Source organism: Sphingobacterium sp. UBA6645 (assembly GCF_002455685.1).
In the GTDB taxonomy this organism is placed as follows: Bacteria; Bacteroidota; Bacteroidia; order Sphingobacteriales; family Sphingobacteriaceae; genus Sphingobacterium; species Sphingobacterium hotanense.
In genome coordinates, this window is sequence record NZ_DKLH01000084.1 from 1 (window position 1) to 115,343 (window position 115,343).

The 115,343-nt window shown below is 41.9% G+C and carries 100 protein-coding genes (1 of these 100 running past the window's edge); 59 read left to right on the top strand and 41 right to left on the bottom strand.

What is annotated here, in order from left to right:
* Nucleotides 1-39: 39 nt before the first annotated feature.
* The 8 genes from B2400_RS14735 to tsaD form a co-directional block, all read right to left on the bottom strand.
* A complete protein-coding gene (locus B2400_RS14735) occupies nucleotides 40-801 on the bottom strand; it encodes an SGNH/GDSL hydrolase family protein (protein WP_286650347.1) in 762 nt (253 codons plus the stop codon).
* Nucleotides 802-843: 42 nt separating this feature from the next.
* Nucleotides 844-2,031, bottom strand: a complete 1,188-nt coding sequence (locus B2400_RS14740) for an aspartate aminotransferase family protein (RefSeq protein WP_293934553.1) — start codon at nucleotides 2,029-2,031, stop codon at nucleotides 844-846.
* Between the two features lie 129 nt (nucleotides 2,032-2,160).
* Nucleotides 2,161-2,598 (bottom strand): hypothetical protein, encoded by a 438-nt coding sequence (locus B2400_RS14745; RefSeq protein WP_149525081.1) that lies wholly within the window; start codon nucleotides 2,596-2,598, stop codon nucleotides 2,161-2,163.
* Nucleotides 2,598-3,542, bottom strand: a complete 945-nt coding sequence (locus B2400_RS14750; RefSeq protein WP_286650349.1) for a hypothetical protein — start codon at nucleotides 3,540-3,542, stop codon at nucleotides 2,598-2,600. Before B2400_RS14750 ends, B2400_RS14745 begins: the two co-directional genes overlap by 1 nt.
* A gap of 34 nt (nucleotides 3,543-3,576) precedes the next feature.
* Nucleotides 3,577-4,122, bottom strand: coding sequence for an RNA polymerase sigma factor (locus B2400_RS14755; protein ID WP_149525083.1), 546 nt, complete (start codon nucleotides 4,120-4,122; stop codon nucleotides 3,577-3,579).
* Between the two features lie 6 nt (nucleotides 4,123-4,128).
* Nucleotides 4,129-5,082 carry a transketolase family protein gene (locus B2400_RS14760; RefSeq protein WP_260039401.1) on the bottom strand — a complete coding sequence of 318 codons (954 nt, stop codon included), beginning with the start codon at nucleotides 5,080-5,082 and terminating at the stop codon, nucleotides 4,129-4,131.
* Between the two features lie 55 nt (nucleotides 5,083-5,137).
* Nucleotides 5,138-5,986, bottom strand: a complete 849-nt coding sequence (locus tag B2400_RS14765) for a transketolase (RefSeq protein WP_260039402.1) — start codon at nucleotides 5,984-5,986, stop codon at nucleotides 5,138-5,140.
* 333 nt (nucleotides 5,987-6,319) lie between these two features.
* Complete coding sequence (gene tsaD, locus B2400_RS14770) at nucleotides 6,320-7,321, bottom strand: tRNA (adenosine(37)-N6)-threonylcarbamoyltransferase complex transferase subunit TsaD (protein ID WP_293934562.1); 1,002 nt, start codon at nucleotides 7,319-7,321, stop codon at nucleotides 6,320-6,322.
* Nucleotides 7,322-7,377: 56 nt separating this feature from the next.
* On the opposite strand from tsaD, the gene B2400_RS14775 reads away from it, so the two are divergent.
* Nucleotides 7,378-11,769: a translocation/assembly module TamB domain-containing protein gene (locus B2400_RS14775; protein WP_293934565.1), complete on the top strand. Its 4,392-nt coding sequence runs from the start codon at nucleotides 7,378-7,380 to the stop codon at nucleotides 11,767-11,769.
* A 34-nt stretch (nucleotides 11,770-11,803) separates the two neighbouring features.
* Here the strand turns inward: B2400_RS14775 and B2400_RS14780 are convergent, their stop codons facing one another.
* On the bottom strand, nucleotides 11,804-13,039 hold the full coding sequence (locus B2400_RS14780) for an energy transducer TonB family protein (RefSeq protein WP_293934568.1): 1,236 nt from the start codon (nucleotides 13,037-13,039) through the stop codon (nucleotides 11,804-11,806).
* The gene (locus B2400_RS14785; protein ID WP_246172462.1) at nucleotides 13,032-13,592 is read right to left on the bottom strand and encodes an RNA polymerase sigma factor; all 561 of its coding nucleotides are present in this window, start codon (nucleotides 13,590-13,592) and stop codon (nucleotides 13,032-13,034) included. The genes B2400_RS14780 and B2400_RS14785 overlap by 8 nt, the downstream gene beginning before the upstream one ends.
* 93 nt (nucleotides 13,593-13,685) lie before the next feature.
* Here B2400_RS14785 and B2400_RS14790 point away from each other — a divergent pair, with 93 nt between their 5' ends.
* Nucleotides 13,686-15,521, top strand: a complete 1,836-nt coding sequence (locus B2400_RS14790) for a vWA domain-containing protein (RefSeq protein WP_293934572.1) — start codon at nucleotides 13,686-13,688, stop codon at nucleotides 15,519-15,521.
* 97 nt (nucleotides 15,522-15,618) lie between these two features.
* Here B2400_RS14790 and B2400_RS14795 read toward each other — a convergent pair whose 3' ends face one another.
* Both B2400_RS14795 and aspS read right to left on the bottom strand, forming a co-directional pair.
* Nucleotides 15,619-17,004, bottom strand: a complete 1,386-nt coding sequence (locus B2400_RS14795; protein ID WP_293934575.1) for a LutB/LldF family L-lactate oxidation iron-sulfur protein — start codon at nucleotides 17,002-17,004, stop codon at nucleotides 15,619-15,621.
* 111 nt (nucleotides 17,005-17,115) lie between these two features.
* Nucleotides 17,116-18,870: an aspartate--tRNA ligase gene (aspS, locus tag B2400_RS14800; RefSeq protein WP_293934583.1), complete on the bottom strand. Its 1,755-nt coding sequence runs from the start codon at nucleotides 18,868-18,870 to the stop codon at nucleotides 17,116-17,118.
* 916 nt (nucleotides 18,871-19,786) lie between these two features.
* Between aspS and mraZ the strand changes: the two genes are divergently transcribed.
* The 15 genes from mraZ to B2400_RS14875 all read left to right on the top strand — a co-directional run bounded on the left by mraZ (nucleotide 19,787) and on the right by B2400_RS14875 (nucleotide 37,131).
* Nucleotides 19,787-20,260, top strand: coding sequence for a division/cell wall cluster transcriptional repressor MraZ (gene mraZ / locus B2400_RS14805; protein WP_260039412.1), 474 nt, complete (start codon nucleotides 19,787-19,789; stop codon nucleotides 20,258-20,260).
* The gene (rsmH, locus tag B2400_RS14810; RefSeq protein WP_149525094.1) at nucleotides 20,253-21,164 is read left to right on the top strand and encodes a 16S rRNA (cytosine(1402)-N(4))-methyltransferase RsmH; all 912 of its coding nucleotides are present in this window, start codon (nucleotides 20,253-20,255) and stop codon (nucleotides 21,162-21,164) included. Before mraZ ends, rsmH begins: the two co-directional genes overlap by 8 nt.
* A gap of 19 nt (nucleotides 21,165-21,183) precedes the next feature.
* Nucleotides 21,184-21,594, top strand: coding sequence for an FtsL-like putative cell division protein (locus B2400_RS14815; protein WP_149525095.1), 411 nt, complete (start codon nucleotides 21,184-21,186; stop codon nucleotides 21,592-21,594).
* Between the two features lie 16 nt (nucleotides 21,595-21,610).
* On the top strand, nucleotides 21,611-23,737 hold the full coding sequence (locus tag B2400_RS14820; RefSeq protein ID WP_286650356.1) for a penicillin-binding protein: 2,127 nt from the start codon (nucleotides 21,611-21,613) through the stop codon (nucleotides 23,735-23,737).
* Between the two features lies 1 nt (nucleotide 23,738).
* A complete protein-coding gene (locus B2400_RS14825) occupies nucleotides 23,739-25,196 on the top strand; it encodes a UDP-N-acetylmuramoyl-L-alanyl-D-glutamate--2,6-diaminopimelate ligase (protein ID WP_149525097.1) in 1,458 nt (485 codons plus the stop codon).
* A gap of 5 nt (nucleotides 25,197-25,201) precedes the next feature.
* Nucleotides 25,202-26,446: a phospho-N-acetylmuramoyl-pentapeptide-transferase gene (gene mraY / locus B2400_RS14830; RefSeq protein ID WP_149525098.1), complete on the top strand. Its 1,245-nt coding sequence runs from the start codon at nucleotides 25,202-25,204 to the stop codon at nucleotides 26,444-26,446.
* Nucleotides 26,447-26,455: 9 nt separating this feature from the next.
* Nucleotides 26,456-27,829, top strand: coding sequence for a UDP-N-acetylmuramoyl-L-alanine--D-glutamate ligase (gene murD, locus B2400_RS14835; RefSeq protein WP_293934588.1), 1,374 nt, complete (start codon nucleotides 26,456-26,458; stop codon nucleotides 27,827-27,829).
* 17 nt (nucleotides 27,830-27,846) lie between these two features.
* Nucleotides 27,847-29,046, top strand: a complete 1,200-nt coding sequence (locus tag B2400_RS14840; RefSeq protein ID WP_149525100.1) for an FtsW/RodA/SpoVE family cell cycle protein — start codon at nucleotides 27,847-27,849, stop codon at nucleotides 29,044-29,046.
* Between the two features lie 4 nt (nucleotides 29,047-29,050).
* Entirely contained in the window at nucleotides 29,051-30,151 is a 1,101-nt protein-coding gene (murG, locus tag B2400_RS14845) for an undecaprenyldiphospho-muramoylpentapeptide beta-N-acetylglucosaminyltransferase (RefSeq protein WP_286650357.1), read from the top strand.
* Nucleotides 30,152-30,153: 2 nt separating this feature from the next.
* On the top strand, nucleotides 30,154-31,509 hold the full coding sequence (gene murC, locus B2400_RS14850) for a UDP-N-acetylmuramate--L-alanine ligase (RefSeq protein WP_149525102.1): 1,356 nt from the start codon (nucleotides 30,154-30,156) through the stop codon (nucleotides 31,507-31,509).
* On the top strand, nucleotides 31,502-32,329 hold the full coding sequence (locus tag B2400_RS14855; protein WP_149525103.1) for a cell division protein FtsQ/DivIB: 828 nt from the start codon (nucleotides 31,502-31,504) through the stop codon (nucleotides 32,327-32,329). Before murC ends, B2400_RS14855 begins: the two co-directional genes overlap by 8 nt.
* 39 nt (nucleotides 32,330-32,368) lie before the next feature.
* A complete protein-coding gene (gene ftsA / locus B2400_RS14860; RefSeq protein WP_149525104.1) occupies nucleotides 32,369-33,751 on the top strand; it encodes a cell division protein FtsA in 1,383 nt (460 codons plus the stop codon).
* A 140-nt stretch (nucleotides 33,752-33,891) separates the two neighbouring features.
* Nucleotides 33,892-35,598: a cell division protein FtsZ gene (ftsZ, locus tag B2400_RS14865; RefSeq protein WP_149525105.1), complete on the top strand. Its 1,707-nt coding sequence runs from the start codon at nucleotides 33,892-33,894 to the stop codon at nucleotides 35,596-35,598.
* Nucleotides 35,599-35,728: 130 nt separating this feature from the next.
* Nucleotides 35,729-35,914 (top strand): histone H1, encoded by a 186-nt coding sequence (locus B2400_RS14870; protein WP_149525106.1) that lies wholly within the window; start codon nucleotides 35,729-35,731, stop codon nucleotides 35,912-35,914.
* A gap of 77 nt (nucleotides 35,915-35,991) precedes the next feature.
* A complete protein-coding gene (locus tag B2400_RS14875; RefSeq protein ID WP_149525107.1) occupies nucleotides 35,992-37,131 on the top strand; it encodes a sugar phosphate isomerase/epimerase family protein in 1,140 nt (379 codons plus the stop codon).
* A 48-nt stretch (nucleotides 37,132-37,179) separates the two neighbouring features.
* On the opposite strand, the gene B2400_RS14880 is transcribed toward B2400_RS14875, so the two are convergent.
* Nucleotides 37,180-37,824 (bottom strand): response regulator transcription factor, encoded by a 645-nt coding sequence (locus B2400_RS14880; protein WP_149525108.1) that lies wholly within the window; start codon nucleotides 37,822-37,824, stop codon nucleotides 37,180-37,182.
* Nucleotides 37,825-38,177: 353 nt separating this feature from the next.
* On the opposite strand from B2400_RS14880, the gene mscL reads away from it, so the two are divergent.
* From mscL to tsaB, 5 genes are all read left to right on the top strand, one after another.
* Nucleotides 38,178-38,585, top strand: a complete 408-nt coding sequence (gene mscL / locus B2400_RS14885) for a large-conductance mechanosensitive channel protein MscL (protein ID WP_149525109.1) — start codon at nucleotides 38,178-38,180, stop codon at nucleotides 38,583-38,585.
* Nucleotides 38,586-38,818: 233 nt separating this feature from the next.
* Nucleotides 38,819-38,977, top strand: a complete 159-nt coding sequence (rpmH, locus tag B2400_RS14890) for a 50S ribosomal protein L34 (RefSeq protein ID WP_149525110.1) — start codon at nucleotides 38,819-38,821, stop codon at nucleotides 38,975-38,977.
* Nucleotides 38,978-39,016: 39 nt separating this feature from the next.
* Nucleotides 39,017-39,445 (top strand): ribonuclease P protein component, encoded by a 429-nt coding sequence (locus tag B2400_RS14895; protein WP_246172465.1) that lies wholly within the window; start codon nucleotides 39,017-39,019, stop codon nucleotides 39,443-39,445.
* Nucleotides 39,408-39,662, top strand: a complete 255-nt coding sequence (gene yidD, locus B2400_RS14900) for a membrane protein insertion efficiency factor YidD (protein WP_149525111.1) — start codon at nucleotides 39,408-39,410, stop codon at nucleotides 39,660-39,662. The genes B2400_RS14895 and yidD overlap by 38 nt, the downstream gene beginning before the upstream one ends.
* Before the next feature lie 7 nt (nucleotides 39,663-39,669).
* Nucleotides 39,670-40,380 carry a tRNA (adenosine(37)-N6)-threonylcarbamoyltransferase complex dimerization subunit type 1 TsaB gene (tsaB, locus tag B2400_RS14905; protein WP_293934594.1) on the top strand — a complete coding sequence of 237 codons (711 nt, stop codon included), beginning with the start codon at nucleotides 39,670-39,672 and terminating at the stop codon, nucleotides 40,378-40,380.
* Here tsaB and B2400_RS14910 read toward each other — a convergent pair.
* Nucleotides 40,375-41,280, bottom strand: coding sequence for a CorA family divalent cation transporter (locus B2400_RS14910; protein WP_149525113.1), 906 nt, complete (start codon nucleotides 41,278-41,280; stop codon nucleotides 40,375-40,377). The two genes, tsaB and B2400_RS14910, sit on opposite strands and share 6 nt — an antisense overlap.
* 461 nt (nucleotides 41,281-41,741) lie before the next feature.
* The gene (locus tag B2400_RS14915; protein WP_149525114.1) at nucleotides 41,742-42,350 is read right to left on the bottom strand and encodes an OmpH family outer membrane protein; all 609 of its coding nucleotides are present in this window, start codon (nucleotides 42,348-42,350) and stop codon (nucleotides 41,742-41,744) included.
* 211 nt (nucleotides 42,351-42,561) lie between these two features.
* Between B2400_RS14915 and gyrB the strand changes: the two genes are divergently transcribed.
* Nucleotides 42,562-44,520, top strand: coding sequence for a DNA topoisomerase (ATP-hydrolyzing) subunit B (gene gyrB, locus B2400_RS14920; RefSeq protein WP_149525115.1), 1,959 nt, complete (start codon nucleotides 42,562-42,564; stop codon nucleotides 44,518-44,520).
* A gap of 85 nt (nucleotides 44,521-44,605) precedes the next feature.
* Here gyrB and B2400_RS14925 read toward each other — a convergent pair whose 3' ends face one another.
* Nucleotides 44,606-45,028, bottom strand: coding sequence for a nucleoside-diphosphate sugar epimerase (locus B2400_RS14925; protein WP_246172466.1), 423 nt, complete (start codon nucleotides 45,026-45,028; stop codon nucleotides 44,606-44,608).
* A 394-nt stretch (nucleotides 45,029-45,422) separates the two neighbouring features.
* Between B2400_RS14925 and B2400_RS14930 the strand changes: the two genes are divergently transcribed.
* From B2400_RS14930 to B2400_RS14955, 6 genes are all read left to right on the top strand, one after another.
* Nucleotides 45,423-46,583 carry a hypothetical protein gene (locus B2400_RS14930; RefSeq protein ID WP_293934600.1) on the top strand — a complete coding sequence of 387 codons (1,161 nt, stop codon included), beginning with the start codon at nucleotides 45,423-45,425 and terminating at the stop codon, nucleotides 46,581-46,583.
* 36 nt (nucleotides 46,584-46,619) lie between these two features.
* Nucleotides 46,620-46,991, top strand: coding sequence for a hypothetical protein (locus B2400_RS14935; RefSeq protein ID WP_293934602.1), 372 nt, complete (start codon nucleotides 46,620-46,622; stop codon nucleotides 46,989-46,991).
* 194 nt (nucleotides 46,992-47,185) lie between these two features.
* Nucleotides 47,186-48,460: a ComEC/Rec2 family competence protein gene (locus B2400_RS14940; RefSeq protein WP_293934603.1), complete on the top strand. Its 1,275-nt coding sequence runs from the start codon at nucleotides 47,186-47,188 to the stop codon at nucleotides 48,458-48,460.
* An 11-nt stretch (nucleotides 48,461-48,471) separates the two neighbouring features.
* Nucleotides 48,472-49,230 carry a hypothetical protein gene (locus tag B2400_RS14945; protein WP_293934605.1) on the top strand — a complete coding sequence of 253 codons (759 nt, stop codon included), beginning with the start codon at nucleotides 48,472-48,474 and terminating at the stop codon, nucleotides 49,228-49,230.
* 2 nt (nucleotides 49,231-49,232) lie between these two features.
* Nucleotides 49,233-51,131: a RecQ family ATP-dependent DNA helicase gene (locus B2400_RS14950; RefSeq protein WP_293934607.1), complete on the top strand. Its 1,899-nt coding sequence runs from the start codon at nucleotides 49,233-49,235 to the stop codon at nucleotides 51,129-51,131.
* A gap of 120 nt (nucleotides 51,132-51,251) precedes the next feature.
* A complete protein-coding gene (locus B2400_RS14955; RefSeq protein WP_149525120.1) occupies nucleotides 51,252-53,492 on the top strand; it encodes a sodium-translocating pyrophosphatase in 2,241 nt (746 codons plus the stop codon).
* A 117-nt stretch (nucleotides 53,493-53,609) separates the two neighbouring features.
* Here the strand turns inward: B2400_RS14955 and B2400_RS14960 are convergent, their stop codons facing one another.
* From B2400_RS14960 to B2400_RS14975, 4 genes are all read right to left on the bottom strand, one after another.
* Nucleotides 53,610-59,378 carry an alpha-2-macroglobulin family protein gene (locus B2400_RS14960; protein ID WP_293934609.1) on the bottom strand — a complete coding sequence of 1,923 codons (5,769 nt, stop codon included), beginning with the start codon at nucleotides 59,376-59,378 and terminating at the stop codon, nucleotides 53,610-53,612.
* Between the two features lie 218 nt (nucleotides 59,379-59,596).
* A complete protein-coding gene (locus B2400_RS14965; RefSeq protein WP_293934611.1) occupies nucleotides 59,597-60,307 on the bottom strand; it encodes a class I SAM-dependent methyltransferase in 711 nt (236 codons plus the stop codon).
* Nucleotides 60,300-61,478, bottom strand: coding sequence for a nicotinate phosphoribosyltransferase (pncB, locus tag B2400_RS14970; RefSeq protein WP_293934613.1), 1,179 nt, complete (start codon nucleotides 61,476-61,478; stop codon nucleotides 60,300-60,302). The genes B2400_RS14965 and pncB overlap by 8 nt, the downstream gene beginning before the upstream one ends.
* Nucleotides 61,479-61,687: 209 nt before the next feature.
* On the bottom strand, nucleotides 61,688-63,217 hold the full coding sequence (locus B2400_RS14975; protein WP_293934614.1) for a DUF6600 domain-containing protein: 1,530 nt from the start codon (nucleotides 63,215-63,217) through the stop codon (nucleotides 61,688-61,690).
* Between the two features lie 216 nt (nucleotides 63,218-63,433).
* Here B2400_RS14975 and B2400_RS14980 point away from each other — a divergent pair, with 216 nt between their 5' ends.
* From B2400_RS14980 to B2400_RS15005, 6 genes are all read left to right on the top strand, one after another.
* Nucleotides 63,434-64,192 (top strand): MlaE family ABC transporter permease, encoded by a 759-nt coding sequence (locus B2400_RS14980; protein WP_149525125.1) that lies wholly within the window; start codon nucleotides 63,434-63,436, stop codon nucleotides 64,190-64,192.
* A 6-nt stretch (nucleotides 64,193-64,198) separates the two neighbouring features.
* Nucleotides 64,199-64,975, top strand: coding sequence for an ABC transporter ATP-binding protein (locus tag B2400_RS14985; protein WP_149525126.1), 777 nt, complete (start codon nucleotides 64,199-64,201; stop codon nucleotides 64,973-64,975).
* A gap of 8 nt (nucleotides 64,976-64,983) precedes the next feature.
* Complete coding sequence (locus B2400_RS14990; RefSeq protein ID WP_149525127.1) at nucleotides 64,984-65,982, top strand: MlaD family protein; 999 nt, start codon at nucleotides 64,984-64,986, stop codon at nucleotides 65,980-65,982.
* A 109-nt stretch (nucleotides 65,983-66,091) separates the two neighbouring features.
* Entirely contained in the window at nucleotides 66,092-66,796 is a 705-nt protein-coding gene (locus B2400_RS14995; protein WP_286650366.1) for an RluA family pseudouridine synthase, read from the top strand.
* 31 nt (nucleotides 66,797-66,827) lie between these two features.
* Complete coding sequence (locus B2400_RS15000; protein ID WP_246172470.1) at nucleotides 66,828-67,112, top strand: hypothetical protein; 285 nt, start codon at nucleotides 66,828-66,830, stop codon at nucleotides 67,110-67,112.
* On the top strand, nucleotides 67,113-67,508 hold the full coding sequence (locus B2400_RS15005) for a DUF983 domain-containing protein (RefSeq protein WP_260039453.1): 396 nt from the start codon (nucleotides 67,113-67,115) through the stop codon (nucleotides 67,506-67,508).
* A gap of 5 nt (nucleotides 67,509-67,513) precedes the next feature.
* On the opposite strand, the gene B2400_RS15010 is transcribed toward B2400_RS15005, so the two are convergent.
* Nucleotides 67,514-67,807, bottom strand: coding sequence for a DUF4286 family protein (locus tag B2400_RS15010; RefSeq protein ID WP_286650367.1), 294 nt, complete (start codon nucleotides 67,805-67,807; stop codon nucleotides 67,514-67,516).
* Nucleotides 67,808-67,903: 96 nt separating this feature from the next.
* Here B2400_RS15010 and B2400_RS15015 point away from each other — a divergent pair, with 96 nt between their 5' ends.
* The 10 genes from B2400_RS15015 to B2400_RS15060 all read left to right on the top strand — a co-directional run bounded on the left by B2400_RS15015 (nucleotide 67,904) and on the right by B2400_RS15060 (nucleotide 77,335).
* Nucleotides 67,904-69,787, top strand: a complete 1,884-nt coding sequence (locus B2400_RS15015) for a S9 family peptidase (protein WP_149525131.1) — start codon at nucleotides 67,904-67,906, stop codon at nucleotides 69,785-69,787.
* Between the two features lie 8 nt (nucleotides 69,788-69,795).
* Complete coding sequence (locus tag B2400_RS15020) at nucleotides 69,796-71,454, top strand: sensor histidine kinase (protein ID WP_149525132.1); 1,659 nt, start codon at nucleotides 69,796-69,798, stop codon at nucleotides 71,452-71,454.
* Between the two features lie 16 nt (nucleotides 71,455-71,470).
* Complete coding sequence (locus tag B2400_RS15025; protein ID WP_149525133.1) at nucleotides 71,471-72,184, top strand: response regulator transcription factor; 714 nt, start codon at nucleotides 71,471-71,473, stop codon at nucleotides 72,182-72,184.
* A gap of 134 nt (nucleotides 72,185-72,318) precedes the next feature.
* Complete coding sequence (greA, locus tag B2400_RS15030; RefSeq protein ID WP_149525134.1) at nucleotides 72,319-72,792, top strand: transcription elongation factor GreA; 474 nt, start codon at nucleotides 72,319-72,321, stop codon at nucleotides 72,790-72,792.
* Nucleotides 72,793-72,972: 180 nt separating this feature from the next.
* A complete protein-coding gene (locus tag B2400_RS15035) occupies nucleotides 72,973-73,383 on the top strand; it encodes an HIT family protein (RefSeq protein WP_149525135.1) in 411 nt (136 codons plus the stop codon).
* 82 nt (nucleotides 73,384-73,465) lie between these two features.
* Complete coding sequence (locus B2400_RS15040) at nucleotides 73,466-74,125, top strand: DedA family protein (protein ID WP_149525136.1); 660 nt, start codon at nucleotides 73,466-73,468, stop codon at nucleotides 74,123-74,125.
* Between the two features lie 6 nt (nucleotides 74,126-74,131).
* Nucleotides 74,132-74,674 carry an inorganic diphosphatase gene (locus B2400_RS15045; protein ID WP_149525137.1) on the top strand — a complete coding sequence of 181 codons (543 nt, stop codon included), beginning with the start codon at nucleotides 74,132-74,134 and terminating at the stop codon, nucleotides 74,672-74,674.
* Between the two features lie 8 nt (nucleotides 74,675-74,682).
* Nucleotides 74,683-75,306 (top strand): inorganic diphosphatase, encoded by a 624-nt coding sequence (locus B2400_RS15050; RefSeq protein ID WP_149525138.1) that lies wholly within the window; start codon nucleotides 74,683-74,685, stop codon nucleotides 75,304-75,306.
* Complete coding sequence (locus B2400_RS15055) at nucleotides 75,296-76,609, top strand: hemolysin family protein (protein WP_149525139.1); 1,314 nt, start codon at nucleotides 75,296-75,298, stop codon at nucleotides 76,607-76,609. The genes B2400_RS15050 and B2400_RS15055 overlap by 11 nt, the downstream gene beginning before the upstream one ends.
* Nucleotides 76,610-76,621: 12 nt before the next feature.
* Nucleotides 76,622-77,335: a 16S rRNA (uracil(1498)-N(3))-methyltransferase gene (locus B2400_RS15060; RefSeq protein WP_293934625.1), complete on the top strand. Its 714-nt coding sequence runs from the start codon at nucleotides 76,622-76,624 to the stop codon at nucleotides 77,333-77,335.
* On the opposite strand, the gene B2400_RS15065 is transcribed toward B2400_RS15060, so the two are convergent.
* Genes B2400_RS15065 through B2400_RS15075 form a run of 3 tightly spaced genes read right to left on the bottom strand, consistent with a single transcriptional unit; the run spans nucleotide 77,332 to nucleotide 79,958 of the window.
* Nucleotides 77,332-77,814 carry a hypothetical protein gene (locus tag B2400_RS15065; protein ID WP_149525141.1) on the bottom strand — a complete coding sequence of 161 codons (483 nt, stop codon included), beginning with the start codon at nucleotides 77,812-77,814 and terminating at the stop codon, nucleotides 77,332-77,334. The two genes, B2400_RS15060 and B2400_RS15065, sit on opposite strands and share 4 nt — an antisense overlap.
* Nucleotide 77,815: 1 nt before the next feature.
* Entirely contained in the window at nucleotides 77,816-79,309 is a 1,494-nt protein-coding gene (locus B2400_RS15070) for an ABC transporter permease (RefSeq protein ID WP_293934628.1), read from the bottom strand.
* Nucleotide 79,310: 1 nt separating this feature from the next.
* Nucleotides 79,311-79,958, bottom strand: a complete 648-nt coding sequence (locus tag B2400_RS15075; protein ID WP_293934630.1) for an ABC transporter ATP-binding protein — start codon at nucleotides 79,956-79,958, stop codon at nucleotides 79,311-79,313.
* Between the two features lie 176 nt (nucleotides 79,959-80,134).
* Between B2400_RS15075 and B2400_RS15080 the strand changes: the two genes are divergently transcribed.
* Complete coding sequence (locus B2400_RS15080; RefSeq protein WP_293934632.1) at nucleotides 80,135-82,873, top strand: TonB-dependent receptor; 2,739 nt, start codon at nucleotides 80,135-80,137, stop codon at nucleotides 82,871-82,873.
* 70 nt (nucleotides 82,874-82,943) lie between these two features.
* Nucleotides 82,944-84,104, top strand: a complete 1,161-nt coding sequence (locus B2400_RS15085; RefSeq protein ID WP_223110866.1) for a hypothetical protein — start codon at nucleotides 82,944-82,946, stop codon at nucleotides 84,102-84,104.
* 578 nt (nucleotides 84,105-84,682) lie between these two features.
* On the opposite strand, the gene B2400_RS15090 is transcribed toward B2400_RS15085, so the two are convergent.
* The 4 genes from B2400_RS15090 to B2400_RS15105 form a co-directional block, all read right to left on the bottom strand.
* Nucleotides 84,683-86,053 (bottom strand): nucleoside permease, encoded by a 1,371-nt coding sequence (locus B2400_RS15090; protein ID WP_149525145.1) that lies wholly within the window; start codon nucleotides 86,051-86,053, stop codon nucleotides 84,683-84,685.
* Nucleotides 86,054-86,085: 32 nt separating this feature from the next.
* Nucleotides 86,086-86,733, bottom strand: coding sequence for a bifunctional nuclease family protein (locus B2400_RS15095; RefSeq protein ID WP_149525146.1), 648 nt, complete (start codon nucleotides 86,731-86,733; stop codon nucleotides 86,086-86,088).
* Between the two features lie 103 nt (nucleotides 86,734-86,836).
* Nucleotides 86,837-87,811 (bottom strand): electron transfer flavoprotein subunit alpha/FixB family protein, encoded by a 975-nt coding sequence (locus B2400_RS15100; protein WP_293934636.1) that lies wholly within the window; start codon nucleotides 87,809-87,811, stop codon nucleotides 86,837-86,839.
* A 23-nt stretch (nucleotides 87,812-87,834) separates the two neighbouring features.
* A complete protein-coding gene (locus tag B2400_RS15105; RefSeq protein ID WP_293934638.1) occupies nucleotides 87,835-88,566 on the bottom strand; it encodes an electron transfer flavoprotein subunit beta/FixA family protein in 732 nt (243 codons plus the stop codon).
* Nucleotides 88,567-88,858: 292 nt separating this feature from the next.
* Between B2400_RS15105 and B2400_RS15110 the strand changes: the two genes are divergently transcribed.
* Together B2400_RS15110 and B2400_RS15115 are read left to right on the top strand one after the other, a co-directional pair.
* Nucleotides 88,859-89,191 carry a tetratricopeptide repeat protein gene (locus B2400_RS15110; protein ID WP_286650371.1) on the top strand — a complete coding sequence of 111 codons (333 nt, stop codon included), beginning with the start codon at nucleotides 88,859-88,861 and terminating at the stop codon, nucleotides 89,189-89,191.
* A 65-nt stretch (nucleotides 89,192-89,256) separates the two neighbouring features.
* Nucleotides 89,257-89,673: a copper resistance protein NlpE gene (locus B2400_RS15115; protein ID WP_149525150.1), complete on the top strand. Its 417-nt coding sequence runs from the start codon at nucleotides 89,257-89,259 to the stop codon at nucleotides 89,671-89,673.
* Between the two features lie 200 nt (nucleotides 89,674-89,873).
* Here the strand turns inward: B2400_RS15115 and B2400_RS15120 are convergent, their stop codons facing one another.
* From B2400_RS15120 to B2400_RS15140, 5 genes are all read right to left on the bottom strand, one after another.
* Nucleotides 89,874-91,007 carry a cysteine desulfurase family protein gene (locus B2400_RS15120; RefSeq protein WP_149525151.1) on the bottom strand — a complete coding sequence of 378 codons (1,134 nt, stop codon included), beginning with the start codon at nucleotides 91,005-91,007 and terminating at the stop codon, nucleotides 89,874-89,876.
* A gap of 37 nt (nucleotides 91,008-91,044) precedes the next feature.
* On the bottom strand, nucleotides 91,045-92,652 hold the full coding sequence (lnt, locus tag B2400_RS15125) for an apolipoprotein N-acyltransferase (protein WP_293934641.1): 1,608 nt from the start codon (nucleotides 92,650-92,652) through the stop codon (nucleotides 91,045-91,047).
* Between the two features lie 4 nt (nucleotides 92,653-92,656).
* Nucleotides 92,657-93,445, bottom strand: coding sequence for a PH domain-containing protein (locus B2400_RS15130; protein WP_286650373.1), 789 nt, complete (start codon nucleotides 93,443-93,445; stop codon nucleotides 92,657-92,659).
* A gap of 39 nt (nucleotides 93,446-93,484) precedes the next feature.
* Entirely contained in the window at nucleotides 93,485-94,150 is a 666-nt protein-coding gene (rsmI, locus tag B2400_RS15135; protein WP_149525154.1) for a 16S rRNA (cytidine(1402)-2'-O)-methyltransferase, read from the bottom strand.
* A gap of 63 nt (nucleotides 94,151-94,213) precedes the next feature.
* Nucleotides 94,214-94,657: an acyl-CoA thioesterase gene (locus tag B2400_RS15140; RefSeq protein ID WP_149525155.1), complete on the bottom strand. Its 444-nt coding sequence runs from the start codon at nucleotides 94,655-94,657 to the stop codon at nucleotides 94,214-94,216.
* Nucleotides 94,658-94,967: 310 nt separating this feature from the next.
* Here B2400_RS15140 and B2400_RS15145 point away from each other — a divergent pair, with 310 nt between their 5' ends.
* The 4 genes from B2400_RS15145 (at nucleotide 94,968) to B2400_RS15160 (ending at nucleotide 97,589) form a co-directional block, all read left to right on the top strand.
* The gene (locus B2400_RS15145; RefSeq protein WP_293934644.1) at nucleotides 94,968-95,168 is read left to right on the top strand and encodes a hypothetical protein; all 201 of its coding nucleotides are present in this window, start codon (nucleotides 94,968-94,970) and stop codon (nucleotides 95,166-95,168) included.
* Between the two features lie 384 nt (nucleotides 95,169-95,552).
* On the top strand, nucleotides 95,553-95,756 hold the full coding sequence (locus B2400_RS15150; RefSeq protein ID WP_293934646.1) for a hypothetical protein: 204 nt from the start codon (nucleotides 95,553-95,555) through the stop codon (nucleotides 95,754-95,756).
* Nucleotides 95,757-95,783: 27 nt separating this feature from the next.
* The gene (locus B2400_RS15155) at nucleotides 95,784-96,521 is read left to right on the top strand and encodes a hypothetical protein (RefSeq protein WP_293934649.1); all 738 of its coding nucleotides are present in this window, start codon (nucleotides 95,784-95,786) and stop codon (nucleotides 96,519-96,521) included.
* A 135-nt stretch (nucleotides 96,522-96,656) separates the two neighbouring features.
* On the top strand, nucleotides 96,657-97,589 hold the full coding sequence (locus B2400_RS15160; RefSeq protein ID WP_187773980.1) for a hypothetical protein: 933 nt from the start codon (nucleotides 96,657-96,659) through the stop codon (nucleotides 97,587-97,589).
* An 88-nt stretch (nucleotides 97,590-97,677) separates the two neighbouring features.
* Here B2400_RS15160 and B2400_RS15165 read toward each other — a convergent pair whose 3' ends face one another.
* From B2400_RS15165 to B2400_RS15175, 3 genes are all read right to left on the bottom strand, one after another.
* Nucleotides 97,678-98,739 carry a phytase gene (locus B2400_RS15165; RefSeq protein ID WP_293934651.1) on the bottom strand — a complete coding sequence of 354 codons (1,062 nt, stop codon included), beginning with the start codon at nucleotides 98,737-98,739 and terminating at the stop codon, nucleotides 97,678-97,680.
* Nucleotides 98,740-98,760: 21 nt separating this feature from the next.
* Nucleotides 98,761-101,556: a TonB-dependent receptor gene (locus B2400_RS15170; protein ID WP_293934654.1), complete on the bottom strand. Its 2,796-nt coding sequence runs from the start codon at nucleotides 101,554-101,556 to the stop codon at nucleotides 98,761-98,763.
* A 219-nt stretch (nucleotides 101,557-101,775) separates the two neighbouring features.
* A complete protein-coding gene (locus tag B2400_RS15175) occupies nucleotides 101,776-103,041 on the bottom strand; it encodes a DUF819 domain-containing protein (RefSeq protein WP_293934656.1) in 1,266 nt (421 codons plus the stop codon).
* 116 nt (nucleotides 103,042-103,157) lie between these two features.
* On the opposite strand from B2400_RS15175, the gene B2400_RS15180 reads away from it, so the two are divergent.
* Together B2400_RS15180 and B2400_RS15185 are read left to right on the top strand one after the other, a co-directional pair.
* Nucleotides 103,158-104,417, top strand: a complete 1,260-nt coding sequence (locus B2400_RS15180) for a Gfo/Idh/MocA family protein (RefSeq protein ID WP_149525163.1) — start codon at nucleotides 103,158-103,160, stop codon at nucleotides 104,415-104,417.
* 12 nt (nucleotides 104,418-104,429) lie between these two features.
* Nucleotides 104,430-105,500 (top strand): Gfo/Idh/MocA family protein, encoded by a 1,071-nt coding sequence (locus B2400_RS15185; protein ID WP_286651946.1) that lies wholly within the window; start codon nucleotides 104,430-104,432, stop codon nucleotides 105,498-105,500.
* Nucleotides 105,501-105,517: 17 nt separating this feature from the next.
* Here the strand turns inward: B2400_RS15185 and B2400_RS15190 are convergent, their stop codons facing one another.
* Together B2400_RS15190 and B2400_RS15195 are read right to left on the bottom strand one after the other, a co-directional pair.
* Entirely contained in the window at nucleotides 105,518-107,416 is a 1,899-nt protein-coding gene (locus B2400_RS15190) for an OmpA family protein (protein ID WP_293934659.1), read from the bottom strand.
* Between the two features lie 32 nt (nucleotides 107,417-107,448).
* Nucleotides 107,449-108,072, bottom strand: coding sequence for a 7-carboxy-7-deazaguanine synthase QueE (locus tag B2400_RS15195; RefSeq protein ID WP_286651948.1), 624 nt, complete (start codon nucleotides 108,070-108,072; stop codon nucleotides 107,449-107,451).
* Nucleotides 108,073-108,561: 489 nt separating this feature from the next.
* Between B2400_RS15195 and thrS the strand changes: the two genes are divergently transcribed.
* From thrS to rplT, 4 genes are all read left to right on the top strand, one after another.
* A complete protein-coding gene (gene thrS, locus B2400_RS15200) occupies nucleotides 108,562-110,487 on the top strand; it encodes a threonine--tRNA ligase (RefSeq protein ID WP_149525166.1) in 1,926 nt (641 codons plus the stop codon).
* Between the two features lie 47 nt (nucleotides 110,488-110,534).
* A complete protein-coding gene (gene infC / locus B2400_RS15205) occupies nucleotides 110,535-111,062 on the top strand; it encodes a translation initiation factor IF-3 (RefSeq protein WP_149525167.1) in 528 nt (175 codons plus the stop codon).
* Between the two features lie 34 nt (nucleotides 111,063-111,096).
* Entirely contained in the window at nucleotides 111,097-111,297 is a 201-nt protein-coding gene (gene rpmI / locus B2400_RS15210) for a 50S ribosomal protein L35 (RefSeq protein ID WP_149525168.1), read from the top strand.
* Nucleotides 111,298-111,400: 103 nt separating this feature from the next.
* Nucleotides 111,401-111,745 carry a 50S ribosomal protein L20 gene (rplT, locus tag B2400_RS15215; RefSeq protein ID WP_093098929.1) on the top strand — a complete coding sequence of 115 codons (345 nt, stop codon included), beginning with the start codon at nucleotides 111,401-111,403 and terminating at the stop codon, nucleotides 111,743-111,745.
* A gap of 67 nt (nucleotides 111,746-111,812) precedes the next feature.
* Here the strand turns inward: rplT and B2400_RS15220 are convergent, their stop codons facing one another.
* The 3 genes from B2400_RS15220 to B2400_RS15230 form a co-directional block, all read right to left on the bottom strand.
* The gene (locus tag B2400_RS15220; protein ID WP_293934667.1) at nucleotides 111,813-112,910 is read right to left on the bottom strand and encodes a metallophosphoesterase; all 1,098 of its coding nucleotides are present in this window, start codon (nucleotides 112,908-112,910) and stop codon (nucleotides 111,813-111,815) included.
* A gap of 94 nt (nucleotides 112,911-113,004) precedes the next feature.
* Nucleotides 113,005-114,765, bottom strand: coding sequence for a RagB/SusD family nutrient uptake outer membrane protein (locus B2400_RS15225; protein ID WP_149525170.1), 1,761 nt, complete (start codon nucleotides 114,763-114,765; stop codon nucleotides 113,005-113,007).
* A 6-nt stretch (nucleotides 114,766-114,771) separates the two neighbouring features.
* Nucleotides 114,772-115,343, bottom strand: the end of a protein-coding gene (locus B2400_RS15230) for a SusC/RagA family TonB-linked outer membrane protein (protein WP_293934671.1). Its footprint extends 2,470 nt past the window's final position; 572 of the gene's 3,042 nt are visible here — the last part of the coding sequence; its start codon lies off the right edge, out of view; the stop codon is at nucleotides 114,772-114,774.

The window sequence follows — 115,343 nt, forward strand, 5'->3', positions numbered from 1 at the left end:
TCCCTATCTTCCTACTCGATTATTTATAGCCTATGCTGGCTATCCAAGTTTGATTTGAGCTAACCAGCTTTCTGCCATCAGGTTGGCGCCAGCCCATGAAGTATGCACTCCGTCGGTAGTCCAGTATGCGCCCGTATTGGCCTTTAGAGCTTTATCAAAGATATCCTGATAGGGGATGAAGGCGGTTTTATATTCTTTAGCAAGTTCACGAGCTGCTAACTGGTATTTAGGAAATTCCGGGTACCAGCTATCGTTTATATGCTTTACATCCTTTAAGCCGAATGGCTCACCGATGATTAACTTCACGTTAGGCAATGCTGCTAGAGTTTTGTCCAATAGCTCTTTGTACTGTCCTTTGTACTGTTCTGGCGTATTGATCGCACCGCGATCTTTCGTTCTCCAGAAGTCATTGACGCCGATAAGAATCGAAACAATGTTGGGTTTTAAGTCAATACAGTCGGCTTGCCAGCGATTCATTAAATCAGGGACGCGGTTTCCAGAAATACCACGATTGTAGATCTTGATATTCTTGCTTGCACACTTGTTCAATAAAACGCCCGCAGCAAGCATTGCATAGCCGCCTCCAAAGGCGTTCATCTCATTCGGATTTAGGTTGTCTTTCTTCCGACCAGCATCGGTAATGGAATCTCCTTGGAATAGAATTACATCGTTCTGATTGATGCTGATTCCACCTTTAGGTTTTGCGGATGAAAAATCCTCGGCATGCAACAACGCGCTGCCCATGGCTGTAGTCCCCACAGTCAATATACTCTTCTTTAAAAAATCTCTTCTTGAATTCATGGTCTTTGGATAGGTTGATTATACCTATACAAGATAAGGAAACTAGCAAAATTTGGCAATCCCTTCACGAATAATTTTACAAGCCGCTTTAATCTCCTCTTCGGTAATCGTTAATGGCGGAGCAACACGAAGGGCGGTTTCACAATGTAGATACCAGTCGATGATTAAGCCGTGGTCTGCACAATAATTGCTGACCGCATAAACCTGTTCGAAGTTCTCCAATTGCAAGCACATCATTAAGCCCAGTCCTCGGATTTCTTTGATTTGAGGGATGTCAAGTTCCTTTCGGAACAATGCGGCTTTGCGTTCGACTTGCTCCACGAGTTTTTCTTGTTGAATGACTTCTAATGATGCTTTTGCAGCAGCGCAGGATACAGGATGCCCACCAAAGGTTGTAATGTGACCAAGCATTGGATTGGCTTTGATAACATCCATTACTTCTTTTCGCGCCACGAAGGCACCTAAAGGCATACCTCCTCCAATACCTTTCGCCAGCATCAGGATATCCGGAACGATATCAAAATGTTCAAAAGCGAAAAGTTTTCCGGTCCTTCCGAAACCAGTTTGTATTTCATCAAAAATCAGGAGTGTTCCTGTCTCGTCACATTTATTACGCAGAGCCTGCATATAGGCTTTGTCAGGAACGCGAACGCCCGCTTCGCCCTGTATCGCTTCGACCACAACAGCTGCGGTCTTATCATTGATTTTTTCTAGATCTGGTAAATGGTTGTATTGTATAAAAGAGATTCCCGGTAGGAGTGGGGCGTAAGCTTTTCTGTAATCCTCGTTTCCGATTAAGCTCAATGCTCCCTGTGTGCTACCATGGTAAGCTTCTTTAGCAGCAATAATTTCCTGACGACCAGTAAATTTCTTTGCGATTTTCATCGATCCTTCGACCGCTTCCGCGCCCGAGTTCGTTAAGTATACAGATCCAAAGCTGTTCGGTAAAACGCTTAGCAAATCTGTCGCAAATTGCACTTGCGGCGCTTGTACAAACTCGCCATACACTGTGACATGCATAAACTTATCAAGCTGTTGCTGAATCGCAGCCAGCACCTTTGGATGGCGATGACCGATATTACTCACGTTGAAGCCTGAAACCAAGTCCATATAGGATTGCCCCTCAGGTCCATAAAGGTAAATGCCTTCGGCACGCTCTACTTCGATGAGTCTTGGGGATTCTGATGTCTGTGCGGTATTTTGTAAAAAAAGTTCTCTATTGCTAATCATGGTTGGGTATTATTCGATAATATAACTTTCAAGCCGCTATTGATGAAATAACAAGGATGAAAGGTCTCAAAGGCATTTATAAATAAGGCCTATAAGAAAAAAAGAAGCTCTTACTTAGAGCTTCTTCTGTTAATTTCTGTGATTCCTGCCTTTCAGCTCTTTGTAGAGTAACTCGATAAATTCTTGTTCTACAGAGAAGAATTGAGAAGCTCGGGATTGCCCGATAACTTCCGCAAAGCGGGATCTATAGTTTTTCTTAATTTCGACTTCTTTCGCATCGAAGGAAATCGCGTCATTTCCGGGTCTAAAAGAATTGGAGCCTCCTTGTCTGCGCTCGCTACCACGACTCTTCTGCATCTTTACATCTCTAATTTCCTTCGTATACTGATTGTAAATAGGGAAAAACTGTTGAGCCTCCGCAGGAGTCAATCGTAACTGTTTGGTAATGAATGCAGATTTTTGATTCTCTATCGCTTCAAATCTATCTTGACGTGATTGTCCATTTGCTCCAAAACAAAATAAGCAAGCCAAACAGAATGTCGTAATAATATGTTTCAAACGAAGCATTATAATGTATTATAATTTAAGTATTCTTCTAAATCTTTGTCATCAATTTGACTACCAATAGCTGCTGATTCCTCCGGCTCATAGATGTACTCTGCATAATATGCTAAATCCGTGCCATCCGAATGACTAGCTAAATAGCTTATGATTTCATCCTCAGGAATTTCATCCAAGGAAACTTGCTCTGCATTCGCTACAGTTGCTGCAGAATTTACATTGTTAGGATCACTATTATAAGTAGAAACACCAACAAATGCTGCAACACATGCCGCCGCGGCTGCACCTATCCAAATAACAGGTCTGCTTTTCTTGCGCTCTGTTGTAGGCGTAGGTTGTGGCATTTGGATAACCTTCTTATCCTCAACCTCATCTAATATCGACTTCGTTAATTTGTCGAAGTATCCCATCGGAACAGTAAAACCGTCCGTTTGAACTTTAGATTTCAAATCATCGACAGCAATTGATGCCATGATCTGATCGGTAGAAGTTTCGAAATATTGGTCTGGAATTTCAAACCCACTTTCTTTAACTTGCTCTTGAAGATTATCCTCACTTACTTTCGCCATTATAGAATCGCTTAAGTTCGTAAAATAGCCTTCAGGAACGGTAAATTGTTCTTCTTGCAATTGGTCGATCTGTACATGCTGCATGATACGATCATTTAAGTCTGCGAAGTAACCCGCTGGAACTTCAAAACCTTCATGTTGCTGAAACTGGTCAATCTTAACTTGCGACATAATCTGTTCGCTCAATTCACCGAAATAACTTTCGGGAACTTCGAAGCCAGCACGTTCATCCTTGCTTGTACTATCCAATTTTGCTAAGAACAATAGCCTGTTGGTTTGTTCATTGAAATAATTGTCGGGTACAATGAAAGGGTTAACACGCAACGAATCAGGTAAGTTATTGCCTTCCATGTTGTCGTAATATGTGTTGTTTTCTTTCATAGTACACTAATAGAATAGTTTTTGCGCCAAAGGTTTAATCATTCTTGGCAAAAAAGTTCTCTATCTTCTTAACAGCCAAATGGTAGGACGCTTTTAAAGCGCCGACACTTGTACCTAGTACCTCGGATATTTCGTCGTACTTCATGTCTTCAAAATATTTCATATTGAAAACTAAACGCTGCTTGTCGGGAAGAGTCAACAACGCTTCCTGCAATTTCTGCTGCGCGCGGTCCCCATTAAAATAGGATCCGTCTGCTAAAGTATCCGAAAGATAAGCAGATGTTTCATCATCCAATGAAACATTCTGCTTTTGTTTTTTCTTGTTTAAGAAAGTAATGCATTCATTCGTCGCAATTCTATATAACCAAGTATATAGCTGCGAGTCCTCTCTGAACTTTTCGAGATTACGCCAAACCTTAATAAAGATATCCTGCACAACATCATCGGCATCGTCATGGTCAATAACCATTCTCCGGACATGCCAATAGATTTTCTGCTGGTACTTTTTTAATAACTCGCGAAATGCTTCCTCGCGGGTCTTCTCATCGGCGAACTTCGCAATGATCAGGGAATCTTCCATATTGGATTATTTTCTGCTAATTACTTTTTTCGCTGCTTTTACAATGTCTGCAGCCGTTAAACCATATTTCTCCATCAATTGAGCTGGTGTGCCCGATTCGCCAAAGCTATCGTCTACAGCAACATACTCTTGTGGAGTAGGAAGTTCTTTCGCTAATACCTGTGCAACGCTGTCGCCCAAACCACCTAAACGGTTGTGTTCTTCTGCAGTCACGACACATTTAGTTTTTGCAACAGATTTCAAAATAGCTTCAGCATCTAAAGGCTTAATCGTGTGGATATTGATAATCTCAGCGTTAATACCTGCTTTTTCCAATTCCTCACCCGCTTGGATAGCTTCCCATACTAAGTGACCTGTAGCAATAATCGTTACGTCCGTACCTTCGTTCAACATCACGGCTTTACCGATCTCGAATTTCTGATCTGCAGGTGTGAAGTTAGGAACAACAGGACGACCGAAACGCAAATATGCTGGCCCCTCATGGTCTACTAACGCAATAGTAGCTGCTTTTGTTTGGTTATAATCACAAGGATTGATAACTGTCATGCCTGGCAACATCTTCATTAAGCCGATGTCTTCTAAGATTTGGTGAGTAGCACCATCTTCTCCAAGCGTTAATCCAGCGTGTGAAGCACAAATCTTCACGTTCTTACCTGAATAAGCGATGGATTGACGAATTTGGTCATAAACACGACCTGTAGAGAAATTAGCAAAAGTTCCTGTAAAAGGGATCTTTCCACCGATAGTCAAACCAGCAGCAATACCCATCATGTTTGCTTCCGCGATTCCTATTTGGAAGAAACGCTCAGGATAAGCTTTTATAAAGTCGTTCATTTTCAATGAACCGATCAAGTCAGCACATAACGCTACTACGTTTTCGTTTTGTTGACCAGCTTCTAATAAGCCAGCACCGAAACCTGAGCGTGTATCTTTTGATTCTGTATATGTATATTTTTTCATTTTTTGAAGTCTCGTTCAGAATGGCAAAGCCATTTAAAGTCTAACAAATGTTATCTTAATAATCACCAATTGTTGCAGGGATTTGGTTCAATGCGCTTGCTAATTGCTCATCGTTTGGAGCAACACCATGCCATTTATGTGATCCCATCATGAAATCAACACCATTACCCATTTCCGTATGCAATAAGATAATTACTGGTTTACCCTTTCCGGTGCGAGACTTAGCCTCATCTAAACCAGCAACAACAGATGCCATATCATTACCTTTCTCAACTTCTAACACGTCCCATCCGAAAGCTTCCCATTTTGCACGCAGGTTGCCTAATGAAAGAACCGTTTCTGTAGAACCATCAATCTGCGCATTGTTGTAGTCAACTGCTGCAATGATGTTGTCCATTTTGTTGTGAGGAGCATACATCGCTGCTTCCCAAACCTGTCCTTCTTGCAACTCACCGTCACCCATCAAGACATAAACTAAGCTGTTGTCCTTGTTTAACTTCTTCGCTTGTGCAGCACCGATCGCTACAGATAATCCTTGTCCTAATGAACCAGATGCAACACGAATTCCTGGAAGGTGCTCATGTGTAGTCGGGTGTCCTTGAAGACGTGAATCAATCTTACGGAAAGTCGCTAGCTCACTAACCGGAAAGTATCCAGCTCTCGCCAAGGTACTGTAAAATACCGGAGAAATGTGCCCATTTGATAAGAAGAATAAATCCTCACCAATACCATCCATGTTGAATGAAGGGTCATGTTTCATCGCGTGGAAGTACAATGCCACAAAATAATCTGTACAACCTAAAGATCCCCCTGGGTGTCCTGATTGACATGCATGTACCATGCGAACAATGTCTCTTCTTACTTGAGAAGCTGTTTGTTCAAGCTTGTTTATATCTGCACTCATTTTTTAGTATAAATGTTTCGATTGTTTTGCCGATAAAGGTAGTGAATTTTTTAAAAGTATCTAGTATTTAGTAGATGTTAGACATTAGATATGCGACATTAGATTTTAGACGTTTTCAAAAAAGAAAGGGAAATTTGTCTTAGAACGAGTAAAGGAAGGATACAAGGATATTTCAGGATCCTGCAAATCCTTTCATCCTTCCTTTCTTAGTTCAAGACAACCTTCTTACCTCCTTCACTAACTAACTCCATCCTTCCTCCAAAACTAAAAAAACATGCAATGCCGCAGGTTTTGATAGATATTGCTCTAATATCTAATATCTCACATCTAGCTTCACACATGCATTCTTGCCAATGGAGAAATATCCTGTCCAACAAAGTCTTGTTTCAGGAACTTATGATACCCTGCAATAGCGATCATGGCTGCATTATCGGTGCAGTACTCGAATTTAGGGATAAAAACGTTCCACTTATACTTTTCGCCCATGGCTAATAACGAACTGCGCAAACCCGAGTTTGCAGAAACACCTCCGGCGATTGCAATATCTTTAACGCCCGTTTGTTTTGCGGCTTTTTTAAGCTTGTTCAACAAGATAGATACGATGCGATCCTGCACGGAAGCGCAAAGATCATCCATCCGTTCCTCGAGGAAGTTTGGATTTTTCTTAATCTCCGCTTGCACGAGGTATAGGATAGCCGTCTTAAGGCCTGAAAAACTAAAATTAAGCTCCGGTATTTGAGGTTCTGGCAGCTTGAAGGCCGTAGGGTCTCCATTTTTCGCATGCTTATCAATCAATGGTCCGCCGGGGTAGGGTAGGTTCAAAATCTTGGCTGTTTTATCGAAAGCTTCTCCAGCAGCGTCATCCAAGGTTTCTCCTAGAAGCTCCATCTCAAAATAATCCTTTACTAACACAATCTGTGTATGGCCGCCCGATACCGTTAAACATAAAAATGGAAAAGAGGGCTTCGGGTTATCGATAAAGTGTGCTAAAATGTGCGCCTGCATATGGTTAACCTCAATTAATGGAATATCCATCGCCAGGGCGAAGGATTTTGCAAAGGAAGTTCCGACCAATAATGACCCTAAAAGTCCGGGTCCGCGCGTAAAAGACACTGCATCTATATCTTTTTTGCTTATTTTTGCTTGAATAATGGCTTGATCTACTGTGGGAATAATATTCTGTTGATGGGCACGGGATGCCAATTCAGGCACAACCCCTCCGTATTTCGCATGGATTGCTTGACTTGCAATGATATTTGAACGAATTTCGCCTTCTATACAGATAGATGCGGAAGTTTCATCACAGGATGATTCTATACCGAGTATGATAGCCATTTGAGGGATGTATTAAAATAAAGCACAAAAGTATCAAAAAAATACTTAAAATAACGTTGTATAGCTTGCTTGGCTTAATAGCCGTGCTTTGCCTTGTCGTATTGTCCCTTCAATTCGCATCGGTTCAAACATTTGTAACTAAACGCGTCGCGAACTACCTCTCCGACGAGCTGAACGCCAAAGTTGAACTTAAACATATCTACTTCCGCCCATTCGACCAGCTGACGCTGACTGAGTTCAAACTCAGCGACCAGCAGGGGAAGCCGATGCTAAGTGCGGAGAAGCTCCATGCTGATCTGATGCTCAGACATTTCTTCCAAAATAAAATTGTTATCGAAGACTTAGCATTGCACAAGGCCTATGTAGATTTTCAAGTCTATAAAGACAGTTCTAACTTTAAATTCCTCATCGACTATTTTGCGCCGAAAAAGAAACCCGAGGGCAAAAAGAAAAAACCATTAGAACTACAGCTGCACAATCTAACATTGGTCGATAATCATATCAAGATTTTAAACCATCAGCAAAAGCATCATAACCGTGGCGTCGACTTTTCAGATATTGAACTCCAACATTTGAACGTCAATCTCGCCAATATTAAGTTTGATTCTATATCGCTCAAAACGGACATCAAGGAGCTTTCGCTACAGGAGAAATCCGGATTTCAGATTAAACGCCTTCTTGCGAAGGCTTATATCAGCAATACCAGTATGGAGTTCGATCAGTTGGATCTGGAAACCAACCGCTCCAAGGTTGGACGCTATCTAAAGTTCTCTTATAAGAAGTTCGCAGATTTTGGAGATTTCATCAAGAAAGTGCACATCGAAGGAACGATGGACGATGTCTATGTAGATTCGCGCGACATTGAATACTTTGCACCAACGATGAACAGGGTTCAATTTACAGCGAGTGTCCCGCAGGCCACCGTTGAGGGCACTGTAAACAATATCCGCTCGCAAAATGCATATATCAAAACAGGTAAAGAAACGCTCCTAAGAGGCGACTTCAGCATCAAGGGGCTGCCGAATATGGACAAAACGATCTTTGATTTTGAAGCCAGCGATCTTCAGACCTCCGCGAAAGACCTTGAACTATTGATCCCTAAATTAGCAAACCGCGCTAAATTTTCCCTTCCCGAGCAATTGCATCAGTTTGGACTGATCAAATTCGAAGGGACTTTCAATGGTTTATATAATCTATTTGATATTAAAGGTGATTTTGATACCCAATTAGGCGCGCTCAATACCGATAGCAAAATTGATATACGAAAAGAAATAACTTATCAAGGACATCTGGCGTCCAAATCCTTCCAACTGGGCGAACTTATAGGCAGCAAGTCTTTTAAAAATACAGCGTTCGCCTTTGACTTCGACGGGCAGAGCCTTGATTTCAACAAAATGAAACTCCAATTGGAAGGAGGCTTGCGCAATTTCCAGTTTGGCAACTACAGCTACGACAGTGTGGAAGTATCAGGACTCTTGGATCAAAAACTTATCGATGTTACGGGTTTTATCCAAGACCCGAATGCCCAACTCGCATATGATGCCAAAGTGGATTTCCAATCTGCCGAAGCAAGCTATGACGTATCGGCCGATGTGGAATTGATCAATCTGAAAAAGATGGGATTTGTCGAAAAAGACAGTATCGTTATCTTCAATTCTCAAATCAACACCCATCTTACCGGCAATAATCTCAATAACCTGAACGGTGATGTGATTGCTGAGCAGATCAATATGCAAACAACAAAAGGCGACTTCACTGTCAACGACCTTTTCTTCTCTGCCGAAGGAACGCAGATGGATCGGTTACTGACTTTGCGCTCCAATGTCTTGGATGCTGAAATGAAAGGAGTGATCGACCTAAATACCCTCATCCCTTATTTCAAAGCATTAGCGATGCGCTATGCGCCGGCGATTGGTCTTACAGTAGAACCCTATAATCCACAGATATTCGACTTGCAACTCAATGTCAAATCCTTTGAGCCTGTTTCTGCATTTTTAGACCCAACGCTTATATTGGATGACGGCGCATCACTGGAAGCACACTTCTCATCGGAAGATTTCACCGCAGAATTTACGGCATTCAGCCCCTTCGTCCGTTATCAGGGAATCAATGTACAAAATATACACATCCGTGAAAACGCAGATGAAGAAGCGTTTTCCTTAGATGTGACTGCCGACAAGCTCTTCCTGAGCGATAGCATATTTGTGACTGATATAGAAATCAATAATATCCTTTCAAATGATAGCCTGCTGTTCAGTATAAACGGCGCTAAGGAGACCGATCTGAACTATCTCCGTCTAAATGGCGATATACATTTTGCGCATAATAAGCCGGCTTATATACATTTCAATAAATCGTCGATCATTGTCAACAAAGAGCCTTGGACGTTAAATACTGATGCAGAAATGCGAGTATCAAAAGGTAAATTCTACCTGACGAATCTCATTGCTAGCCAAGGTCAACAAAAGGTTGCTTTCAATGGTGTTTTATCCAATGAGGACGATAAGCTAGAGGTCAACTTCAGCAAGTTCAACTTGAACGCGCTGGAGGTGGTGCTGAAACCTTTGGGTATCCGCCTAGATGGTGAACTAAATGGGGATATTGAATTGCACTCTGCGTTTAAAAAGCCCTATCTCTCGGCCAACGTGCAAACCAGCCCTTTGGTTTACAATCAAATCCCAATCGGGCAGCTCCGATTATTGGCAGATTTTGATCCAGAGACCAAACAAGCAAACCTCGATCTCCAGCTGCTCGACGACCTCAACAAAGGCCTGAAGTTGAATGGTACCTATCAAATTGCCGGTGTCGATCAAGAACTGAATCTTAAAGGCTCCCTAAATCAGATGGAGCTGATCCTTTTTCAACCATTTGTACGGACGTTAACCTCCCAATTGCAAGGGAAGATGAATGCTGAAATTCAAATTGGCGGAACGCTGAAGAACCCGGAGTTCAACGCTATTTCGAAAATCGAATATGCTTCCTTCAATGTAAATTACCTTAAAACTTCTTATAATATCAGCAATCAAACGGTGCTGTTAGACAAGAATAACATCATGTTGAACCAATTGGCTTTCAACGACAGCAAAGGCCATCAGGCGGTTGCCAACGGTATTGTCAATCTCAATAAGCTGAGCAATCCTTATATCGATGTGGATGTGGTGACGAACAATACCATGATCCTGAATACGACTTACAAAGACAATAACCTCTACTTCGGGACGGCTTATGCCACGGGTACCTTTAAATTTAAAGGAGCGACCTCTGCAATCGACATCAACATCAAAGCAAGATCGGAAGATAACACCTCCATCACCATTCCATTCAACTCGGCGATGACGGTAACCGATAGCGACTTTATCTACTTTGTGAGCAATGATTCCAGTAAAAATAAACAGCAGGAGTCTAAGTATCTCTTGAAAGGGATGACCATGAACATGGATATTGAATTTACGCCAACTGCAGAAGTCAATCTGCAAACCGACCTGGGCTCCTTGAAAGGAAATGGAACCGGAGAAATAACCTTAAAAGTTTCCAGTCTAGGGGATTTTGAGATGTTCGGCGATTACACCGTAAATTCCGGAAAATTCCATTTTACAGCACAGGATTTCTTCAATAAGTTTTTCGATATCAAGCAAGGAGGAACCATTAGATGGACAGGGTCGCCATCGGGAGCTACCATCAATATGACGGCAATCTATCAACAGCGTACATCCATCTCGCCTTTGTATAACGCTGCAGGACGCTCCGGACAGGATGAACGCGTCATGGCGCAGGCAGACATGAATATTAAGGGAACATTGAGCCAGCCCGATGTATCTTTCGATCTTAACTTCCCGCAAACTCCATACGTCAAAGACGAGCTCCAAGCTTATTTGAGCGATGCAAACAATGTCAATCAACAGGCGCTGAGCTTGATCGTTCGACGAAGCTTCACGGCGAGCTCCAACAACGAGCTGGGCCGCGAGGTAAACAATACTCTCTTGTCCGCAGGAACGGAAATAGCATTCAACCAGTTGAACAATATCTTAGCACAATCGCTCAAGATCGATTTCTTAGATTTCAATATCCGCTCCCTGAATGATGCCTCTGCGTCCTTCCGATTCTTTAACGACCGACTTGTACTTACCGGAGGGATTGTGGACAGAAGAAATGTGCAAACCACAGACTTAACATTCTTCTCGAATAAAGTTGCTACCGATGCCGAATTAACCTTTAAGTTGCGTAGGGATGGAAATTTAATGTTCCGCGCGTACAATCGCTTGAATACAAGAAATATTCTATTCACACCGACCGACGATTATATTAATGCCGTTGGTTTGATTTACCGTCAGGAGTTTAATACGCTTGGAGAATTCTGGAGAAAATTATGGAATTGGAGCGGAACACGCAGCGATCTACCCATCAAACCTATTCCAACATTAGATACGACCAAGAAGGAGATAAAATAGGGCTTATCGAACCTTAGTATGTCTCGATCGAAACCTACTGCCTGAACTCAATCTTCACCTCAATTCTTTTTCCATCGTTACCTTTTTTCCAATCCGGACCATTCTTAATGATCTGAATAGCTTGTTGATCTAGCGATGGATTGGCAGATTTCAAAACAATAATATTTGTCGGGCGACCGAAATTATTGATTTCAAATACAAGTGTTACATTCCCTTTGCCAAATAGGGATTCCTTGCTATGGTCGTTAATATATTTTTTATAGGCTTTCCACCCGATCAAAGGCTCTGATTTTATTTTACTCTGATTTTTTCCAGCGTCTATGACCACTACCTCATCCAATGTTGCATAGTCTGGTGCAAGTCGGATGGTCTGCTGATTGCTCGCAAGAATACGTGCGGATTGGTATCCTATTGATAGAATTTCGAGTTCGGTAGATTCTATGGCTGAAGGCATCACAAAGCTTCCCGATGAATCCGTCATCACCACTTCATTCGTTTTTACGTTTCTAACCGTTGCCTGAGGAATTGGATAACCCGAATCCTGGTCGATGACTTCGCCCGTGATAATACGTTTATAGTCCTGCGGACTGCCGACGCGTGCAGACATTTCCGCCTGCGGCGCGACACTTATGCCAGACTCCTTGCCTTGTAAGCTGATGACGTTCGGATTGTTTGCCGGAGAGCGTTTTGCAAGCATTTTCCCGGAAATCACTTGAACCGTATCTATGAATAGGTCCGGACTGATAACCAGGTCCTTCTTCCGAGTTTCTTCCCTGCTGCTCGCGCGTTCTGCTGTCCGTGCTGTACTTTGTTGCGCTTTAGATTCGTTCAATTCCGGTGCTGCAGCAATTAAGTTGCTGGTAGAATCCTCTTCGAAGCTGTCTAATTCGATGCTATTTAATGTTGTATCGGTAGGGGCAGTTTCTGCAATGTCTGCCGGTGCCATGGCTAATTCCGTCTCGTCTTGTGGTCGATTCAAATACCAAATCGTTCCAATTCCTAGTACTAATAATAAGGAAGCAGCAATTCCCAAAGCTTTATAAGGGAGCAGTGTTTTTATTTTCCCGGGATGCGTACGTTCATAAATCGCAGCATGCAGTTCCGTAGGGTTCAGGCTGCTCTTCAGTCTTTGCTCTTCTTCCAAGCCCATAATGATATCCATCAGCATTTCGTTCTGATGCGAAGCTTTTTCAATAGCGTACATCTCGGAGGAACTTAATTCTCCGTTCACATACCTACGTAAATAAGCGATATCAAAATGATTACTCATGTTGTGCCCTTTCCATACAAATTTTGAGGTTCCTTTTTCCATTCTGAATGGCGCTCTTAACGTCGTTCATACTGTATCCCGTTATCTCGGCAACCTCCTTATAGCATTTCTCTTCAATGAAGAAGAGGCGGATGCTCTGTTGTTGTTTTTCTATTAATCGATCTATACAGCTCTCCAATTGCGACAATTGCTCCTCCCGCTCCTTATAGTTTTCCTCCTGATGCAGGTTTGCCGCAAATTCCACAAAGTCATTTGTAACAATTTCAGGTTTGCTCTTCGCTGACCGTAATGCCATGAGGCAATGATTTTTGCTGACCACATATAGCCAGCGCGGGAAATCTTGAATTGATTGCTTCTTTACCTTGTCGATGAGCTCTTCAAAAATTTGCATCACCGCATCCCGGCTGCGCTCAGGTTCTTTGAAATAACGCAAGCATACATAGAATACCATCTCGCTATGACGTTGGTATAAGTCACCAAGACAGGCGAGATCACCTTCCCGTAGGTAGGTGGCCAATAACTCTTCATCAGATTGTAATGTTGGTTTTGACAAGATCCTAATGCAAATTCTAGGGGTAAAATAATTTTTTTTTCTGGTTTATGGAAATCTAGAGAAATCTGCATCCCTCAACAAAAAATTAGAATCATGAAAAGTATACTCAGCATTTTGATGGTGTTTTTCGCTTTAGTAGGCGGAGCTCATGCGCAGGAAAAAGTTATTACTGGTCAAGTGACAGATCGCGAGTCGAATCTCCCTTTACAAGGTGTAGAGGTCTCAGTGTTAGGTAAATATAAGAGCACTCGTACAGGGCAAGACGGGAAGTACTCCATTAAAGCGGTTGATGGGGACAAGTTATTGTTCAGCTTCATAGCTTATCAAAAGCAAACGGTTAAAGTTGGAAAAAAGACAGTAATCAATATTGCTTTACAACCAGAAAATCAGGTCTTAGAGGAGGTTGTTGTAACAGGAGTGAAGGGTGTTGCGAAGATGAACGACGTTAGTTATCAGGTAGCAAGTTCTTCGCCCGGTATTATGATTAGCAGAATGCCGGTGAGTATGGATACAGAAAGTTACAAGAATATTGATGAGAATGCTTTTAAATCACCTTTAAAAGATCCTTTATCAACTTTTGCGGCCGATGTAGATGCGGCTTCTTATAGCAACGTTCGTCGTATGATCAATGCTGGAAACCTGCCGGATCGGGATGCAGTTCGCGTCGAGGAAATGATCAACTATTTCCAATATGATCTCAAAGCGCCTACGAATGGTGATCCGGTGAGGATTTACACAGAATTGGGTGTTTCCCCGTGGAACAAAGAGCATCAGCTCATTCGCATTGCATTAAAGGCAAAAGATATTCCGTCGGCACAATTGCCGGCATCCAATTTCGTTTTCTTGATCGATGTTTCGGGGTCTATGTATGCAGCGAATAAACTGCCGCTCGTAAAATCATCTTTAAAACTATTGGTGGATCAATTGCGCGATCAAGATCGGGTTGCCATCGTTACTTATGCAGGTAGTGCCGGCGTAAAATTAGAAAGTACCTCAGGGACCCAGAAGATGAAAATCAAAGAAGCGATTGATGAATTGGTGTCGGGTGGCAGCACAGCTGGTGGCGCCGGTATTCGGAAAGCTTACGATATCGCCCGCCAAAACTTCATGAAGAACGGGAATAACCGAATCATCCTAGCATCGGATGGCGATTTTAATGTAGGTGCATCAAGCGACGACGATATGGAAAAACTGATCAGCAAGGAACGCGAAAGTGGTGTGCATTTGACGGTATTAGGTTTTGGAATGGGGAACTTAAAAGATAGCAAGATGGAATTGCTAGCGAACAAAGGGCATGGAAATTACGCCTATATCGATAATATCTCCGAAGCACGCAAAGCCATGGTTACCGAGTTTGGAGGAACATTGTTTACCGTGGCAAAGGATGTTAAAATTCAGGTCGAATTTAACCCTGCTTATGTACAAGCATACCGCTTAGTAGGCTATGAGAACCGCTTGCTTGCTGCGGAAGATTTCAATAACGACGCAAAATTAGGTGGCGATATGGGTGTCGGCCATAGCGTAACAGCAATTTATGAAATTGTACCGGTAGGAGTGAAGAGCAGCAGCATAGGTACGGTCGATCCTTTGAAATATCAAGATAATAAGAATGCAGCCCAAGGCACGTTGAATGGAGAATTGGCGACCGTGAAATTCCGCTACAAAGAGCCGGAAAGCAATAAGAGTAAATTGCAACAGGTCATTGTATCCAACAAAATGGCAAGTATCGATCAAATGAGCGAAGACTTTAGATTTGCTACCGCAGTAGCCGAATTGGGTATGCTTTTGCGTAATTCAGATTATAAGCAAGAAGCGAGTTATAAGAATTTAGTAGCTCGTGCAAAAGCTGCCAAAGGAAAAGATGATGAGGGCTATAGAGCAGAATTTATCCGCATGGCTGAGAATGCTGCGGTCTTGGATAAGCGATAGTATAAAATTAACGATTCTACGATAATGCGTAAAGAATTTCTTTTTGGAGCCCTTTCATGAAAGGGCTCTACGCATTAATGTCCAAATAGACCCTTGATTACTTCTTCTTTTGCATTTCCTTATATTGCTGAGAGAATGATTTCTCTGCTATCTTAGGGAGTTCTCTACTTTCGCCCCATGCCTTTTTAAAGAAGTTCCTTACAAAGAAGTTTTTGGTCTTACCGCCGAAGAAGTCAATGATCTTGCGCTTCTGTATGGCCCAGGTAAAAAGACCCCAAGCTTTTCTCTCCGATCCGGTCGTAAAATTTTCCTGAACCGAATCGCGACGATTCAACAACAGCATCTTTTGAATATCAATGCCTACAGGACAAACCTCCGTACATTTTCCACATAGGGAAGACGCATAACTCAGATGTTTAAATTCCTTCATGCCGTTCAGATGTGGAGATATCAATGAGCCAATAGGTCCTTGGTAGGTCGTTTCATAAGTATGACCGCCAATATTTTGGTAAATTGGACAGACGTTTAGGCAGGCACCGCAACGAATACAGTATAGTCCCTGACGTTGGTCTTTGTGTTCTAATACATTGGTACGCCCATTGTCTAATAGGATTACATACATTTCCTCCGGTCCATCAGCCTCGGCGGCCTTTCGAGGTCCGCTCAGGAGCGTGTTATAGACTGTTAGGTTTTGCCCGGTTCCGTGGGAGGCTAGGAGAGGCCAGAACAGATCCAGATCGCCCATATTCGGGATGACCTTCTCTATCCCGACAACGGCAATATGTACTTTCGGAAAGGATGTCGTCAGGCGTGCATTTCCTTCGTTTTCCGTAATGGCAATACTTCCCGAATCAGCAACTAAGAAATTCGCACCGGTGATGCCAATATCTGCAGTCGTATATTTCTCGCGTAATATCTCCCGCGCCTTCATGGTCAACTCCTCTGCCGTCGCTTCCAAGGGCGTTTCGAAGCGCTCATGGAATAGCTTGGCAATATCTTCCAAACTAAGGTGCATAGCAGGAGTGACGAAATGATAGGGTTTTTGATCTAAAAGCTGAATGATAAATTCACCTAAATCGCTTTCAATAGTCTCGATGTTTTTCTTAGCAAGAAAGTGATTCAGTTCAATCTCCTCCGTCGCCATCGACTTGGATTTGATAACCGACTTCGCGTTGTGCTGTTCGATAATTTTCGCAATCTCTTGTCTTGCTTCTTCCGCATCATTCGCCCAGATCACATGGCCGCCATTCTTCGTAAAATTAGACTCGAAATCCAATAAATAACGGTCCAGGTTTTCCATCACCTTCCATTTGATCAGATTAGCCTTCTGTTTCGAATTCTCCAAGTCATGAAATTTCGATTTGCCACGCTCAAAAGCCACATTATACTTATCAATATTGGTATTGATAATCTGGCGATGGCGCAAATCGAAAGATTTAGTCTTACTGTCTTGAAGGAATTTGTCTGCTACTGATGCTGCCATAGGGTATTGTGTGCGATGTATACAAAAATAAAAGTTGACCGGGATATGGTCAACTTTTATAAAGATAATAATTTATCCGTTAATGAGTGGATGTGGTAAAACCGATTCCTACTATTTTGTTAAAGGTTTCAACGCAATATTCAACTCATCTAGTTGTTCTAAAGCAATTGTTGCAGGGGCATCAATCATTACATCACGTCCTGAATTATTTTTCGGGAATGCGATAAAGTCACGAATCGTCTCCTGTCCACCAAGAATTGCGGTTAAACGGTCAAGTCCAAATGCTAATCCGCCGTGCGGAGGAGCGCCATATTGGAAGGCATTCATCAGGAATCCAAATTGATCCTGCGCCTGCTCTTCCGTGAATCCTAGATGCTTGAACATCAAGGCTTGCATTTCTTTATCATGGATACGAATGGAACCACCACCAATTTCATTACCATTCAATACTAAGTCGTATGCATTAGCACGCACTTTTCCGGGATCGGTATCTAGTAGCGGCATATCCTCTAACTTCGGAGAAGTGAATGGGTGGTGCATTGCGTGATAGCGTCCGCTTTCTTCGTCCCACTCCAATAATGGGAAGTCGATTACCCATAGCGGTGCAAATTCATCCGGCTTACGTAGACCTAGGCGATTTCCTAATTCCATACGCAATGCAGATAACTGCGCGCGTGTTTTATTTGCCGGACCCGATAATACCAAGATCAAGTCGCCAGGTTTAGCGCCTGTGGCTTCTGCCCATTTCAATAAGTCTGCTTGATCGTAGAATTTATCAACGGAAGATTTTATGCTGCCATCTGCTTCATATTTTGCATAGACCATTCCTGATGCACCAACTTGAGGGCGTTTTACCCAGTCGATTAGCTCATCAATCTGTTTTCTAGTATAAGAAGCTGCTTCTGGAACAGCAATACCAACGACAAGTTCGGCATTGTTGAAAATAGCAAACTCTTTATGCTGCGCAACGGCGTTCAACTCACCGAACTTCATTCCAAAACGGATATCCGGTTTGTCATTTCCGTAAGTGCGCATCGCTTCGTCAAATGTCATTCTAGGGAATTGATCCAACTCGATACCGTGGATTGTTTTCAATAGGTGACGAGTCATGCCTTCGAAGATATTCAAGATGTCTTCTTGCTCTACAAATGACATCTCACAGTCAATCTGTGTAAACTCCGGCTGTCTGTCAGCGCGTAAATCCTCGTCGCGGAAACACTTAACGATTTGGAAATACTTGTCCATACCACCCACCATTAATAACTGTTTGAACGTTTGTGGAGATTGTGGTAATGCATAGAACTGACCAGGGTTCATACGTGAAGGTACGATAAAGTCACGCGCCCCTTCTGGAGTAGACTTAATTAAATAAGGAGTCTCCACCTCACAGAAGTCAAGGTTCGATAAATAGTTTCTAACCTCCTGCGTTACTTTATGACGGAAAAGTAAGCTGTTCTTAACCGGATTTCTACGAATATCCAAATAACGATATTTCATACGGATATCATCACCCCCGTCCGTTTCATCCTCAATAGTGAATGGAGGTAGCTTCGATTCGTTTAGAATCTCCAAGTTGCTCACTTTAATTTCAATCTCTCCCGTAGGGATTTTACTGTTCTTACTTGAGCGCTCAATAACAGTTCCTGTCGCTTTGATTACAAACTCTCTCCCTAACTCACGTGCGCGGCTACGAAGGGACTCGTCATCATCACTGTTAAAGGTTAATTGTGTAATACCATATCGATCACGAACGTCAATGAAGGTCATCCCTCCTAAGTCGCGTGATTTCTGAACCCAACCACTTAAGGTTACGGTTTTTCCAATATCTTCAATTCTTAGTTCGCCACAAGTATGTGTTCTGTGCATGATTTACTGTCTTTATTATAGAAGGACAAAATTATCGGATTTATATTAAAATAAAGAATTGGATTTTATGTAGACGGAAGGGGGGCTTTTTTGGTTTTGAAAAAGGGGGATGTTTCTGAACATTTGGAATAAACAAGAAAGGAAAATTTGTCTTTGAACGTTTGGTATAAACAACAAATGAAAGTTTGTCTATGAACCAAGAAAGAAAGGATTTAAGGATTGGCAGGATCGTTTTGAACAGGATAGGCAGGATGCAAGGGTGGGCAGGATTGTTTTGTTTTGGACGTTTGGTTTCGAAGGGGCCTTTCCTGGTTCAGAAATAGTTGTTAGTACTTAGTATAAAGACCTATGGCGTAATATCCCGCTCATCCTTACATCCTTTCTTTCCTGGTTCAGAAAAAGTATTTAGTAGTTAGTACTTAGTATAAAGACCGATGGCGTGATATCCTGTCCATCCTTGCATCCTTCCTTTCCTGGTTCAAAGACAATGTCTTAAATCTAACATCTAATCTCTATAGCCGCCATAGGTCTAACTACTAAATACTAAATACTAACTACTCCCCATTCAAACCCCAATCAAACCCGCTCCAGAGCGGGTTTGATTGGGGTTAATATTGGGTTTAGAATGGCTTTGACTTGAGCTTGTTTTATCTTCTCCCACTTTCAGCCACTTTGTTCCTATTTTTCTAATTTTTTATGGAAAACCTTCCATTATTCCTTCCTTAGTCGATGGTTTTCAATCGATTTGATACATTTTTTAATTTATTGTAATTCAATATAATCCTTTGATTTTGTTGCGCTAGAGGCTGTTTTTGTAGTCGTATTATGATGTGGAAAACTTTTTTGTGGGGGATTGTGGGAGATTGTGGGGGAAAGTGTCTACTTTTACATTAAAATTAGTGTAGACGTATACTGAATGAATCAATTAATCGGAGAATTCGAATGTAAGCTAGACACCAAAGGAAGAATGGTGGTTCCAGCTTCGCTTAAACGGCAGCTGCCGGAAGCGGAGAGGGAAGGGCTTGTCGTGAACCGAGGTTTTGAGAAGAATTTGGTGATTTACACGAGGGAGGAATGGAATAAGAAGATGGCGCAGCTGGCGAAGCTGAACCAATATAATGCGAAGAACAGAAACTTCATTCGTCAATTTATGCGTGGTGCAACGGAATTGTCTTTGGACTCTGCGGGCCGTGTGTTATTGCCGAAGGGTTTGTTAGAGTACGCAGGTATTCAAGCGGATGTTGTTCTAGCATGTCAGTTTGATAAGATTGAAGTGTGGTCGAAAGCAGAATACGATGCGATTATGGATGCGGATATGGGCGATGATTTTGCTGCACTAGCGGAAGACGTTATGGGTGGATTTGATTTCGGAGGGTTGGAGAATGAGTAACGAAATCGGCTACCACGTACCAGTGATGCTCCAGGAGTGTATTGATGCACTTGCTATAAAGCCAGACGGGATTTATGTAGATGTGACCTTCGGTGGAGGTGGACACTCAAAAGAAATATTGAAACACTTAGGGCCAAAGGGTCGTTTGATCGCATTTGATCAGGATCCGGATGCTGTTAAGAATGCTTTGGATGATCCTCGTTTCACGTTGATCCATCAAAACTTTAGGTTCTTAAAAAATTATTTGCGTTTAGAGGGAATTCGTGCCGTTGATGGCATCTTAGCCGATTTAGGCGTTTCCTCACATCAGTTCGATGATGCTGACCGCGGTTTCTCGATTCGCTTTGATGCGGATTTGGATATGCGGATGGATCAGGTTTCGGACTTAGATGCGCGCAAGGTATTGAGTACCTACGCTGAAGAGGATTTGCATCGCATCTTCGGGATGTATGGTGAAATCATCAATGCGAAGACTTTAGCAAAAACAATCGTTACTGCTCGTTTAAATCAAGAGATCAATACGGTTGCTGAACTAAAAGAGGTGATCAAGAAATTAGTTCCGAAAGGTAAAGAACATAAATACCATGCGCAGGTATTTCAGGCTTTACGTATCGAAGTAAATAAAGAGTTAGAAGCCCTACAGGAGTTTTTGGAACAGACGGTTGGGGTTTTGAAAGAGTCCGGACGATTGGTGGTGATGTCTTACCATTCTTTAGAAGATAGATTGGTTAAGAATTTCATGGCGAAGGGTAAGTTCAAAGGAGAGGTGGAGAAGGATTTTTTCGGGAATGAGATCAAACCATTTAAAGTAATCAGCCGGAAGGCTATTGTGGCGAATGAAGAAGAGTTGGCGAGAAACAACAGAGCGCGCAGTGCGAAATTGCGTATAGCAGAAAAGGTGTAATTGAAGCAAAGACTAGCGAATGGCGAGGAATACGATAAAAAATAAAGAGCTAAGCGAGGAAGTGCAAGAGGAGATGTCTGATGCTTTGGAAGAAAAGGTGGAAGAGACGGAAGATTTCCTGAAGTCCATTTTCTCCCAAAAGAAGCTCTCTACTTATCTCGTTGCCAAGAACCTACCGTTCGTGGCTTTTTTGGCCTTGTTGGGTTTGCTTTACATTTCAAACCGACACCTTGCGGAGAATACGGTTCGTCGAATCGACCGCCTAGGGAAAGAGGTGAAAGAGTTGAGTTGGGATTATAAATCGTTGAATGCCGAGTTGATGAAATTAACGACGCAGACAGAAATAGCGAAACGTGCGGATACATTAGGTCTGAAGGAAAGAACCGAACCGCCGATCAAATTGCAAGTAGTAAAAGAAGTTAAACAGTAAATACAAGAACCATTACATGAATATTAGGAAATCCATATTGATTAGGGTGTACCTGGCGTTCGGGCTAATGGTATTTGGTGCCCTATTGGTTTTCGGGAAGCTCTTGCATTTACAGTATGTGGACGGTGACCGTTGGAGAGCGATCGCTGATAGTTTGACAATTCGCGAGCGTGTTGTTGAAGCTGCACGTGGAAACATCTATTCAAACGATGGTAGCTTATTAGCAACCTCGGTGCCTGAGTACGACATTCGTTTTGATGCGATGGCGATTCCTGCTGAAGAGAACGATGTTTTTAACGCTCGTGTAGACTCCTTGGCAATTCAACTATCAAAATTCTTCGGTGATAAATCGTCCAGACAATATTTGGGACAATTGAAAGAAGCGCGCGCCAAGAAACAGCGCTATGTGTTGATCAAGCGTGCGGTCTCGCATCAACAGTTAAAAGCATTAAAGCAATTTCCTTTATTAAAAGGGTTCAAAGAAAATAAGAAACGCTACTCAAGTAGCTTAATAGCAGTGCGCGAGAATAAGCGCATTTTGCCGTTTACTAATCTTGCGGCTCGTACCATAGGTTACAAAAATACCAAAGGCGACACCGTTCGTGTCGGCTTAGAGGGTGCTTATGGCGATTATATCGAAGGGCGCAGCGGTGTACAATTAATGCAGCGTATCGCAGGCGGTGTCTGGATTCCGGTGAATAGAGAGATGGAAGTTGCTCCGACGGATGGTTCAGATATTATCGCAACCATCGATGTCAATATGCAGGACATGGCGCAACGTGCATTGGAGAAGCAATTGATCCAAAGTAACGCTGATAACGGTTGTGTGATCCTTATGGAAGTGAATACAGGTGAGGTTCGCGCGATTGCGAATTTCACACGTGATACCGAAGGCGTTTATAGAGAGAAATTTAATTATGCAATTGCACAGGGTGCGGATCCAGGTTCGACTTTTAAGATTGCATCTTATTTGGTGGCATTGGATGATGGCGTGATCGACACGAATACTATTGTAGATATTGGCAACGGTACGTATAAAGTGCCGAGCCATACGATTCGCGATTCGCATCCGCCGAAGAAATCTAAAGTTACCGCAAAAGAAGCATTCGAAGAGTCTTCGAATGTGGGTGTTGCCAAGTTGATCAATCAGCATTATGGTAGCAACCCTGCAAAATATACAGGTAAGCTGCATAAATGGGGCTTGAACGATCCACTAGGCTTGCAGATTCCAGGAGAAGGTAAGCCTTGGGTTAAGATGCCGGATAGCCGCTCATGGAGCAAATTGTCTTTAGTGCAGATGGCTTACGGCTACGAATTGAAATTGACTCCGTTACAGACACTGACGTTGGTGAATGGCGTAGCGAACAATGGGCGTTTATTGGCTCCCTTATTCGTTAAAGAAATCCAGCATTTAGGAAATACCGTGCAAAAGTTTGATGCACGCGTCATTAATAAACAAATGGCATCGGAAGATGCTATCCGCAAGATGCAGAAGATGATGGAAGGTGTAATGGTGGAGGGAACAGGAAAGCGCTTGCGTAGTCCGTTGTACAGTTCAGCGGGTAAAACCGGTACTGCGCAGATGGCGGACGGCTCAAGGGGATATGGCGCTCGTCGTTATCAATCATCTTTCGTTGGTTACTTCCCTGCGGAGAATCCGAAGTATTCGATGATCGTCGTGATCCGTAACCCAAGAAATGGTTATTACGGTGGGTCAGTTGCCGGTCCGGTATTTCGTGAGTTAGCAGACATGGTTTATGCGAATGACCTGTCTTTACATAGCACATTAGACAAGCGTCAGGTAAATTTTAAAGGAGCGAAAGTTCCATATACATTGAGAGGTTCGAAAGATGCCACAGCAAAGGTTTATCAGATGTTGGGTATTCAGTCCGTGAACTGGAATGCGATAGTTCAATCGGATTCAGGAGCGAACAGCACCAACGCTTTGCCATTTACGAGCGCAGAGTTTAAAGAAGGGGTTGTTCCGGATGTAAAAGGTATGGGCTTAGTGGATGCCATCTTTGCGATGGAGAATGCAGGCTTCAAGACCACTGTACGTGGAAAAGGAAAAGTTTTTAATCAGTCATTAGCTGCCGGACAGCGTTTGAAGTCGGGTACTAAGGTGTTAATTGAATTACACTAATATGTTGTTAAAAGAATTGTTACATGCTATCCCGGTAAAGGATTACCAAGGCACTCTCGATGCAGAGGTGACTTCGGTATGTCTGGACTCTAGAAAAGCACAGGCAGGTTCTGCCTTTGTAGCGGTTCGTGGGCATCAAACGGATGGTCATTTGTTTATCGCAAAGGCTGTCGAGTTAGGTGCAAGCGTGGTGTTATTGGAAGAATATCCTGCTGAAATTTCAGAGGGAGTAACCTATATATTGGTTGATGATTCTTCATTTGCGCTAGGTGTTTTTGCAGCGAATTTTTATGGTAATCCATCCAAAGATTTAAAATTAGTAGGGGTTACAGGCACTAATGGTAAGACGACGGTGGCGACATTGTTATTCAATCTTTTCACGAAGTTGGGCTACCATGTTGGATTGTTATCAACGGTTCAAAATCAGATCGGCGATCGCATTGTTCCTGCTACACATACGACACCAGATCCGATTTCTTTGAACGCATTATTGCGTGAGATGTTGGATGATGGTTGCGACTATTGTTTCATGGAAGTGAGCTCGCATGCCGTTGTTCAGCAACGCATTGCTGGATTACGCTTTGCGGGTGGGATTTTCACGAATATCACACATGACCACTTAGATTTTCACGGCACTTTTGCCAACTATATCAAGGCAAAGAAGAAGTTCTTTGACGATTTAGATCGCTACGCTTTCGCATTGACGAATATCGATGATAAGAACGGTGTAGTGATGCTTCAAAATACATTTGCGCATCGTAAGACTTATGGTCTGCATCAGATGGCTGATTTCAAGGCTAAGATTTTGGAAAGCCATTTAGATGGGATGTTGCTGCAGATTGATAGTCAAGAGCTATGGGTTAAGTTGGTTGGGCATTTCAATGCCTACAATTTATTAGCGGTATATGGCGCTGCCATTTTATTGGAGCAGGAAACCATGAAGGTTCTGACTGCTTTGAGCGAGATTTCGGGTGCAGAGGGACGATTTGAAACGGTACGTTCGAACAATGGGATTGTTGCTATCGTGGATTATGCCCATACGCCGGATGCAGTTGAGAATGTGCTGGAAACGATTCTTGATTTAAGAAAGCAAGGTCAACAGGTATTAACGGTATTAGGCTGTGGTGGTGACCGTGATAAAACAAAGCGCCCGGAGATGGCGGAAGTTGCCGCTCGATTGAGCGACAAGGTGATATTGACGTCGGATAATCCGCGTTCAGAAGATCCGGTACAGATCATCAGAGATATGGAAGCTGGCTTGCCGGCGGAGAAGAAGAAGAACGTATTCTCGATTACCGATCGTAGAGAAGCGATTCGTGCGGCGGTTCACTTAGCACAACCGGGAGATGTTATCCTTGTTGCAGGCAAAGGGCACGAGAAGTATCAAGAGATCAAGGGCGTGAAGAATCACTTCGACGATCGTGAGGAATTAGAAAATATATTTAACGAGATCAATTAGAGAGGATGTTATATTATTTATTTACTTGGCTTAATGAACATGTTCATATCCCGGGAGCTGGATTGTTCCAGTATATCTCATTCCGGACGGCCATGGCAGTTATTGTTTCGTTAATTATCACGACGGTATTCGGTAGTCGTTTGATTCGTTTGCTTCATCAGAAGCAAGTAGGCGAAACAATTCGTGATTTAGGTTTGGAGGGCGAGAAGAAGAAGCAAGGAACACCGACGATGGGTGGATTGATCATTATCGCAGGTATCCTTATCCCAACCTTACTGTTCGCGAAGCTAGATAATATCTATGTCATCTTAATGATCATCACGACGGTATGGATGGGGGCGATTGGATTCTTGGATGATTATATCAAAGTATTCCGTAAGAATAAAGAAGGATTAGCGGGACGTTTTAAAGTAATCGGTCAGATTGGTCTTGGGGTTTTGATTGCGATCACCATGTATTTCCATCCGGATATCGTGGTTCGTCAGCAAGTGACCAACCCGACTTCTTCGAAACCGGTGGAGGTGGTTATCAACCCATCAACTGGCGAAAAGATTTATGCGGAGAATGTGAAGTCGACCAAGACGAATATTCCATTTTATAAGAATAATGAGTTTGACTATGCGAAAGTCTTAGACTTTTTGGGTGTGAATAACCCTTGGGCGACTTTCATGGTTTTCTTAGTTGTGGTCGTATTTATTGTTACGGCGGTTTCGAATGGGGCCAATATAACGGATGGGATAGACGGGCTAGCCACGGGGACCTCGGCAATTATGGGGATTACTCTGGCGATTTTAGCCTATGTATCGGGTAACATTATTTTCTCGGACTATTTGAACATCATGTACATTCCGAACTCGAGTGAGTTGGTAATTTTTGCCGGTGCCTTTATCGGTGCATGTACAGGTTTCCTTTGGTACAATGCTTATCCTGCTCAGGTTTTCATGGGCGATACAGGAAGTTTGGCCATCGGCGGTATCATTGCTGCTTTTGCGATCCTGATCCGTAAGGAGCTTTTGATTCCGGTATTATGTGGGGTCTTCCTGATTGAGAATCTATCGGTAATTCTTCAGGTGTCCTATTTCAAGTTCACGAAGAAGAAATATGGTGAGGGTAGACGTATCTTTTTGATGTCCCCATTACATCACCACTACCAGAAGAAAGGATATCATGAATCGAAGATCGTGACGCGTTTCGTCATTCTGTCGATTATCCTCGCGATTTTGACCATAGTTACATTGAAAGTTAGATAAAATAAGAAGATGTCAAATATAGCACATACCTATTATCCACAATCTGGCCGCCTGGTTATCCTAGGTGCGGGCGAGAGTGGCGTAGGTGCTGCAATTTTAGGTAAGGATAAGGGCTTTGATGTATTTGTTTCCGATATGGGGCAGATCGCCGATTCTTATAAGCAAACCTTGGAAAAAGAGCAGATTTCTTTTGAAGAGGGCAAGCACAGTGAGGAATTGATATTGAATGCTGATTTAGTGGTGAAGAGCCCGGGTATTCCGGAGAAGGCTCCATTAATCAAGCAGCTACGTTCTTTAAATAAACCATTGATCTCAGAGATTGAGTTTGCCGCTCAATACACCGATGCGAAATTGTACTGCATTACAGGATCCAATGGCAAGACGACAACCACCATGCTAACCTATAGCTTGTTGAAAGAGGGCGGGGTGGATGTTGGTCTGGCAGGGAATATCGGTAACAGTTTCGCTTTGCAGGTAGCTCGTGATCCGCATGCATGTTATGTATTGGAGATTTCCAGCTTTATGTTGGATGATATGTATCATTTCCGTGCAGACGTTGCTGTCATCTTAAATATTACGCCCGATCATTTAGATCGTTACGAATATAAAATGGAGAATTATGTGGCTTCGAAATTCAGAATGCTGCAGAACCAACGCGAGACGGATTACTTCATTTACTGTTTAGATGATCCGGAAACAGTAGCGGCATTGGATAAGCATCCGACAAAGGCTATTCATTTGCCATTTACACAGGAGCAAGCATTAACACAGGGGGCTTTTGTTGATGCAGACAACACTTTGAACATTTTAGTACCTAATAGAGAAGTTTTTACCATGAATATTGAAGAATTATCGTTACAGGGCAAGCACAATGTTTACAATAACAGTGCGGCGGGATTGATTGCAAAAGTTCAAGAATTGCGCAATCAGTCGATGAAGGAGAGTATGGGATCCTTTGTAAATATTGAACACAGACTTGAGTATGTAGCTAGCGTTGGTGGCGTGAATTATATCAATGATTCAAAGGCAACAAACGTGAACTCGGTATGGTATGCGTTGGAGAGTTTCTCTACGGATATCGTATTGATCATGGGGGGTGTGGATAAAGGCAATGATTACGACATGTTGCGTGATCTTGTGAAGTCTAAGGTAAAGGCTATTATCTGTATTGGTAAAGATACGGGCCGCATTCATGAGGCTTTTGAGGATGACACAGAAGTGATCGTTAATTCCGCGTCAATGTCTGATGCGGTTCAGATTGCTTCTCATCTTGCGAAAAAGGGAGACACGGTATTGTTGTCGCCTGCTTGTGCAAGCTTTGATTGGTTCAAGAACTACGAAGAGCGTGGTGATAAATTTAAGGAAGCTGTAATGGCTTTATAATAATATAGGGGGGATCTATGGAATACATTTTTTCTAAACTAAAAGGCGATAAGTGGATCTGGATCATTGTGATCTTGTTATCCATTTGGTCACTATTAGCAGTTTACAGTTCTGTAGGTACTTTGGCTTATAAAGAAGGCAAAGGTACCGAGATGTATCTGTTCAAGCACCTATTTATCGTTGTTGCAGGCTTAGGATTAATGTACTTATCTCACAAGTTGGATTACCGCTATTATGCCGGTATATCCAAACTGTTAATGTTGATCACGATTCCTTTATTATTATACACTTTGCTGTTTGGTAGCAAGGTGAACGAGGCGAGCCGTTGGTTGACTATTCCGATCATCAATCAGACGTTTCAAACGTCGGATTTAGCAAAGCTTGCCTTGATTACATTCTTGGCGCGTATGCTGTCGAGAAAACAGGAAGAAATTAAAGACGTTAAAAAGTCGTTCATCCCAATTATGGGGGCAGTATGTGCGGTGTTCGTGTTAATTGCCTTGGCAAACTTATCTACAGCATTGATGCTGTTTGGTGTAAGTGTTTTATTGCTGATGATCGGACGTATCGACTTCAAACAGATTGCGGTGGTATGTTTAGGCGGAGCGGTGTTGTTGACACTGGTTATGCTTTTAGGTCCACGTCGCGGTACATACATCAGTCGTATTCAGGGATTCTTCCAAACGGAAGAGGTTCATGATTCGAAGGGTTCATTCCAGGAGGATAAAAACTTCCAGGCAAACAATGCGAAGATTGCAATTGCAACGGGGGAAATGTTCGGAAAAGGCGTTGGTAATTCAGTTCAACGAAATGTTTTGCCGCACCCATATTCGGATTTCATCTTTGCGATTATTATTGAAGAGTATGGCACGATAGGGGGAGCAGTATTGCTGTTCTTATACATTGCCTTGATGTATCGCTGTATTCGAATTGTGACTTTAAGTCCGCGAGCCTTCGGCGCCTTTTTGGCGGCAGGATTGGGCTTCAGTTTGACGATACAGGCTTTAGCTAATATGGCTGTCGCGGTAGGGCTTGGCCCGGTAACGGGTGTTCCATTACCCTTGGTCAGTATGGGGGGGACGTCGATTTTGTTTACGAGCGTGGCCTTGGGAATCATCCTAAGTGTGAGCCGTAACATTGAAGAGTTGAAGCATAAAGAAGAATTAGACGTAGTTAAAAAGCCAGCTGCTCGTAAGGTGGTAGTTGGTACTATTTAAATATATGGCGCATAAAGTAATCATAAGTGGAGGCGGCACGGGAGGACATATTTTCCCGGCGATTGCGATTGCGAATGCATTGAAGCAATTGGCGCCCGACACGGAGATTTTATTTGTTGGTGCAGAGGGCAAGATGGAGATGGAGCGTGTGCCAGCAGCAGGATATGAGATTGTAGGTCTGGATATCGTAGGTATCAACCGTCAATCCCTATTGAAAAACTTAGCGCTTCCATTCAAAATGCTGAAGAGCCTTTTGAAAGCGCGCAGCGTTCTTAAACAGTTTAAAGCCGAAGTGGCTATTGGTGTCGGCGGGTATGCATCAGGTCCATTATTGATGATGGCGAATATGATGGGTTTACCGACGATCATCCAAGAGCAGAACTCTTATGCCGGAGTGACCAACAAGAAGTTGGGCGCAAAAGCGAAGAAGATCTGTGTTGCCTATGAGGGTATGGATCGTTTTTTTCCAGCCGAGCGCATTCTGTTGACCGGTAATCCTATTCGTAAGTCTTCCGTAGCGATTGAGAACAAGCGCGAGGAAGCAATCAATGCCTTTGCATTGGACATGAATAAGAAGACTATTTTGGTTACGGGTGGTAGCTTAGGCGCGCTGACATTGAACGATTGTATCAAAGCGGGTATTCCGCAGTTTGTAGAGGCAGGTGTTCAGGTGATCTGGCAGTGTGGCGGTTACTACTATGAGAAACTAAAAGAGGAACTGGGCGACTCGCTTCCAGAAGAGATCAAATTGATGGCTTTTGTAGACCGTATGGATTATGCATATGCGGCGGCAGATGTGATTGTTGGGCGTGCAGGTGCAGGTACTATTTCGGAGTTATGTGTGGTTGGAAAACCTGTAGTATTGGTTCCTTCACCGAATGTTTCGGATGATCATCAGACGAAAAATGCGATGGCATTAGTCAGCAAGGACGCAGCGATCATGGTGAAAGACGATGAGGCACGTGAGGTTTTAGTCAGTAAGCTATTAAGCTTGTTGAAAGATGAACCGAAAATGCAAGCCTTAGGCGACGCAATCAATAAACTGGCACTAGCAGATGCTGATGTGGTGATTGCACAAGAAGTATTGAATTTAATAAGAAAGTAAAGATGAATATCGACAAAATCAAACGAGTTTATTTATTGGGTATCGGTGGTATCGGTATGAGCGGTCTTGCTCGTTATTTTAGTCGCTTAGGTTGTGAGGTTGCGGGCTATGATCGTACGTCGACAGAGTTGACTAGGACATTAGAAGAAGAGGGGATGCCGATTATTTATACGGATGATGTGGCAGCAGTGCCTGCATCGTTTGAATCGGCAGGTGAAGATACCCTGATCATCTTTACACCAGCTATTCCTGCAGACTTAGCTTTGAAATCTCATTTCATCAAAGCGGGTCATGAGTTGTACAAACGCTCACAGGTGTTGGGTTTTATTTCAGCAAGTCGTTTCACGATTGCTGTTGCAGGAACACATGGCAAGACAACAACGTCGACCATGGTTGCTCATATATTGAAAGATAGTGGTTATGATTGTTCTGCCTTCTTAGGTGGTATCAGCACGAACTATCAGAATAACGTATTGTTTGGCGATAATAACGTCGTGGTTGTAGAAGCGGATGAGTATGATCGCTCGTTTCTGACGCTACACCCGAATATTGCGATCGTTACATCTGCGGATGCTGATCACTTGGACATCTATGGCGAAGCGAGTAAGCTTCAGGAGTCTTTCCAAATGTTTTTGGATCGCGTAGTGGAAGATGGTCAAAAGATCGTAAGGAAGGGATTGCCATTTGCGGCAGATATCAACTATGCTCGTGAAGAGGTTTGCGATGCATACGCGGAGAACGTTGTTGTTAAAGATGGCGAGTTCTATTTTGATTATCATTCGGAAGATTTGACGATCAAGGATATTCACTTAGGTATTCCGGGGTTGCATAATGTAGAGAATGCGGTTGCTGCGATTACTGTTGCGAAGCTATTAGGGATTGCTGCTCCGAAGATCGTTCATGCATTATCAACATTTGCAGGGGTAAAACGTCGTTTCGAATATATTTTTAAATCACCTGAGCATATTTACATCGATGACTATGCGCATCATCCGGAGGAATTGCGCGCTTTCTTGACATCGATGAAGAAGCTATATCCGAATAAGAAGTTAACGGTTGTTTTTCAGCCTCACTTATTCACTCGTACGCGTGACTTCGTAGATGGCTTCGCTGAGGTTTTAGCTTTAGCAGATGAGCTGTTGTTGATGGAGATCTATCCGGCTCGTGAATTGCCGATCGCAGGTGTGGATTCTCAATGGTTGTTGGAAAAGATTCGCTTGGAAAATAAGCGTTTGGTAAGTCCGGAAGAAGTATTAGCGATTGTAAAATCCGAGAGCCCGGAGTTGGTTGTGACGGTAGGTGCAGGTGATATTGATAAGTTGGTTAAACCGATTAAAGAAGTATTGACAAATGCTTAATAAAATTAGAAACATACAATGGCGCCAAGTGGGCTACTTTTTCCTAGGAATTGCTTCCCTGGTAGGAGTTGGTATGTTGATGAGCCTCGTAACGAAGAAAGATCAGGTGCAGGTATGTACGTCACTAAAGGTTTTAGTAGAAGGTAAAGAAACGTTCATTGATCAGCAGGATATTTCGTCAATGATTCAGGATAAGTTTGGGCGTGTTGTGGGTAGGAATCTGAATGAAATTCCTTTGCAGAAGATCGAGAATGAGTTAAAGAAATCTCCTTACGTGTCGGAAGCAGATGTACACATGGACATGGATGGAACGATGCAGGTGCAGGTTTTGCAACGTGAGGTTGTTCTTCGTGTTATCAATCAAATGGGGCAGGAGTATTATGTAGACTCCAAGAACCAAAAGATTCCGGTGACATTGAAATATGTTCCACATGTGATGGTGGCGAACGGAAATATTAAAGAAGGTTATAAGAAGGCTTTGGAGCCTGTTCAATCTTCCCTGGTAAAGGATTTAGTAAATGTTGTCGAGCATACAAAGAACGATGATTTATGGAGCAATCAAATCGTGCAGCTCTTTGTTAACAGCGATCGTGACATCGAAATCGTCCCTCGCGTTGGTGAGCAGTCATTGATTATCGGGAGTGCTGATTCATTGGATTATAAATTGAATCGACTGACGACCTTCTATAAGCATATCATGCCAAGAGTGGGGACTGGCGCCTATAGCAAAGTGAATGTGAAATATGGCGGCCAAATTATTTGTGAGCGTAATGGTGACTGGTTCATCGACAGCTTGCAGATGAAAATGAATAAGAAGTAAACAGAAAGAATTAATAACATACAGCATCAAACACAGCATATGAAACCTAGAATTGTAGAAAATGAAAAAGAGAATCCAATTATTGTTGGATTGGACATCGGTACAACAAAGATTTGTGTAACCGTTGGTCGTCGTAGTGGGGTCAATAAGGTGGAGCTTTTAGGTGTCGGCAAAGCTGAATCTGCAGGTGTTAACCGTGGGGTAGTAGCAAATATCCAGAAAACGGTTACAAGTATTCGTGAGGCCGTTGCCGTAGCGGAGGGGCAATCAAACGTAGACATCAAGGTTGTCAACGTGGGTATTGCGGGTCAGCACATTAAAAGTATTCAGCACCGTGGTATCTTAACCAAGAACGACGATGATGAGATTGGACGTTTAGATATTGAGCGTTTGATTTCGGATATGTATAAATTGGTTTTGCCTCCGGGAGAGGAGATTATCCATGTGTTGCCTCAAGAGTTTACTATTGATAACGAACCTGGTATCAAAGAACCTATTGGTATGGCTGGTCGTCGTGTGGAAGCAAATTTCCATATTATCTCCGGTCGTGTTACTGACATTAAAAACATCAAGCGTTGTGTAGATAATTCAGATCTTGAAGTTTCTGAATTGATCTTAGAACCTCTTGCATCATCCGAAGCTGTGTTGGATGAAGAGGAAAAAACGGCAGGTGTGGTGTTAGTTGATATTGGTGGTGGTACTACGGATGTGGCGATCTTCCATGAAGGTATTATTCGTCATACGGCGGTAATTCCATTGGGTGGAAATATCGTTACAGAAGATATCCGTCAGGGATGTTCTGTATTGCGCAATCAAGCGGAGCAATTGAAAGTTCGTTACGGTTCTGCATTAGCTGACGAAAACAAAGATAACGAAGTGATCTGTGTACCTGGTATCCGCGGTCGTGAAGCAAAAGAGATCTCTGTGAAAAACCTAGCTTATATTATTCAAGCTAGAATGGAAGAGATCATCGAGCATGTTTACTACGAGATTAAGTCTTCAGGTTATGAAGATAAATTGATTGCAGGTATTGTTATTACAGGTGGTGGTGCGCAGTTGAAACACTTAGTTCAATTAGTTGAATATATCACAGGTATCGATTGTCGTATTGGTTACCCGAATGAGTATTTAGCAAAGACCGAAATGTTGAACAAACAAGCCTTTGACGAGCTTAAGAGCCCATTGTATGCAACGGGTATCGGATTGTTGATTAAAGGTATACAGTCGATTGAAGAAGAGGAGATGCGCAATGAAGAAAAAATAGTTAAAAAAGCTCCTCAAACAAAAGAAAAAGCGAAAGAAGGCGTTAAAGAAATAGCGGAAGGACAGTCAAAAAAGGAGGGTTGGTTAACTCGATTCTTAGGCGACTGGATCAAGGATGGCGCCGATATCGACGATGACACATTTATCGGAAAGAAATAATTTTCCACATCGTTCGATTTTTCCACATTTTAACAAATGTGGAAAACTGTTGTTAAGATTTTGGTAATATTACATTAGAATTGTTGAGTCAAATTGCGATAACGTAATTGCTTGAGGAAGAATTAAATAGGATAACATATATGTCGATACAATTTGAAATGTTAAAGGAGAATTCATCAATTATCAAGGTAATTGGTGTTGGTGGTGGCGGTGGGAATGCCGTAAATCACATGTATAAGCAAGGGATTTCTGGTGTAGACTTCATCGTTTGTAATACAGATGCGCAAGCATTGGAGCTTAGCCCGATTCCAAATAAGGTTCAATTAGGTGCAAGCTTAACAGAAGGTATGGGAGCAGGTGCTGACCCTGATGTTGGTGAGAATTCAGCTATCGAAAGTATTGAGGATATCAAACGCATGTTGGGTACCAATACAAAGATGCTTTTCATCACTGCTGGTATGGGTGGTGGTACAGGTACTGGAGCAAGTCCGGTATTGGCGAAGGCTGCGAAAGAATTAGGAATTCTAACCGTTGCTATTATTACTACTCCATTTACTTTCGAAGGTAAAAGACGTCGTATGCAAGCTGAGGAAGGTCTTGGCGAATTACGTAAATATGTAGACTCTTATTTAGTTATCTCGAATGATCGCTTGCGCGAGATCTTCGGTAACTTGACCATGACAGCTGCATTCGCGAAAGCAGATGATATTTTAACAACTGCTGCAAAAGGTATTGCAGAAATCATTACTATCCCGGGCTATGTAAACGTCGATTTCAAAGATGTTCGCACAGTAATGAATGATAGTGGTGTTGCAATCATGGGTAATGCGATTGCTACTGGTGAACAACGTGCATTAGACGCTGTAACTGGTGCTTTAGCATCGCCATTATTAAAAGATAATGAAATTGAAGGTGCTCGTTACATCTTGTTGAATATTACTTCCGGAAAACGCGAAGTAACTATGGACGAGGTTGCTATCGTTACAGACTACATTCAGGAGAAAGCTGGTTTATCCGCTGACTTGATCTGGGGTAACTGTATCGATGAGAACTACGACGAGGAACTTTCTGTTACTATTATAGCTACAGGTTTCCAAACATCGGAAGAGCGTGTTAAGGAAAAAGAAAAAGAGAAGATTGCTATTCCCTTAACTCCGGAAGTTCAAACTTCTGCTTTCGTTAAACCTGTTTCTCAGAATCAATTTGCTGAGCGTCCTGCGGTAGATCAAAGTGCTTTTGTAAAGCCTTCTCAACCTGTAGAAAACCCATCGGCACAACCTCCGCAAGATCTATTCTCTAATAAGACGGTGACCAGTCCGAGTACAGCTGCTGTGGCTGAAAACAGTGACAAGATCATTCGTCATACGTTAGAGTTCGACAACTCATCAGAGGTTGATGAAGTTGAGGAAGATTCAAACCCGCACGGTTTTGAATTGAAGACAACGCCTTCGTTATTCGAGTTCAAATTGCCAACGGTATTTGATGCTTACAAACCGGCAGAAGAACAACAAGAAGAAGAAGCTCCGATTTCTAACGAAGCACTTGAACAATTTCCTGTAGCGGAAGTAGAATTGGAAGAAGCGAAGAAAGAAGAGATCAATTTCGAAGATCAATTATTGAAAACGAAAGAGCGTATCTTACGTTTGAAAGAGTTGAGCATGAAATTAAAATCTTCCAATGGTCTTCAAGAATTAGAGAATGAGCCTGCCTACAAAAGAAAGCAGAAGACTTTAGAAGATGTTCCACATTCTTCGCAGTCTCAAGTGTCTCGTTTCACTTTATCGTTCGACGATGGAGAGACTGAAATCAGACCAAACAACTCGTTCTTACACGACAATGTTGATTAATCTTATCCTATTTAATAAATAAGGGTGGCCTGAGAAGGTCACCTTTTTTTTTGTTTTTAGATTTTGATTCTTGGAAAAAGATGTTAATTTTAAGCTAGTTACTAAATATAAACTCATAAATCTAACAGTTATGGCAAGTATTGATAAATTCAAGGAATTAAAATCTCTTATTGACGGTTTAGAAGGCGATGCAGAAAAGTTCTTCTCTAAAGGCAATAGCGCAGCAGGTACGCGCGTGAGAAAAGGTCTTCAAGACATTAAAACGCTATCGCAGTCGTTGCGTCTAGGAATTCAAGATTTAAAGAATAAGAAATAAGCTTTTCTTCAAGTCTCGTTACATTCTAAGCCCGTCAGGGCTTTTTTAATGCCCAAATTTTTGATAACTTCAACGCTATGAAATCAATACAAAACCCGATATGGTTGATGAGCTCGGCCTATGATAAATTAAATCAAACAGAACTCTTGGATATTGCCCGCGCAAATGGTGCGCAGGGTGTCGATCTGTGTGTGTTCCGAAAGGATGGTACCAGAGAAGACCATACAGCGACGCATTTAGATTACGAAGGGTTTGGACCGGAGCAAGCAAAATCGACCTTAGAGCGCTTTAATACTAAGGAATTGAGGCTGTCTTTGGGTGCATTCGAGAATATGATTGGTGGTGATGAGATCGAACGCGTAAAAAACCAGAACCACTTGTTAAAACTAATACGAATAGCATACCTTTTAGGTGGCGATGAGAATGATGTAAAGGTCGGAACTTTTGTCGGTTACAACCATGCGTTGGGCAATGAGATAGACGGTTTTCAGAAGAACTTAGAGGAGTATAAGCGAGTGTTTGGACCAATCATTAAATATGCCGAAGACTTGGGGGTAACTGTTGTATATGAGAACTGCCCGATGGAGGGCTGGCGCTCTTCGCGCTATACGAGTACCTATAACAATCTGCCTGCGGTGCTGGCTGCTCGGAAGCTCATGTATGCGATGATTCCTAGCAAGGCACATGGAGAAATCTATGACCCTTCGCATGATATTTGGCAAAATGTGAATCCTGTTGATGTTATTAAAGCGATGGATATCGATCGTTTAAAACGTATTCACGTAAAAACAACCAAGATGAACGATGGAAAAGCAAGAGTGGAGTGGGGAGGGGTGTATCCAATGCAGCATGTCGATGCTGAACTTGCAGCTGCTGCAGGTGTTGCTGTTCCACAGCATGATTGGGATAGACATCATTATACAGCAATGATGCCCGGCTTTGGTGGTACAGATGATATGGACTGGAATGCTTTTGTAGCAGCATTACATGACCGGAAGTTTAGCGGACCATTTGAGATAGAAAATGAAGCTAAGAATTCCAAGGATACCCAGAACATGGGAGCGATTAATCAGGGAGCAAAAGCTTGTATCAACTTCTTGGCGCCGCTTCTTTGGGAATTAAGCGAAGAAGGATATACGTTTAAGAATCAGCAGGAACTAATACTAGTAGATCGTAAAGATATTCCGGTAGTGGATATGGGGCATTTGCTAAGCTAGATGCCGAACGCCAGAAACAACTGAAATAATAAAAAAGGAGTAGTTTAACTACTCCTTTTCTGCATGTATCTTAAACAGAGAAATCAAATCTGGGATATTGTGCACATTTAATTTCTCGAAAATTCTACTCTTATAAGTGCTCACAGTCGACGAACTCAAGTTCAAACGGCTCGACACTTCAATAATTCCTAAGCCTTCAATAAGATGTCTTGCCACATCCATTTCACGGTTCGAAAGTTTATATAAAGGATTTAGGCTATCAATTTTCGATTTGCTGGTCGTTAGCTTTTGTACATAAAGATCCTTGATCGCATCCGACATGTACTTTCCACGTTCAAAAATGCTATTGATGGCGTTGGTGAATTCGCTCATGCTGGTAGTCTTATTGACATATCCGGCTGCACCTGCTTCAATATAACGTAGGGCATATAGACTTTCGTCGTAAGATGAGAATACCAAGATTTTAAGGTCAGACTGTGTCTCCAATAATTCCTTAATTACTTTGATATTATTACCGCCGGGCATATTGATATCTAGCAATAATAGGTCAAACCTGCTTTTCGATAACTTGTCATAGACCTCATCATATGTTTCAGCATGTACAATTTCGGTATTCTTAAGGGTTTCTTTAATGGCTGTCGATACTCCTAACCGAACAATGATATGGTCATCAGCTATTAGTATTTTTTTCATGTATCTGCTGTTACTTTAGACGACTTTGATGTATTGTAAATTAATAAATTTGTCTAACAGAATCTCGACCCCGAGTTTCTTATTATGACGAAATAATTGTTTTATAATGTAAATATCTTAAGGTCATTTTATGACTAGGCTATATATTTACGCTATAAATATAACGGTTTCTATGATATTTGTTTATCATATGTTGCATTTATTTTTCAATTTGCCAATTATTCTATCGAATAAGTACTATATATTCTTAAAAATATTTTAGATTGTGATATCAAAGCATTTTTTTTGCGTTTGTTAGGGCCTTAGTCTAAAGTCAGGCTGGCAAATTTCGCAGTAAAATAAAAAATAAAATTATGGGGTTTTTTAAAGAATTCAGAGAGTTTGCCATGCGTGGCAGCGTAATCGACCTTGCAGTCGGTGTTGTAATTGGTGGAGCGTTCGGTAAGATCGTTACTGCCCTAGTTGATAAAATTATTATGCCGCCAATCGGAATGTTAACCGGTGGTATCGACTTTTCAAGCATGAAATATGTGTTGAAAGAAGGCAACGAGGCAGCAGGTGTTGCTGAAGTTGCAATCGGTTATGGTGAGTTTATCAATGTGCTTATTCAATTTTTCATCATTGCATTCTGTATTTTCTTGGTGATAAAAGGTATCAATTCATTGAAACGTGAAGAACCAGCTGCTCCTGAAGAGGCTCCAGCACCTACAAAAGAAGAAGTATTACTTACAGAAATTCGCGATATCCTAAGAAACAAATAAGATAGGATACTATAGGAAAGCAGATTATGGATGCCGAAGGTTGAAATAATCTGCTTATTTATTTGCTATTTTTCCTTCCTAATGGCGCTCAGGAACTTCCGAGTGTCGTTTTTCATTGAAAGTTTTATTATTTATTATTTCAGTGTTGCGGAATTGTGAAATAAACTTTATTTTTGCATTCCTCTTCGGAGGGAGAAATTGAATCAAAGTATTAAAACAAGCATAAAAGCGTCATGAAGAGAACATTCCAACCTTCACAAAGAAAAAGAAGAAATAAGCACGGTTTCAGAGAGCGTATGAGCTCTGCAAATGGTAGAAGAGTATTAGCTTCTCGTAGAGCTAAAGGTAGAAAACGTCTTACTGTTTCTGACGAAAACCGTCACAAAGGGTAATCTATTCGGTCTCCGGTGATCCACGAGCCGAGCGCTAATATGCCGGATCTATTCATCGAGATGAAGAAATATACATTTTCAAAAGAAGAACGATTATGCAGCAAAAGGTTAATTGACGGCCTTTTCCATAATGGTTCTTCTTTTGTTGTGTATCCTTATCGCGTGATCTACTCGCGCACTGCAGTCGCACTACCTTTCCCAGTTCAAGTAATTACCTCAGTTTCTAAACGGCGTTTTAAGCATGCCGTAATGCGCAATCGCTTAAAACGATTGATACGTGAGTGCTATCGTTTAGAAAAACATAATCTTTATGATTATTTGAACGAACATTCCCTACATTTGCTATTAGCTATACAATACATCGGTAAAGAGGAATTACCTTTTACTGATCTTCATCAGAAAATGAAGATGTTGTTAGAAAAATTATCACATGAACTTGCTTCGTCTACTTTGGGAAAAAGGAATTAAGCTGCCCCTGCAATGGGTTTTCTTAATTATCATCCGTTTCTATCAGCTTTTTATCTCGCCCTTTCTGGGGGCAAGTTGTCGCTATACCCCGACCTGTTCGCAGTATGGCAAAGAGGCGATAATGAAGTACGGACCGTTCAAGGGAGGCTGGTTAACGATAAAACGTATTGTAAGCTGTAATCCATGGGGTGGCCACGGCCACGACCCTGTTCCTTAATATTACTATGTCAGATATTTATATCCTTTCGATAGAAACGGCAACTCCGCTATGCTCCGTGTCATTAGCAAAAAACGGTGTAACCCTACATGAAATAGTAGGCGAGGAGCCCAATATGCATGCGTCTTCCTTAACCTTGTTTATCGATCAGCTGCTTCAAAAAGCATCATTGCAGATGAAGTACCTATCGGCTATTACAGTAAGTAAAGGTCCAGGTTCATACACCGGATTGCGTATCGGCGTTTCTGCGGCCAAGGGATTGTGTTACGCCTTAGATATACCCATGATTGCTAATAATACGCTAGACGCCATGTATCATGGCTTTATGGCAATCTCAGGAGAACTGTCCGATAAGACATTGTTGTTTCCGATGATTGATGCACGACGCCAGGAAGTGTACACGCAGGTGTTGGACTCCCAAGCACAGGTGATTGAATCGACGAAAGCTTTGATTGTTGATGCTACAAGTTTTGACGCCTATTTGGCAGATGGACATCATCTCATCTTCTTTGGTTCTGGCGCAGATAAATTTGATGAGCAGTTCCATGCGAATCCAGCAATCCAAGTTGCATTAGGCTTCGACGCCAAAGCAAGTTTCCAAGACGCCTTATCGTACGAGAAATTCCAAACCGGCGAATTTGAGGATGTTGCTTATTTCGAACCTTATTACCTGAAAGATTTTATGGTCACTGCGCCAAAGAAATCGCCGTTATTATAGCCAGCGTTTTCTTTTGAACCAGATGTAGATAATGATCGAAAGAATGGCCATTCCCGCCATTACATAGGCGTATCCATAATACCATTCGAGTTCCGGCATATGCTTAAAGTTCATGCCATATACGCCCACAATAAAAGTTAACGGCATAAAGAACACCGAGATAATGGTCAGCGTCCGCATGATCTCATTGGTGTGGTTGGACTCTATATTAAAATAGATCGATAGCAATTGCGCCGTATTTTCTCCAATATTCCTATAAAGTGTATTCGTTCTCGAATACAGATCTCTCAAATCTTGCGTATAGATATTCTGGTATTCCGGCATATGAAAATACTCAACGATATCCTTATAAAAGGTCAAAATAATTCGGATAAGGTCGATTTGCCGCTTCAGATAGTACAACTTACGTAAAAAAGGTTTCCTCCGATTATGCAAGAAAACGATTTCCTCATAAAGGTCTAGCTTTGTTGCCAAGCTATTGACCACCAAATTCTCAAAAGATTTTATGGACAAGGATACCAAAGTGTTGATCAGGCTCTTGCTCGATTTGAAACGCTTATTGCCTTTGTCCATATCAATCAGCTCCTGAAGTACAGGGATATCATAGCGATGGGCAGTGATCACAAAATCCTCATCATAGAAAATAGAAATCCTATTCGTTACCTCAATCAGATGATCGGAGTTTTCAGGGAAGTTTTCAGCTATAAAACGGATAATTAAAAAATGGTAAGACTCGAACTCTTCAATTTTAGGCAAATGCCCCGTTTCCAAACAGTCCTTGATAGAGGCATCGTTCAGACTGTACTGGTTCTTTAATTCTGCAAAATCTTCGACCGTAGGATTGCTAATATCAAACCAGTCAAATCCATGTTGCGCCTTGCTCAAAATCTGTTTTACCATAATCAAATGTAGCAAATTGTCGGAACAATGGGAGGGGACATTAGATATTAGATTTTAGACATTAGACGTTACGCTGATCAACAATAGAGCATACATTTTTGAAGAGAAGCAGTTTGTTTTGAACCAAGAAAGGAAGGATTTGAAGATGACCATGATCCTGCCAATCCTTTTATCCTTCCTTTCCTGGTTCAAGACAAATTTTCCCTTCAATCCTTCGCCCTCAACACAACGAACCTTCATCAGCTTAAAACCCTTTCACTTCCCTTTCAAACCCAATACATAACCCAATCAAACCCGCTCGGCAAGGGCTTTGATATGGGTTTGATTAGGCTGATGTTAAGTATTAATCTATCGCATTGTTTGTCTTTCCAGCATCTAATATCTAATGTCTAAAATCTAATGTCTACCAAAAAAGCCGCTAACTCAGTTAGCGGCTTTTTTGGTAGCTAGGGATTTCCAGCTTATTTCTTTTCTGCTGTTTGTGTAGCTTTATATTCGCTGTTAAGGGCGTCGATTACTGTTTTAGTAATGTCAGATGCAGGATCTGCGTAAAGAACAGCAGGATTAGTTTTTGAGTAAGTCAATACGAATTTGTAGCCTTTCTCTTCTGCGTGTTTCTTTAAGTAGTCAGTTACTGTTGTATATACTTTAGTAAACTCTGTGTTTTCGTCTTGTGCGATAGATTGAGAAGCATTTTGATCTAGGCGTTGGATTTCTTGTTGACGTCTAACTAGGCGCTCTTCAGTTGCTTGACGATCTGTCGCGCTCATCGTAGCTGCTTTTTGTTGGTATTCAGCTACTTCGCGTTGGTAAGCTTGACCTTTTGCTTGCAAGTCGTTTTGTGCTTTCTTTACTTTATTTTCAAGTTTCGTACGAATATCTTTAAAGTATTGGTATTGCTCAGAAAGTGAGTCGGAATTTACATAAACGATTTTTTCTTCTTTAGCTTCAGCGACAGCGTTGGTTGTAGTCGTAGTTGCTGCTGGAGTTTTGGTTTCGCTTTGTTGGTTACAAGCCACTACCGATGCTGTAGCGATTAGGCCTAGGGTCAATTTTGCTATTTTATTCATTCTATTGTGTATTTCAATTTTATAAACGACAAACCTAAGATAAAAATTTTAAATATTCTAGTTGTTTAGGTTAAAAGCCGTTAAAAAACTATGTTGATATGTGCAAAAAAAGAGCGTGTTTTTGGGTTTGTTTTTAACGCTTTACGGTTTGATAATTAGCGTAAAATTTCGTATTTTTGAAAGTTAATCAACGTAATTTTAAGGTATTTTCATGAGCGAAGAAAATAAAAATGCATCTACGTATTCAGCAGACAATATTCAGGTATTAGAAGGTCTGGAAGCAGTGCGTAAGCGCCCTTCCATGTACATTGGTGATACCGGTGTTAAAGGTTTACATCACCTGGTATATGAGGTCGTAGATAACTCTATCGACGAAGCTGTTGCGGGATATTGTGATGATATTATTGTCACAATCTATCAAGATAATTCCATCTCTGTTAGTGATAATGGTCGTGGTATCCCTACGGGTATCAACAAGAAAGAAAATAAATCGGCTTTAGAGCTGGTAATGACAGTTTTGCACGCAGGGGGTAAATTCGATAAGGATACGTATAAAGTATCTGGTGGTTTGCACGGGGTGGGTGTATCCTGTGTGAATGCTTTATCGACCAAATTACGTGCAGAAGTACATCGCGAGGGTAAAATCTTTGTGCAGGAATACGCGCAAGGAAAGCCTCAGTTTGATGTTAAAGAGATCGGTACTTCAGAGAAAAACGGAACAATTGTTACGTTCCATCCAGATCCTGAAATCTTTACGACCACTACGGTTTACAACTATGATACATTAGCTAACCGTTTGCGTGAGCTAGCGTTCTTGAATAAAGGAATCCGCTTGACATTGATCGACGAGCGCGAGATTTTAGAAGATGGCAGCTTTAAAAAAGACGAGTTCTTTTCAGAAGGTGGCTTGCAAGAGTTTGTTAAATTCTTGGATGGCAATCGTCAGTCTATTATTTCAGAGCCAATTTACGTAGAAGGTATTAAGCAAGGCGTTCCGGTGGAGCTTTCCTTCCAATATAACGATACCTACTCGGAAAATGTTCACTCTTACGTAAATAACATTAATACGATTGAGGGTGGTTCTCACGTTGCTGGTTTCCGTCGTGGTCTTACACGTACGTTAAAGAAATATGCGGATGATTCGGGTTTATTGAAAAACTTGAAAGTCGATATCCAAGGGGATGACTTCCGCGAAGGGTTGACTGCCGTAATTTCCGTTAAGGTTGCAGAGCCTCAGTTTGAAGGGCAGACCAAGACGAAATTAGGTAACTCCGAAGTAATGGGTGCGGTTGACGTAGCGGTGGGCGAGATTTTAAGTTCTTACTTAGAAGAGAACCCTAAAGAAGCGAAGTTGATCGTTCAGAAGGTTATCGTTGCGGCACAGGCACGTGCTGCTGCCCGCAAAGCACGCGAATTAGTACAGCGTAAAACAGTAATGGGTGGTTCAGGCCTTCCCGGTAAGTTAGCTGACTGTTCGAACAACGATCCGGCAAAATGTGAGTTGTTCCTTGTCGAGGGAGACTCGGCGGGTGGTACCGCAAAACAAGGTCGCGATCGTATGTATCAAGCGATTATGCCACTGCGTGGTAAGATCTTGAATGTAGAGAAAGCAATGGAACACAAGATCTATGAAAATGAAGAGATCAAGAATATGTTCACTGCGCTTGGCGTTAGCATCGGTACTGCCGAAGATTCGAAGGCATTGAATACGGATAAGCTTCGCTACCATAAGGTAATCATCATGACGGATGCCGATGTCGATGGTTCGCACATTGCAACCTTATTATTGACATTCTATTTCCGCTATATGAAGGAATTGATCGAGCGTGGATATGTTTATATCGCAACGCCACCTTTATATATGGTTAAGAAAGGTAAGGAATTTGAATACGCGTGGACCGAAGATCAACGTTTGGCTGCTATACAGCGCCTAAAAGGTGCAGGTAAAGAAGATAGCGTGCATGTTCAACGTTATAAAGGTCTTGGTGAGATGAATGCGGAACAATTATGGGAGACGACAATGGATCCGGAAAGACGTACATTACGCCAAGTTACAATTGAAAATGCGGCAGAATGTGATCGTATCTTCTCTATGTTAATGGGTGATGAAGTTGCTCCGCGTAGAGAATTTATCGAGCGCAATGCCAAATATGCGAAAATTGATATTTAATTTAGCTATTAGATAAACATGAGATTTTAGAAATAAAATCTGTGTAAAGAAGGAGGGAAGTCATTTTTGACTTCCCTTTTTTATATTATTTCGTACTGGACATAAAGGCAATATCCTTGGTCTCGAGTATATGTTTGGAGTAACCGTGTATACTAACATTTATCATCGCCTTGCCTACTTCTTCAAGCGTTAAGAAATAGGAAGGGTTGAATGGGCGGAATAGCGAGAAGATACTGATCAGTGGCTTCAACGCCGATTTCGCATGTTCTGCATCTTTAAATGGCTTCATGAACGCTGGGCGAAAGTTATACACATTGAGCGACAGTTTTTGCAGGTCGTTTTCCGTTTTTCCTTTAACCCGGGCCCACATGGATCTTCCCTGCTCCGAGCTGTCCGTGCCGGCTCCAGATACATAGCAAAACGTCATTCCTGGATTTACCTCCGCTAATAAGCCTGCAAAATTTAAAGTCAGATCGTAAGTCGTTTTTTTATATTCTGGTTCTTTCATGCCGATAGACGAGATGCCTAGGCAGAAAAAGCAGGCATGATAGTTCGCTACCTTCTCTCTGATGCTGGATAAATCGAAAAAATCGCCCAGTAAGATTTCTTCAACTTTGCTGTGCTGGTATCCCGCTGATCTTCTGTTGATGAGGAGAATTTTCTCGACCTGATTATTCTTTAAATGTCCGATGCCAAGAAAAGGAGGTTGATTTGAACGCGATTTTAAACGATAATATCATTGATGAGGAGCAGATCGATGAGGAAGTATTTGGGCAGGTTGAGTTGCTCGAGGAGTTTCGAAAGTCTAGACTTAATCTGAACAAAGCCAGTAGAATTGATTTGGACAAGCTTTTTTTTTCAGTTCTTATAAAATAGAGCAGTTTATAGCTCATCGAGAAAGGGTGGGATATTTTACTTCAGTCTACGAATTGCAGGGGATTAAAGGATTTGATTTAGAAACTATACAGACTGTTTTACCTTTTGTGAAAGTGAGCGAGACTTTAAATCCGGAGTTCGGAAAGATCAATAAAGAGGGGAGTGGTTTCGGGATGGGGAGTTATTTTCGGCAGTTGGAGGAGAAAAAAGGCTTTGGGATAGATGATCCGTTGCGTTCGCGTTATCTAGGTACGCCCGATAAATTTAGGATCCGTGTGCGACAGGAGCACCGAAAGCAATACTATCTTACATTCAATGCGGCCAAGGATGCCGGTGAGCCGTTTTTTGAATTTGCTCAGCGCTATGGATTTGATTATTACTCAGGCTCTCTTCTCGTCAAGGAGAAGGGTATTTTCAAGCGTTTTATCGTTGGAGATTATCACATACAGTTTGGTCAGGGGCTGGCAATCTGGACTGGCGGTCAGTTTGGACGTGGCAACCCCGTGCTACAAGTAGCTAACATCGGTGCAGGCATTCGGCAACATAGTGGGATGCGCGAATCGGGTTTCTTGAGAGGCATGGCATTTACTGTGGAGAAAGGGCGATTTCGGATGACGCCCTATGCGGCATTCAATGAATTAACAGGGACGATTTCTGACAAGTATGGCCGCAGGGTAGTTTCGAGCATTAACAAGTCTGGTTTGCATCGGACGCCTTCGGAACAGCGCAATAAAAACGCGGTGAAACAATGGGTTTATGGTTTAAATTCCGAATATGAAAAGCAGAGCTTTAGGTTAGGTCTAAATTATTTAAGCACCCATTTTAAAGATTACTTTTCGCCGCCCGACCGCGAATATAATGCCTATCGTTTTAGGGGGAAGCAGCTGCAGCAAGGTGGAGCCTCTGCACATCTCAACTGGCGGAATGTTTTTATGTTCGGTGAATCGGCGCATAGTTTGAATGCAGGATGGGGACATTCTTATGGGGCTATCGCGTCTTGGGGTTCAAAGTTCTCAAGTTCGATCGCATATAGAAATTACCAAAGCGATTACCATCAGTTTTATGCTCAGGGATATGGTCGCCTGTCGACGCTAGGAAACGAGGAGGGTATCTATCTAGGTTTGTTATATCACCCTTCGCGTCGCTGGGAATGGGCAAATAGCTTCGACATTCATCAATTTCCTTGACTGCGGTTTAGGGCAAGGTTTCCAAGCAAGGGAATCATGTTCTTTAGTCAGTTGAAAAGAACTTGGTATAAGAAAGGCGAACTTAATTTGCGGTATCAGTATAGATTTTATGAAGAGAATTTTCTCGCTGATTTGAAGATTGTGGATCGATTGGCGGAAGTTCGAAAAGATCACGCGAGAGTGAGTTTTCGGTATCAGCTTTCTAATTCCTGGGAGATTGGGAACCGGGTTGAATTCGTTCAGTTTCTAAAATCCGGCGAGCCGCCTCAGTATGGAATATTGGCGTATCAGGATCTGCAATGGACAGGAATGTCCCACCGTTGGAAAGCAAGCGGTCGATTGATTTATTTTAATATAGATAGCTACAATGCCCGCATCTATAGCTTTGAGAGAGACATGCTTTATTAGTTTTCATTTCCATTTTTCTTCCACCATGGCTGTCGGTTTTATCTTAATCAGCGCTGGAACATCAATAGTCGATGGACGGTCTGGACGAAGTATGGCATTAGCAAATATTTTGATATCGACCATCTAGGTTCCGGTTTGGATCGAATTGAGCAGGATTATAGAAGTGAGATTCGTTTGCAAGTAAGGTTTCGGTGGTGAGTGGGTTTGATTTTAAACTTAACGTATCCAAGGCAAAATGTGTCAAAGCCCTTATTCCTTTCTGTTCGGGGATAGCAATCGCTTATTTCTCCACTGTTGAACAGATTGCTGTTCATTATGGAATTGTATACCTGACTGGATTTTTACCAATTCTCTTTCTTGTAAAGAACAGCGTGAAGAGTTATCTGATTTCCGCTTACCTTTCTCTCTGTTTTCTCCTGTTTGGAATCCAAATGACGTTCAATCGCCTACCGATGTTGGATGAGGAACTTCGCGCCACAGAACAATTGTGGGTCGCCCTAGTCGATGAATCTCCTGTGGAGCGAGATAAGATTTATCGGATGACATTGAAAGTGATTGGGCGGTTTGAAAATAAAGATTTCCAAGAACTGAACCAATCGCCATTAGTCCAGGGACTGTTGTGGAAGGATAGCACCTTATCGGTGTCTTTTGGCTTGGGCGATACTTTACTGATTCGAGGGAAAATAACAGAAACCACAACCGTACGGAATCCGCATGCATTCGATTATTCAGCTTATTTGAAAAGTCAGGGTATACAGTATCAGATTTGGTTTGGTGCGAAATCCTTTCGGACTGTAGCTAGGGAGAAGGGGATGAATCTGTCGCTATTGCTTGAAAACAATAGACAATTGCTTAACGATCGCTTTCATCAGTATATCCCCGAACAGAGTTATACCGCTTTGGCATCAGCGATTACATTCGGATACAGAGCGGAGCTCAGTAATGAGTTGATGCAGACCTTCTCAAAAACAGGTACTATTCACATTTTGAGTGTGTCTGGCATGCATGTCGCCATCGTATGCGCAGTGATCACATTTGTGTTATCGCCTTTGCGGTTCGTGAGAAGAACAAGGCTATTAGGTATTTGGATTTCCTTGGGTTTCATCTGGCTTTTCGCTATCTGTTGCGGTCTTGGTCCCGCTGTTCTGCGAGCAACGGTTATGTTCAGTTTATATCTCTTCTCCCTTGTGCTAAGAAGAGATCTGATTGGCTTAAACTCACTAGCGGGATCTGCGTTAATATTGCTTTGTATTAATCCCCTAATGTTGTTGGATATGGGGTTTCAGCTGTCTTACTTAGCCGTATTCGGAATTATGACCATGATGCCGATATTACAGCGTATGTATTATTCTTATAAGATTGGAATACGGCAGTCGCTGGATTTACTGTATATGAGTATTGCCGCTCAGGTAAGTACAACATCGTTAGCACTGTTTTTTTTCATCAATTCCCGACCTATTTCTTGCTAGGGAATTTCATTATGGCCATCCCATCGAGTATTATTATGGTTGGTGGTATTATATTGATGTTATGCCCTATTGATTTTGTTAATGAACTTGTTGGGATTGTCCTTCAAAATACGATAGCATTAAGTTATGCGGCATTGCGACGGGTGGAGGCTTTACCTTTCTCATCTATTCAAGGTATTTATTGGAGTTGGCAAGAGATGGTACTGACCCATATCATCTTGCTTGGCCTATTGATCGCCTTCCGATTCAAGGAAAGGTTATTGCTGTGGATAAGTATGCTTTGTTTATTGATGTTCATCTGTTATGAAGTTAGAAAGGAAATAGCACTCCAGTCTTATGTTGGATTACGGTTCTACCAGCTGGGAAGAGAGTTCGCGATTGCTTCTATCAACGAAGGCACGGTAAACGTCTATAGCTCCGCGGATTCTTTATATCAGAAAAATATACAGTTTACTATACATAACGACATTTCGCGATTTTCAGAGATACAAGATGTATTCTTTATGAATATGTCGAAGGATAGTAACTCTGTCATCCTCCAGAATGCTGTGGAAATGATAGCGATCTGTAATAAAGCCTGTACGTCGGATGCTGCCTTCATTTTATTGCGAAACAATGTTTCACTGACGAACTCTGATAACCATAGTTTTATTATTCTGGATGCTAGCAATTCTTGGTCTTTCATCAATAAAAAGAATAAGGAATTAGATTCTCTTGGACGACCTTACTATATTTTGAAAGAGAATTTTGCGTATGTTTGGGACAATTAGCAATGGAAAAAACGAGCCTTTCTATATTAAAACAATATTGGGGATATGAGAAGTTTCGACCTCTACAGGAAGAGATTATCCATGAAGTATTGCTCGGAAAGGACACGCTTGCGTTGATGCCTACCGGCGGCGGTAAATCCCTTTGCTTTCAAGTTCCTAGTTTGTTGAGCGACGGTATCTGTATTGTGATCAGCCCCTTGATCGCTCTTATGAAAGATCAAGTGGAAAATCTACGCAAAAGGAATATTCCTGCAATCGCTATATTCTCAGGGATGTCAGCAAGGGAGGTTGATATTGCGCTTGACAACTGCATCTTTGGCAATATCAAGTTCTTATATCTTGCACCTGAACGTCTATATTCAGACTTAGTGCAGGAGAGAATCCGCCACATGAAAGTGAATCTGTTTGCTATCGATGAAGCCCATTGTATCTCGCAATGGGGATACGACTTCCGGCCTTCCTACCTCGAGTTAATCCAGCTCAGAGAACTACACAGCAATGTGCCTTTTTTAGCATTAACAGCAACTGCCACTCCTCGCGTTGTAACAGATATCCAAGAAAAGCTGGGTTTTAAAGAGGAGAATGTTCTCTCTAAGAGTTTTAGACGCGAAAACCTCGGATATATGGTGTTCAACGAAGAGAACAAGATGGGGAGGATGCTGCGGGTGATAAAGAAGATGGGGGGAACTGGAATCGTCTATGTACGGAATAGACGGGAAACTCAGGAGGTTGCCCGTTACTTACTCAATCATGGCGTCCCGGCAGACTTTTATCATGCTGGGTTAGAGATGTCCGTCCGAAACAAAAAGCAGGAGGATTGGACAAAGAATCACACTAGAGTTATTGTTGCTACCAACGCCTTTGGGATGGGGATCGACAAAGCCGATGTGCGATTTGTTATCCATCTTGATATTCCAGATTCTTTAGAAGCCTACTATCAAGAGGCTGGGCGTGCCGGAAGGGATGAGAAAAAGGCCTATCCGGTTTTGCTGTATCAGCAAGCTGATCGAGATGACCTTTGGGAAAATATCGAATCTAGTTTTCCTGATTTTGCCTTCATTCAACACTGCTATCATTACTTATGTAATCATTTCCAGATTGCCATTGGCGCGGGACAAGGGTTGACATTTGATTTTGATGTAGTAGATTTTTCAAAGAAGTATAAGCTTGAATTAGCAAAGACCCTTAGTGCGCTGAAGTTCTTAGAACGGGATAAGTGGCTGAGCCTGTCGGAAGCGGTATATATCCCGGCTCGTTTTAAGTTCGAAGTCGGCTTTCAAGAACTATATAAGTTTCAGGTAAGCAGCGTTGCTTATGATAACCTAGTGAAGGCTATTCTAAGACTTTACGGGGGAGTATTCGACTATTTTGTTCCTATCAATGAGTTCGAACTAGCGCGTAAGGTCGGGAAATCTGTTGATGAGGTCATCCATATGCTAAAGATGATGCAGCAATATGAAATGGGAACTTATCTGGGTAAGACTGATAAACCGCAATTACAATTCCTTCAAGCAAGAGTTGATTATAAGAACTTGTATATCGATATGCAATTTATTGCGGCTCGGAAGGCTTTTAAGCAAGAACAAGTGAAGGCGATTTACCATTATTTGGATACCAAAGATTGTCGCAGCATTGCCCTTCAGCAATATTTCGGAGAGGACACAAAGGAGCCATGCGGAGTGTGTGATCTATGCGTGACGAGAGATTTTCGTAAGAATGAACATAAAAAAATTGTGAAGGAGATTCAGCAGGTATTGCTTTCTCGCGCAATGACGCTGCATGAATTGATCGACACATTAACTGTTGGGAAAGAAGATAGGCGTTTGGAAGTTCTTCGCGAATTGCTGGATACCGAGCAGGTATTACTAAAAGATAATCTTTATTCTTGGCCTGTATTCTAAGCCTAAGCTTCCTACTCTTTATTTCGATAACTGTCTAAATATCATATAAAAATGTACTTAAGCGCATTTTTTTTGATATAAAAAAAATGATACCTTTAAAGTAAACCAAATAGACTTTATATGGAACAATTTATCATTTATCTACCTGCAGTGCTCGCTGTTCTGGGGTTACTGTTCATGCTTTCGAAAGCGAGTTGGGTTGGGAAGCAGGATGCGGGAGAAAGCCGAATGCAATTTATCTCGAAGAGTATCCAAGAAGGGGCGATGGCCTTCTTAAAAGCGGAGTACCGAATTCTTTTAATTTTCGTAGTTATTGCGTCGGTAGCTTTATTCGTCGTATCAACCTTAGTGGAGACAACACATTGGATTATTGTTGTTGCTTTCATCTTTGGCGCCTTTTTCTCAGCCTTAGCTGGAAACATAGGTATGCGTATTGCGACAAAAGCGAATGTGCGGACCACGCAAGCCGCTCGTACTTCATTGCCACAGGCATTGAAGGTGTCTTTTACAGGTGGAACTGTCATGGGGCTTGGTGTTGCTGGATTGGCAGTATTAGGACTCAGTATCTTTTTCCTTTTGTTCCTTAAAATGTTTGTTACCAATACCTCGACCTTCTATAACGAGATGACCGTCGTATTGGAGGCTCTGGCTGGGTTCTCCCTAGGAGCGGAATCCATTGCTTTATTCGCTCGTGTCGGCGGTGGTATCTATACCAAGGCTGCCGATGTAGGTGCAGATTTAGTGGGTAAGGTAGAAGCAGGTATCCCAGAAGATGATCCGCGTAATCCGGCTACCATTGCGGATAACGTAGGAGATAATGTGGGAGACGTTGCAGGTATGGGAGCCGATCTATTCGGGTCATACGTTGCTACGGTTCTCGCATCCATGGTTCTTGGTAATTATATCATCAAGGACATGTCGGAAGCTACCGGCACTGCATATACAGATGCTTTTAATGGCATGGGGCCTATTCTTTTACCTATCGTAATTGCAGGAGTTGGTATTCTCGCCTCCATCATCGGAACCTTTTTGGTGAAGGTTAGCAGCAATGATGCGAAAGAAGCGCAGGTGCAAAGAGCATTGAATACAGGGAACTGGGCATCGATTATTTTAACAGTTATCGCATGTTTCTTCCTCATTCAATATATGCTTCCAGAGACTATTCACATGAAGTTCTTTGGAGAAGGGTTTAAAGAAATTGCAAGAATGAATGTTTTCTACTCCACTATTGTAGGACTTGCGGTGGGAGGGTTGATTTCATCTTTCACTGAGTATTATACAGGTTTGGGTAAAAAGCCAGTTCTAAATATTGTTCAAAACTCATCTACCGGTGCAGCTACCAATATTATAGCTGGTCTCGCGACCGGTATGAAATCTACATTCTCATCCGTATTATTATTTGCATTAGCTATCTGGGGATCTTACGAATTAGCAGGATTCTATGGCGTAGCAATCGCGGCGTCAGCTATGATGGCAACGACGGCAATGCAGTTAGCTATCGATGCTTTCGGTCCGATAGCAGATAATGCTGGTGGTATTGCGGAGATGAGCGAACTTCCGAAGGAAGTGCGTCAGCGCACCGACGTATTAGACTCCGTAGGTAATACCACGGCAGCAGTCGGTAAGGGATTCGCAATCGCATCCGCAGCATTGACAGCGCTAGCGCTTTTTGCAGCCTATGTCACTTTTACAGGAATCGACGGTATCAATATCTTTAAAGCGGATGTATTAGCCGCCTTGTTTATTGGTGGGATGATTCCAGTAGTGTTCTCTGCGCTTGCGATGCAATCGGTGGGTAAAGCCGCGATGGACATGGTGAACGAAGTTAGACGTCAGTTCCGCGAAATTCCAGGGATTTTGGAAGGAACAGGACAACCAGAATATGGTAAATGTGTAGATATCTCGACCAAAGCAGCATTGCGCGAAATGATGTTGCCAGGCGCTATCACTATTATTACACCTATTATCGTAGGTTTTGTGATGGGAGCGGAAGCTCTGGGTGCTTATATGGCGGGTGTTGCGGTATCAGGAGTGCTTTGGGCTATCTTCCAAAACAACGCTGGTGGTGCTTGGGACAACGCGAAGAAATCCTTCGAAGCCGGCGTAATGATCAATGGCGAGATGACTTTCAAAGGTTCTGATGCTCATAAAGCAGCAGTAACCGGAGATACGGTAGGCGATCCATTTAAAGATACTTCAGGTCCATCCATGAACATCTTGATTAAATTAACCTGTCTGGTAGGTTTGGTGATTGCCCCAATCTTGGGAGGACATCATATTGCTGAACAGGCTAAAAAGCAAAAACAAGAAGTTAAGGAAAAGGTAATTGTGATGAAGGAAACCAATAAGGAAATACAATAGTAAGTACTTATTAACAATTCTTTGCATACACTTGGGTAATCCACGAATGTTCATCGGATTGAAGACTTACTAATAAATAATAAAGGCCACCCATCGGGCGGCCTTTGCTTTTATATGCTATTCGACAATCGTAAGCTTCACATTCGCTGATCGGGCATTCACGGTCGGGTCGTACATACATTCAATGCTACTTAGACCCGAGTTGAACAAACCGATATTATTGGCTTTTACCTCATACTCATATTCTCGCGTTCCTTTCGGCAGATAATCGAAGAAGTAGTTTGTAGAGGCATCCTTCAACGTGAAGTAGAAACTTCCGCGCCATTGGTATCCCGAAGGTCTGTACACCGGTTCGACGCCAGCAGGTCGGCTATCTTTCAGATGTACATATTGCAAAGGTTTATCATTTACTACCGTAATCTTAACCTTGATCCGCTCGCCTAGCTTCGCTTCTTTCGTTTCCACCCATTTGCCGTTGCGCTCCACCAAATATTGCTTGCTCACGCGCAACTCATTCGTATTCGCTTTGACTTGTTCAACAGGAATGAAATACTGATGATAAACACCACCATAAATTGTTCTATCGTTGTTATTCGCAATCTGAATAGTCTTGTTCGACGTTAATTCCGAAACGCTGAATGTCTTGCTGACCTGTCCCAAGACTGCATTATTCATCTCGGCAGTTTTTCCATCAACCAATACATTGACCGTATTTTCCATGGCGAAGTCTTTCGGATTGTTCGCATAGAGCAGAGCATAAATCGCATCCACTGTCATCCAGGTACTTCTCCAAGAGTTAGCCTCTTTCTTATAATATAGCCATTGCGTAATATCCATCAGCTTGCTCGGGTCGTAGCTCTTAAAAGCTTCCACTAGATAGGTATGCAAACTAACGCTATTATAGTGCTCATTCGATGGCCAATAAGTCCCTTTGCCTTTGTCGAAAATTGCCTCCTGCTGAATTCTATTTTTAAGCTCATTCGCTTCTTTGCCTGAACCATATAGTTGGTTAACAATCCAAGCCTTCGCAGCTAGGCCTGCCGGACCTGTAGCCGTAATGATAGGAGCGCTGGCAATCTTCTTATTCAATTTATCGGAAGTCTCCTTAGAAAGCTTGAAATAACCATTCCAGAAATGACGCGCATATAGATAATCTAAGGCAAGTTCAGCTGACGCTTTTTCCTTATAAATATTGCTGTCTGCGTCCAAATAAATTGTCAATCGCTTCATCTGATCTTGAACCGGTGCATTAATCAATGATTTATCAAGATAAAGAACTTTACCGAACACCTCTAAGATCCGGATGGAGATCTGCGTATTGGAGTTTCCGCCCTCGAACCAAGGGAAGGCACCATTAGCCAACTGCGCTTTCGCCAATTTACTTTCCAGTTGCTTCAACTCAGCATCTATGTTTGAATTGAATAGCTCGGCTAGTGCCTGCAACTTTTTCTCATCGCCTTGAATATCGCGCAGCCAAGGCATTTCTTGCATCTTCAACTCGTTCAAGCTCGCATTCTCTTCCAGTCTGCTCTTCGTTTCTTTCGCTTTGATCTCTTTGAAATAGTCGACAATCGCAGGATAGTGATTGCCAATATACTGTACCATCTTCAACCCAAACCAGCGGCTGCTGCTCTGCTCGGTACATTCATAAGGGTAATGGTTCAAATAATCTAGTGCGGATATGATCTCCAAAATCGGATTGCTCTGCACCTGTACCTTCGCCATCAAGTTCTCTTTCGCAGCACTTTCCAGCTTAAATTCTTTCGCCTCATTTGCTTTAAGTAAGACTTTCTCGCTCTCCAAGATCAAGACTTTGTTTGGCAATACCGCCAACTCTTGAATCTCTCCATCGGAGAATTCAGCCGATGCAGCTACTATTTTTACCTGAATGGTCGGGTAGCTAGCAGGAACTTTAACACGCCATTCTACAATTTGGTTATTCTTTTTCGCCAACACGAAAGACTTCATAGCATCCTCCTGCAAGAATTCTTTCGTCACATCGCTATTGTCGACCGGGTTGATCAACTGGATCTTCGCCTGCCCATCTTGCTGCTTTTCCGATAGATTCTGAACTTGCGCTTTGATGGTCATTTCATCGCCTTCGCGGAAATAACGCGGAAGATTCGGACGAACCATGAGCTCTTTTTGCGTCTGTGTATAGAAGCTAGCTGTACCAGCCTCTAAATTCTTACCATGCGCAAATAACAGGAGCTTCCATTGTGTTAATGCTTCCGGAGAGTCGAACTCAAAGGAAACATTGCCTTCCGCATCGCTATATAATGTAGGGTAGAAGAAAGCCGTTTCTTGTAGATTTGTGCGAGCTTTAACCTGATCGAGATCTTCTACCTTTTTAGGGCCAAATTCACCAAGAGGGGCAACCGGTGCATAATTGCTATCAAAACTTACAACCACCTCTTCAACTACATTTTCGGTGTTTAGAGACCTGCTCATACTTTTGTATGATCTACCTTCTACTCCTTTTGTCGTTCCCATTATCGCGCCCTCCGATAAATAGACTGCAGGACTTGGGAATGGCAGAAACTCCCCTTGCCAGAAATTATAATTCTGAATAGTTGGCAAAGAATTGAAGTAGTATGGGTAAGCGAATTGATCTGGAAATTCGTCAGTTTGATAATTCAACATGTCAAAACCTTGCTGAATGTGGTCATAGTCATTATTATAATAAGCATAGGCCATTCGGAATGTTGATGGATAATATAGGCTAGCAAATTGATCCAGTGAGGCATCATACATGCTTGCTAAAATTTCCGTTTCTAGCTTTTTGTTGCTTGAGGATAGCGTAAAGCTCCATTTCTCTTTCATCCCCGGTGTAATCTTATCCCTAAACGATGCGGTTTTGATCACAATGGTTTTTTCGGTTCTTTTAACCTCTACAGGAACTTCCTGATAGCTTAACTGATTATCCACTATAAACAAAGCTCTCCATCTTAATGGTACTACGAGCGCATTTTCATCAAGTGTAAACGAGTAGCTTGCTTTTCCATCCTTTAATGCCAAATGAATTGGCGATCTCATCTTATCACCTGATAGTGAAAGAAGAACGACGTTCTTTGCATCCTGTTTCTTCGATTCTACATGTATGGTAACTTTATCGCCTGTATTGTAAACTGGCTTGTCCGTATATACAGTGAAGAAGGTTTTGTCGGAATGGCTTTTCGTTTCCTCATCAACCACAAAAATGGTTCGTTCCGCTTTTATGCTATCTGCGTCGGGCTTACTGCTCGCGACAATTCGGTAAATGCCCTTTTTGAACAGCTGGCTATCGATTCGAACTAAGTTGGTATCCGCAGTATTAAATTCATATGTAGCGACCAATTCCTGTCGAACCTCCTTGTTCAATACGCTCTTCTCGAAATAGTGAGGGAAATAGCGCTCATAATCTGCATAACTTAAAACCAGACGCTCGACTTCGTTAAAATACTGGATAAATTTATCAGAGATTACTTTATCGGGACCAGTAGTCTTGTAAATCTTCACGGTGCCCTTCATGGGAAGAAATTGATTGTTCGGATTTGTACTGTTGATCTTGATCTCCTTCCATTTTCCTTCAATAGCCGGCGATGCAACTTCAATGGCTAAATTCCAAGGCTTGTCCGCGTAGGTATATGCTGCTGATATCGACTGCATTTCGCCAGTTTGGTTAACGACCTCTACCGTATAAGAAAGCGTAAAGTTCGTTAGCTCGGCCAAAGCGGTATCCATTAAAGGAATTTTAAATTCAAAATTCCCGTGCTCGTCGGTAAACGTACTGGTATCGGCTATTTCAAATTGTCGATATCGTCGTTGATATGAGCTAACTTGTACCTTATATTTAACCTCCGCATCGATCAATGGAGCTCCCGAAAGCATTGCTGCATTTCCTTTGAAAACGGCAGTGTCTTTTTTGCTGTAGGTCTCTTTATTGGTGTCTAGCGTAACTTTAAACGTTGGACGCTTGTACTCTTCGACACGAACGTATTGCTGACCGAAATCTTCACCTTTGTTTCCTATCCTGATCATGAACTGACCGTTCAATGTACTCGTCGGAATATTCAATTTGCCGTGAACAGAGCCAAAGGCATTCGTCGCTAACCTAAGGGAATCGACTACTTGCGAATTAGCGTCTAACAGCGATATTTCTACCTTCATGTCTTCCTGCGTTCGGCCTTTTCGTGGGTTGTCGTTATACACGATTGCTTTGAACTGAACTTCCTGTCCTGGTCGATATATCGCTCGGTCGGTCAATATCGTAGCTCTTGTTTGTGAGTCTTCATCCTGATCATCTTCACTTTCCTCGAATCCATCACTACCATATTGAAGCGAATGGATGTCGATAAATTGACGCTCTTCGGGGATATAAAACACATAGTCTTTGAGTCTCATCGTATTGACTGACGCTTTGGTTGAATAATCAATTAAACCGTTTTTGTCTGTTTTGAATTGTTTATATAGCTTAGCTTGTTTATCGACAATATCATAAAACGCCAATTCTTTATTTGCATAAGGAAGGCCCGTTTTTTTGTCCAGTAAGAGCGCTTGCATTTTCCGTATTTCATAAGTACCCAACATTTCCACATTAGAAATATCTAAATCGCTGATTTGTATGCTGGTGCTAACAACTTTTGAGAGAACACCATCATCTTTAAATTCAGCATTATTGGAGTAGAGTAGGATATACTTTCCAAAGGGCAGCGGATTGATTTTATAAATCGTCGAATGGCCTTTGAAATCATTGGATGCTTTCAAATCCAACTGGTCTTCATAAACCACCGTCGAATTTACAGTCACTAGATTTGATAAACTGTCTCGATTAACTTTATAATCTGTTAAGTCCTTTGGCGAATAGTAGGCTTGATAGACGCGAATGTATAAAGTATCCAAATTTTTGTAATTCAATTTAAAAGGAGTGTACCATTCGGATGGTTCATACTTTTTATGGCTGATCCAAATCTCCGGGCGAAGGATCTCATTTTCTAAATTCTTTACCGAATTGATCCATTTGCTCTTCGGATACTCTTCTTTCGCTTTCTTAATAATTTGTAGCGCTTCTGTATGCCTTTGTTCTGATTTGTACGCACTGGCCAGCTCAAAATAGAGGTAGGCATTGTAATCGCTTTTATTGCTTTCAATTATTTTATAGTAAGCATCGGCTTGTTTTTTTAACGTTATAAACTTTGAACGATCCAATTGCGCTGATAATAAATAAGAGATTGCATCTGCCGATTTCGAAGTCCTACTTCGCTGCAAAAGATCCTCGACTAATTGCGCCCTTTGTTTTGGATTTGGGGAGTTACTTAAATTCAAAAATGAAATATAGAAATAACCGAGATAATGGTACATCGTCGGGCTAAGGGATATATTTTCTGTGTCAGCGAAGATCGCCGCCCATTTCGAAAGGTTCTCCTGAGCCAGTTCCTGCTTGTTTTTCAAAGAGCTTGCATATAGCGAATCGATGAAGAGCATGCGTTCTTTACGACTGATTTTCAAAAAAGCATTCTTTGGCTCGCTATAATTTAGATAAAGCATGGATTGCAGATACTGCGCATAAAAATTAGTCAACACACTCTTGACCAATACGCTCTTGCTCGCTGCAATATTCTTTTCAAAATAAGCCTGCCCTTGTTCAAAAAACTTCTCTTCATCGTTGTTTATCCTATACACATTAGACTCGGCAAGGAAAGCCTTCACAAACATTGGATCATCCTTATGTTTTAGCGCATAGGCCTTGATATCCGCAAGCAAAGGTTTTGTTTGTTCGTAATTCTTTATGGAGATCAATCGATCTATTTCTTTCCATTTATCCATAATTGCAGAAGTTTCCTGTTTAGTTTGTCCCCATAGCAATGCTGGAATCAGCATGAGAACAAGTGAATAAAGTCGTTTCATATTGGTTTGTTTTGCGTACCGGTAAGCCATATTGAAAGTTTTACCTAACAGATGCAATATAGCATAGAATTCCATACCATGCTCGAAATTTATTTATAAATGCTTTGAGTTAAAGCCCTTTCACTTCCCTTTCAAACCCAATACAAAGCCCAATCAAAGCCGCTTGGAAAGGGCTATGATTGGGCTTTGTATTGGGTTTGATTAAAAGTATACTGGTACTAGCTATCCTTTCTTCTAGGTTCCATCCTTACCAAATACTGATCGTTTTCATCTTCGAAAAGGATTTGCACGACCCAGCCTTCCTCGTGGGCTATGTTGATCAAGGTCTGTTGGTCGATGTATAACCATTTAAAAGGTTCACCTTTTTGGCCTTTGTATTCGTATTGGAAGCTTATTTCACCGTAATAGTGGTCAGGACGTTTAATGTGGTATTCCTCGTATAGGTATTCGATGTTGGAGCTATCGAATAGCAGCTGCCCGCGATCGGTCATCAGGGTCTTCGCATGCTGTAACAGCGACTTGAAACCATCTAAAGTCCCGGCAATACCGATACCGTTCATCAGAAACAGTAGCGTATCGTATTGTTCCCCATGAAACTTGAAGAAATCCTCATGCTTCACCTGTTGAACACCGCGGTTTCTCATGATATTGCAGGCAATCTCAGAGACTTCAAGTGCGGTGACATCAAAATTCTTCTCCTGCAGATATAAAGCATGCACACCCGTGCCGGCGCCCACATCCAGCACCTTGCCATCGCATAAAGAGAGCGCGATAAACTCCATTTCCGGGATATCATCCTCTTCGCGATAGAACACTTCCACAGGCATCTCTTCGATATCGCCATAGCTGCTGTGTAGGAGTAGGGGCTCCGTTAATTCGCCCTTCTCTTGAAAATCGTAAAGGGCCTCGCCGTAGACATCTCTATGCATGGTCAGGAATATTTAAAAAGCGTTTCGCCATTTTGATTTCTTCTGGGTCACCGGTATGTTTCAGGGGCTCATCGGATAATTTGATTACCGGAGTCCACTCGCCTTCGTCAGGGTAAGCTTCGGTCATTTTCAATACGATATTCATCCGCTTCAGACCAACGTCGTTGGTGAAGTCAGTTCCAATGCCGAAGGAATGACCGATCTTGCCATTGCAGAAATTTACGATCTTCACGACTTTATCATAGTCGAGGCCATCGGAAAAGATGATGGTTTTATTTAACGGGTTAATGCCTTTACTTTCGTAATGTTTGATGGTTTTTTTAGCGAACTCGATCGGATCGCCACTGTCGTGACGAACACCATCGAAGAGCTTCGTTAATTTCTTGTCGAATTGTTTAAAGAAAGCTTCGGTAGTATAGGTGTCCGATAGGGCAATTCCCAGGTCGCCTCGATAAACATCTGCCCAATGCTCTAAACCTAATAAGTTGGCCATCTTATAGCCGTATTTAGCCGCATGGAACATAAACCACTCATGCGCATGCGTCCCGATAGGTTTTGTTTTGTACTTCATAGCGAAGTGCATATTGCTGGTGCCGATGAACGTGTTCGAATTATGCTCACGCAGTGCCTTGATCACCAGATCGTGCACCGCATAAGAATGTCGTCTGCGGGTTCCGAAATCGGCAATGGTAATGTTCAGTTTATCATATTTGTCCATTTTGTCGTTAACGATCTGGGCTACCTCTTCGTCCGATACTCGTATTTGTCCGGTCTCTTCGTAATACAGCTCACAGATCAATGCCATTACCGGAACCTCCCAAAGAATGGTTCGATACCAATAGCCTTCGATATGGACTTCCAAATTGCTTCCTTCTTGGGTGATCGTCACTTCTTCGGGATCATACTGATAGCCTTGAAGGAAGTCGAAATAGGTGGGGTCTATGTACGGGCAAGTTTTGGCGAAGAAGTGTTTCTCTGCTTTGCTAAGTTTTAGCTCGGCCATATGATTGATGGCCTCGCGCAGTTTTTCAGCGAAACCTTCCGGAAACTCATGTTTTCCTCTATTGATAAATTGATAGCGCGCTTTAGCTTTTGGGAATAGTTTGACCACCGCATATTGCATGGTAAACTTATAGAAGTCGTTATCTAGGATTGAAGTGAGTCTCGCCATATATTGTATTAATTAGTGCTAAATATCAAGTTAACAAAAAATAAATACAAATGTGCAGGTTTTCTATCAAACAAAAAACTGTCAGCAGCTATGAATAACGATAATTCTGCAGGTGGTTTGGGAGCATCGGGGAGGTCTAAGTACAAAGTGAAAGAGCCGCCCCTGGCGGGCAGCTCTTTCTGAAAAATTTATTTCGACTTAATAGTATTCTAGTTTCTACCGCGGCCGTTTCCACGTTCTACGCGTGCACTACCACCGTTTGAGCGGTTTCCCGATTGGCGGCTTACTTTTGACGAGCTACGTTCAACTTGTGATGAACGTGATGGTCTTTCCATGCTGCTACGTTGTGTGTTGCTCGCTTGGAAAACGCGGCTCGGCTGACGCGATTGTTGTTGTTGCGTGCGTGGCGCGCGTTGCTCACGTTGTTGTGGCGCACGCTGCTCACGTTGTTGCGGCGCACGTTGCTCACGCGAGCTCGGTGCTGATTGGCGTGGGCTACGTTCCATGCGTTGTGGTGCTGCTTCGCTTCTAGAAGGTCTAGAAGAAGTGCCGCGATCCCATGCTGTGCGCCCTTGGCTCGAAGAGCGTGGCTGACGCGATTCAGAAGTACCAATCTGACGCGTTGGACGCTCTCTTTGAATCTGACGGTTGCTCTCTCTGTTCGTTCTGCTTTCGTTGCGAATGTTTCCTGCCGAACGATCAGTGCGTGTATTATTCGGTTGTCTAGTTACCGTTAAACGCTCGTTTCTCCCGTTTGAGTTTCCGATGTGCATTTCACGCTGTCCACGTTCGTTACGTTTGATTGTGTAATCGCCGTTTGAACGGTCGTTACGGTTTACACGGCTCTCATTTGAACGGTTGGTGCGGCCCTCGTTGCGGTTTTCCACACGTGAGTTTCTGTTATTATCCACACGCGCATTACCTCTGTTTTCCACGCGGGAGTTACCTCTATTTTCTACACGGCCATTTCTGCTGCTGCTAGCACGTTCGCCTCTGATACGCTCCATATTGTCGCGGTTCGGGCGGAAGATGGATACATTGCGACGGTCGGCACGGCTTGCGCCTCTGTTGTTGTCGAAACGTACGTTACGAACATCTACGCGGCGGCCAGTGTTGCGTTCGATATCGCGACGTGATGGGCCACTGTAGTAATGGTGGTTATTTACAATATAGGTATTGTTAATTACCGTTGTTCTGTTGTAGATATTGCGGTATCTAGAACCATAGGACCAGTGCCTGTGGATATAAGGGTCATAGATGCGCGCTGTTGGGATAAATACCCATAAATCTATTGGCAAGTTAAACGATACATTCACACTTATTCCAGGCGACATTGGTGCCCATCCGTAGTATCCACCACCTGATCTCCAGCTTACCCATCCTGGTCCCCATTCGTATCCCGGAATCCATCCCCATCCGCGGCGCGCAGAATGAACCCAACGCCCATAGTGGAAGGGAGCCCAACCCCAATCATAATTGGAAACCCATGTGTTACCATATTCGGTCATTGACCAATACCCGTTGGTTCCGTAGGGTCTGAAGTCTCTTTCGACATCAGGATACCACACATTCCCATATTCTGGGTCATTATCCCAATCACCATAAGGATCCAGCTCATAGTAGAAGTCATCAAAAGTGACATCATCGTATCCTTGAGCGGATACTTCGCTGGATTTAAAGACCCCAACGATCATCAAGATCAGGGATGCTAGAAAGCTGTATGTCCTTATGTTTTTCATATCCTTAATTGTTAAAGTTTACAACCAATTTTAATTCTATGACAGTGGTTTTTTGCAAAAGGTTTAACTGTATAATTTTTTTGTAAAACTTTTTGACTTCTTGAATTGTTGGAGTTAATATTTAAAGTTGACTTAAGTGTATCCATAAAAGTTTGTACCTTTGGCAGGTTATTTGCCGTAGGAGAGGCGGCTTATTATTTTAACTATACAATTTTAATGGCGAAGAAAATAGAATCTTTACTACTTGAATTTGCAAAGCTGCATCGTTTCCTGATGCGTTTTTTTCGCGAGGTAGTAAGTCCACCCTATGAATTCAAAGAGATTGTTAGGCAGTGTTATGAAGTGGGATGGAAATCCTTTCCGCTGATCAGTCTAACGGGTTTTATCGTGGGTTTTGTATTTACGAAACAGTCCAGGCCCTCTTTGGAAGAGTTCGGTGCAGCCTCTTGGCTTCCCAATTTAATTTCTATTGCTATCGTTCGTGCATTAGCACCCTTGGTTACCGCTTTGATTGCTTCGGGCAAGGTGGGTTCTCAGATCGGTGCCGAATTAAGTTCGATGAACGTTACGGAGCAGATTGACGCGATGGAGGTTTCAGGAACCAATCCATTTAAATTTTTGATCAGTACGCGTATTCTCGCAACGACCATCATGATTCCGGTATTGTGTTTTTACGTGTCTGGTATCGGTTTAGCGGGAGGGTACCTGAGTATTATATCGAAAGACCAACTTAGCGTATTAAGTTATATTACCCAAGTTTTTGAGGCGATTGCTCCAAAAGATGTTTTTGCGATGGTATTCCGTGCAATCGTCTTTGGATTCACGATTGGCTTCGTTAGTACCTACGTAGGTTATTATTCTTCAAAAGGAACAGAGGGAGTAGGAAAGGCTGCCAATAGCGCCGTTGTAGCCTCGATGTTTATTGTTTTTATTGAGGAACTACTGATTGTTCAAATTTTAGCTTTAATGGGGTAATCAGGTATGGAACAGAAAAAAGTAGCTCAGATTAATTACGATGATGTTGTCATCCATGTTGATGGTGTCAGTAAGTCTTTTGGTGATCTGCACGTGTTGCGCAATGTGGATCTGCAGCTTTATAATGGTGAAAACCTGGTTGTACTAGGCCGTTCGGGTACTGGTAAATCCGTATTAATAAAGCTGATTTCGGGACTTTTGAAACCTGACTCGGGAAACATTCACGTGCTTGGCGAGACGGTGAACGAATTGAGCGAGAAGGAATTGCGCGCGCTACGCTTGCGTATTGGTTTTTCCTTCCAGAACTCGGCTTTATACGATAGTATGACGGTTCGCGAGAATTTGGAGTTTCCATTGGTTCGTAATAAACGTAATCTCACAAGAGCAGAGATCAATCGCGAGGTGGAAGACGTATTGGATGGTGTAGGTTTGCTTCGTGCCATCAATCAAATGCCATCAGAGCTTTCCGGAGGTCAGCGTAAGCGTATCGGTATTGCCAGAACATTAATTTTGCGCCCTGATATTATGATGTATGATGAGCCTACAGCGGGTCTTGACCCGATTACCTGTTTGGATATCAACTCCTTGATCAATGAGGTGCAGGAGCGATATAAAACTTCTTCTATCATTATTACGCACGATTTAGCTTGTGCGAAGATGGTTGGCGATCGTGTAGCGATGTTGTTAGACGGACGATTTGAGCGCGTTGGCAAATTCGACGAGATATTTGATACAAATGATGAAAGGGTTAAGCCTTTCTATGATTATAATTTTATTGTATAATACAATTTATGGCAACAACAGAAGAGAGAAAACGATCGATTATCGTAGGTTTATTTACCTTGATAGGATTAGTTATTTTGGTGGCTGGTATTTTAGTGTTGGGTACACAACAAAATAAATTTAGCAAGAATCTGGCATTGACAACCTATTTCAAAGATGTGAAGGGCTTAAAAGTTGGTAACAACGTTTGGTTCTCGGGAGTCAAGGTGGGTATCATCAAAGAGATTAAGTTTGAGAGCGTTGAGAATGTGCGGGTTGTGATGAGTGTGGAAGAGAAATCGAGCCAATTTATCCGTAAGGATGTTATTGCGACGCTTAGTTCTGACGGTTTGATTGGTAATGCGATCATTAGTTTGGTGGGCGGTAGTGAGAATATCCCGGCAATTAAAGATGGTGATGTAATCAAATCGGGCGTTTCCGGCGGTATGGAGGCGATGCTTTCCACATTGCAGGTGAACAATGAAAACTTATTAGAAATTACGAAGAACTTTGCGACCCTGTCTAAGCAGATGGTTGAAGGTAAAGGTGCTGTTGGGGCATTGATGACGGACGAAGAGATTGCTAATAACTTAAGAAAGTCTGTCAACTCTTTGAATTCAACGATGACAACTGCGAATATGGCGGTAAATAATTTGGTGACATTGACCAATAAATTGAATTCAGATCAGGGATTGATTCATGATCTTTCGACCGATACACAGGTATTTGCCAGCTTACGTGAATCGGCAGCACAGTTGCAGGGCGTAACGCAAACTGCATCCGCTTTGATGGCGAATCTGAACGAGACAACAGCGCGTTTGAATGATAAGAATAATGCGATTGGTGTACTTACCAATGATGCAGAGGCTGCTAATGAGATTAAGCAAATCTTAAAGAACCTGAATATGGGAACGGAGAAGCTTGATCAAAATATGGAGGCATTGCAAAGCAACTTCTTGTTAAGAGGCTTCTTTAAAAAGAAGGCGAAAGAGGAAGCAGCTCAAGCTCAAGATACTTTAACAAATTAATTTCAAATGGAGCAGCACGCTGCTCCAATAAAAAGATTAAAAAGTGGCCACGGGTCGCTTTTTTTATTTAAATATAATAGGTTTGCATTGTAAACCAGAAAGACGAGATATGGCAAATATTACGGAAAGCGATGTTTTATACGAGGACAATCACTATATAGCAATCAATAAGCGTGGCGGCGATATCGTTCAGGTAGATAATTCCGGCGATAAGTCGATGGAAGAGATGGTGAAGGATTTCGTAGCAGAGAAATATCAGAAGCCTAACGGCGCTTTTCTTGGGGTAATCCATCGATTAGACCGTCCGGTGAGCGGTATGATTTTATTCGCGAAGACCAGTAAGGGATTAGATCGTATGAACCGTTTGTTTCATGATCGTAAGGTAAAAAAGACTTACTTGGCAGTTGTTCGCGAAAAGCCGCCGCATATGAAAGGCACTTTGAAAAACTGGTTGCTTCGGGATCGGAAGAAAATGATTACCAAGGCGTATGATCGTGAAGTGAAGAATGGAAGTTTTGCAGAGCTTGATTACGAAGTTATTGGCCATTTAGACGGTTTTTATTTATTGAAAGTAAATCCGCTAACAGGCCGTACGCATCAGATCCGCAGTCAACTGGCGTATATGGGCTGCCCGATCGTTGGGGATAATAAATATGGATATCCGCGCGGTAGTTTAAAGCGTACGATATGTCTCCATTCTCGCTCTCTGGCATTCGAACATCCTATAAAAGAAGAAGCTATGCTAATTAAGGCACCACTTCCAGTGGATGGCTTTTGGGAGAAATTCAATGTCCTGCTAAGCGATAAGGTATAAGATTGTTAGATTAAATACTTAACTTTGTGGCATGATTCGTAAACATTCCTTTAGATTGTTGTTTGTGTTGTTTCTGACGTTTACGGGCGTTGGTTATACTTCTACGGCTTCAGCTCAATGTGCAATGTGTTCTCTTAACGCAGAGAATAGTACGCAGGACGGCAATACCCAAGGCAAGGGGCTTAATGACGGGATTTTATTCCTTTTAGCTATGCCTTTTCTGATTGCCGCGGGGGTTGGATTTCTATGGTATAAGAAATTCCGCCATACCGGTTCTTCCAATTCTTTTACAGTAGCAAAAGGAGTGGAAGAATAGATGTCTATTTCAAAATTTCAAGCAGTACTTTCATCGAAATGTCCACGTTGTAGAACAGGGAAGATGTTCTCCGGCTCTGCATATGGACTTTCTAGGCAGAAGATGCACGAGCATTGCCCGCACTGTGGATTCAAATTTGAGATTGAGCCGGGTTATTTCTATGCAGCGATGTACGTAAGTTATGCCTTTTCAGTAGGAGAGGTGCTCTGTATGGCGTTGGTAACCGCCTTAGCGACAAAGAGCGAATCGCCATGGACCTATATCATCGTGCTTTTCACGACAATTGTACTTTTTGCTCCTTTTAACTACCGCTATTCCAGATTGGTACTTTTGCATTATTTATCGCCAAAAGTATCGTATAATCCAAAATACGCGGAAGTTAAAAATAAGCTGTAAGGTTCTTATTGTTGTGGGATGTATTGCATCACACTATCGAAAATAAAAGCTTTATCTTGATAATTGCATGCTATATGTTCCTGTAGATTTTGAATAAGTCCAGCTTTAAAGTCTTCAATTGCCTGCTCATCCTCCACTACTATCTGTAAACAATAGGTTTGTCCTTCATGAGGAGAGTAAAGCATTTTTAACAATTTTAATGCTGGATCTCCGTTAGTTAAGAGTTGTTGTTTTATCCAATCAAGTAAGGACTGATGAACAGAATCTTCGATAATAATAGAAACATTGTATAAAAACATAATGCTATAGGGTTGTTTGCCGCTGTAAAAATAAGGTTGCAAAACGTACTTTCCGACATTTTTTTCTAATATTTGATAAAGAGGCTGGTTAATAATATGAATTTTAGAATTTTGATTTTTCTTGTGAGCGTTTTGTTGGCTGCAGCATCCTGTAAGTCAAAAAATGGACGTGATGAAATCATACCTGTTGAGGACTTCTTTGTAAAACCGGATAAGAGTAATTTTCGACTATCGCCCGATGGTAGTAAGATTGCTTATTTAGGTGTACACGACCACTGCAAGAATATCTTTGTTCTCGATTTAATACAGCCAGATTCTTCTAAACAGCTTACTTACCAATCAAGTCTCAATGTTCAAGGTTTCTTTTGGGCAGACGATGAGCAGATTATATTTTCCAATACGCAGTCGATGAGCGATAGCTTGCGATTGTTTCGCATCAACGTGCATACAGAGGAACGACATCCTTTGGTGGAAACCGATGATGTGAAGCTTCGCTGGATTGGCCCTTTGCGTAGCACACAGGGAAGTCTGGTGGTAGGAATGAACAAGCGTGATTCGTCGCTTTTTGACCTGTATCGAGTTCATTTAGACGGTCGACCAAGTGAGATGATTTATAAAAATCCTGGAAACGTTGTCAATTGGATAGGTTCACCCGATGGTGTGGTTCGTTTGGCGCTCACCAGCGACAGTGTGCAAGAATCTATCCTTTATCGTGCATCGGAGGCGGAGCCTTTTCGTGAGGTGATGCGCAATGATTTCGAAACGACGTTTATTCCGATGGGTTTTGTGAAGGGGTCGAAGTCGCTTATTTACGCTTTGTCAAATGACCAGCGCGATAAGATGTCACTAGTGGAGTATGACGCTTCGCAAGGGAAGGAGATACGTAATTTATATGAGGATAAATTAGGCGATTTGAATTTCGAAGGCTATTCTAGTAATCTTCAAGAGCTTTTGTACACCAGTTCATTCGTCAATCGGAATAAAAAATCGATGATCAACCCTTCTTTCAAGGAGGCTTACGAGTATCTAAAGTCGAAGTTTCCGGAGATGGAGATTGATTTCTTTGATAGCGATACTTCCTTGAATGGTTTTATCGTTCGGGCGTACAGCGATGTGCATCCTGGTGAGCTTTATTATTTCAATAAAGCGAATAAAGAGTTGAAATTGCTATCAGAGGACAACCCGAAGCTAAAAGATTTGAAACTCAATAATATGGAGGAGGTGAGTTATCTGTCACGGGATAACAAAACCATCCACGCTTATATCACCTATCCGAAATCGGGTAGAAAGAATTGCCCTGTTGTGGTCTTGGTTCACGACGGTCCGAATCGTCGGAATGAATGGGGCTTTGATTCGGAAGTTCAGTTTCTGACGAATCGTGGATACGCGGTGTTCCAGGTGAACTATAGGGGTTCGATGGGATATGGTAAAGAATTTTGGACCGCGGGTTTCAAGGAATGGGGCGGTAAAATCCAGTCTGATATTTCCGACGGTGTTGCCTGGTTGATTCACCAGGGGATTGCCGACAAGGATAGGATCGCGATTATGGGAGCAGGCTTCGGAGGGTATTCCGCATTGTATGCATCGGTATTTAATCCGATGTATCGTTGTGCGATTTCTTCTTCGGGGTATAGTAATTTGTTTACATATTTCAGGGAAATTCCCCCGCATTTGAAGCATTATGTGCAACTTTATTATAGGATTATAGGAAATCCGGAAAAGGAATCTGAGTTGTTTCAGGCGATATCGCCGATTTTCCATGCAGATAAGGTGCGTATTCCGATTTTATATTTCCAAGGCGGGAAAGATAAGTACACATCTGTTACGGATGCGAATCAGTTCGTAAGTAAATTGAAAAGTAATCAGGTTCCGGTGCGATATATATTCAAGAAAGACGAAGGTAAGCGTTTTAGAAACGAGGAGAACGTTGTTGAATACTACCAAGAAATAGAGCGTTTTTTAGCTGAGAATTTGAAATAGCCTTCGGCATGATCAAAAAAACGAGTAGATATCGGAAAAATTTGGGTTTGTTGGTTGCCTTCGTGGCCTTCCTGACTATTCTCTACATTATCGCCGTATTCCTCGCTCGTGTGATGATGTCAAACTATGTCGAGTCGGAATTCTATAACCGCAAGGTCGATGTTTTCGATGCGACCCTTAAACCATTCAATAATTTCTTTAATAACAGCATATCCGAAGTTTCAAACTACCAAGGTTATTTGGATTCTGTGCATGCGGTTACTTATGCTGAGAAGATTCTTCGTAAGAATCCTTTTGTGGATGAAGTTGTGTTTTATGACGTTCTCTTCACGAATCAAAACAGCGCTGTTAGAGGGGTTCGGTTTCAGAATCTGTTGATCTTTCCGCAATCCATCTACTCCTTCAAGCTCGATGAGCGTAATAGATTGCTTCGGAACCGCATCGACGAAACGGAAAATAGACCGACTTCGGACGATTTTAACAATATGGCCATCAAAATGGTCAACTTTCTGGACGTGTTGGATGATTCGACGTCGCTGACCGAGAATGATATTTACCGTATATTTTATAATACAGTGCCCGGAAAGGTCACATATTTGAATATTCCGCGCGTCAGTACGTTGCGAGCGTATAAAACTTTGATGGAAGATACCGTAACGAATGATGTTGCCTATGATCAGGACTTGTTTGTTTATAAGATAAATCCAGCAAAGATTAAGATTGAGAACGTTCAGCCACGATTATATGAGAAAATAAATGTTCTGGCGATTGCTGATCCTAACTTGACGGAAGAGGAAGGTTTTATCAGCACAGAAATGCCACTACCCGGTGCATTATCAGAATATAAGCTGCAATTTGACTCATCGGAACAGTTCTTGCGAGGAGAGATTAATAGACAGTTCTTTCCGGTAGTGTTGGGCGTATCGTTGCTGTATGCCGTTCTGCTATTGATTGTTTACTTGATCTACCGAAATATCGCGATCAATAGTAGGCTGTTTCAATTGCAATATGATTTCATCAATAACTTGACCCACGAATTTAAAACGCCTGTTAGTGTGATTAAGATTGCTGGGAATAATATCAAAAGTGCGGAGAAGATTTCTGATCAAGAGCGACATATGTATGGGAAAATCTTGGATCAGGAAGCGGATAAGCTAAATAATTTGATGAATAAACTGCTGTCATTCACGCAGATAGAAAATAAATCTCTAAAATTTAAGGGAGAATACGTGGATTTGAACAGTTTTTGCGAGGAGATATTTGCAGCGACGAAGATTAAATATCCAGATTTGAATTTAACTTCAAAAATCGACGTTGACAGTAGCATGTACACGGATCCGATTTTGTTAAATTCGGTGTTCCAAAACTTGATTGATAATGCCTATAAATATTCCGAAGTTTCAAGAAAATTTATAGATATTAGTGTAGAGCAAAATAAGAAGAATTTTGTGATTCAGTTTTCGGACAAAGGAATTGGAATTAATAAGAACGAGCTTAGAAATATATTTAAGAAATTTTATAGAGTTAAGAACCAGTTCAATCAAAGTGGTAGTGTAGGATTAGGACTGGCATTTTGTAAAGAAATTACTGAATTTATGGGCGGAGAGATCAAAGTAAGTAGCATTGAAGGTGAAGGAACCGTATTTACGTTGATATTTCCAAGATAATCCCTAGTATTTAACTATGAACAAAGAAATAACTATTGCAGTTGTAGAGGACGACGATAATTTGCGTTTTCTTGTAAGCCATCGACTTCAAACTGAAAATTATAATGTCATCCAATGTAGTGACGGTCTGGAGGCTGAAAAGTTGATCTTAGAATCGTCGCCTGATATTGTATTGTTAGACTGGATGCTCCCCGGCAAAGAGGGAATCGAGGTCTGCGAAGGAATCCGTAAAGCTGGATTTGAGAATATCATTATCATGATGACTGCAAAATCACAGGATATTGATAAGATTGACGCCTATAGCTACGGCGTAACAGATTATATCACTAAACCGTTCAATATGGACGTGTTGGTAGCTATGATCGAGAATAAAGTACGCTTCTTTGTGCCGAAGGTTCAAAATGAAGTGTATTACTTCGGTGATACGGAACATCATCCTAATGTACACTCGTTGATCAGAGATGGTAAGAAGATTGAGCTTACGATATTGGAGAACCGTATTTTGCTTCATTTCTTACAGAACAAAGGTAAGGACATCACTCGTGAAGAACTGATGGAGGTTGTTTGGGGTTATAGCTCGAACGTCAATACGCGCACCTTGGATATGCACGTCGTACGTCTTCGTAAGAAGATTGAGACGAATCCGGATAAGCCTTACTATCTGCAAACTGTACGTGGTTTGGGGTATCGTTTCATCAGCGAAGAAGAGGAAGAAGAAGGCGCTTCATAAATTTGTTTTATTAGAAAATATTTTTTAACTTCGTAAGAAGTACAAGACCATGTTGTCCCTCTGGATGGTATGGTCTTGTTCTTTTTTTTTGTTTATAAATTTAAAATTATAGTAACGCGTAAAAGGTTCATATTATGGCAGAAGTAACTTATTACACTGAAGAAGGTTTGACTAAATTAAAAGAAGAGCTTCAATACCTGAAAACAGAAGGACGTGCAAACATAGCTAAGGCTATTGCAGAGGCAAGAGATAAGGGCGATCTATCGGAGAACGCAGAATATGATGCCGCGAAAGAGGCTCAGGGGCTTCACGAGGCAAAGATTGCAAAGTTAGAAGAGGTATTAGCATCTGCACGCATCATCGATGAGTCTAATCTAGACACTTCTAAGGTTCTTGCTCTATCTTTTGTAAAGATCAAGAATAAGAAGACAGGTGCAGTGATGACCTATCAACTAGTTTCTGAGACGGAAGCTGACTTAAAAGCAGGGAAAATCTCTGTGAAGTCGCCAATTGCTCAAGGATTGTTAGGCTTACAAGTTGGTGATGTAGCTTCGGTTGCAGTGCCGGCGGGTCAGATGGAATTAGAAGTCCTAGAGATTAGTAGATAAGAGATATTAGGTTATGTGCGGTATGCCATAACCGCACATCCTTACCCTATATAGCCCCAAGAGATTGGGGCTTTTCTTTTGCCTAATTAGCCTTAAATATGACCGATAATATACCTTCTTCGGACGTGCATATGTGTAGAATTTTATTATCTTTGTTTCTCACGATTGAACAATTAGTTTATGTCTACAATATTTTCTAAGATAGTTGCTGGAGAGGTGCCAGCCTACAAAGTAGCCGAAAGCAATGATTATTTAGCATTCTTAGATGTAAATCCACTAACTGAAGGTCACGTATTAGTTATCCCTAAAAAGGAAACCGATTATATATTCGACATCGATGATGACGATTATATGGGTATGTGGGTATTTGCGAAAATCGTAGCACAAGGGGTTAAAAAAGCATTTCCATGTAAAAAGGTAGGCGTCGCTGTTGTAGGACTAGAAGTTGCGCATGCACACATCCACTTGATTCCGTTGAATCATGTGCAGGATATGAATTTTGAAAGACCAAAGCTGACATTGGAAAAAGATGTAATGGAATCTATCGCTGAGAACATCCGCGAGGCCATTTCATCGATTACCAATCCATAATAATTTGACTTGAACGGTTCCGATAGTGGTTGTTACACTATTGTAGTTGGGTTAAGGTTTAGAAGGAACTATTGAATATATTATGCAAGAATATTTGTTGTCTTTTCAACAATTGCTAGATGCTGAATATCTATTAAGTCACGGTGGTTTTTACATCGTTTGTCTTATTGTTTTTGCGGAAACCGGTTTGTTTTTCGGTTTCTTTTTGCCTGGTGATTATTTACTTTTCTTAGCTGGACTCTTCTGTGCAGCGAATAAGATCGATGTTGATATAGTAACGCTTTATTTTGGTATTCTTTCCGCCGGTATTCTCGGGAATTTTGCGGGATATTGGTTTGGATATCGAACGGGGCCCATGCTCTTTAAGCGAAAGGATTCCCTACTTTTCAAACGAAAATACGTCATCATGGCGGAGGAGTTTTTTCAAAAATATGGCGGTACGGCGTTAATAATTGGTCGATTTGTCCCTATTATTCGTACATTTGCACCCATATTTGCTGGTGTAGTGCAACTTAACTTCCGCAAATTCGTATTCTACAATGTATTTGGTGCCTTTTTATGGGTGTCGTTATTGACATTGACAGGGTATTATTTGGGTATTAAGTTTCCAGAAATTATCAACTATGTAGAGTATATTATCGTGGCGTTGATTGTTATTGCATTCTTGCCTATCGTAATTGCTTTATTAAAACGTTGGTTGAAAAATAGAAAAACAAAGAAAGACGAAATAAACAAACAGTAATTTTTAATGAGTACACAACATCCTTGGCATCAAGTTTCTCCCGGAGAAGACTTGCCTAATTCCGTGAATGCTATTATCGAAATTCCTAAAGGTTCAAAAGCGAAATACGAAATCGACAAAGATAGTGGATTAATCAAGTTGGACCGCGTCCTATTTTCTTCCGTAATGTATCCTGCCAACTATGGCTTTATCCCACAGACTTACTGTGATGATAAGGATCCATTGGATATTCTTGTTTTATGTTCAGTGGATGTGTATCCGATGAGCTTAATCGAGGCTAAAGTTATCGGTGTTATGCACATGATCGACAATGGCGAGCAAGATGATAAAATTATTGCGGTTGCAAAGCACGATATGTCTGTTAACTACATTAACGACTTATCAGAGCTTCCTCCACATACAATGAAAGAGATCGTTCGTTTCTTCCAAGACTATAAAGCCTTAGAAGGTAAAAACGTGACGATTGAAAACTTATATGGACGTTCATATGCTCAAAACATTATTTTAGAGAGCGTTGAATTGTACAATAAGGAAATTCGAAACAAATAACCATCAATATGGACGACGTCGATAGGCTCTGGACCATAATACTGTTGCTGTTTGTCGGGATTAGTTCTGCAAATGCACAGCAACATCCTTGGCATCAGGTTTCTCCGGGCAAAGAAGCTCCGAAAGTAGTAACTGCTGTCATTGAAATAAGTAAAGGTTCTAGAGCGAAATACGAAATTGATAAGACCTCCGGTCTATTAAAGTTGGATAGGGTACTGAATGCTTCGGTAGTCTATCCAACTAATTATGGTTTCATCCCACAGACCTATTGTGGTGATAAAGATCCCCTTGATATTTTAGTGCTATGTTCGCAAGACTTAGAACCTTACTCGCTTGTCGATGCTAAGGTTATTGGTGTTTTGCGCATGCTGGATTCTGGCGAGCAAGATGATAAAATCATTGCTGTCGCCAAGAACGACGCAAGCCTAAATTATCTGAATGATCTTTCAGAACTTCCCCCTCATAGCATGAAGGAAATTACCCATTTCTTTCAAACCTATAAATCCATCGATAACAAGTCGATAAAAATTGAAAATATTTCTGGGCAAACTGATGCTCAAAATGTTATATTAGAGAGTTTACAACTATACAAAACACAATTCGGAAATAAAGACCTGACTAATGGCAATTGATATTTTTTGGACTATTTTTTTAGTGCTGGCTAATGGTTTTTTTGTTGCAGCTGAATTTGCTATTGTTAAAGTTCGAGCTTCTCAAATAGAGCTTCAAGCTAAATCAGGAAGTAAAGTCGCGCAGATCGCGAAGAATATAACAGAACATCTGGATGGTTATCTCGCTGCAACGCAGTTAGGTATTACCCTTGCGTCTCTTGCCCTAGGATGGGTCGGAGAGGCTGTTATGACGCAGATTGTTCATCAGATCTTTGGATGGTTCAATGTTGAGCTATCTGGGAAACTGGCGACCAACCTAGGCCATGTATTAGCCTTCAGTATCATCACCTTTATGCATATTGTATTTGGTGAATTGGCGCCGAAGTCGATCGCGATACAGAAGCCTGTTGCTACCACGATGAAGGTGGCTATTCCACTGCAATTTTTCTACTACGTTTTTAAGCCGATTATTTACTTATTGAACGGATTCGCGAATTTCTTGTTACGATTGATCGGAATTCAAGTAAGTGCACATGAGGCTAGCCACTCTTCGGAGGAGTTGCAATACCTTTTAGAAAAAGGGAAAGAAAGCGGTGCTTTGAACAACTCTGAGCATGAGCTTATCAAGAACGTATTCGATTTTAACGAGCGTATCGTAAAGAATATTATGGTTCCTCGTACGAAGATCGTCGCTGTTGAAAAAGATGAAACAGCGGAGGACTTTATTGAGACCGTTACGGAAGAGGGATACTCTCGTATTCCAATTTACGATGATAGTATTGACCAGATTATTGGTGTTGTTCACACGAAAGATATCCTTCCTTTGTTGGTTAAGGGTAAAGAGGTTGTGCTAAAGAACATCATGCGTAAGCCTTATTTCATCCCTGAGACGAAGAAGATCAATGATTTGATGACGGAGTTTCAGCTGAAGCGCATTCAAATCGCTTTCGTATTAGATGAATTTGGAGGAACTGCCGGTATGGTGACATTAGAAGATATCGTTGAAGAACTTGTTGGAGAAATCCAGGATGAGTATGATGAGGAAACTCCAGTAGTTGAACAAATCTCTGAAACAGAATTCATGGTCGATGCCGGTGCAAGCGTTCATGATGCAAATGGCTTCTTACCCTTGGAGCTTCCAGAGAGTTCGGACTATGATACGATTGCAGGTTTAGTGAGCCATGTCTTCGAGCGTATCCCAGATGTTGGCGACAGCAAAGAGGAGCTAGGTTACTGCTTTACGATCATGAAGAAAACACAGCAGAATATCGAGTTCGTTAAGCTTGATTTAATTGAGACTGCTCACGACGACGACGAGGAATAAGAATAATCAAACATGCATTTATTTTATACTCCCGATATTGATACACAGGCTTCCCACTATCAGTTAAGTGAGGAAGAAAGCAAGCATGCCGTACGTGTGTTGCGTTTGACAGTTTCGGATACCGTACAACTGATCGATGGGAGTGGGGGCATGTATGAGGCTGAAATTATTGATGCTCATCCGAAGCGCTGTACGCTTCAGATTCTTTCCAGAACATTCGAATTCCAGAAGCCCAGTTATCATCTACATATTGCGGTTGCACCGACTAAGAACATCGATCGTATCGAATGGTTTCTAGAGAAGGCCACAGAAATAGGCATTCAAGAAATTACTCCCTTAATAAGTGAGCATTCGGAGCGTAAGGAGGTCAAAATAGATCGGTTGAACAAAGTAGTCGTTTCGGCTATGAAGCAGTCGTTGAAGGCCTATATGCCGCGCATAAACGAGGCTATAAGCTTCGATAAGTTCCTCGCTCAGCAAAAGGAGTCCGAAAGCGTGAAAGCCATTGCGCACTGTGTGGATGATGATAAGAAATACTTAAACCAAGCATTTCCAAAAGATCAAAGCTATCTTGTTTTGATCGGGCCGGAAGGCGATTTCTCACAAAAAGAAATCCAGCAAGCCTTGGCTGCTGGATTCCATCCTATATCTTTAGGCGAAGCGAGGCTGCGAACTGAAACTGCCGCCCTCTATGCCTGTTTGGAGATTGCTCTCCTGAATCGTTAATTGATTAATTCAGCATCAAAGATTTGAATCTCGGCATTCCCTTTTAAAGGCTCCGGATTGAACTTCATCTTTCCTTTTAACTTAATGGGCTCATCCGAAAACTTCACTGTACCTTTCTTCATAAAGATTTCTACCATTGGCGGGATACCGTTGGTACCACAGAATTGACACTGCGTAATAGGTAGTACCGACAACATAAATGTACTGTGATTTCTTCCACTAACTAGCGGTACGATATATCCAGGAAGTTCTACAATCGTATTTTCTAATTTCTTCAAAGGTGCAGGATAGCTAGGTGTGTACACCTTTTTGTTTCCGACCGTTGAAACCTTATACATCATTTTATCGATTGCCTCCCAAGTGCTGTTCATCATTGGTGTATGATCGGGCACCTGATTTTGATTATAATTACCGATCTGCGCTTTCGAAAAAGTGATTGTTAATGTGATTAATAATACTGTAAATAATATTCTCTTCATCTTATTTATTCCCTAATATCGTCGATATGGTTGTGTTGTATGCTTTAATTGCTGGAATAACCGAAGCGATCACGCCGATTAGACATGCAGTCAGCAAAATTAACCATTCCTTGCTATAAATACTAAACGCTTGGATGATATCTGCACTTTGGCTCGTCTGCGTACTGATAAAATACAAGCCTAAATGTCCGAATAGCAATCCCAGCAATCCACCAATCGTGGTGATCACCAATCCTTCGACCAAAAGCAAGGCGAATAGTTTAACTTTCGAGGCTCCCAATGCTCGCATAATAGCCAAATCGTATTTTCTATCTTTCAACGCATTGTACAAGCTGATGAATACGCTTAAACCGGCGATAATCATAATTACATACGCCAATATCTCTAGAGAGTCAATACCCACGCCTAATAGAGAAAACAACCTTGCCGTTTCCAATGCGGGGGATGCTGCCTGCATACTCGTCGATTGATTGATCATCTTAGGTACCACGCCAATAGCCGCCGGTGAGCTGTATTTCACCAATAATGCGGTAATCTCCAAGCTATGATCCTGAACTACATCCTCGGCAATGCTTTTAACGATGACATTATCTCTCGGGCGCTCGGAAACAATGCTATCCGTCTGCTCGCTGTTTGCTGCTTGTTTTGCATCTGCAGGGCTTACTGCAGCATGTTGGTGCTCATGTGCATCATGATTATGACCTTCGTGATCATGTCCTTCATGGTCATGCCCCTCGTGATCGTGTGCTTCAGCGTTAGCCGCCGCGCTATTTGCATGTTCTTCATGCTGATGATCTGCATGGTCGTGATCATGGTCGTGGTCATCATGCGCATGGTTGTGACCTTCGTGGTCATGCTCATGCTCATGATCATCATGACTGATGCCATGCACGTCCCAAACACTTTGCAAGTCGCAAAGAATCAAATTATCAACAACAGATCCGGAGGGTTTTAAGATACCGACCACCGTAAAAGGATGCTCGTCATGCACATGCGCATTCTCTGCCAAACCATGTGCACTATGAATTTGATCCCCCAGCTTCAGCTGATGCTTGCGCGCAGTTTCGCTCCCCAATACGATTTCGAAGCTCTTTGCCCATAGTTTGCCTTCTGCTAACGAAAGCTCGTAAAGCCCCATGTAGCTGGTGTCCGTTCCGATAATGCGATGCCCCTTAAAGTTATCACCTAAGGAAATCGGCACAGCAGTTTCGATGAACGGGTTCTCTTTCAATTTCTCGGCTTCCGCAAGCTTGATATTCCCCGTTGGGTTATCGATATGATATAAGGTGCTCAAGATTAATTGTAGCGGGCTTCCTTTCGCGCCGACTACCAAATCAACTTGCTTACTATTATTATCTAATTGTTTTTCAAACGTATCGCTTGTAATATATATACTGACCAATATCGCTACACCGAAGGCCGTTAAAATAATACTCAAGAGGGTCGACCCCCATTGCTGTGTGATATTCTTCCAGACTAGTTGAAATATATTCATCTTATAATGCCGATAGTTGATAGTTATTATTGAATTCGTCTTTTAACCTTTTGTCATGCGTCGAGATAATCAGGGTGCTACCCTGTTCGTCAGCCAATGCTTTGATGAGCTCGATTACCAAAAAGGTGTTCTTATCATCTAAAGAAGCCGTCGGCTCGTCGGCAATCAATAGCGCAGGCCTATTGATCAATGCTCTGGCGATTGCAACACGCTGCACCTGCCCACGGCTGAGCTCATTCGGCTTACGATTAGATAATGCCGCTAATTGAAGCTTTTCTAATAAAGTAGCAACTTCCGACTCGTTGACGGGAAAGCCGGCAAGCGATTGAGCAAGCTTGATATTCTCTGCAACAGTCAGGTTCTTTAATAAGTGGGCCTCTTGAAAGATAAATCCTAGATTCTTCGCACGGAACTTATCCAAGTTAGTCTCTTGTAATTGGTAGATATCTTGGCCTTGTATATAGACTTTTCCCGTTGTGGGTGCCGAAAAACCTGCAATCAGGTTCAATAGTGTGGACTTTCCAGAGCCAGATTCGCCTAAGATAAGCGTATGCTGTTGTGTCGGGATATTAAGATTTTCAAATATAAGTTTGGATCCTTTAGGATATTGATAGGACAAACTTTCTGTGTGTAGCACAAAATCGTTCATAATGTTACTTTGTTGCAATTTAGCACTAATTACCCGTTTCTCCCAATATAAAAACCATTAATCTGAGCTACCTACTTCTTAACAATTCGTTAACGAACCGCTTATATTAAGATAATGGAACGTTAATATTCACATAACAACTAGCTTATAGTTTTGCAACATAATATTAACATACTATGAATTGTATTAAAACATTGTTTACGGTTATGCTATTATGTGTTGCGACGCTAGTTGCCAATGCACAACAAGTAGCATACGGTGTAAAAGGGGTTGTAGTTGACGTTGAAAACTACGAGCCATTAAAAGGGGCAACCATTACTATTGCCAACTCACAATTAGGAACAACGACCAATGAAAAAGGCGAGTTCTACATTCCACTACCGAGTAACAAACCTGCCGAATATCTTATTCGCGCAAGCATTATGGGGTACGACGGACAAGAGATTACATTTACCCTAAGTGCTTCAGACACAGAGTTTGTATCTTTCGCTTTAAAGAACAAGGATGCTGTCATTGAAGAAGTCGTGGTTACGAGACGCAGAGAGAAGGCTACAGAGCTTGCGCTTTTGGAGGAAAGACGCAAATCTAACCTAATGGTTGAGTCTATCGGAACACAAGAACTGTCTAGGAAAGGTGTGAGTGATGCGCGCGCAGCCCTTACCAAAATGGCAGGAGTATCAAGACAAGAGGGAGCTAAAAACGTATTCGTACGTGGACTAGGCGATCGTTACAATTCCTCATCACTGAACGGTTTACCATTACCTTCTGAGGACCCATTATATAAAAATATCTCTTTAGATTTCTTCAGTTCAGACGTTATCCAGAGCATCAATGTTAACAAAACGTTTAATCCAACAATCGGTGGTGATGTTGCGGGTGCAAATGTCGACATCTTTACAAAAGAAGCAACAGGAAATAGTTTAGAAGTTGCCGTATCGGGTGGTGCCAATTCCCAAACAATCGGAAAAGATAACTTTAAAAGAATTGATGGCACAAGCTGGTTCGGCTCTTTAAATGGAGGTTCAAAACACCATATCAATACATTGAGCGACTACTCATTCAAAAACAGTTGGGTTGCTAAACCAATTGATAATTTAATCAACTCTAACTTCAAAATCTTAGGAAATCGTCGTTTTGATCTAGGTGGAAAAACATTAAGCTTGTTCTTCACCGGAGGTATGGATTCTAAGTATAGATTTGCGGAAGGTGTTGTTGGAGCAGCAACGACTATCGGTCAAGTTTATCAGGATCAAACATACATCAGAAATCAATACAATGTATCGCAGAACGCGATGGTAAACCTTCGTTATGCTTTTGACAAAGGGATGCTAAGCTTTAACTCCTTATATATCCACGATCAGGTGCAAGATTTCTCCGAATTTTTTGGACACAACGCAAATGAAGTAGAAGGAGATCGTGAATTTGCAAGAAGACAGCAAATCAATGATAACCACATCTCGGTTTCTCAGATTTTAGGAAAATACGAGTTCAATCAAAATTGGAGTGCAGATGTCGCTGTTGGTTTCAACTATGTTGTCGGAAACGAACCGGATAGAAGAGTAAATAGTTTCTTAGAAAACGGCGGGAAGTACCGCTTCAATACCAATTCGGCAGGGAGCAACGAGCGCTATTTCTCCGATATGACAGAAAAAGGAATTGTAAGCCGTGCTATCGTGAGCTACAAATTGAATAACGAAGATGGATTGGATAGAAAAATCGATTTCGGTTACAACGGAAATATCACCAAAAGAGATTTCAATGCTACTATCTTCAATCATGAGCTTTTGCCTCCTTACGGTAATGACATCGACGCTACTAATCCTGACCAATACTTCAATACTGGAAAGCTAGGTAGCACTTTTAATCTGGTTACTTTAAGAGGTAAGAATGATGAGTTCGCTTTCCTTCCTTTCTACTACAACGGTAATAAGAACATTCACGCTGCTGTAGCTAACGCAACTTACCAATTCAATGCAGACTTTACAGCAATGGTAGGCTTAAGATTCGAGAAGGTGACGCAAGATGTTGACTTCTATACCAACGTGACGCAAAGTGAAATCATTGGCCCCTCGAAAATTGATAAATCATTCTTATTACCAAGTGTTAACTTGAAATATAACTTAGGTGAAGCGATGGTTCTTCGCGCATCTGGTAGCAAAACATATACGTTGCCTCAATTTATTGAAATCGCGCCAATGCGTTACGCTGGACAAAATAACAATACGGAAGGTAATTCTGACTTGATCCCTGCAGAGACTTACAACGCAGACTTGAAGTGGGAATTATACCCGGAAGGTGGCGAGTTGATTTCTTTTGGTGTATTCTACAAGCACATTAAAAACCCTATTGGAAGATCTACCATTCCTTCGGGAGGTAATACCTTAACATTCCTGAACGTAGGTGGTTCTGCAGATGTATTAGGTGCCGAAATGGAAATCAAGAAAGACTTAATCAAAACTGCAACAGCAAACGGTGAAAATGTTCTATCTGCAGGCTTAAACGTATCTTACTTACACTCTAAACAAAAGTTAGAAAATCCATTAGCGCAATTTACGAAGGAATCGGACAAATTAGAAGGTGCTTCACCATTGATGGTCAATGCAGATTTAACGTATAAGTTAAACCTAAACCGCGTGGAATTGATGCCAACGGTTGTGTTCAATTACTTCTCAGATCGCGTTTTCTCAATCGGTACCAGAGGATTTGGTAACATCATGGAGAAAGGCGTACCGACCTTAGATTTCAATTTAAGAGGTACTGTAAACAAGAAGATTGGCTTCTCTATTAAAGCCGAAAACATCATTAACCCTTACCGCGAACTGTCTATGGACTTCTCGAGCGGAGCTCCTAAATTGATGGTTGAGCGCTACAAGCGCGGTATGGATTTCAGCGCAGGTTTATCTTATAAGTTTTAATGTAAAGTTAACACACAGATAACTTGTAAGTTATGTTAACGTGGTTCTTTTGTATAGAAATTAAATGATTATGAAAACAAAGTTATTAGCAATTTTCGCAGCAGGTGCATTCGCATTCACAGCATGTTCAGATGATGAACCAGTAAAACCAACTCCAGGTGGTAAAGCTGAATTAAAAGGAAATATTTCCGCAAACACAACTTTAGATGCAAACGTTGAGTACACATTATCTGGTACAGTTTTAGTAAACTCAGGAGCAACATTAACAATTCCTGCAGGTACTACGATCAAAGCTGCGGCTAATGGTACAGATATCTACATCCTTGTAGAAAAAGGCGGTAAATTGATCGCTGACGGTACAGCTAGCAAACCAATTGTGTTTACATCGAATGCAGCGTCTCCGAAACAAGGTGACTGGGGTGGTATCATCTTAAATGGTAAAGCTCCTCTTTCAAGAAAAGAAGGTGCGGTAAGTGATGCAGGTACAGAAATCAACAACAAAATCAAATTTGGTGGCGATGATGTAAATGATAACTCAGGTATATTGAACTACGTAAAAATCGAATATACAGGAGCTCGTATCGACCAAAAAGCGGAACACAACGGTTTAACGTTGAACGGTGTTGGTAAAGGAACAAAATTAAGCAACATCTACTTATCATACGGTGATGACGATGCTATCGAGTTCTTTGGTGGAACTGTTGATGCAACTAACATCTTAGTAGTGAACTGTACAGATGATATGTTCGATTTCTCTCAAGGATACAGAGGTACTATTACAAATGCTTACGGTATCAGAGAAGCGAAATACTTACCTGTAACTGAAGATCCACGTGGTGTTGAGGCTGATGGTAACTTAGATGGAGAAACTCCTACAGACATCAACCAATCAGATTTCACAATCAACGGTATCACGATCATCAACAACGCTCCAGGTGCTGATGCAAACTTAACAATGCATGATGTATTCAAAATCCGTAGAGGTGCTAAAGCGACAATCAAAAACGCTTACGCTAAATTCGGAGCTGGAACTACTGTAGTTGATTTGATCGACTTAACAGATAGTAAAGGTGCTGGTCACAGCGGAACGTCAATTGAGTACACTATCGATCCTGCAAACGGATTAGATAAAGGTAAGATCAAAAATGACGTAAACGCTACGATCACTAAGAAAGACGGTTTAAAAGGTGCTGATGCATCAGCGTTCTCTTGGACTGGTTACAAGTTCTAAGCCAACTCTCAAATTCTAAAATATTAATCATAGTACATATTTTAAGGCCTCCAAGAAATTGGAGGCTTTTTTGTTGAAACTACCACGTTTCAACAAAACATCTGACGCTTCCATTCTTGTCCGCCTTTCAATAATGGGACATTGATTCTGTTGTAGATATATGACCTTATCTATGTCAATATAAAAATGCTGTCCCTTTAGCGTTTTATCCGCATTCTCCAGATAAACAAAACGACTACTTTATTATTCCCTATGCAGCCCGTAAGTCCTTTCGACTTTTTGGTAGAGAGACCAACCGACCTTCGTTGAAAGCTTTTCCAATCATACCCAATGTATAATCCAATCAAAGCCCTTCTGGAGCGGGTTTGATTGGGTTATACATTGGGTTTATATTGGGCTTGGAAGGTAAGTAAGCAGAAGGAGATATCACTTATACTGGAGGCTATCTTAATGAAGCACCAATAGTAGGCAGCAGACTATTCCAAAATGCTCTGTAGGAAAGCCATTAAATCGAAACACCCGCTAGGACATCGGTAAAGCCTTAGCGGGTGTTTTTAATATGTTTAGCGAAATCTCTGTTAGTGGTTAACAGGTGTATCTGCTTGATGTTTATGTCTGAAGAGAATAGCGAACAAAATTGCTACAACAAGCGTGTATAGTGCAAAAGCAATCCAGATATGTTGCCAATCTTTTAGTTGGATTACTTTATCAAATACGCCATTTGTTATTTCTACGCCGCGAGAGCCAATAAAATTCAACAAAGACTGATTGTCTGGCGTGGTGTCCAAAAAGCCCGCCAGCGAGCTCGTATCGTTGAAAGATAGCGTATAGTACTTATCGATAACCCATCCGGAAACACGAGAACCTAGTACAGCGCCAAAACCATTGGTCATCATCATAAATAAGCCTTGCGCTGATGAGCGAATCTGGTTGTTTGTCGTGGTCTCGACAAATAGGGATCCGGAGATATTGAAAAAGTCAAATGCCATACCGTAGACGATACAGGAAAGGATAATCATCCATAATCCGGCGGATGGATCTCCGTAGGCAAACAATGCGAAACGCAATACCCAAGCGACCATTGCAATTAGCATGACCTGCTTGATACCAAATCTTTTCAGGAAGAAAGGAATAGCGAGGATAAATAAGGTTTCGGATATCTGCGAGATCGACATGATGATGGTGGAATATTCGACAACGAAAGAGTCCGCCCATTTCGGGAAGAACTTAAATTCATCTAAGAATACATCGCCATATGCGTTGGTCAATTGTAAGGCCGCACCCAGGAACATCGAAAAGATAAAGAACATAGCCATTTTAAAATTGCCAAACAATTTAAAGGCTTCCAGGCCCAGCATTTGCGCTAGACTAGCATTTTCTTTCAGATGATGTTGCGGAGGACACTTAGGTAGGTTGAAAAAGGAATAGACGCTGAGGAGGACGGATCCACCTGCGGCGATATAGAATTGGCCTTCGGTAGCTTTGCTGCCCGTCAGGTTGGTGATCCACATGGCTGCGATAAAGCCTACGGTTCCCCAAACACGGATAGGAGGGAAGGCTTTGATGAGGTCGTAATTGCCCTGCGTAAGTGCAGTATAAGCGATGGAGTTGGATAATGCGAGGGTCGGCATGTAACAGCACATGGCCAGGAGCATCACATTAAAAAAGCTTCCGGGGTCTTGCACCTGTGCGAGGTAGACCAAGCAGACTGCATAGAGGAAGTGTAGACCTATATACAATCGTTCTGCATTTACCCAACGATCGGCGATGATCCCCATTAGGGTCGGCATAAAAAGCGATGCGATCCCCATGGTTGAAAAGATAGCGCCAAATTGTGTTCCGTCCCATTGTTTAGTGCCAAACCAGTAGTTGGCAATAGTGATTAACCAGGCTCCCCACACAAAGAATTGCAGGAAGTTCATTATGGTCAACCTAAGTTTAATAGACATACTTATAGGTGAGATTATTTAAAAGCTATGAATTAAGATTTTCGTTTCTCAATTTCGTCCCTGATTTTGGCTGCGGTTTCGTACTGCTCGTTCTCAATCGCTTTTTCTAGGGTTTTCTCCAATTGTTCCATCGTGAGCGATGCATACGGAGAGGGTTTGTTTTTTACGGGCTCTTTTGGTTCTGGCGTTGGCTCAGGCTCGGGAGTCGTTGTTTCTGTTTGTTTGTACGATCCTACGTTTTCGATATTCTCCAAGAATGCAAAATCATTGCCTTCGATCACGATTCCGGCGGTATTCATAATGAAATCATAGGTATAGATCGGGCTTTCGAAACGTACTGCTAAAGCAACAGCATCGGAAGTGCGGGCATCTATCTCTACGGTCTTGTCGCCATCATTGCAGATTAATTTGGCGAAAAATATTCCGTCTACGAGGTTGTAGATCAATACTTCTTCCAACTTAATGTTGAATGTATCAGCAAAAGCTTTGAATAAATCATGTGTCAATGGCCTGCTCGGCGTCATTTTTTCGATTTCGACCGCGATAGACTGCGCTTCGAATCCTCCGATAATGACAGGCAGTCTACGGTTTCCTGCTACTTCCCCCAACACTAGCGCATAGGCTCCAGATTGTGTTTGGCTATACGATAATCCTACAATATCTAACTTGATTTTCTTCATTGACAAATCGTTAACGGAATTACAAAGATGCTAATATTCGAAGCAAAAAAAAAGTGACCTTGTTATTTTTATCCAAGGCCACCCGTTCATTGTTTAGTTTAGACTAGTTGTGTTTTAAGTTTTTGATTGCTTCCGTTAGTTTAGGAACGATCTCAAACGCGTCGCCCACGATGCCGTAGTCTGCCACTTTAAAGAATGGCGCTTCAGGATCTTTGTTGATAACGACGATAGTTTTAGACGAGCTTACGCCCGCCAAGTGCTGGATAGCGCCAGAGATACCGATAGCAATGTATAGGTTCGGGCTTACCACAATACCGGTTTGTCCAACGTGCTCGGAGTGCGGACGCCATCCGGCATCAGAAACTGGTTTAGAACATGCTGTAGCAGCACCTAATACATCGGCTAGCTCCTCGATCATAGCCCAGTTTTCCGGACCTTTCATCCCGCGGCCTGCTGATACAACGATTTCTGCTTCTGGAAGAGAAACTTTGTCGGTTGCACGTACGATGTCTTTTACCATTACTGCAAAGTCGTTCGCATTAACGTCTGGCGTAAAGGCTACAATTTCTGCACTCGTTGCTGCTTCTTTTAATTCGAAAGCATTTGGATTTAATGCGATTACCTTATTTGCAGAAGAAATAACCTCCGTCGCAAATGCTTTGTTCGAGAAGGCTGTTTTCTTCACTTCCAGACTGTCGCCGTTCCATGTCGGTAGGTTGATCGCGCCATCAGCCAGACCTGCGTCTAATTTTGCTGCTACGCGCGGTGCCAATCCTTTACCGCTGAACGAGTTGGAAAGAACAACAATGGAAGCCTGCTCTTGTTTCGCTGCTGAAGCGATTATCGACGCATATGCTTTGTTCACGAAGTTCTTTAAATTATCTTGACTAGCGTTCAATACTTTAGAAACGCCGTATTTGCCTAATTTCTCTAATTCAGCATCTGCTACATTTCCGATGGAAAGAGCGACTACGGTATCTCCTTTTTGATCAGCAATTGCTTTTGCATAGGATGCAACCTCAAATGCTGATTTTTTAAGAACGCCTTCTGTATTTTCTATATAAACTAATATTGCCATGTGTTTTTCTTGCTTAAAAATGATTAGATAACTTTAGCTTCTCCGTGAAGTAATTGAACAAGTTGATCAACATCTTCTACTAATTTCACTGTTCCGCGCGGAGCAGGGCTTTCATAACGAGCAATCGAAGCAAGTTCTGCCACTTCAATAGGTTCTACTACCTGTAGCGGCTTGGTGCGAGCGCCCATGATACCACGCATATTCGGGATCTTTGGTTCCGCTACGCCTTCTGCAGTTCCGATAACAACTGGCAACGAAACAGATAACACTTCTTTACCGCCCTCAATTTCGCGATCTATTGTTGCTTCGTTTCCTTGAATGTCAACTTTCTTCGCGATGGAAATCGATGGCAGGTCTAATAGCTCTCCTAATAAAGCAGCTACCTGTGCACCATTATAATCTATAGATTCGCGACCCGTCAGGATTAAATCAAAACCTTGGCCTTTTGCGTAGTTTGCAATCTGATTTGCTACAAACCATGCATCGCGAGGTTGTGCATTCACACGTACTGCATCATCAGCACCGATAGCAAGGGCTTTACGGATGGTAGGTTCTGTCGCAGCGTCGCCTACGTTAATTACCGTTACAGTTCCTTTTCCGCCTTCAGCAAGCTCTACAGCTTTAGAAAGTGCGATTTCGTCGTAAGGGTTGATGATGTACTGTATACCCGCAGTATTGAATACGGTGTTATCATTGGTAAACGTTATTTTCGATGTCGTATCTGGGACATTACTAATACATACTAATATCTTCATAAATCTAGCGTTTTACACAAACCTACATTTTTTGTTAAGCATTTCAAAGGAGCGGCGAGGGAATTTGATGGTCATAAACAATGCTGTTAGAATGTGATTTTGTTAATAATTTATGTCTTATTTTAATAATCGGCTATTTAAATTGGTTTGAATTAGCTTTTTCTTATGATAATTTCATTTAAATTGCCTGAATCCTTAATTGTCATTGTATTGTCAATTCTATGCTAGCATAGTAAATAGCCTGTTCGCTGCAATTTCTTCCGCTCTGCGGAATAATGCTTATTTTTGCGCTATGGAAGGAAGAATAGCCCAATTGCAAGAGTTTTTGAAGGAGAGTCCTAATGATCCTTTTTTAAAGTACGCCCTAACGATGGAATACGTAAAGTTAGGGGAGGATGGCCAAGCCTTAGCGGGCTTTGAAGATTTGCTTTCGGCACATGAGGATTACGTGGGTACCTACTACCACTTCGGAAAATTTTTAGAGTCGAAACAAGAACAGGACCGCGCAATTGAAATTTATGAAAAAGGCATGCAGATAGCCCAGCAAAAGCGAAATTTCCATGCTTTGGGCGAATTGCGGAATGCTCATTTGGCGGCGACTGGTCTGCTCGACGAAGATGAATAATGTTAAATTTTCTTAAAAAACCATTTGTGGTATTTTTTTTGTGTTTTGCATAGAAGTTAAAGGTTATGCAAAAGTTATCTTACATATTGATCGTAGTCATTGGACTGATATTCGCCATTAGTTGTATAAACAACAAGACGAATGTCAATCAGTTGCTTGCGTCGGAAGATAACGCACTAAAGGGAATCGGACTGTTAGGAACCTATGAAGGCAACTTACCATGCGCCGATTGTACGATGATTAGTACATTGCTGAGTCTAGACAAAAATAAGAACTACCATTTACGCTATGTGTATGTTGGCAAGAGCGAGGAAGTATTTGAACGTACCGGAAAATGGAAAGTTGACAAGGATATCTTGTCGTTAGAGAATGTAGACTACAATTACAAGATTCTCGATAACCAATTGAATCAGCTGGATTTATCAGGGAAAGAGATCAAAGGCGATCTTGCTGAGAAATACACGTTGATGAAAATTAAGTAAGAGGATTTTTTCAGATTTGAATAAAAGGCTGTCGTTCGACAGCCTTTTTTTGTGGAAGAGTCTGTTTTCAAAGTGTATCAGGGACTTTCATAGCCGTTGCTGTTTCCATGGAAAAAGGAAAAGTTGTTTATTGGGCTTTAAAAAAAGAAAGAGCTACCTAATTCTTTAGGTAACTCTTTCTTTATTTTGTTATATGCTCCTTAGTGTTTGGTGCAAATTTCCTTGAGCACTTGCACGACGAAGTCTACTTCTTCTTTCGTATTGAATTTACAGAACGAAAAGCGTACGGATGGACGTTGTGGGTCTGCTCCGATTCCTCGTAATACATGGGAACCTATATCTGATCCCGAGCTGCATGCAGAACCTCCTGACGCGGATACACCTTTGATGTCTAGGTTGAAAAGCAACATATCGCCCATATCAGTGCAAGGAAGCGAAACGTTCAGTACAGTGTATAGCGATTTGTTGGCATCCGTCTCTCCGTTGAAAGTAATATCTGGAATGTGTTGCAGCAGTTGTTCTTTCATGTAGTCTTTCAATGCCTGTATCTGTTGCTGATGAGCTTCCATCTCTTCGTATGCAATTTCCATTGCTTTGGCGAGGCCGACGATGCCATAGACATTTTCTGTACCACCACGCATATTGCGCTCCTGCGCACCACCGTGGATCAACGGTTTTATTTTGTTTCTGCTGTTGATATATAAGAATCCAACGCCCTTAGGACCATGGAACTTATGTGCTGCAGCCGTGATAAAGTCGATTTTTAATTTCGATAGGTCATGTACATAATGTCCCATCGTCTGCACGGTATCCGAATGGAAAACAGCATTGTATTGTTCGCAGATTTCGCTTACTTTCTGGATATCGGTGATATTGCCAAGTTCATTGTTGGCATGCATAATCGATACGAAGGTTCTTGGGTTTCTCGCTAATAACTCTTCAAGATGTGATAGATCGATATTTCCTTTCTGATCAAGACGTAGGAAATCCAATTGGATTTTTCCGTCTTTCTGCATTTCTTCTAGCGTATGTAATACGGCATGGTGCTCAATAGGTGAGGAAATGGCGTGGGTAATTCCGTAGGCTTCAATCGCACGAACGATCGCCATGTTGTCTGCTTCCGTTCCACCAGAGGTAAAGAATATTTCTGCCGGTGATGCGTTTAATAATTTAGCTACAGTTCTTCTAGCTCTTTCAACGATTGTTTTGGTCTCTCTGCCATGCGCATGAATGGAAGAAGGGTTTCCAAAGTTGTCGTTCATTGTTTGTACCATTACGTCGATTACAGCTTTGTCCAAAGCAGTTGTAGCGGCATTATCAAAATATACGTGCATGGCGGCAAATATAAATAAAGGAGAATAAAAAATCAGATTAATTTCGTTTTCTGACAAATATTAAACCAATTGATATCAAACCTGTTAACAAACAGATGTAGACGATTAAGTCGCCCGAACGCGTGTAAAATGTAAGGTTTTCGTTCAAGTTGATTTCTTGGGATAGAGCCGTTGGAACCCACCAAGATGATTTCTGCACGATATCACCTCGCTGGTTGATAAAGGCCGAGATACCCGTATTTGCTGAACGCACTACCCATCTACGGTTCTCAATCGCGCGTAATTTCGCATATTGCAGGTGCTGATCTTTCCCGGAGGTGTCGCCCCACCAACCATCATTAGTGATGACGGCAATAAATTGAGCCCCCATTTTGACATACTCAGCAACGTAATTGCCCCAGATCGACTCATAGCAAATTACCGGTGCTGCGCCTATACCACTTGCGGAGTAGAATACGCTCGGCTTGTCTTGGCTACCATAACCGCCCGTCGTTCCGCCAAAGTGTGCAAAAAAAGGCTTAAGGAGACTTAAAGCCTTGCCAAAAGGCATCAGCTCGGCTCCTGGCACGAGCTTAGATTTGTGGTAGAATTGTAGCTTGCTACTACCATCGACCAGTACTCCCGCATTGAAGCTGTCGTAAAACATGTTTCCGATAGGCTTTGCTGTCGGCGTACGCTGATCGGCGTATAGAACATAGCTCTCGATACCTGATAGTACATTTCCATTATGGTAAGGCTCGAGGAACTGCAGTACTTTTTGGTATTGCGGATATTCTCTAAATTCCTCTTCGTTAATGCCGTTGCGGTCGGAAATTGCCGTTTCGGGCCAAATAAAAAACTCAGTATTTAGTTTTGCGACGTTCTGAGAAAGGTTCGTCAAAACGTTGAGTTGATCTTCAGGCGTTATTGGTCCCCATTTTCCAAAGGGATCGATATTAGGTTGTACCGTGACGATTTCGGATGGATTTACATGCTCTTCGTACTGACTGTACCAAATCAGGGAGGCTATAGAAGGGATTAGTATTAAACCTGCCACAGCTCCCATTAGAATCTTGTTGCTGTAGGCTTCTATTTTATTTCGCTTCTGCCAGATGAACAGGAAGAGCGCAATATTTACCAACCAAATCCAAAGCGTACCGCCATAAACACCGGTGATGCTATACCACTGTACTAGTTGGTGGCTATTCGCAAATCCGTTGCCTAGGGTCATCCAAGGGAATGAAAGCTCCCAAGACTGGTGTAGATATTCATAGGCTACCCAAAAAGAGATTAAGCCCATAAAACTGATGAGGATGCTGTTTCTTTTCCGCATTTTATAGTACAGTCGGAAGGCAAGCCCCATAAGTAAGGGTGCAAGAGTGTAAGGGATGAGGGATATCAGCAAGGAAGGCATGGCATCCAAAAAAGCGTTCATGGCATTATAGACCCAGTAAATGGAAGCAGTGTTCCAAACCACTCCCGTTAGGAAGGCTAATGCAAATACCTTGCGACCTTTGTTTTTGTAATCGCCACGAATGGTTTGTTCCACCGCGATAAGCAGAGGGACAAAGGCAACCAAAAGAAGGATCGCTGTGTAGGGGATGGGCGGCCAAGCCAGCCACAAAAGGAAAGCTGATAATAAAGCTAACAGATAGTTTGATTTCATGAACTTATAGTGTGCTTAAGATCTCAGCTTTTTTGGTTTCGTATTCTGCTTGTGTGATCAGTTGCTTGTCGTATAGCGTTTTTAGCTTTTTCAGTTTCAGCGTGATTTCATCGTCCTCTTCTGCCTTTGGTGCTGCTGCAGCGTATGAGGAAGGGGGAGTGGATGGCGATTGAAAGCCGCTTTGGCGCTGATCCTGTCTTTGGAATGTATCGTTCAGGGATGGAGCCGGAATTGGCCTTTCCTCTCTTTTTTCTTCTTCTACGCTAGGTTTAGTCACTTCGGTTGCCGGAGCCACGACAGGTTTTTCCAGCTCAGGCTTAGGCGTTGGAGTAGGAGTACCATATACAGGTTTGTTTTCAATAACAATCTTGCTTTCTTTTGGCTCTTGCTTTTGATTTTGAAGGTTGTCTAATGCTGCTTTGATAAGCTGGTATAATTTACGAGCCTGTGTTTTCGGAATGTAGTCAATGGTCAGGTTTTCTCCAGTAAATGGGATCACCGTTACTTTAGATCCGAATATTTCTTCCTTAAAGGCGATATCTTTCACTTCTTGCCATGCGAAGATTTCGAAGTTTGTTGCTAAACCTAGCTTCGTGAATTCGCAAAGGAAAAGGCGTTTATTGCTTACTGTAATGCTATCAGGCAATAAAGTAACAGCAGGTTTCTTTTGTAATGCAATATAATTGATCGATTCGCCAGGCGTAAGCATGTCGAGAATCTTCCCATGAATCTTTTCTACAACTTTCGGATCTTGGCCGTCTTGTATGTACTTATCAATTTGGTAATTTTCCATTGATTCAAGATTTAATAAAATAAATACGTGTTTCTAATTCTATTCTGCCCCAGCGACACAAAATACAAATTCGCCTTTGATAGGGTTTTGTTCAAAATGTTGTTTCAATTCGGTCAATGTTCCACGAACGGTTTCTTCGTAGAGTTTGCTGATCTCTCTGGATAAAGAAGCTTGACGCTCTTCGCCGAATACGAGAATGAATTCTTCGATGGTTTTCAAGATTCGATGTGGCGACTCGTAGAATATCATGGTTCTTTTCTCTTCAGCTAATGCTTTAAGGCGTGTTTGTCTACCCTTCTTAACAGGAAGAAATCCTTCGAAGCAGAAGCGATCATTAGGAAGGCCTGAGTTCACTAGTGCCGGAACGAAGGCTGTTGCGCCCGGTAGGCATTGTACTTCTAATCCCTCTTTGATACTTTCACGAACTAATAAGAAGCCTGGGTCTGAGATTGCTGGAGTGCCAGCATCTGAAATTAAGGCGATTTGTTGTCCTTCTTTCATCAGTCGGATAATCTCCGATACGGCTTTATGTTCATTATGTTGGTGATGAGCAAATACTTTTTTCTCAATGCCAAAGTGCTTTAATAAAGGAGCGCTGGTTCGAGTATCTTCGGCCAATATGATATCGACCTGTTTTAAGACGTTGATAGCCCTGAAAGTCATATCTTCCAAGTTTCCAATCGGTGTAGGGACTATATATAACATACGCCAAAGATAAGGAATAATGCTTTAGAATTATGTTTTGCTTTAGGTAATGCCAATCTGAAACTATTCGTCAATTTCCACGTAATCCTCTGATCGCGGGATTTTATCTAAAACAGGGAGCCAAGCGTCAGGAACCGCAGCTAACTTACGTTCTACTAAGTTCATCCATGCGCCATCAACTACGACCACGGCCGCTCTAACACCGTTCTGTTTGAAAATCTCATGTCGGAAGGAGAACCTTGAGTTCTTACGGTTGAATTTGCTGATCTCTACAGTAACTTTGATATATTCATCCAAGCTGATTTCACGATGATAGTTGAGCTCCTCGCGGAATAGAATAGGACCGATCTTCATTTTTGAGAACTCTGACAACGACAGGCCGAGTTGATTGAGCATGTTGCTTCTTGCTTGCGCACAGAAATCTGCATATGCAGAATGCCGCAAGTGAACATTTGCATCGATTTGCGACCAAAGAACTTGGCCTTCATAAAACACTTTATTTTCCATAAATAACCTTTACTGAATTGATTCTCTAAAATAGCAATAGTTTCAATTAAAGATGAATTATTAAAATCAGAACTTCTTCAAAGAAGGGCGCATACCTGAAATGATAATTTCCTATAAGATGATATGGTGTTCTAAAACAGCTTCTTGTCAGTAATAACGATTTTTTTAAATGAAATATGTTTAACTTTAGTTATAATATTATACGAAATAAAATTATATTTACCGTCGTCAACCAATTTACATTAACACAATTATTAGTATTATCCTGTAGCTGGAAAAATTATTACCATTATGTTTAATTTTACTTATTATGCAGAATAAGCAAGACGGAGGCTGCTCTAACGATAAAAAGAAGCTTCCATACACCAGTCCAAAGATTACCATGCAAGAATTGCAGGGCGAACAGTCATCATTTATACCTCAATCAAACCCTAATAACAGTAGAAGCGTGCTTTCATCCCCAATGGAAGTTCACAAGAAGGAGCATATCTGTAATAGAAATCAAAAATAATTTTATTAACTAGAGCGGTAGACTAAACTACCCAGACAACACCTAGAAGAAAGGTGTATTTTTAAAATTTCCATCTTATTATTAAAAATAAAGGTGCCTATATCTATTTGTTGTATTCATATTCATTGTATTGCTAACTATATTTTAACGAAATATTATTAAATATTAACAATAATTAGAAAAATGACGCTTATTGCTTAGCGCCTCAATAATTAATGGTTTTTAAACTATTTAAATTATTAATATAATAGTTTTAATAGAATTAATTATTCGTTTAATGAAAATTTATTATATTTGAATTTCCCAAGATCACTTACTTATTCACTATCATCGATAAAAGCCGATGACGAGGAATTCTCAAATATTAAATAGCATAATTAAACAATGAATTGTAAACCCCTTCATGCAGACATTAAAAAGATAAAGAAACTACCCTACAAAAGACCTTCCATATCCATGCTTGTTATCGATATGGAAGGTAACCTCGCTGCTACTTCATCATTCATTACTACCGAGAGAAATAATCACACTCCGATGGTAGAAGATTGGGTGGAAGATGAAGGCCCAACATATAGAATGGAATTCTAGCTATCAATAAATCAAACCCTATTCATTATGAATCTTATTAGACGATACTTATTCGCCCCATTTCTTATATTCTTTCTCATACTTAGTGCCTGTGAGAAGCCTCCTCATCTAAGGGAGGGCATAGCAGACGGAGACTTTATCTTATCTTTTGAAATCGAAGGTTTGAACGCGTCCGAGACAATAGAACCAATATTAAAACCAGCAGATCATCCCACGAGAAGCGCACGTGCTCAGCAACTTATTTTCGACAAGGACAACTCTCGGGAGAAAAGGGAAATAGTAGCACGTAAAATAACAGAGTTTAAAGGACTTGAAGCTCGTCTACTCTTGGAAGAGATTCCGTTGGATAGACCTTTAAAGGAGGATAGTCGCTCATCTATACAGACCAAAGGTTCTAAGGCGTCAATTGAGAAGCGTGCTCTTAGCAACATGAGCCCTAACAAAAGGTATCGAGTACTCATATTCAATACAAACACGGCAGGAGAGGCTACAACTTACGTCAATCAATCAAAAGGTGTTGTGGGCTCCCCATTAAAGATTCCTGTATATCGGAATAAGACTTACCGATGGTTTGCATATTCTTACAATAGAGAAGAAGATATCCCTGCGATAAACTCCATCGGATATAATGTGCCAGTCACCGCAAACCTGAATAGCTCAGAAAACGACTTTCTTTATAGTACAGGGCTTATTAAGACTTCCGGTGTCGTTAATGGCGAAAATCCAATAAGCATCACATTTAGCAGGCAGCTAGCAAGAATATGATTCGAAATCATCGCAAGAGGAGTATTTGCAACAATTAACTCCGCAGATGTGGATGTCGTGGCGTCTAATTCAGGATTAAAGAATGGTCTATTTTCGATATTGAATGGTAGTTAGAGTAGTACTTCAAATGTCAATATGCTAAGCTATCGTACATGGAATCCTGTAATAAGCGACACGGTCCCATTAAATTGGGCAGTATACAGAGATTTCTATACTACCGCTAACTCCTCAGCAGTGCGTCTAAGCTTAAAAATCAATGAGATAATCGTTACTTCGGAGCGTATCAACGATAATGCTCCTAATACACGAAGCCAAATACCTCGTACCTTTCAAAATGTTGATTTTACCTTCCCAGATTTTATTGCCAAACCCGGACATCGCTACCAAGCACTATTAGAATTGTTGGAGTCACCAATTAAGCGGGGAACAGCTTATTGGGCGAGAGGGAATTTATACTATGATGAAAGCGTTGATAGGAATAAATATCGATTCAGATATGATAACCCTCATATCCGAAATATAAATAATGGCATTCACAATATTGGAGATAGCGATTACTGGTATGGAGGAATTACTCCTCACGCACCACCTAATGAGCAGGATGACCCTTGTAAGATGGTTTATCCTGAAGGGCTTTGGAGGCTTCCAACTCCTGATGAATACAACTCATTAATCGGCTCTACTGACCCTAAAGTAATCAGAAGAAACCAACTAAGAAATGAAGGATGGTATATAAGCTGGGATAATGCATCAAATATCGGCGCGCCGCGCCATCCGCATGGACATCTTATTTTTACTGCGCTAGGAAACAAGGATGCTAATGGGTATCTACAAATGTTTGATTATAAAGCTGGGAATACCGTTACTACTACCTGGTGGCCTTTTGGGGAAAGACCGGAGTATGGCGATACGGGCTATTTTAGAACAAGTGGTATTAATAACTACTTTGTTATGAATTATAGAAGATCTACAGGGAACACAAACCTACGCCTTTTGGTGTCCACTAATCGAAATAATATCGCCGCCCCAATACGCTGCGTTCGCAAGGTAGCTCCAAACCTTAGCTAAAAAATAAGAAAGAGGCCTCCCGTTTCCGGAAGCCTCTTTTATAAACAATTTGCTCTTATTTTTAATAACGCTTTAAAGTATCTATCAACTATTTCTTTGCGTTGATGCTATCTTGAAAGATCTGCCAGTCATAATAATGAAAAACCATTCCGTTGCTCATTGCTACCACCATTCCTTTCGGAAACTTACTACCTATAGGAAGTGATATCGCATCCGCACCGTCACATTCAACTGCTGATACCGGAACTTCGGTAATCAATTGATGCTGATTCGGATTCCCCGCAACACCTTCTCTTGGGTAGATGTTGAAAGAGTTATTCTGCTGATTCGATACTAAAATATAACCAGTGCTATCCGAAGATTGATAAATCGCAATACCCTCATGGTCTTCTTTGAAATCCGTCTTACCAAATACAGCAAGCTCTTGATTTCCATGCGCAGGGTCTGCATAGTATTTATGTATGCCAAAGCCTTCATCAGAGTAATAGATATACCCTAATTGGTTATCCACAGCGATAGCTTCGATTTCTTTACCACCCTCGAATTTACCAAACTCACGCACTTTTTTACCAACTACCGTTCCACCATTATCAATTAGATCATACTGGAACAAGTATCTTCCAGATTCTCCAGTTTTTCTACCAACAATTGCTTGAATTTTGTTGCCTGTAGAATCCGCTTTCGTGTACAAAGCGATTCCCATTGGCGAGCGATCTTTTTCTCCTTCGAATACCGGGATTCCACCATTATCGATTGCTTTAAGATCTGGCAATGTAAATACCCTGATCTTGTTCGTGCCACGCTCTGTAACGACGGCAATATCCACGATTCTGCCATCCAGGTTGAATCCATAAGCAATATCAACATTATTTGGACGATCCAATGGCGTGACTTGATTAACGATCTTGCCCTCCATGTCATATAGATATAGACCGCCAGTCTTCTCGTGCTTGTCTGTTCCGAGTACAAATACTTCGGAACTATCTTTAGGGTTTACCCAGATCGCCGGGTCATCCGTATCGTTAGGTACTACCTCGGTGATAACCGTAGGCTTCACCGCATTTTCAGCTACTGCAGCTAACTTATCGCCCGAATTACAAGAGCTAAGAATTGCTGCAGCGAGCCCGCATATTATGATTGATTGTTTCATATTTGAAATGTTTATTTTATTCTATAAATCGAATTTAACACCTAAGTTGTAACGAGGCTTGTAATACTCCAACTGTTGCATCAAATTCTCCTGACCTTGGTAGTAACGCAATGGTTGGTTTGTTAAGTTGTTAGCCTCTGCGAAGATGCGGAATTGCTTAGTCACTTTGTAAGAAGCATTAGCATCTAAGAAGAATTGCTTGTCGTAGTGGGCATCCGTAAAAGCATTCTTGCCGATTTCATCTAAGTACGCCGCTGTATAGTTAGCTGACACTCGTGCTGAGAATTTGTTGTTCTCCCAAGATAATGAACCGTTGAACATATGTGGCGCTGTACGAGGAAGACCTAACCCTTCACGCAATACCCCATCTTCTCCTGCAATTCCTTTTGCTTTTGAACCTGTGTAGGTATAGTTTGTGTATATACCGAATCCTTTTAAGAACTTACCTGGTAAAAAGTCTAATTGGCGTTGGAAAGCAACTTCAAATCCATATACATCTACTTTATCACCGTTTCTGAACTGCGAGAATTGCCAAGTGTCGCCAGCTGCAATCGGGTTCTTTAAGTCTGGGAATGCCGTGCTGAAACCCTGGGTATTGAAGCTTTGATCATTGTACATATAAATGAAGTTCTTCATATTCTTATAGAAAACCCCTCCGGAGATAATACCCACATTTTGGAAGTAGTTCTCCAACATTAAATCGAAGTTAGTTGCGTATGTAGCCTTCAAATTCGGGTTACCAGCAAACAACTCTTTATCATCCACTAAAGTGTTCACGTATGGAGCGAGCGCATAGTAATTCGGACGAGCCAAACCTGTGGTCGCTGCTGCGCGCAAAATAAAGTTATCATTGAAGTTGTTCTTCACGTTGATACTAGGAAGGAAATTCGTGTAGCTATTCTTATTGCGGATTTCACCAACTAATTCCTCTTCTTCAAGAACGTTATTACCGGTGTAATCAATGCTCGTATGCTCGATACGAAGACCTAAGATCACAGCTGTGCGCTCAGTAATGTTTTGATCCCAACGTATGTATTCCGCAACGATACGCTCCTTAGCATGATAATTAACCGCTAAATACTCATCTGGTTTAGCTTCTTGCGTAAATTTAGATTTGTCGTTCAAGTCTAATCCGCCTAAGTAATCTTTGCTCACAAAACCACCAGCTGCATATCTTTCGCCTTGATCCCAGTTTTTAGCATCCCAAACTTGTAATGGATGAGTTGTCATAGCGCCAAAATCGGCGTTCGGTTTATACTCGAAGAAAATATTGTCGCGATCCTTAGATTTCAATCTTACGCGAGCACCGAAGCGAAGACGGCCTTTCTGACCAGCAATAACTGATAAAGGAAAGCGGAAGTTTACTTTTGCACCGAACTCATCTTCATTTGTGTTATTCTCATTTTCGGTTACATTTTTGAAGCCAAGCTGCGAATAATCTGAATATTTGTCATTTACGAATGGAAGGTAGGTATTAGATAAATCCTGTCCCAATTCAGCCTTCTTTAATTCGTATGCAACATAACGCTCATTCGGACGGTATTCCGCCGCTCTAGAATAGGAAGCCGCCCAATCGAAATCCAGTTTGGAAGTTAATAAATGCTCACCGGTCATGGAGAAGTTCAATACATCCTGACGTTCTAGACGTTTCCCTTTGTTCCTGTCATTGCTAATACCGCCCTTTGTTTGGCGCGTCAATTTACCAACGTAAGTATTTTTATCAGCATTCCATTCCATGTCTTTATACGAAACAGCAAAGCGGTTTTCTAAGTCGTCACGCCAGTTGTACATCGCGTTTAAAGCAATACGGTTTCTAGCATTGAAGTCAAAATCCCATGCTGCAGATACAGATCTACGAATTCTGTGTACATCGTATTTACGGATCTGCATTTCTTTCATAAATGCATTGCCGTTGTCATCTTTCTTCCATTCTGCTTCGATGTTATTCGATCCGAAGTCATTGCTTTGAAGCGTTCCGCTCAATACTAATCCCATTTTATTATCCATAAAACGGTTACCATAGATCACCGAACCATTGTAGATTCCTTTCTCACGAACAGGAGAGTAGCCACCACCCAATGTTGCCGAAATACGTTGTTTATTTGGAATAGCGCGAGTAATCAAATTCACGCTACCGCCAATTGCATCAGCGTCCATATCTGGTGTTAACGTCTTGTTGACTTCAATAGTCGAGATCATGTCCGATGGAATTAAATCCATCTGTACGTTGCGGTTGTCGCCTTCTGCGGAAGGGATGCGGTCGCCATTCAACGTAACGGAATTCAATTCCGGTGATAAGCCGCGTACAATAATGTTACGCGCTTCACCTTGGTCATTCTGCATCGTGATACCCGGAACACGTTTCAAAGCATCACCAATATTCTGATCAGGGAAACGACCCACTTGATCTGAAGAAATGATGTTCGAAATATTACTGTTGTTCTTTTGTTGGTTCAAAGCCTTCGCTTGGCCTCTGGCCAAGTCGCCCATCACCTGCACTTCATCAATGCTGCGCGAAGACGATGATAATAGAACTTCAATAGGTTCCTGACCCGCTCTCACAGTAACCGACTGCGAATAATGCTCATAACCTAAATAATCAACCGTTAGGGTGTAAGTGCCTGCAGGAAGATTTAAAAACTCGAAGTTACCATTGACATCTGATACGGTAAATCGATTGCCATCCGTGATCTTTAAAGTAGCTCCCGGAAGTGAAAAATTGTCATTTCCGTCCATGATCTTACCTTTTAAAATGGTAGTCTGTGCGAACGAAAACAAACACAGTAAATTAAATACAATTAGTAAAAATAATCTCATATAAGTAATAATTAAATCTCTGCGCAAAATTAGGGATGCACATTAACCACTTAATTAATACAAGGTTATAAAATTGTTAACTACTTAATTTCTATATTAAGTTTATGTTTATTCTTTAAATTGTTAAATAACTCAAAAAGGTTCAATATAAAATAGAAAAGCCCATCTCTTTCAAGATAGGCTTGTTTTATATCGTTTTGCTTAAGCTGTATGAATCTTCTAAATTGGAGATGCCATCTGCATTAGAATAGCGGTCAGCCAACCTGCATAAGTCCCGATAGCATAACTGAACACCGATAGGATAACGCCTACGGATATCAGTGAAGGATGGAATGCTGCGGAAGTAACCGATGCAGAAGCAACCCCACCAACGTTTGCCATACTCCCCACTGCAAAGTAGAAGAAAGGCACTTTGAAAAGTTTCCCTACTATAAATAGCAACAATGCATGAAACGCCATCCATAAAATTCCGACAATAAATAACCCGGGGTTATCTAAGATCGCAAGAATGTTCATCTGCATACCAATCGTGGTGATCAATGCATACAATAGGACCGTTCCAACCTTCGACGCTCCAGCAAACTCTAGTTTTTTCGCCGGTGTAAAGGACATCGCAATACCTATAATAGTAGCGAAGAACACGATCCAAAAGAAATCGCTCGTTAATGAAAATGTCTCCAGATGTGGATAGTTTGTTTTCATAAAAGCGGCAAGCGGCTCCGCTAGAAAAGTAGCCAGACCTGTTCCGCCAAAAGCGATTGCCACCATGAGCATTAAATCTTTCGTTTCCGGAATTCGGCTATTCGCTTTTGCTTTAGCATCCATCTTCGCTTTCAATTGCTCTACGTCGCTAGCGTCCGCTTTGAAAAATGCATTGAACTTGTCCGCCTTGCTTGCTCCATATAATAGGAACGCCATCCAGATATAGGCAACGAATACATCCACGGCAATGATGGATGAGAATAGATTCGGTGAGGGTTTCAGTATTTCTTTTAATGCCACTTGATTGGCTGATCCTCCGATCCATGAGCCTGCAAGTGCTCCGAGTCCGCGCCATACCTCGTCGGGGCCTGCGCCGCCAACTACTTCAGGAGCTACTAAAGATGTTAAGTAAACCGCCAGTGGGCCCCCTAGGAGGATACCCACGGTTCCTGTAATGAACATCAATCCTGCACGCTTTCTTAATGCCCACATCTCTTTAAGATCTAAGTTGACGATAAATAAGATCAAACATGCCGGAAGGAAATAGCGACTACCGATTGATGTTAGCGGCGAGTTTTCGCCATCAATTACGCCAAATGAATTCAATAGGCCCGGAAGAAAATAGCACAGCAACAGCGGAGGGATAATGTTGTAGAATCCTTTAACGTATTTGTTAGATAAGCTAGAACTGTAAAACACAAGTCCTAATATCGTCATCAACAATCCAAATACTACGGTCGTGTTGCTGATTAGCGGTTCTGCTTCAGGGGTAGAAATTTGCATAAATTTGTAATAATTGTTATTTTGCTGTGAAATTAGATAATTCTACCGAGTAATCGTTCAAAAAATCTTAATTAGCAAATTCTAATCATAATCTAGATCTACATAAATAATACATAATGGACCGTAGGAATTTTCTCAAAAGTAGCGGTGTGCTACTAGGAACCTCTACACTAGACCTTCCAACTCCACAATTTGAACTTAAGAAAAAAATAAAAGTTGGCCTTATCGGTTGTGGCGGTAGGGGAACAGGCGCTGCCTTTCAAGCATTGCAGGCCGATCCGGACGCTGAGCTTGTTGCCTTAGCAGACATCTTTCCCGATCAAATCGAAACAGCCTTAGCGGCGCTCAAAGAAGGGCACAAAGATAAGGTCAAAGTCGATGAATCGCGTCAATACGTAGGATTCGAAGCTTATAAAAAGCTAATCGCAAGCGACGTGGACGTCGTTTTGCTGGCTTCCCCACCTTGTTTCCGCCCTGACCATCTAGCCGAAGCAGTCAAGAAGGGCAAGCATATCTTCTGTGAAAAGCCTATGGCGGTGGATATCCCTGGAGTGCACTCCGTACGCGAGAGCGTCAAGCTTGCAAAAGAAAAGAAACTGAATATCGTAGCAGGATTCTGCTTCCGTTATTCCGTTCCAAATCGTGAACTAGCAAAACTTGTGCACGCAGGTAGTATTGGTGATATCTACGGGTTGAGCACCTTCCGCTTGGGTGGTGAATTGACACAAAAACCAAGACAAGCATCTTGGACCGATCTTCAAGATCAGCTCCGCAACTGGTTTTACTATCAGCGCTATTCTGGAGATATTATCGTGGAGCAGACCATACATAGCATCGACTTCATGTCATGGATGTTGGGCGATAAACTACCGAAGACAGTATCCGGAACCGGTGGACGCCAGAGCAAACCTTGGACCGAATTTGGAAACGTATATGACCATTTTGCTATCGAGTTCGATTATGGCGACGGATTAAAGGGCTTCCACTTCGGAAGACAACAAAACGGCACGCAGAACCGAAATTCAGTAGAAGCAATCGGAACAAAAGGAAATCTTCAGGTAGGAATGCTGAGCAGCTATGCTATACATGGACAGAACCCTTGGAAATTTCAGGGCAAGATGAACAATATGTATCAGACACAGCACGATGAGCTCTTTGCGGCCATCCGCAATAAACAGGTCATCAACGATGGCGACACGATGGCGGATTCGACTATGCTTGCCATTTGGGCCCGAGAAGCTGCCTATACCGGTAAGGCGATTACCTTAGATGAAATCATGAACTCGACCAAGACCTATGGACCTAATTCAGAAGGGTACAGTTGGGATATGGAGATCGACAATGCACGAATTCCAAGACCAGGACATACGAGTTAATAGGAGATCAGCATGGGAAAAATAAGAATCCTCGTTGTAGGATGTGGAAATATGGGCGCATCTCATGCGCTTGCTTATCATGAAATGGACGGATTTGAAATCGTAGGGCTGGTGTCCAGAGGCGATTCAAAGAATAAACTGAACGAAAAACTAGAAGCAGACTATCCGCTTTATAATGAGTTCGAGGAGGCCTTATCGGTCACTCAGCCTGATGCGGTATGTATCTCTACCTATCCGGATACGCATGAAGAATATGCAGTCAAGTCGTTGGAGGCTGGCGCGCATGTGTTTATCGAGAAACCATTGGCAGACACTGTCGCAGGCGCTCAACGCGTGATCGATGCTGCCATTAAAGCTAATAAAAAATTAGTCGTAGGATATATTCTGCGTCATCACCCGTCTTGGATGAAGTTTATCGAAGTTGCGAAGACGATGGGTAGCCCCTTGGTTATGCGTATGAACCTGAATCAGCAGAGCCATGGTTATATGTGGGATGTTCATCGCAATTTGATGAAGAGCTTAAGTCCGATTGTCGACTGTGGCGTACATTATATCGACGTGATGTGCCAGATGACCGAAGCAAAACCAGTTTCTGTTTCGGCGATCGGCGCACGCTTAACGGATGATATTGCAGCAGACAATTACAACTACGGACAGTTGCAGATTCGTTTTGATAACGGCAGTGTAGGTTGGTATGAAGCAGGATGGGGACCGATGGTCAGCGAGACTGCGTTTTTCGTCAAAGATGTGATCGGTCCAAAAGGATGTGTATCTATCGTTGCAAAGGAGGCCAGCAAAGCGGGCAACTCAGACTCTATTGATGCGCACTCGAAAGCGGAGTCGCTGAAAGTTCATTATGCAGATATCGACGCAAAGAACGAATTTACACGAGCAGATGAATGGATAGACCTAGCCGACGAGCCAGACCATCAGGAGCTTTGCAATCGCGAACAGCGATTCTTCCTGAAAGCAATTCAAGAGGATCTAGATTTATCGAAATCCATGCAGGATGCATTGAATAGCTTGCAGATCGCTGTCGCTTGTGATGAGTCTGTTAAGACCGGGCAAACCGTTCAGCTATAGTCATTATACAAACAGGATTATTTCACAATAAATTCTGTACGCCTATTGCGTTGTTTCCCTTCTTCTGAAGTGTTCGGCGCAATAGGTTTTTCGTCTCCATAACCTTTCACGCTCAATCTTCCAGCAGAAATACCTTTCGAAATCAACCAGGTAGAAACGGCTTTCGCCCGATTCTCCGATAAAGTCTGATTAGCTGCTTTATTCCCTGTATTATCCGTATGTCCGGCTATTTCAATCTGTAATTTCGGGTTTGCTTTGAGTAGACCTAACAACAGCTCCAATTCGCTTTCCGAAGTTGGAAGGATCTCGTATTTGTTAACATCGAAGTAAATGTTGCGGAGCGTCGCAATGGCGCCGCTTTGTATAGGTTCTAAGAAAATACTGTCCTGGTACCGCTTATTTGCAAACTCCGGTTTATCCAATGCATATTGCTTCGAGTCGAATAGATACCCCTCTTTCTGTATATGTACAGCATAGTTCGCGCCTATAGGTAAAACCGCGATAAAACCGCCGTCTATATAATCGCTCTTTTTCTCAAAAACGATTTCTTTGCTACTCGTATTGGTTACGCGAATGCTGGCGTCTAATGGTTTATTGTTGGACTTGTCAAAAACCAAACCTGCAATATAGGCAATGGCGGGAGGCTGTTGCTCTTTTTGGAATGTAAAACTATAAATATCCCATTGCCTGTTATTATCCTGCGAGGCTAAGTGTGCAATGCTGCCGTCCAAGCTGACATGGAAACTGCGCTGATCTAAGTAATTATTGATGGCGGGGCCTAGATTTTCGGGCTTGCTCCATTTACCGTTCTTATCGATTACGCTTTTGTAGATGTCGTTTTTGCCGAAGCCCGGCCAGCCGTTGGAAGAGAAATACAATGTTTTGTTATCCGCATGCAGATAGGGGGCACCCTCATCGAAAGGCGAGTTGATGTCGGGTCCTAAATTTTCCGGTGCCGACCATTTGCCATCCGCTTCTAATTCCGCTTTCCAAATATCATAACTGCCCTGCCCGCCGGCTCGATTGCTCACGAAGTAAAGCGTTTTCCCATCCGCAGAGATTGCAGGTTGTGATTCCCATCCTCGCGTATTTATCCCCGGACCCAAATTGAATGGTTCGCTCCAAATATCATGTTCTTTCTTTGAAACGTACAGGTCGCAACTACCCAAGCCATCGGGACGGTTACACCCCGTAAAAAACAGGTATTTCCCGTCGGGTGAAATACAATGCGCACCCTCGTTAAAACGAGCAGAATTGACGGGTTCCGGCAGTTTGACCGCTTCCGTCCATTTTCCATCGACAAGAAAGCTTTCGTAAAAATTCTCTTGATTATTCTCCTTGCGGGTAAAAATAATGCTCGCATTATCCGCCGTTAGTTTGGGGTAGTATTCGTCTTTATCGGTATTGATGCTGGCTGGAAGCGCAATTAAACCAGTATTCGTGCCATTGATATGCTGCAACGAAAAAGCACAATCTGCAAGATATTTGTCTACAAGCAGTTGGCTTTTCTCAGAGAGGTTTCCTTGTTCCTTGTAGCTCAATAGATTTTTGCTGGCTTGCTGATACTCGCCGATACCCAGATAGGCTTCGCCGAGACCAAAGTAGGTGAGTCCTGTTAACGAGGGGTTTAGGGTCAAGACCTGTTCATAGGCGGCTATGGCTTTCTCATATTGTTCTAAACGACGCTGTATGTCGCCCAAAGTCTGAAAGCCCGTAGCAAAAGTTGGATCCTCCTTGGTTGCTTTTTCCAAGAGGGATATAGCCTGAGCGAACTGGTTTTGACTGATCGCTTTTCCCGCTTCCTGATAAGCCTGCTGTGCCTTTCGGTTTGTCGAAGGAACCTGCGCAATGGCTAAATTCCCAAAACCAAAAAGTATTAGAATGAATAAACAAAAGCCTAGTTTCATATGCTGCATAGCAGTTTAAAACTAAGCATTATTCATAAATATTAAGGAATGTTGAGGTATTTATGTGTCTGTAAGGAAATTTCCCACTTCGGATTATCTTTTACGTAATCGATAATTAAAGGGGTCATTTCTGCCGCTTTTGACCATTCCGGCTGTAAGTAGAGCTTACAGTTTTTTCCGACAAATTTCGCATGTTCTTCCGCCCATTGGAAATCACTTTTATTAAAAACAATGACTTTCAACTCGCCGGCTGCAGCCAAGACATCTTGACGTGGACCCTTGAATTTCTTCGGTGAAAGACAGATCCAATCCCAATAGCCCGTTAATGGATAAGCACCGGAAGTTTCCAGGAATATTTGAATTCCTGCCTCGCGTAATTTTTGCGTCAAATAAGTCAGATTGTAAAGTAGAGGCTCGCCACCGGTGATAACGACCGTCTTTGCAGGATGCTTCAAGGCATTCTCCACAATTTGCTCCGCGGAAGTTAAAGGGTGCAGGTTTGCATCCCAACTTTCCTTCACATCGCACCAATGACAACCTACATCACAACCGCCCAAACGGATAAAATAAGCCGCTTTTCCTGTGTGATATCCTTCGCCTTGTATCGTGTAGAATTCTTCCATTAAAGGAAGCATGGTGCCATCTTCCGGAACTTGATTTGACATAATGCAGTAAATAGAAGTGCAAAAGTAAGAAAAATCTTTCAGCATTCCATTTCATGAGTTGACGCGATGAGAGTTCTCGAAGGCGATTAAATTCAAACGATTTTCGAAAAGTGATAGGCATTTTGCGGCAAGCGGTCCAGACTGCGTTAAGTATCAACTTTAACAAACCCAAATCATTCCCAAATCTAAGCCCTTCGGGAGCGGTTCTGAAAGGGCTTTACATTGGGTTTGAAAGGGTTTTGAAAGGGGACTGAGTCTTGGTAGTCTAGATAAAGTTTTCTTTTGCTTCTTAAAATGCCCGTGCTCAAAAGCCATCAAGAACGTTCCTTCTTATTGCTGTTTTATTGGTAACAGGAAAGTTTTTATTACACATAAATATTCCGTATTTTTGTACCTCGATTAATTAAGGCAATCACTTTAAAAATCAATGTAATTGTAAACATTGGCTGGGTTGCAGTTTTATACACAATTTAAAGATCATAGTTGTACATGATTAACATTACACTACCTGATGGCTCGGTTCGTCAGTATGAAAAAGGCTCAACTGCAATGCAGGTTGCACTATCTATTTCCGAAGGTTTAGCGAGAAACGTATTAGCAGCGGAAGTAAACGGAGAGGTATGGGATGCATCACGCCCGATTGAAGCGGATGCGAACGTGAAATTATTGACCTGGAACGACGAGAAAGGTAAATCTACTTTTTGGCACTCTTCTGCGCACTTGTTGGCGGAAGCTTTAGAAGCACTTTATCCAGGTGTTAAATTTGGTATTGGTCCATCGATTGAAACTGGATTCTACTATGATGTAGACTTTGGCGATCGTGAATTCTCATCCGACGATTTTAAGCAGATCGAGGATAAGATGTTGGAGCTAGCGAAACAAAAAGAGGTATTCGAGCGCAAAGCGGTTTCCAAAGCGGAGGCATTGGATTACTTTACCGAAAAAGGCGACGAGTACAAACTGGACTTGATCAAGGATTTGGAAGATGGAAAGATTACTTTCTATTCGCAAGGGAACTTCACTGACTTATGTCGTGGTCCACACATTCCGAACACCGGATTTATCAAGGCTATTAAATTGACAAACGTAGCTGGAGCTTATTGGAGAGGCGATGAAACGCGCAAACAATTGACCCGTATTTACGGTGTTACTTTTCCTAAAGCATCTGAGCTAACCGAATATTTACGCTTTATTGAAGAAGCGAAGAAACGCGACCACCGTAAACTTGGTAGAGAGCTTGAATTATTTGCTTTCTCTGAAAAGGTGGGTATGGGATTACCATTATGGTTGCCTAAAGGTACTGCGCTTCGTCAGAAATTACAGGATTTCCTACAACGTGCACAGATTGCAGCGGGGTATGAGCCTGTGGTAACTCCACATATCGGACATAAGCAGTTGTACATCACTTCGGGCCACTACGAGAAATATGGTGCGGATTCGTTCCAACCGATCAAAACACCGGTAGAGGGAGAGGAGTTCTTGTTGAAACCGATGAACTGTCCTCACCACTGTGAGATTTACAAAGTGAAACCACGTTCTTACAAGGATTTACCAGTTCGTTTTGCGGAGTTCGGTACAGTTTATCGTTATGAGCAGTCGGGCGAATTGCACGGTTTAACTCGTGTTCGTGGGTTTACTCAGGATGATGCGCACTTGTTCTGTCGTCCGGATCAGGTGAAAGACGAGTTCAAAAAAGTTATTGATTTAGTACTTTACGTTTTCAATGCGTTAGGATTCCAGGATTTTACAGCGCAGGTTTCGTTACGTGACCCTGAAAACAAAACTAAATATATTGGTTCTGATGAGAACTGGGCATTGGCCGAATCGGCGATCATTGAGTCTGCTGAAGAGAAAGGCTTACCGACAGTGGTTGAGTATGGCGAGGCTGCATTTTACGGACCGAAATTAGACTTCATGGTGAAGGATGCTTTGGGCAGAAAATGGCAGTTAGGTACGATCCAAGTAGATTATAACCTTCCGGAGCGTTTCGAGTTGGAATATACAGGTTCCGACAACCAGAAGCATCGTCCGGTGATGATCCACCGTGCACCTTTCGGATCGATAGAGCGTTTCGTTGCAGTTTTGATTGAGCACTGCGGTGGTCAGTTTCCGTTATGGCTTGCTCCTGAGCAGTTTATCGTCTTGCCAGTGTCAGAAAAATATGAAGAATATGCTCAAAAACTTTTGGAATCGCTAAATAATTCCGATATTCGCGGTCTGATTGACTTGCGTGATGAGAAGGTTGGGCGCAAAATCCGCGATGCTGAGGTGAAGAAAATGCCTTATATGGTGATCGTAGGAGAGAAAGAGATGGAGAGTGGGTCAATCTCGATTCGTAAACACGGGGGTGTTGACTTAGGGTCAATGTCGCCAGAAGCATTTAAAGAATTATTAATAAAAGAAGTAACTGTTTAATTTAAAAACATTTGGCAAAAAGTAACAATTTCGGTAACAGAGGTCCTATGAGAAAAAAGGAGCCTGAACACCGTATCAATGAGCACATTCGCGTTCCAGAAGTACGTTTAGTTGGGGATAACGTAGAAACCGGAGTTTATCCTACAAGACAAGCTTTACAACTTGCTGATGAGTTGGAGTTGGATTTAGTAGAGATTTCTCCTAATGCGACGCCTCCTGTTTGTAAAATTATAGATTACAGTAAATTCGTTTACGAGCAAAAGAAAAAGCAAAAGGAAATCAAGGCCAATGCGAAGCAAACGGTAATCAAAGAGATTCGTTTTGGACCTAATACCAGCGAGCATGACTTCGAATTTAAGTTGAAACATGCTATGCGTTTCTTAGAAAGTGGCGAGAAGGTTCGTGCCTATGTACACTTCAAGGGACGTGCGATCGTCTTCAAAGAGCAGGGTGAAATTTTATTATTACGTTTCGCTCAAGCCTTGGAAGAGTATGGTAAGGTTGAATTATTGCCAAAATTGGAAGGTAAGCGTATGTTCTTAACATTAGCGCCAAAAGCTTCTCCAAAGAAATAAGCATCTAACAGATTGATATAAAATTTATAGTATTATGCCAAAAGTAAAAACCAATTCCAGCGCGAAAAAACGCTTTAAATTGACTGGAACAGGTAAAATTGCAAGAAAAAACGCTTTCAAAAGCCACATCTTGACAAAGAAAACTACGAAACAAAAACGTAACTTAACTACTACTAGTTATGTTTCTGATGCTGATATGGGCAACGTTAAACGTATGCTTGCACTCGGTAAATAAGTTTTATACCATTTTTTTTAATAACAATATTTTTTAACCGGGTATCAGGTAGTAAGAGTACTGAAAAACGTAACGCCTTATACCAAACAAAAATTTACAAATTATGCCACGTTCGGTTAACGCAGTAGCTTCTAGAAGAAGAAGAAAAAGAATCCTTAAATTAGCGAAAGGCTATTATGGATCACGCAGCAAAGTTTATACTATTGCTAAAAACACAGTTGAAAAAGGTTTACAGTACGCTTACCGCGACCGTAAAACCAAAAAACGCGAGTTCAGAGCTTTATGGATCCAACGTATCAACGCTGGAGCTCGTCAACACGGAATTTCATATTCTCAATTAATCGGTAAATTAAACGCTAAAAACATTGGCTTAAACCGTAAGGTATTAGCTGACTTAGCTTTAAACAATCCGGATGCTTTCAAAGCAGTTGTAGACGCAGTAAAATAGAGTTTTAAACCGCTATCAATTTGTTAGATATAAAGAAACCACTCGAAAGAGTGGTTTTTTTTATGCTTTAGTTCAGCGTCATGGTAAACTCATCGTAGTCTTCCGTGCGCCAGGCCATGTTTTGCGTATTGGAGGATAATGCGAAGAACGGGGAGAAGGTGCGCACTCTCACGGTCTTGCCGTCGGGCAGGAATTCTAAAATCCTGATCCATCCATCGCCACCGCTTCCGTAGGTGCCTCCGCCCAATGCTTGTGCGTTAAAGGTCATCTGGCTCACATTTTTTCCTGCAGCATTTTTATCGATTCTAAAGCCTAAGTGTTTCTTTACATCGTTCGGCGAACCAATATGTCCAGAGAATACCATTTCGATATTTTTGGATGGTTTCACTAGTCTGTTGAACACGGCAGTCCCATAGTTAGCGTCCTGGAGGTCGTATTTGGCAGTCTCAATATGTTCGTTCTTAAAATTAAGGTAAGCGTGGGTAAGCAAAAGAACGCTGTGATTGGCGTATTTTTCTTGGTTGACCACTTGGTTAGCCCAGCGCAAGATCGTGTCTCTAGGGGCGAATTCTAGCGATAGGAACAAAAAGTCTTTACCATGAGGGGATTTCCATTCATAGGAAGCATTCTCCAGGCTTGGATTTCCATAGACATTGGCGGTTACTTCCCGAAGCAGACGTTGGTTCTTACTATTCTTATCTGCAGGGAAATACTGCGGGAAATGCGTTGTTTTCGGTTTGTGGGTATAGCTGAATATATTGTAGTCGTGATTTCCTGTCGCTGTAACGTAAGGGATCTTTCCATCTAGTTTTTCAAAAGCTTTCGCCGTTGCTTCCCATTGTTGTTTGCCTGTTTGGTCCATCTTCTTCGGGTCCGGGTTAACGATATCATCATGTTCCACCAAGTCACCGGTACACATCACCATTTTAATGTTCATTTTTTCTTCGTTTTCTACAATCCAGTTCATCATGACATCCAGTATGGGCTGATTTCTTTTGAACTTGACATAGTTCTGTATGTCGGGTAGCAGGATCATGGTCCAGGATTGTTGATTCTCTAAGCTAGGATGATTGAATTTTGCTTTTGTTTCCTGTGCCGTGCTATCCATTGGTTTCATGAATAAGCAGGCTAGGGCTACGGCTAGGAATTTGTGATATGGTTTCATAAGCATTGAATTTGATTAGAAACAACAAACGTGACCTGGAGGGGGCCACGCTTGCTGATATTTACATACTATTGTGATTTGAATAAATCCATTGTTAATATCCCGGGTTCTGAGTCATTGCTGGGTTTGCATCCATTTCTTTGATGTCAATTGGCCAGTACTCATCTTTGTTTACCTGGAATTTTACTTCTTGCGTGCCGAATGATTTTGTTGCTACACTATGGTTGTAAACCGGGTTAGCATTTTCATCGATTCTTTGGATCGCGCTTTTCGTCCATGCGTTTGCATCTCTGTTCAGGTAGATGTATCCGTTCATAACGTCTTTAGCGATATTCCAACGGCGTAAGTCGAACCAACGTAAACCGTCGTTTGCAAGTTCTACCTTACGCTCGTAACGCAATGCTTGGCGCATCTGTGCCTGAGATAAACCTTGAGGAAGGTTCGGCATCTTGGCACGTGAGCGGATTTCGTTGATAGCATCATAAACCGACTGGTCGATGCTTCCGCTTTCGATCTTTGCTTCTGCGTAGATCAATAGTAATTCAGCGTAACGGAAGATACCTACATTAAGATCGGATTCTCCCGATACGGAGGTAGTTGCATATTCGCTTAAATCGGTATGTTTTCTCCATAAATATCCGGAGAACGAACGGTAAGCATTTGTTGCATCGGTATTGTTCTGCGATGAAGGTTTTGTACCTGTTCCATTGATCACCGGCCAGTAGTTGTTGACTTTGGAGAACTTCGCATTCGGTTCGAACTGGAAGCCGAAGTAACGTGATCCCGGGCGTGCGGTGTACATATCTAAGCGAGGGTCGCGATTTTCGAATGGCTTCGCCTCGTTGTAGATGGTCGACTCGGTGATGTATTTTCCTTCGATGTCCTGAAATGAGTCGATGAAGTTTTGTGTTGGTCCCCAGTAACATACTCCTTTACCCAGGCGTGACGCCATGTAGTAAGTCTGGTTATGCGTATTGGCATTGATGGCTTTGTTGTATTCTGCCACCCAGATCCATTCTTTACTTTCTGCATATCCAGCGTGTCCGAAGATGTTTGCCGATTGCGGTTCGCCGTCCGCATGTCCTTTACCAACATAGGCTATGGTTGCGTCAAATGGCGTTAGCGCGTGCTGACCTTTCGCTAGATCAAGTGCTTTTTTCGAGGCCTCTGCCGCGACATCATATCTTTGAAAGTTTAATGCTACGCGGGCTTGCAACATGTAAGCTGCAACACGCGAAGCGCGAACATTGCCTGATGTTTTTTGTGAAACCGGTAGGTGTTCTGCAGTCTGCGCCAATTCGTTGATGATGAAGTCTACGACTTGTTGTTTGTCGGTTCTTCCCGGCAGCTCATCGTTCAGCTTTAACGCTTTCGTCAATAAAGCGACATCGCCATAAAGCTCAACTAATTGAGAATAACAGTAAGCACGGATAAAACGTAGTTCAGCATTGATTTTGTTATACTGCTCTTCGCCCATTGTAGCTTTCAAGGGCTCTAGGTTATCTAATACCAAGTGCACGCGAGCGATAGTCTTGTAATGTGCTGACCATGGTTTTGTCGCTAATGCGTTATCTGTAGTAATCGAACTCGTAATAGGGGATGTATAATTGTTTCCCGGACGTGCATAGCCGATATCGGTGATATTGTCCATAACGTGCCAGATCGGCGTGCTAGACGCGTCTAATAATGTCAAAGCTTTATATGCTCCTAATAATCCAAGTTCGGCTTCTTTAGCGTCTAACGGGAAATTTTCTGTGGACGGACCGTTCAGGTTCAAACGATCCAATTCGCATGATGTCATCAATGCTGCGCATAACATGCTAATTCCTAATATTCTTTTTGTATGCTTAATCATGATGTCTTAAAATTTAATGTCTAAACCAAATGTGTACACTTTAACTTGTGGGTAGTAGTTACCACCGCCTAGCGATACGTTTTGTGCTGCGCCCGCATTGTAATTGATCTCTGGGTCGTAGCCTTCGTAGAAGTTGGTTTTGGTGAATAAGTTCTGTCCATTTGCGTAGATGTAGATTCCTCCGATCTTCGCGTTTTGGAACCATTCGTTCGGGAATTGGTATCCTAAATGGATGTTCTTAAGACGTAAGTATGATGCTGATTTCAACCAGAAATCAGAGTTTTGTGTGTTGTTTGTTGAGGTAACGGATAAGCGCGGAAGGGAAGCATTTCTGTTGTCTTCTGTCCAGTAATCCAATTGCCAAGGTTTGATTGCTGATGAGTTTACTGCCGGGATTACGTAGTGTGAATCTAAGTAGCCGTCAACTTTCGCAACGCCTTGTAAGAATGCGCTAAATTTGAATCCTTTATAGCCTAAATCTAAGTTTACACCGTAAGTGTAACGAGGAATCGTATTACCGATAATCTGTTTGTCCGCATCCGTGATTTTTCCATCAGGGATTGCATTGCCGTCCGCAT

What these genes read in the sequence shown, in the direction of transcription:
- B2400_RS14735 (WP_286650347.1), bottom strand. Translation starts at nt 801, where the DNA reads ATGAATTCAAGAAGAGATTTTTTAAAGAAGAGTATATTGACTGTGGGG.
- B2400_RS14740 (WP_293934553.1), bottom strand. Translation starts at nt 2,031, where the DNA reads ATGATTAGCAATAGAGAACTTTTTTTACAAAATACCGCACAGACATCA.
- B2400_RS14745 (WP_149525081.1), bottom strand. Translation starts at nt 2,598, where the DNA reads ATGCTTCGTTTGAAACATATTATTACGACATTCTGTTTGGCTTGCTTA.
- B2400_RS14750 (WP_286650349.1), bottom strand. Translation starts at nt 3,542, where the DNA reads ATGAAAGAAAACAACACATATTACGACAACATGGAAGGCAATAACTTA.
- B2400_RS14755 (WP_149525083.1), bottom strand. Translation starts at nt 4,122, where the DNA reads ATGGAAGATTCCCTGATCATTGCGAAGTTCGCCGATGAGAAGACCCGC.
- B2400_RS14760 (WP_260039401.1), bottom strand. Translation starts at nt 5,082, where the DNA reads ATGAAAAAATATACATATACAGAATCAAAAGATACACGCTCAGGTTTC.
- B2400_RS14765 (WP_260039402.1), bottom strand. Translation starts at nt 5,986, where the DNA reads ATGAGTGCAGATATAAACAAGCTTGAACAAACAGCTTCTCAAGTAAGA.
- tsaD (WP_293934562.1), bottom strand. Translation starts at nt 7,321, where the DNA reads ATGGCTATCATACTCGGTATAGAATCATCCTGTGATGAAACTTCCGCA.
- B2400_RS14780 (WP_293934568.1), bottom strand. Translation starts at nt 13,039, where the DNA reads ATGAGTAATCATTTTGATATCGCTTATTTACGTAGGTATGTGAACGGA.
- B2400_RS14790 (WP_293934572.1), top strand. Translation starts at nt 13,686, where the DNA reads ATGAAAAGTATACTCAGCATTTTGATGGTGTTTTTCGCTTTAGTAGGC.
- B2400_RS14795 (WP_293934575.1), bottom strand. Translation starts at nt 17,004, where the DNA reads ATGGCAGCATCAGTAGCAGACAAATTCCTTCAAGACAGTAAGACTAAA.
- aspS (WP_293934583.1), bottom strand. Translation starts at nt 18,870, where the DNA reads ATGCACAGAACACATACTTGTGGCGAACTAAGAATTGAAGATATTGGA.
- mraZ (WP_260039412.1), top strand. Translation starts at nt 19,787, where the DNA reads ATGAATCAATTAATCGGAGAATTCGAATGTAAGCTAGACACCAAAGGA.
- rsmH (WP_149525094.1), top strand. Translation starts at nt 20,253, where the DNA reads ATGAGTAACGAAATCGGCTACCACGTACCAGTGATGCTCCAGGAGTGT.
- B2400_RS14815 (WP_149525095.1), top strand. Translation starts at nt 21,184, where the DNA reads ATGGCGAGGAATACGATAAAAAATAAAGAGCTAAGCGAGGAAGTGCAA.
- B2400_RS14820 (WP_286650356.1), top strand. Translation starts at nt 21,611, where the DNA reads ATGAATATTAGGAAATCCATATTGATTAGGGTGTACCTGGCGTTCGGG.
- B2400_RS14825 (WP_149525097.1), top strand. Translation starts at nt 23,739, where the DNA reads ATGTTGTTAAAAGAATTGTTACATGCTATCCCGGTAAAGGATTACCAA.
- mraY (WP_149525098.1), top strand. Translation starts at nt 25,202, where the DNA reads ATGTTATATTATTTATTTACTTGGCTTAATGAACATGTTCATATCCCG.
- murD (WP_293934588.1), top strand. Translation starts at nt 26,456, where the DNA reads ATGTCAAATATAGCACATACCTATTATCCACAATCTGGCCGCCTGGTT.
- B2400_RS14840 (WP_149525100.1), top strand. Translation starts at nt 27,847, where the DNA reads ATGGAATACATTTTTTCTAAACTAAAAGGCGATAAGTGGATCTGGATC.
- murG (WP_286650357.1), top strand. Translation starts at nt 29,051, where the DNA reads ATGGCGCATAAAGTAATCATAAGTGGAGGCGGCACGGGAGGACATATT.
- murC (WP_149525102.1), top strand. Translation starts at nt 30,154, where the DNA reads ATGAATATCGACAAAATCAAACGAGTTTATTTATTGGGTATCGGTGGT.
- B2400_RS14855 (WP_149525103.1), top strand. Translation starts at nt 31,502, where the DNA reads ATGCTTAATAAAATTAGAAACATACAATGGCGCCAAGTGGGCTACTTT.
- ftsA (WP_149525104.1), top strand. Translation starts at nt 32,369, where the DNA reads ATGAAACCTAGAATTGTAGAAAATGAAAAAGAGAATCCAATTATTGTT.
- ftsZ (WP_149525105.1), top strand. Translation starts at nt 33,892, where the DNA reads ATGTCGATACAATTTGAAATGTTAAAGGAGAATTCATCAATTATCAAG.
- B2400_RS14870 (WP_149525106.1), top strand. Translation starts at nt 35,729, where the DNA reads ATGGCAAGTATTGATAAATTCAAGGAATTAAAATCTCTTATTGACGGT.
- B2400_RS14875 (WP_149525107.1), top strand. Translation starts at nt 35,992, where the DNA reads ATGAAATCAATACAAAACCCGATATGGTTGATGAGCTCGGCCTATGAT.
- B2400_RS14880 (WP_149525108.1), bottom strand. Translation starts at nt 37,824, where the DNA reads ATGAAAAAAATACTAATAGCTGATGACCATATCATTGTTCGGTTAGGA.
- mscL (WP_149525109.1), top strand. Translation starts at nt 38,178, where the DNA reads ATGGGGTTTTTTAAAGAATTCAGAGAGTTTGCCATGCGTGGCAGCGTA.
- rpmH (WP_149525110.1), top strand. Translation starts at nt 38,819, where the DNA reads ATGAAGAGAACATTCCAACCTTCACAAAGAAAAAGAAGAAATAAGCAC.
- B2400_RS14895 (WP_246172465.1), top strand. Translation starts at nt 39,017, where the DNA reads ATGCCGGATCTATTCATCGAGATGAAGAAATATACATTTTCAAAAGAA.
- yidD (WP_149525111.1), top strand. Translation starts at nt 39,408, where the DNA reads ATGAACTTGCTTCGTCTACTTTGGGAAAAAGGAATTAAGCTGCCCCTG.
- tsaB (WP_293934594.1), top strand. Translation starts at nt 39,670, where the DNA reads ATGTCAGATATTTATATCCTTTCGATAGAAACGGCAACTCCGCTATGC.
- B2400_RS14910 (WP_149525113.1), bottom strand. Translation starts at nt 41,280, where the DNA reads ATGGTAAAACAGATTTTGAGCAAGGCGCAACATGGATTTGACTGGTTT.
- B2400_RS14915 (WP_149525114.1), bottom strand. Translation starts at nt 42,350, where the DNA reads ATGAATAAAATAGCAAAATTGACCCTAGGCCTAATCGCTACAGCATCG.
- gyrB (WP_149525115.1), top strand. Translation starts at nt 42,562, where the DNA reads ATGAGCGAAGAAAATAAAAATGCATCTACGTATTCAGCAGACAATATT.
- B2400_RS14925 (WP_246172466.1), bottom strand. Translation starts at nt 45,028, where the DNA reads ATGAAAGAACCAGAATATAAAAAAACGACTTACGATCTGACTTTAAAT.
- B2400_RS14935 (WP_293934602.1), top strand. Translation starts at nt 46,620, where the DNA reads ATGTTCTTTAGTCAGTTGAAAAGAACTTGGTATAAGAAAGGCGAACTT.
- B2400_RS14945 (WP_293934605.1), top strand. Translation starts at nt 48,472, where the DNA reads ATGGCCATCCCATCGAGTATTATTATGGTTGGTGGTATTATATTGATG.
- B2400_RS14950 (WP_293934607.1), top strand. Translation starts at nt 49,233, where the DNA reads ATGGAAAAAACGAGCCTTTCTATATTAAAACAATATTGGGGATATGAG.
- B2400_RS14955 (WP_149525120.1), top strand. Translation starts at nt 51,252, where the DNA reads ATGGAACAATTTATCATTTATCTACCTGCAGTGCTCGCTGTTCTGGGG.
- B2400_RS14960 (WP_293934609.1), bottom strand. Translation starts at nt 59,378, where the DNA reads ATGAAACGACTTTATTCACTTGTTCTCATGCTGATTCCAGCATTGCTA.
- B2400_RS14965 (WP_293934611.1), bottom strand. Translation starts at nt 60,307, where the DNA reads ATGCATAGAGATGTCTACGGCGAGGCCCTTTACGATTTTCAAGAGAAG.
- pncB (WP_293934613.1), bottom strand. Translation starts at nt 61,478, where the DNA reads ATGGCGAGACTCACTTCAATCCTAGATAACGACTTCTATAAGTTTACC.
- B2400_RS14975 (WP_293934614.1), bottom strand. Translation starts at nt 63,217, where the DNA reads ATGAAAAACATAAGGACATACAGCTTTCTAGCATCCCTGATCTTGATG.
- B2400_RS14980 (WP_149525125.1), top strand. Translation starts at nt 63,434, where the DNA reads ATGGCGAAGAAAATAGAATCTTTACTACTTGAATTTGCAAAGCTGCAT.
- B2400_RS14985 (WP_149525126.1), top strand. Translation starts at nt 64,199, where the DNA reads ATGGAACAGAAAAAAGTAGCTCAGATTAATTACGATGATGTTGTCATC.
- B2400_RS14990 (WP_149525127.1), top strand. Translation starts at nt 64,984, where the DNA reads ATGGCAACAACAGAAGAGAGAAAACGATCGATTATCGTAGGTTTATTT.
- B2400_RS14995 (WP_286650366.1), top strand. Translation starts at nt 66,092, where the DNA reads ATGGCAAATATTACGGAAAGCGATGTTTTATACGAGGACAATCACTAT.
- B2400_RS15000 (WP_246172470.1), top strand. Translation starts at nt 66,828, where the DNA reads ATGATTCGTAAACATTCCTTTAGATTGTTGTTTGTGTTGTTTCTGACG.
- B2400_RS15005 (WP_260039453.1), top strand. Translation starts at nt 67,113, where the DNA reads ATGTCTATTTCAAAATTTCAAGCAGTACTTTCATCGAAATGTCCACGT.
- B2400_RS15010 (WP_286650367.1), bottom strand. Translation starts at nt 67,807, where the DNA reads ATGTTTTTATACAATGTTTCTATTATTATCGAAGATTCTGTTCATCAG.
- B2400_RS15015 (WP_149525131.1), top strand. Translation starts at nt 67,904, where the DNA reads ATGAATTTTAGAATTTTGATTTTTCTTGTGAGCGTTTTGTTGGCTGCA.
- B2400_RS15020 (WP_149525132.1), top strand. Translation starts at nt 69,796, where the DNA reads ATGATCAAAAAAACGAGTAGATATCGGAAAAATTTGGGTTTGTTGGTT.
- B2400_RS15025 (WP_149525133.1), top strand. Translation starts at nt 71,471, where the DNA reads ATGAACAAAGAAATAACTATTGCAGTTGTAGAGGACGACGATAATTTG.
- greA (WP_149525134.1), top strand. Translation starts at nt 72,319, where the DNA reads ATGGCAGAAGTAACTTATTACACTGAAGAAGGTTTGACTAAATTAAAA.
- B2400_RS15035 (WP_149525135.1), top strand. Translation starts at nt 72,973, where the DNA reads ATGTCTACAATATTTTCTAAGATAGTTGCTGGAGAGGTGCCAGCCTAC.
- B2400_RS15040 (WP_149525136.1), top strand. Translation starts at nt 73,466, where the DNA reads ATGCAAGAATATTTGTTGTCTTTTCAACAATTGCTAGATGCTGAATAT.
- B2400_RS15045 (WP_149525137.1), top strand. Translation starts at nt 74,132, where the DNA reads ATGAGTACACAACATCCTTGGCATCAAGTTTCTCCCGGAGAAGACTTG.
- B2400_RS15050 (WP_149525138.1), top strand. Translation starts at nt 74,683, where the DNA reads ATGGACGACGTCGATAGGCTCTGGACCATAATACTGTTGCTGTTTGTC.
- B2400_RS15055 (WP_149525139.1), top strand. Translation starts at nt 75,296, where the DNA reads ATGGCAATTGATATTTTTTGGACTATTTTTTTAGTGCTGGCTAATGGT.
- B2400_RS15060 (WP_293934625.1), top strand. Translation starts at nt 76,622, where the DNA reads ATGCATTTATTTTATACTCCCGATATTGATACACAGGCTTCCCACTAT.
- B2400_RS15065 (WP_149525141.1), bottom strand. Translation starts at nt 77,814, where the DNA reads ATGAAGAGAATATTATTTACAGTATTATTAATCACATTAACAATCACT.
- B2400_RS15070 (WP_293934628.1), bottom strand. Translation starts at nt 79,309, where the DNA reads ATGAATATATTTCAACTAGTCTGGAAGAATATCACACAGCAATGGGGG.
- B2400_RS15075 (WP_293934630.1), bottom strand. Translation starts at nt 79,958, where the DNA reads ATGAACGATTTTGTGCTACACACAGAAAGTTTGTCCTATCAATATCCT.
- B2400_RS15080 (WP_293934632.1), top strand. Translation starts at nt 80,135, where the DNA reads ATGAATTGTATTAAAACATTGTTTACGGTTATGCTATTATGTGTTGCG.
- B2400_RS15085 (WP_223110866.1), top strand. Translation starts at nt 82,944, where the DNA reads ATGAAAACAAAGTTATTAGCAATTTTCGCAGCAGGTGCATTCGCATTC.
- B2400_RS15090 (WP_149525145.1), bottom strand. Translation starts at nt 86,053, where the DNA reads ATGTCTATTAAACTTAGGTTGACCATAATGAACTTCCTGCAATTCTTT.
- B2400_RS15095 (WP_149525146.1), bottom strand. Translation starts at nt 86,733, where the DNA reads ATGAAGAAAATCAAGTTAGATATTGTAGGATTATCGTATAGCCAAACA.
- B2400_RS15100 (WP_293934636.1), bottom strand. Translation starts at nt 87,811, where the DNA reads ATGGCAATATTAGTTTATATAGAAAATACAGAAGGCGTTCTTAAAAAA.
- B2400_RS15105 (WP_293934638.1), bottom strand. Translation starts at nt 88,566, where the DNA reads ATGAAGATATTAGTATGTATTAGTAATGTCCCAGATACGACATCGAAA.
- B2400_RS15110 (WP_286650371.1), top strand. Translation starts at nt 88,859, where the DNA reads ATGGAAGGAAGAATAGCCCAATTGCAAGAGTTTTTGAAGGAGAGTCCT.
- B2400_RS15115 (WP_149525150.1), top strand. Translation starts at nt 89,257, where the DNA reads ATGCAAAAGTTATCTTACATATTGATCGTAGTCATTGGACTGATATTC.
- B2400_RS15120 (WP_149525151.1), bottom strand. Translation starts at nt 91,007, where the DNA reads ATGCACGTATATTTTGATAATGCCGCTACAACTGCTTTGGACAAAGCT.
- lnt (WP_293934641.1), bottom strand. Translation starts at nt 92,652, where the DNA reads ATGAAATCAAACTATCTGTTAGCTTTATTATCAGCTTTCCTTTTGTGG.
- B2400_RS15130 (WP_286650373.1), bottom strand. Translation starts at nt 93,445, where the DNA reads ATGGAAAATTACCAAATTGATAAGTACATACAAGACGGCCAAGATCCG.
- rsmI (WP_149525154.1), bottom strand. Translation starts at nt 94,150, where the DNA reads ATGTTATATATAGTCCCTACACCGATTGGAAACTTGGAAGATATGACT.
- B2400_RS15140 (WP_149525155.1), bottom strand. Translation starts at nt 94,657, where the DNA reads ATGGAAAATAAAGTGTTTTATGAAGGCCAAGTTCTTTGGTCGCAAATC.
- B2400_RS15145 (WP_293934644.1), top strand. Translation starts at nt 94,968, where the DNA reads ATGCAGAATAAGCAAGACGGAGGCTGCTCTAACGATAAAAAGAAGCTT.
- B2400_RS15150 (WP_293934646.1), top strand. Translation starts at nt 95,553, where the DNA reads ATGAATTGTAAACCCCTTCATGCAGACATTAAAAAGATAAAGAAACTA.
- B2400_RS15155 (WP_293934649.1), top strand. Translation starts at nt 95,784, where the DNA reads ATGAATCTTATTAGACGATACTTATTCGCCCCATTTCTTATATTCTTT.
- B2400_RS15160 (WP_187773980.1), top strand. Translation starts at nt 96,657, where the DNA reads ATGCTAAGCTATCGTACATGGAATCCTGTAATAAGCGACACGGTCCCA.
- B2400_RS15165 (WP_293934651.1), bottom strand. Translation starts at nt 98,739, where the DNA reads ATGAAACAATCAATCATAATATGCGGGCTCGCTGCAGCAATTCTTAGC.
- B2400_RS15170 (WP_293934654.1), bottom strand. Translation starts at nt 101,556, where the DNA reads ATGAGATTATTTTTACTAATTGTATTTAATTTACTGTGTTTGTTTTCG.
- B2400_RS15175 (WP_293934656.1), bottom strand. Translation starts at nt 103,041, where the DNA reads ATGCAAATTTCTACCCCTGAAGCAGAACCGCTAATCAGCAACACGACC.
- B2400_RS15180 (WP_149525163.1), top strand. Translation starts at nt 103,158, where the DNA reads ATGGACCGTAGGAATTTTCTCAAAAGTAGCGGTGTGCTACTAGGAACC.
- B2400_RS15185 (WP_286651946.1), top strand. Translation starts at nt 104,430, where the DNA reads ATGGGAAAAATAAGAATCCTCGTTGTAGGATGTGGAAATATGGGCGCA.
- B2400_RS15190 (WP_293934659.1), bottom strand. Translation starts at nt 107,416, where the DNA reads ATGCAGCATATGAAACTAGGCTTTTGTTTATTCATTCTAATACTTTTT.
- B2400_RS15195 (WP_286651948.1), bottom strand. Translation starts at nt 108,072, where the DNA reads ATGTCAAATCAAGTTCCGGAAGATGGCACCATGCTTCCTTTAATGGAA.
- thrS (WP_149525166.1), top strand. Translation starts at nt 108,562, where the DNA reads ATGATTAACATTACACTACCTGATGGCTCGGTTCGTCAGTATGAAAAA.
- infC (WP_149525167.1), top strand. Translation starts at nt 110,535, where the DNA reads ATGAGAAAAAAGGAGCCTGAACACCGTATCAATGAGCACATTCGCGTT.
- rpmI (WP_149525168.1), top strand. Translation starts at nt 111,097, where the DNA reads ATGCCAAAAGTAAAAACCAATTCCAGCGCGAAAAAACGCTTTAAATTG.
- rplT (WP_093098929.1), top strand. Translation starts at nt 111,401, where the DNA reads ATGCCACGTTCGGTTAACGCAGTAGCTTCTAGAAGAAGAAGAAAAAGA.
- B2400_RS15220 (WP_293934667.1), bottom strand. Translation starts at nt 112,910, where the DNA reads ATGAAACCATATCACAAATTCCTAGCCGTAGCCCTAGCCTGCTTATTC.
- B2400_RS15225 (WP_149525170.1), bottom strand. Translation starts at nt 114,765, where the DNA reads ATGATTAAGCATACAAAAAGAATATTAGGAATTAGCATGTTATGCGCA.